Source organism: Haloglomus salinum (assembly GCF_024298825.1).
In the GTDB taxonomy this organism is placed as follows: domain Archaea; phylum Halobacteriota; class Halobacteria; order Halobacteriales; family Haloarculaceae; genus Haloglomus; species Haloglomus salinum.
Window position 1 is genome coordinate 3866077 of record NZ_CP101153.1, and the last position, 111557, is coordinate 3977633.

A 111557-nucleotide genomic window follows, 5' to 3' on the forward strand; every position below is an offset into this window, starting at 1 on the left:
CGACGGGAAGACGAACCCGAACAGCACCGGGACGGTCTTCCTCGTCGACGCGGACGGCATCTACGACCACGCCAACGAGGACGGCCCCGACGACCCCGCGGAGGTGACGACCCTGTCGGAACTCGACAACTGGACCTGGCAGAACGCCGCGAACGTCCCCGGGAAAGACGACATCGAGTTCGCCAACTTCGAGCTGTCGCCGCACAACTCCGACGTCGGGAAGCACCCGCGCGTCGACGGGAACGGTGACGTCGTCACGGACAGCAGGGGGAACGTCCAGTACGACTTCTGGGTCCACCAGGCGCACTACCACGGCGGCATCCGCTACCTGAAGCTGAAGCCGGAGAAGGGGTACGCTCTCGAGGAGGAGGGGTTCTCCCGACCGCAGCAGGAGGGGGTCCCCGACAGTTCGAAGATGCAGGGACTCAGCGGTGTCACCCCCAACATCTGGGGCTGCGTCGAGTCCAACGGGGTCACCTTCGCGGCCGACATCAACCAGGGCGTCCACGCGGTTATCCACGATGACATCCCCCTCGCCGGGGCCGACCCCATCGTCGGAACGAGCCGCGAGATGGACGGTTCCGCCTTCCGTATCGGTGACACCAACCAGGTGGACCTCTCGCTCGCGTTCGCGGACGACAACGTGCTGGTCCGTGACCGACTCCCCGATGGCTGGTCGCTGGAGGGCGGCGACGGTACCGAGGTTCGGGTCGGCGAGGACACCTTCGTGGAGTTCGGCTCCGGGAGCGCGGATGACTCGTTCAGCGAGGGCGACTCGTTCCGGTACTTCGCGGCGGCTGGCGGGTCCGGGCCGGGGAGCTTCGGCCCGGTGCACGTGAGCGCCGACGGCGGTGAGAGCTGGACCACGGTCGAGGACAGCACCGCATCGGTGTACACGGTCGGTGCGGGCGGTCTGACTCTCGGTGCCGCGGCCGGGGCCGCCGGCGCCCTCGCCCACCAGCGCGACCGACTCGGCGACCGCGTTCGGGACCTGCTCGGCGACGACTGAGGCGGCCATCGAAGCGGCAAACCCGGCCCCCTGACGCCCCCTTTTCAGCGCTCGTCTCCTACAGATAGTCATGGAACGTACCACCAGACGGCGTGTACTCGCGACCACTGGCTCGGCGCTCGCGGTCGGGCTCGCCGGCTGTACCGGAGACGGCGGAGATGGCGGTAGCGACGGCGGAGATGGCGGTAGCGACGGCGGAGATGGCGGTAGCGACGGCGGAGATGGCGGTAGCGACGGCGGAGATGGCGGCAGTGGAACATCGCTCGATGTCTCCAGCGAGGCACAGACCCGTGTCGACGACTTCCTCACCGCCGACCCCTCGGCCAGCAACTACGACGGCACCATCGCGGCGGCCGGTGACGGAACCGTGATGGTCGGCGCGGAGGGGAACCAGGGCAACTACGCGTTCGCCCCCGCCGCCATCGCCGTGGAGACGGGAACGACCGTGAACTGGGAGTGGACCGGGAAGGGGAACCAGCACAACGTCGTGGCGACCGGTGATTCGGACTTCGCGCTCGACAGTGGCAGCGCGAAGATGGACGACAGCTACGAGTTCACCTTCGAGGAGGCTGGAGTCGCGCTCTACGAGTGCGTCCCGCACAAGTCGCTCGGCATGAAGGGCGCCGTCGTCGTGGTCGCCTCCGGCGGCTGACTGGAGCGTATCCATCTGACAGCGAAGATTTTCCACAAATATACCTATTTCGCCCCTAACCCGTATTTCTTCAGGATAATGGCTTCTGTTCCCCCACAAACAGGCCGATCACGCCGCTCGAGAAGAGGCAATCCACGGCCCTCGGCTGTGGTTTTATCCCCGGAGGCCGAGTCGTGGGTGGTACACGATGGACGGGAGCGACGGCGCGAGCGTCGACGGTGAGGACGAGGGCAGCGGGCAGGTGAGTCCGGACGCCGGAGCGGTGGAGCCGGTCACCAGTCCGCTCGCCGGCCTGTTCGCCCCCGAGCGCGTGGCCGTCGTCGGCGCCACCGAGCGCGAGGGGAGCGTCGGCCGCGCGGTGACGGCGAACCTGCAACAGTCGTTCGATGGCGACGTGGTGCCGGTGAACCCATCCACCGGGGCTGTGCTGGGGCTGTCGACCGTGGACAGCGTCGCGGAGGCGGACGCGGACCTCGCGGTGGTCATCGTCCCGCCCGCGGCGGCGGTCGAGGTCGTCGAGGAGGCGGGCGAAGCCGGCATCGACGACGTGGTCGTCATCACCGCCGGCTTCGGCGAAGGAGGGCCGGAGGGCGTCGCTCGCGAGCGCGAACTCGTGGCCGTCGCCGAGGAGTACGACCTCAACCTCGTCGGTCCGAACTGCCTGGGTATCATCTCGACGCCCGTGGGGCTGAATGCGACGTTCGCCCCCCGGAACGCGCTGCCGGGCGATATCTCGTTCATGAGCCAGTCCGGCGCGTTCGTGACGGCCGTGCTGGACTGGGCGGCCGAGCGCGACCTCGGCTTCCGCGAGGTGGTCTCGCTTGGGAACAAGGCCGTCCTCGACGAATCGGACTTCGTCGCACACTGGGGCGCCGACGAGGGGACCGACGTGGTGCTGGGCTACCTCGAGGGCATCGACGACGGCGCGGGATTCATCGAGACGGCCCGCGAGGTGACCGCGGAGACGCCCGTCGTCCTCGTCAAGTCGGGCCGAACCGAGGCCGGCGCCCACGCCGCGGCCTCGCACACGGGCGCCATCGCCGGGAGCGAGGCGGCCTACGAGGCCGGCCTCGACCAGGCGGGCGTCCTGCGCGCCGAGAGCGTCCAGGAGCTGTTCGATTCCGCGGCCGCCCTCGCCGGCCAGCCGGTGCCCGAGAGCGACGGCGTCGCCGTGGTCACCAACGCCGGCGGCCCGGGCGTGATGGCGACCGATGCCGTCGGTGACAGCGGACTCGAACTCACCTCGTTCACCGACGCGACCCACGAGGCGCTCTCCGAGCGGCTCCCGGACAACGCGAACGTCTACAACCCGGTCGATGTCATCGGCGACGCGCCGGTCGAGCGCATCGCGGACACGCTGGATATCGTCCTCGACGACCCGAACGTCGGTGCCTGCGTCGTCATCACCTGTCCGACGGCGACGCTCTCGTTCGACGACTTCGGGGACGCCGTGGTGGCGGCCAACGAGTCGGGCGTGCCGCTCGCGGCCTGCCTCATGGGCGGCGCCGACGCGGCCGACGCCGACCGGCGACTCGCGGCGGCGGGCGTCCCGACGTACTTCGACCCCGCGCGGGCGGTCCGGTCGCTGGATGCGCTCCGACGCTACCGGGAGGTCCGGGAGCGAGAGTACGCCGCCCCGACCGAGTTCGACGTCGACCGCGCGCACGTCCGCGAGCGGCTCGCCGCCGCCGCTCGGAACGACGAGACCCGCCTCGGCGTCGAGGCGATGGACCTGCTCGACGCGTACGGCATCCCGACCCCCGCCGGCGAGGTGGTCGACTCCCCGAGCGAGGCCGAGCGGGTCGCACGCGACATCGTGGGCGACGCGCCCGGCAGCCCGGACGACGAGGCGGGCGTCGTGATGAAGATCGTCAGCCCCGACATCCTCCACAAGAGCGACATCGGCGGTGTCAAGGTCGGTGTGCCGCCCGACGAGGTGGCAGACGCGTTCGAGGACCTCGTCTCGCGGGCCCGGCGCTACCAGCCCGACGCCACCATCCTCGGCGTCCAGGTGCAGGAACTGCTCGACACCGGGGACGGCGTCGAGACCATCGTCGGGACGAACCGCGACCCGCAGTTCGGGCCGCTCGTCCTGTTCGGGCTCGGCGGCGTCTTCGTGGAGGTGCTGGAGGACACCACCGTCCGGGTGGCGCCGGTGGCCGAACCGGAGGCCCGGCGGATGCTCGACGACATCGACTCGGCACCGCTTCTGCGCGGCGCCCGGGGTCGCGAGCCGGTCGACGAGGACGCCATCGTCGAGACCATCGGGCGACTGTCCCAGCTCGTGACCGACTTCCCTTCTATCCTCGAACTGGACGTGAACCCGCTCGTGGTGACGCCCGAGGGCGCGACGGCAGTCGACGTTCGACTCACCATCGACCCCGACGAGGTCGCGGGCGTCGACCCCGAGGCCACGGGAGGGGCGGCCGACGGCGACCAGCACCGGACGACGACCGACACCGCGGACACCACGGAGACGGACCGATGAGCGAACACGACGACACATCAGACGAGCGTACCGAGACGGAGCCGAGTGCGACGACCGACACCGACGGTCACGGCGACGGGGACCAGGCAGCCGAGACGCTGCTGGTCACGTCGACCGCGGATTCGACCGGAAAGACAGCGGTCGCGCTCGCGCTCGCGCTGGCCGCGCGCGACGGGGGGAAGTCGGTCGGCTACATGAAACCGAAGGGGACCCGCCTCGAGAGCAACGTCGGCAAGACGCTCGACGCCGACCCGATGCTGGCTCGGGAACTCCTCGACCTCGACGACCCGATGCACGAACTGGAGCCGGTCGTCTACTCGCCGACCTTCGTCCGCGAGGCGGTCCGGGGCCGCGAGGACCCGGCGGCGCTTCGGGAGACCGTGCGCGAGGCCTTCGCCGACCTCGCGGCCGGCCGCGACCTGCTGCTGGTCGAGGGGGGAGGACTGAACGCCGGCGCGACGGTCGGCCTGACGGACCCCGAGGTCGCGGACCTGCTCGACGCGCGGGTGCTGCTGGTGGCCCCGTACAGCGGGCCCGAGGACATCGACGATGTCCTCGTGGCGAGCGAGCGGTTCGGCGACCGCCTCTCGGGGGTCCTGTTCAACGCGGTCGGTGACGCCGCGTTCGACGACCTCGCCAGCGACGTGGTCCCGTTCCTCTCGGGGCGTGGCGTCCGGACCTTCGGGACGCTCCCACGGGTGAAAGAACTCGCGGGTGTCGCCGTGGCTGACCTCGGTCAGGAGCTGGGGGCCCGGACCCTGACCGACGGGGCCCCGACCGACGCCATCGTCGAGCGGTTCGTCGTCGGGGCGATGAGTGCGGGCGAGGCGCTGCCGGCCCTCCGGCGGACTCGCTCGGCGGTCCTCGTCAGCGGCGGGGACCGGCCCGAAATCGTCACGGCGGCGCTGGACGCATCCGGCATCGAGGCTGTCCTCTTGACCGGTGGGTTCCAGCCGCCGGCAGCGGTCCTCGGCCGCGCGGAGGAGGCAGGCGTCCCGGTCCTGCTGGTCCAGGCGGACACGACGACCGCCATCGAGCGGCTGGAGGGCGTCATCCGCTCGGGCCGGGCCCGCGATGCCCGGACGGTCGAACGGATGGGTGACCTGCTCGCGGAGTACGCCGACGTGGACGCGATGCTGCTTGGGACGGGCGGTTGAGAACACTCGTCGCGTCGTTCCGTGGGTCGGCTCAGGCGGAGTCGTCACCCGCGGCCACCTCGGGCTGCCGGGGCTCCGAGAGGAGGAGCACCGGGAGCGAGGTGTTGGCGGCGACACGCTCGCTGGTGCTCCCCAGAATCCCACCCGGCCCGTGTCGCCCCGTCGACCCCATCACGATGAGCTCCATTCCCTGGTCCTCGGCGTAGTCGATGATGCCGCGGTAGACGCCCATCCCCCGGACGACGGCAGTCTCGACGGGTACATCGTCGGCACGAGCGGCCAGTTCGGAGAGGAACTCCTCGGCCTCGCCCCGGAGCCGGTCGAACCGGCGTGCCATCGATTCAGAGGAGAGGAGCAGCGCCGTCGCCGACTCGTCGAGGACGAAGAGGAGGTGGACCGTACTGCCGTGCTCGCGAGCGACATCGAACGCCTCCGCGGCCGCGCGTTCGGCGGCCTCGCTCCCGTCGACAGGGACGAGGATGGATTCGTACATACCCGCGGGCAGAACGGCTGGCAGTATGAGCCTTCGGCCCCGTGTGCGCCGGCCCCGTCGTGTCCCCGGGAATTTATCACCGAATCCGCACTACGAACCCACGGAGCCAAGTCGGCTCCGTAGTGTCACACGCGGGGCACACACCCCCGCGTTCGACCACGCTCGACCTCTCGCCCGTGCTCATCGCTCGTCAGCATCGGGGCTCGCGATATCGACGTATCGGGGCAGGTCCGCGACCAGGTCGATGGCTGCCGCTGGATTCGAGAGGTCGGTGGGGGGGAGCGTCGCCACCTCGTGGCCCGTCATCTCCGCCAGCACCTCGGGGTTCGTGCGTTCGGCGACCGACGCGCCCTCGTACTCGTTGAGGACGACGCCCCGGACCGGAACGTCCCGGCGCTCCAGCGCCTCGACGGTCAGCGCGGTGTGGTTGAGCGTCCCCAGTCCGGACCGGCTGACGACGACCGCCGGCAGGCCGAGGTCGGCGACGAGGTCCACCACCTCTCGCCCCTCCGCGAGCGGCACCCGGAGGCCGCCGATGCCCTCGAGCACGCCGACCTCGGCGGCGGCGAGCTCGGTGGCGCAGAAATCACGGATCTCTCTGTAGGTGAGTTCCTCGTCGGCCTCGTCAGCCGCGACCGCTGGGGCGAGTGCGGGGCCGAGGTAGCGGCCACAGGCCCCGGCCGCCTCGTCGTCGCAGGCTTCGCGGACGAAGCCGGCGTCGTCGTCCGGGGGGTGACCCGTCTGACAGGGTTTCACCCCGACCGCGTCGACGCCCTCGCCCCGGAGGCGTCCCACGAGACCGGCGGTGACGACGGTCTTCCCGATGCCCGTGTCCGTACCCAGAACGGCGATGTTCGACATGTGCACGCGGAGAGCGGACGAGGTATTGAAACCCGGCGGGTCGCACCGGGCTCAGCGGAGGTCCAGCTCGGTGTCGGCGGCCTCGAACGTCGCGAGACAGCGGTCCACGTCGGCGGGTGTGTGCGCCGCGGTCGGCGCGAGACGGATGCGGCTCGTCCCCTCGGGTACGGTCGGCGGCCGGATAGCGGGCGCGACGATGCCGGCATCGTGGAGCCGGTCGGCCAGCGCCACGGCGTCGGCACGGTCGCCGACGACGACCGGGAGAATCTGTGTCTCGCCGAGCACCTCGTAGCCCAGCGCTTCGAGTCCCTCGCGCGTCCGCTCGACCACGTCCCAGAGCCGGTCGCGGCGCTGGTCCTCCCGCGCGATGCGGAGCGCTTCGCGGGCGGCGCCCGCGGCTGGCGGCGCCAGCCCGGTCGAGAAGACGAACGCGCGGGCCGTGTTGAGCAGGTGTTCGACCAGCGACTCGCTCCCGGCGACGTAACCGCCCTGTGCACCGAGCGCCTTCGAGAGCGTGCCGAGCTGCACGTCGACCCGGTCGCTCAGGCCCTCGCGCTGGACGATACCGCCGCCGTCGGCGTACAGCCCGGTGGCGTGGGCCTCGTCGACCATCGTCCACGTACCGAACTCCTCGGCCGCGTCGCAGAGCTCCGCGAGCGGCGCCACGTCGCCGTCCATCGAGAACACGGTATCCGTGACGACGAGCCAGGACTCGTCGCTCGCGTCCACGTCGCGAGCGCGTTCGCGCATCGCCGCACGCAGTGAGCGTGGGTCGCAGTGGTCGTATATCTCTACGTCGGCCCCCGAGAGCCGGCAGCCGTCGATGATGCTGGCGTGGTTCAGTTCGTCCGAGAAGACGGCGTCGGGGGCGAGCGCGGTGATGGTGCCGACGTTGGCGGCGTACCCCGAGGAGAAGACGAGCGCACGCTCGGTCCGTTTGGTGGCCGCGAGGTCGCGCTCCAGGCCGCGATGGGCGGGTGTGTCGCCCACGACGAGTCGTGAGGCACCGGCACCCGTGCCGACCTCGCGGGCCGTCTCCGCAGCGGCCGCGGCCAGCCGCGGGTCGCCCGCGAGTCCGAGGTAGTCGTTGGAGGCGAGGACGAGGCGCTCCTCGGTCCAATTGGCGGATTCGCCCTTCGGGTCGGGGGCAGTCCGAGCGCGCGGCCCGACCTCGTCGACCGGCGTCAGGTCCCGCCGGAGGTCGCGAGCCTCGCGGCTGGCGAGGCGTGACTCGAGGTCGAAGCCCCGGTCGCGTGGCTCTCCGTGGGTGTCGTCGCCGTCGGGACGGTGTCGCGGTTCGAAGCTCATCGAGTTCTGTGACGCCCAGATTCAGAAGCCGGGCATCAGTTCTGCGGGGCCGAAGACGCCGTAGTCGCCGGCGCGGTTGTGCCGGACGGCCGCCTTCAGATAGCCCAGTGCGGGACCGTTGACGTTGGCCTCCATGCTCGTGTCGTCCCCGAGTTCGAAGGTGTTGGTGGCGACCTCGCCGTCGAACGTCTCGCCGGTGACCGTGACGGTCGTCGTGGTCGGCTTCTCGTCGTTGCGCAGGTCCAGCACGCCGCCGACGGTGACGTCCTCGGCGTCGCAGATGCCCGCGCGCTCGAGGAGCACGTCGTCGGCGTGCTCCATGTCGTGGAACTCCAGCACGCCGTCGTGCTCGTCGACCAGTTCCTCGATCTCCTCGTCGGTCATGGCGCGAGCGGTCTCGATGTCGTAGCCGTCGAGGTGGGCGATGTCCTCGCGGACGGTGCCGCGGTTGTCCTCATAGCCCGATTTGAGGCCGACGCCCCACCAGATGTCGACCTCGTGGACCTCGACGAACGACTGTGCGGCGAGTGCCGCGGCGCCCGTGAGGAAGCCGGGCGTGGCGCCCGCGCCGCAGACGAACGTGATGCCCGAGTCCTGGAGCGTCTCCTCGCGGTCGTCGAGCATCCCGATGACGCGACTCCGCTTGAGCACGTCCACGAGGACGCCCTCGTAGTCGGCCTCGGCGAAGCGCTCGGCCACGCGCGGGATGAAGTCGTGTTCGAGGTTCGGGAGTGCGATGAGGACTGCGTCGATGGCGCCCGATTCGTCGATGATGTCGTCGATGGGCGTGTCCGTGGGGTCGGCCTGGACGGAAGCGGCGACGCCCTTGTCGGCGCCGGCCTGTTTGATGCCGCCGGTGCTGTCGTCGACCGTGGCCCCGCCGTCGGAGGCAATGTTGCCTTCCGTCGCCGCCAGCAGTTCGTCCACGTCGAGGCCGTCGTGGTCGACGGCGACGCCGTGGCGGTCACACGCCGCGACCGGTGTCAGTTCCTCCTTGTCCTTCGAGACCTCGAGTGCTCGCCGCCCGATGCCGCCCGTGCCGAGTACCGCGAACGTCATTTCGTGCATAGGTTCGTAATCTGTTGTTTCCGTGGTGAAGTCGTCTGATTATCCAGTTATATACCGTTCCGAACGATAATCGAATCAGTCGTCGAGTTCCGCGTTGCTGGTCGCCGACCCAGCCGCCGTCGCGGGGCCGTCGCCGCTGCTGTGACGCGCCCGGACCGCCGCCTCGTCGAAGTCGTTGACCGACTTGTTCGGTTCGAGGCCGGCCTTGCGCATTATCTCGATGTCGTCGGCGGGGTCCTGTCCCTCGGTGGTGAGATAGTCGCCCGTGAGCATCCCGTCGGCGCCGGCCTCGAAGGGGAGGTGCTGCTCGTCGCCCTTCAGGTTCACCTCGCGCCCACCCGTGAGGCGGACGCGGGCGTGCGGGTGGAGCAGCCGGTAGACGGCGATGGTCGAGATGACCTCCTCCGTGCTGATGAGCGCGGTGTCGTGCTCCTCGCCCAGCGGCGTCCCCGCCACCGGGTTGAGGATGTTGACCGGGAGCGAGGAGACGCCGATATCCCGGAGTTCCATGGCGGCGTCCACGCGGTCCGTGGGCGACTCGCCCATCCCGAGGATGACGCCCGCACAGAGGTCCATCCCGGCCTCCTTCGCCACGCGCAGGGTGTGGAGCCGGTCCTCGAACGTGTGGGACTCCACGATCTCGGGGAAGTACCGTCGGGAGGTCTCGATGTTGTGGTTGTAGTGGTTGAGTCCCTCCTCGACGAGTATCTCGGCCTCCTCCTCCGTGAGGATGCCCAGCGAGGCGTCGACCTCGACGTCGGTCTCGTCGCGGACGAGTCGGATGGCGCGGATGACCTTCTCCCACTCGTCGGGTCGTTGCTCCTTGGAGACGCCCTTCTCGGCGACCACGATGCCGAAGCGCTGGGCACCATCGGCCTCGGCGCGTTTTGCGGCCTCCAGAATCTCCTCCGGCTCGAGGAAGCCGTAGGTGTCGATGCCGGTGTCGAAGTGGGCCGACTGGGCGCAGAAGCCACAGTCCTCCGCGCAGTTACCGGCCTTCGCGTTCACGATGGAGCAGGCGTCGACCGTCCCGTCGGAGAACTCCTTGCGCACCATGTCCGCGGCGGCGGCGAGTTCGTCGACGGGCTGGGCGATGAGCGCCAGTCCATCACGGCGGTCGAGCTCGTCGCCCGCCAGCACACGCTCGACGGCGTCGTCTATCGTCCGGTTGCCTGTCTCGTAAACCACGACTCGTGACTCGGTTGACGCCTTGTTAAAGGTTGGTGAACGTGTGACACGCGGGCAGGGAGTTGTAACGGTTCGTCCGTCACCCGTCGTTTTCGCGGGCCGAACGACGGCCCCGCCTGTCGGCTCACTCGTGGTCGGCGAGCGTCCGCATCCGCTCGGGCAGGTCCACGCCGTCGTCCGCGAGCGACCGGGCCCGGAGCCGGTAGTAGCCGTAGCCCACCGCCGCCCAGCCGAGGAACAAGCCCATCATCCACGGGAGGCGGAGCGTCGTGACGACGATGAGCACCAGCGACGTCAGCGCCGTCAGGACGGCGACGGCCTTGAGCGCGCGCGGCGGGAGCTGGAAGCCGGCGGTCTCGTAGCGCCGGGGGAACCGCTGGGGGAGCTTCCAGAGCGCGACGGCGTTCACCGTCGCCCCCGAGAGCACGGACAGGGCCAGCCAGACCGAGAGGACGACCGGGCTGGGGGCCACCGGCGCGAACAGGAGTGGCGGGATACCCAGCACGAGGAGAGCGATGCTGGGCGTCCCGAAGCGCGGGTCGATGCGGGCGATGACCGAGGGGAATACGTCGTCGCGTGCGGCGCGCATCAGGGCCCGGGAGAAGCCGGTGTAGGTCGTGCTGATGGACGTGAGCGCGCCGATGACCGCTCCGGCGGCGACCACGGGCACCAGCGCGGCCGGCAGGAAGGTCCGCGAGGCGGCCACCACCGCGGCGTCGGCGGCGCCCAGCTCCTGCCAGTCCATCACGCCCACGAGGACGACGACCAGCAGCACGAACAGCGTCAGCGCGATGAGCGCGCTGTAGAGGAGGACCCGCGGGATGGTCCGGACCGGGTCGTCCAGCTCCTCCCCGAGGTCGACGATGAGGCTGAACCCGCGAAGCGGGAAGTACAGCGAGACGACGGCCAGCGCGAACGGGCCGACACCGTTCGGGAGGAACGGGGTGTAGTTCCCCGGGTCGATGGCCACCGCGCCCGGAACGATGAACAGGACCATGCTCGCGAGCAACAGCACGACCAGGGTGAGCTGGACCCGCGCGACGGGCCGGATGCCGACGATGTTCAGCCCCAGGAACGGCACGAGGATGACGTAGATGAGCGCGAGTTCCGGGATGTCGGTGAAGACGCCGACGTACTCGGCGAAGCCGACCCCGATGAACAGCAGGCCGGCCCAGACGCCCGGAACGACCAGCCACGGGATGAGAAAACCGGCGTACGGGTGGACCAGCCGCGAGCCGTAGACGTAGTTCCCGCCGGCGACGGGGATGGCGCTCCCGAGCTGGAGCGTCGTCAGGATGCCGAACGCGAGCGGAACCGCCGCCAGCAGGATGCCGATGGCGACGGCGGGCCCAGCCTGCCCCGCCAGCGGCCCCGGGAGGACGAAGATGCTCACGCCGATGACGTTGCCCACGAGCAGTGCCGTGGCCTCCGTGACGCCGATGGAGCCGGTGAGCTGGTCGGTCCGGCTCATCTGCCCGTGTTCCGCGGCGAGTACGTTCGGGCCTGCGGTCCGTGTGTGACGATGCGCTCGAAGACAACGGCGTCCCCGGTGAACCGGTCGAGTGTCGGTGCCCTCGGCGCCTCGTGCCCACACACACCTGGTCGGCCGGCCCGCAATGAGCCGATATCGCTGTAGGGTACGTTCACAGCTACCGAGTGGCACAGTACGGGTTAAAATCTCGGGTCCCGGGTCCACCTGCACTCCAGCACCGCTGGAACGGCGATGCTGGCGTGACTGCCCGGTCCTGGTCCCGCGGGTGACCCTACACCACCACGACCGCACGCCCCACCACGAACGAGGCCATCGCGAGGAACATCCCGTACTTCAGCCGCGACTGGCCCGCGGTCGCGTCCGAGAACGACTCGTAGGCGGCGTAGGCCATCACCGCGTCCGCCGGGAGCACGAGCACCAGATACGCGGCGCCGAACGTCCCCGTCACGTAGGGCAGCGGACTCGCGAGCACCGCCAGCCCCAGTGCGGCGGCCGCCACGACCAGCGACCGGCGCTCCCCGACGGCGATGGGCAGCGTGTTCAGCCCCTCCTCACGGTCGCCGGCGATATCCTCCACGTCCTTGACGACCTCGCGCGCGAACGTCGAGAGCGCAGCCAGCGCGAACAGCACGCCCGCCGTCGAGAGATCACCGCCGACAGCCGCGCCGCCGAACAGGAACGTCGAGCCGCCCAGATACGCGACCACGAGGTTCCCGACCCCGGGCAGGCCCTTGAACAGCTCCGTGTACGCCACCAGCGCCACGAGGTTGAACAGCGCGATGCCGATGGCGAGCAGGGGCAAGAGGAGCGTCAGCCCGACGGCGAGGCCGAACAGGCCCACCGAGAACGCGAGCGCCCCACGCGGCGAGACGGCACCCCGCGGAATGGGACGCTCGGGGGCGTTGATGCGGTCGATATCGCGGTCGAAGTAGTCGTTGATGGCGTTCCCGCCACCGACGGCCAGGACGGTCGCGAGGACGGCCGCAGCGGCCCGGACTTCGGGCGCGGTGTCGAGCACGAGCCCGCCGTTCGGCCCAGCGAGGCCGGCGACGAACGCACCGATGAACGTGAGGACACCCGACGCGACGGCGTTCCCCGGCCGCGTGAGTTCGAGCAGGCCCTGGGCTGTCTCGCGCATACCCGTCGGCTGTCGGGGTCGAAGCATAAACGGCGTGGAACGGCAGGGCCGCGCTCGCGAGCCGGCCGCGGGGTATGGACAGAATTATGTCCGGGAGGGCGCTTCGCTTCGATGAGGGGCCTTAGCTCAGCTCGGACAGAGTGCGTGGCTTCGGACCACGTTGCCGGGTTGATGCCGCCGCCGTGTCCGGGATTTTCGGCTGGATTCCGTCGAGAAACAGACTTCGGAAAGCAGGACTACACGGTATTAACCGTTAATACCATCCGAAAGTCGTCGCGTGCCGGCACCCGAACATGACCGACACGATCCAGGACATCCCCATCTGTCCACCACAGACGGCCCAGCTACTCACGGAACGCGAGCGCATCGACTACACGGGCCACCGCCGCGACCTCCTCGAATGGATGCTCACCCGGGGCAAGGACCCTGAAATGGCCGAGGGCTACGCACAGACGACCGTCGAGAACCGTGCCCGCTACCAAGACGGGTTCTATCGGTGGGTCTGGAACGATCGCGGCTACACGACCCAGATCACCGCTGACGACTGCGACCAGTACATCCAGGAACTGCTGCTGGCGGACCACTCGCGGTCCTACGTGGAGAACATCGCCAAGACGCTGCAGATGCTCACGCGGTGGCACCGAACCGCCGACGAGTGGGAGCCGGACTTCACCTTCAGCGGCGCTCAGCAGCCGCAACAGCCACGCGACTACCTCACTCGGGAGGAGCGTAGGGCCGTCCGAGAAGCTGCGCTGCACCTCGGCAGCGTCCCGCACTACAATGCGCTCTCGCCCGAGGAACGTGACGTCTGGAAGGTCCACCTGGCCCGCCGATTCGACAAGCCAGCCGGCCACGTCGGCCCCGACGACTTCGACCGCGCGAACGGCCACAAACTGCCGTCGCTTGTGTGGACGAGCCTGGACGCGGGTCTCCGCCCGATCGAGGTGGCGCGTGCCCGGACGTCGTGGGTGGACGTGTCGAATGCCGTCCTCCGGATCCCAGCCGAGGACAGCAGCAAGAATACCGACAACTGGCGGGTGTCCGTCCGGACGGAGACGGCCGAATTCCTGGCAGCATGGCTCGACGAGCGATCGCTCTACCCGAAGTACGACGACACGGACCAGCTCTGGCTCACCCGGCACAACAACCCGTACGAGAGCCACGCGCTCGCCTACGTGATGGACAACCTCTGCGAGGAGGCGGAGATCGACCGTGACCTCTCCTGGTATGCGATTCGACACAGCGTCGGCACGTACATGACCCGCGAAGAGGGGTTAGCCGCGGCACAGGCCCAATTACGCCACCAGAGCCCGCGCACGACGATGAAGTACGACCAGACGCCCGTCGAGGACCGCCGGGATGCCCTCGACCGGATGGGCTAATCTCGGTCTACGAACCGGGACGACGTGACGAGATACTGGCCCGGCTCGACTTCTTCGAGGGCGTCGATTCGCTCCGCGGCTTCTGACAGGAGATTCGCGGGGAGCTCGATATCCTCCGGCCGCCAGATCACCTCATTGACACCGAATTCCTCTTCGGCTTTGCGCCAGATCTCTTGTTGCAGCGGCGGCAGGTCTTGGTACGCGTACTTCAGGATCGGCTCGTCCATGCAAATATCAAATATTTGATATCACATAGAACCTTCCCTCGATTGGGTGGTTATAGCCGTCTAACGGGAACCTCTACCTGGCTCGATACGTCGTAGCTCTCATCGGGGCCAAACGTGAGTTCCACGCCATCCGTGGGGCACTCCACGTTGCTCCGACGTTCCAGGTGAGCTATTGTTGCACTTTTAGGCCGCCGGGGACCCGCAACGTATGGCTCATAGAGTTGGTATGGATCGGTATTCTGGGTGAACACCGTTGCCAGGATGCCAGTTTGATCGGCCTGCTCCGGCTGGGCGAGCCTGATTGCCCCCTGTACCGCGGAATAGTCGTAGACTAGCACGTAGCCGAGGACGTGCCGCGTGTACGGTGGCAAATCGTCTACGGACGCGACGACGATACTCATTGGTCCTCCATCGTCAGTTCCTTCGGGTCAAATTCGAGCTCCTTCCGGAGGTTGATGGCGTCGCTTTCGGCCCAGAACCGTATCTTGGGATCTTCGGGCGGCGAAGGGACCCGCAGCCATTCTTCTTGTCCGTCTGGATCCCGCACGTAGGCGTAGAGTGTTGGTGCGTCCGCGTATTCGATGGTGCCAACGTGATACCAGACGTCGGGGTCGAATTCCCTGTCGGTGACGAACTTCTTTCCGCCGACGCGAACGATCCCCTCGGGGTTCAACGCCTTGTGCGCCACCTGCGACAGGATATTAACCGCGACTGGTGCAGGGGCATCCCTTCCTGGTGGCGAGACGGACTTGTCTGTCATGTCGATACGCGATGCTATTTGGTCGGTAGCGGGCTTCTCTTCTGTCATAGTTCGAGACGCACTCCTATCTCGGGGACGAGTAATACTTAAGCAGATATCTTAGGCTAAAATCGTATTAATCACTAATACCATAGAGACAACCTCACAAGTTTAAGTAGTTCCAGAAATGGTCCACCATCCGCCAAGTTGTAGACCGCGTCAACGACCTGTTTGAGCTCGTCGGGTGTGACCCCCCGCTTCGAGTGCTGGCATGGTATTAACCGTTAATACGTCTGGAGTTTGGATTGGCGGACCATGTAGTCCGTGTTCGTCTTGTGCAGGTACGTCATCCGTTCCGCCAACCAGTCGAGCTCTTCTCGAATCCGCTCCTCGTCAATGTCGTCGAATTCCCCAGCGACGTAGTCGAAGAGCGTCTGGTCCGTCTTGGTCTCCGGATACTCCACCACCAGCCGGTCGATTCGAGCTGCCAGGTCGGTGTGATCCAACGCCATACGAGTGCCGCCTACCGCCAACCCATCATAGAGATTAATCGTATTAGCGGTTAATACCTGGATTCCTCCGCGGTAGACACATGATGATCGTTACCTATAGGTTTCCCCAGAGTGACAGAAAACAAACACGAATGTCCGATTCCGGGGTGCGACTACGAGTCGGACTCGTCCCATGGGCTCCAGGTTCACAAGGGGAAGGTCCACGAACCGGAAGAGGACCCAACAGCCAGACCAATCGACGGCCATCCCGGTCGCTACGACAAGAACCCACGGACCACGACGATCGGGATCCATGACACGTCGATCTCCGGGTGGTCCTACGACGAGCTCCACGTCCAGATCCGGTACGAGACAGCCCGCCGGAACATGGTGGAGGGGATTCGGCTGGAGAACCAGGCACCGGACTCCAACGTCAGTCCGTCCGCCGTTCTGATTCCCGACTCGTTGACGGAAGACGTCCTCCGGTCCATCGCTAACGCCGAAGCCGAGGTGGGCCTTGAGTGAGCCTCACAACGGACTGCGGGTGTGACGAGAACCTCGAGGCCGAGCTCCAAGCCAAACAAGACGCCGGCGAGGAACTGACGGCGGACGAACGCGAATTCATGCAGCAGGGCAAGGACGCCCTCCCAACATTCGGCCCAACCGACTACCAGGCGTTCGGGCCGCTCTCGTCGTATGATGGGACGCACTGCGCGTTCTGTTTCTGGGTGGGGATACTCTCCTCGCTCTTCGTTGGGGCGGCCCTCGCCGCTGCTGGCCACCTTGCTGGGCTCCCTGGCGGGGTGGTGCCGGGCGTGGGCCTCGGGGTTGTATTGGTCGTCGCTGTGCTCTACTTCGGCCACCTCCCGGTGGTGGGGCCGAACGTGGGGCCGGTGGTCGAACGAGCACTCGCAACAGTCGGCATCTACCCGACAGCCAAAGCCAAACAACGCTACATGTCAGAGGATACAACAGCCGAGACGGAGAACGAATCGGACGACAACTCAGGTATTTTCGGTCGCGCGCTTAACACGATACAACAGGCCAATACCCCAGGATCATCAGATACCGAACCCGAGACCAACGGCCACGACAAGAACATCAACGTCGACGCGATCCGCGAAGAAGAACAGGCCAAGGTCAAGGCCCGACAGAAAGAGCAGGAAGCCCAGTCCCTCAAAGAGGAGAAGGAGTCCTGGAAAGAAGAAGCGCAGCAGAAGGAAGAACGGATCAAGGAACTGAAACAGCAGAACCAGGAAGTCCGTGAGCAATACCGGTTGATTGCGGATCCGGATCACGCCACAGACAAGATCGATGCGTACCCGGTGATCATCTGGAGCGAGGACGGCACGTCTGCGCTCGGACTCTACTACTACACGGGCACGGTCGAGCTCGACGCGAACAAGATGGACCAGGAGTACCAGGACGGCGTCTACGCGATCGTCGTTCCACCGGCCGAGATCGGGCAACTCGGAAACCTCCCGGATACCATCGTCACGCAGAGCACCGTTGAGCAGTTCGAGGACTACCTCTATCCGGATCCCCGGAAGGTGACGGTTCCCCCGCAACACGTCGACCCTGGGAAGCCGGCCGCCAACATCTCCTACGAGTATCAGGAGGTGGAGGACGGTCGAATGCGGGTCCCCCTCCAACACGAGAGCGCCCCAACGATCTTCTTCAACTCGGCGAAGGGGATCCGGGAGGAGCGGAACAACAACCACAATTTCAATCGGGAGGACGGCGGCGAGCCGATGTACATCGGCCGGTACACGATCGACGGGAAGCTCTTGCCGGCGTGGTGGGACCCGAACGGGTTCGAGAGTCGGAATGAGCTCCGGGAATCGGTTCGGTCTCTGGAGACGGAGATTGAGAGCCTCCGGTCGTACAACGGCTACCTGGAGAACGAGCAGGAGGCGCTCCAGGAGAAGCTCCAGTCGCGGCGGGAGGACTACGAGGAACTGCTCGAACGGCTCAACGACCGGCGTGACGACCTTGGACGGGCATTGGATATGGCGGACGAGGTTTCCCACGACCTCCAGCTCACCGAGCGGCAACTCGAACAGGCCCGCAAGGAGAAGCGCGACCTGGAAGAGCTGGCGGAGGGTGCCGCCCAGTCTCGTGACCAGGAGCGCCGCCAGCGGTTGCTGGAGGAGAACGACACGACGATGGCGGCAATCGAGGCCCAGGCCGATGTCAACGACCGGTTGATCCGGTTCTTGAACGTGGCGGAGACGGCGAACTACGGCGATTACGACTACGACGCAATCCGGGCGGGCACGGCCGACACGGAACCGAACGAGATCCTCGATGAGGTCCTCGGGGCGAAGTCCCAGGTCAACGACCTGCTCGTCAAGGCGGCTGAGTCAGCCGTCAAGGACGGGGTGGAAGCATGATCCGGTATCTGGTTGCCGGAGTCGTGGGGTTTGCCAGTGGAATCTTGTCGATTGCGTTGATGCTTGTGTGGTCCGTCCGGCTCGAAGAGAAGACGGAGGCTTGGAAGGTCTGCCAGAAGTGCGCTCAAGGCTACATGGTCGTGTACGAAGATCGTTTGGAGTGCAACCAGTGCGGGACGGAGGTGCCGAGATGAAGCGGGCACTCGTCGCCGGGCTGGTAGTGCTGACGGTATTAACGGTTAATACCTCAGCCGTCGCAGCACAGCAGGGCCAGTCTCCGGGGGAAGTCTGCAAGAGCGGCAACATCTCGGACGCGACCCTTGAGAACGTCTGCGACGCCTACAACGAGCAGCGCCGGATCATCGACGAACAAGAGCAACGAGTCGACCAACTCCGGAACGGGAGCGACCGGGTTGGTGGCGGCCAGTTCAGTGCAACGACCAAACGCTATCTCAAGCGAATCGACGCGTGGGACAATCGGACCCGAAGTCCGGCGCTGGTACTCTTCCGCCAGACGGCCCCCGAACCCGGTGGTGAGACCGGCGTCTACCAATACGTTGGCCGGGGACGTGGGACGCACGACTTCGACAATGACGGTGTGAAGTCGTGGAAGAAAGTCCCCACCAGACGACTCGGACAAGGTGAGTTCGGTCCCGTGGAGATCGACCTGCTGTATGCGCCCGCCGGTTACGACGAGAAACACGTTGTCAACAGCACGGGCCGGCTCTCCGAGATTGCGCGTGAGCTCTCGTCGCCCGCTGGCTTCGGAGCCTACGTCAACTGGAAGGAAGAACGCGCCGCCAGCGCCCGGAACGCCCAGGCCGGTGTCTTCGGGATACTCTTTGTCCTCTTCGGGATCACTGGGACCGGGATTGCCGTGGCCGAGGCCCGAACCCAGCGGATGCGTGACCTGCTCCGGCGCTACCGGAACGAGCGCGAATACGATCCGGTGAAAGACGGAACGACGAACCCGGTCGTGGCTCTCTACCGGGCCATCAAACGGGGGAAGAAGGGACGATGAACGTCCGCTTCCTCCACGAGGACCAGTGCCCGGTGTGTACGTCGATCCGGGCGGGTGGCGGCTTCGACCTGTTGCGGGACGTGGTCCGTGACGTTCCAGACCTGCGCTGGGTCGACCGTGAGATCACCACCGAACGCGAGAATCCCGCGATGCGGTCGGACTCGTTCTCGATGAAGAAGCACCTTCGCGGGAAGACACCCGAAATCGTCCGGCTTACTGGGTCGAACGAGACCCCACAACTCGTCTGCGATACGCCGACCCAGCACGAGTCAACACACCCAGCGGACGTCACCTTCTCACGGGTCTCCGTTGAGAACCACGAGGAGCGGTTCCGGCAACACCCGGTGGAGACGGCCAACGGGATGCTCCGGTTCGTGATGCGATGCTATCTCAAGTTGGTTCTCGGGGTGACCACGAAGATGACGGAGGTCTACATGCAAGAAGCCGAGAACCCGGGCGACCCGCGACTCCTCCCTGACCAGTACACGGACGACTTCCAACACGACGAGTGGGTGACTGCGTTCAAGAACGCCCGGAGGCGATCTCGGTATGCGTGACGGCTACGAGCTCCTCGAGAAGCACGGGACTCGCTGGGAGGTCTTCCGTACCGTTCGGGACCAGGACAACGTGACGTGTCGGGAGGTGGCGGAGGAAGTCGACTCCCACAAGACCACCGTCAGCAGCCACCTCAACGAGCTCCACGAAAACGACCTCGTCGACTTCACAAAGGCATCGAACAACACGAAACGGTGGCGACTCTCCGATGAGGCGGCCGCCCACCTCGAGACGCAGCCGGCCACAGATGGCGGCTACACGGTCCAGGAGTACACCCGACAACAGGCTCCCCTACTCGGGTTGCTCGGGTTGCTCGCCGTGCTGAGTGGGTTGCTCGCCGTCGTCAACGCGGCCCGAGGCCTCCCGGTCCAGTCGCCGTTGACGTTCTTCTTCATCGCGGTGACCGGCATCGCAGTGACCGGATTAGTTGGCGTTCAGACAATCTACAAATCATGACAGAGATCAGTGCACGTGCCCGGAAGGTTCCGGTCAGCCGAATCCCGATCGACGAGAACAGTGCGTTCCACCAACTCTACGAGGACATCATGCATGAGATGTTCGAGAACCGGCTCTTCGACGACGACCCGAACTTGTCGCGAATCCGGTTGTCGGACTGGGACGAAGCCCCAGAGATAGACGACACGGAACTGCTGAAGTTCATCGAACCGGAGAAGGTCGACTCCCCGGAGAGCGAGGACGAGCGCCGCCACACAGACACGAAGAAGAAGTACGACGAGCTCTCCGACAAGCGCCAGCGGATGTGGAAGAAGATCGAGCAGGAGTACGGCTACGGCCCGAATGCTGACGTCTTCACGGTACCTGAGGTACACGACAAGTTCGGGTTCAGGAAGGGGACTATCCGCAACTACGTCCGTGACGACTTCTGCAAGGAGATGGAGATTGTCGCGGAGCTCGATGAGGCGAGTCAACCAAACGGCAGTAAGAGCTGGAAGTTGCTTGAGTCGCACAAGACGGAGCTTGTCAGCGATGGCGGCTACAAGTGGCACTACGAGTGGGAGTCGATCGAGAGCGGGCTGGAGAAGGAGGAGATCGTCGACCCGGACGTTGACTGGTTCGCCGACTACAATTTCGACGTATGGGTTGAGATTGTCCGACAGGCGAGCACCATCGACGACCAACTCGTGAAGGTGGCCCGCATCCAGCGCGATAGCCTCGACCAACCTGACGATTACCAGGACTGGCGGGTGAATGCGTTGAAAGAGCTTCGCGAGGAGTTGCAGGTGCTTGAGGGGGCGTTCGACCAGTTGTTCTCGGCGCTGAACCGGCTGCTGAACGCGGCATATTCATCGGTTGTCAACTGGGCCGCGGTCCACAAAACGAACAACAAGACGACAAGCCACGACCGCTACGACCCATCTGTCCGGCTCGAACGGACGAAACTCCGGGCCAAGGCCAAGCACGTTGCGCTCCGGTCGTACTACGAGCCGATGATCAACTTCGTCCCCGAGCACAACACGACGGAGCTGGCGTGCCACGAGCAGGCCGATCGTGCGCACGAGCTGAAGCAGGAAGTCGGCGAGTTTCTGACCTGGGTGTATGAGTGCTCGCTCGACCTGATGGCGTTCGCAGACACGGACATGTCGACTGGCGGTTCGACACCACTGGAAGACGAGATCGAGCAGATCCTCTTCGACGAGTGGACCGGGACAATCAGCAATCCGAGCGACTACTCGTTGCCGTGGCGGCAGTTCTGCAAGATCGTCGACCAGGCGATGGCGTCCGTCGACCCGTCAGCAAGTGAGATCTACCAGGCAGTCCGGAACGTCCATCTCCGTGGTCGATCCGAAAACAACGACACCGACTACTATGGCGTCCATCTGGTGGGACCGAAGCAAGCGGATCAGTGGGGCATCCACCTGGTTCGACAGTCGGACTTCTTCTCGGAGAACACGACGCCGCCAGTCGAGAAGGACAACCTGGCGGTGGAGCTGGAGTCGGAAGCTGTTGAGGTGCTGTAACGGCCAGTAGGAAGTCACCGCCAATCGCTCGACTGCGCGGGGATAATCATAAGCACATACGAACGTGGCTGTGGAGTCCGTATGTCCCTGAGGGCGTGTGGATGGTGACCCATGGGGCGACTCTCGACAGCTAATACCCGTGTTTCCGGGTGTTAGACGGGCTAACACTGTACAACAGGTAGTATACGTCCGTCTACAAGGTGAATTGTCGTGCTCACACCCCCAGGGGGGTCACGCATCTCGTATCGTCGTACTGGCCGAAACCACCCGCTGAAACTCTAATAGGTATCCGGAAAATGGTGTCCCAACCGACCGACACGCGGACTTCCCACGGAGAAAAGCCGTGGCACCACCGCATTGTCCGGATTGGTCAGGCGCAATTACCTCCTCGTTCCGTCCTGCTGGGAGAGATTACAAACCCTGGCAGGGACACCAGCCGGAATCGGTCAGGTGGAGGTAACGGTGTCGACGATCATGGTATTAACCGCTAATACCTCAGACGTGCTCCTCGTAGACTGCCATCCACCCTTCAGACCACTCCGGGTGTGACTCCGTTGACGGCCATGGTTCCAGCTCCGGCGCATCACCGGTATCACCTGCGTCCTGGGCCTGGAGGTACTTCGGATAATTGTCGCGAACTGCCCGGAACGCATTGTACGGATTGTCGTCGTCAAACTCCCGGCCCAACGTCGTTGCACTGTGGCCCTCAGGATCGCGCAACCACTGGTTGAGTGTCTCCACCACGAGGGCGTAGTTCTCCCCCGGAAGGTACGTGGACGCCCGCTCCACGTCGTTGTGTTCGCGCTTGTCGGTTGTGAGCCCGCGAGGAGGCGTGCCCCGAGGTTCGGCCCGACGGTCCTTCCGTTCGAGTGCGGCATTCGTCCGTTCGACGGTCTGTCGGGCCTCCATGTCCGCCTGTCCGAAGAGCGCAGCGAGCATATGGTAGTTCCCCATGTCTCGAGCGTTCTCCGTCCGGACAATCCGAGGAATCTGCTCCAACCCTGGGGTATCTGTGAGACAAAATTCGATCTCTGTCTCCTCGTAGCCCCACCGAAGTCGGAAGTGTTCCGCCATCAACAGCGGGAGTTGGACGCCGACCATCGTCCGGGTGTAACGTGACGGATTCCGGGCCACGATCCCGTCAATCTCCTCGTCCTCGATCGCCCACGCACACGCCCACACGAACCGCCACCGTTCGTCGTCCCAGGGCAGGTGCTTCCGGGCGGAGACCTCCTCAGCAATCACACAGTCGACGATCGTGTGGTCGTAGGTGTCCGCCCACTCGTCGATCGCCTGTTGCTGGTCTTCGATACTTGATTCAACGCTCGCTTCTTTCTTTGACGGTGACTTGCGGATGTAGCCGATGTAGCGTCCCATAGAACAGTGTGGCCGCGGTTAGTCGTCCGGATCCCACTTACAGCCCTCTTTGCGTGCGTACTCCTCGACGGAGTCGTAGTCCCCGTCGTCGCTCTTCATCTGCGACTTGCACGATTTCTTCTGCATGAAGTCTTTCAGTCCCATTCATTCTCACCTCCGTTGCGGGTATAACAGTGGATCTCGGTGGTTTCGTCGACCTCGACCTCGTCCATGATGGCGGACTTGGCGCCACGTTCCGCCTTGTGGCGGTCGTTGGCGGAGGCCGAGACCTCCTCACCCCGAGCACGACACACCACGGTGATGTCGCCCATCAGTCGTCCTTGCGCCGACAGTGTGGGTCGACCTTTGTGCCGTCCTCGCGTTCGTAACCTTCGACGGCGATCTCGTCCTCCCCACAATCGGGTTTGTCCTTACTGGACATACGAAGAAATATACGGTGCTATGCTCATCACTATTATGTCAGATCAGGTATTAACCGTTAATACCTCAACTCTCAGTCAGCCGGGGGTGGATCTTGTATACATTCTGACCCGCATTTTCGGATCGTTCTGTCAGGACCCACGTGTTCCTGTAGAACCAGCTGAGCGCGTGAGGGACACGTTTCTGTTCCAAACTGGAGACCTCAAGCTGTCGGGCCGAGACGTGACGGACTACCTTCCACTCTGTCTCGATCTCTTCGACGATTGCGTCAAGAACCTTCAGAAGTTCTGACGCGCGTATGTACGGTCGTTCGTGTTCGATCTTCTCGGGGATATCTCGTTCGAGTATCTTCCGCTCGATATCTGCCATCGACATGGTATTAACCACTAATACCTCGATAGTCAGCTGCCAATTGCTTGTGCTTCGGGTGGGTCGGGTGGCCGTTCCGTGACGGGTCGCTCCGGCTGTGACACGACCGGCACAACGCCACCAGGTTCCACGCCGCACTCGTCTCGTGTGTGTACCGGTGGTGGATGTCGAGTGCCGACGCCTTCGACGGTACCGTTCCACACACTTCGCACTCGTGTGACCCGTAGAGCGCCAGGTAGTAGGCTCGATAGTCCTTCATTGTCCTCGATACTCCCGGAAGTTCACGCCGTCACCCGATCGAAGTCGATCTTCGCAGTGCGGACAGACGTCGACACTGTTGTCCGTGGAGAAGACCCGGACGTAGTCCTGGGAGACGTGCGACCCACAATTGTTGCAATTCATCAGTAGACCGCCCCCGTGAGGAGTCGCTCAGTGGCCGCCAAGACAATGCAGTTCACGACCGTGGGAACGGTCCACCCGAGGCCAAGCACGAACTGAGCGACGGCAACAACCACGTAGCCGACGACCAACAGCCGGAGTCCCCGGACGATCTTCAGGACGTCGAGGAGTTTCTGTGCGTCGTGGGTGCTCGCTTCCGCAATGTCGAGCACCTTGTCGTATCGCGCTTTCGTATAGAGGTCTGGCATGACCTGAGTACCGCAGGCTTCCAATTGATCATAGACATTTACCCGAGATATCAGGTATTAACGGTTAATACCTCATCGAAGGGTGAGTTCGGGAGGGGGAACGGAGGACCGGATGCCAGACCTCCGCTTGAACTTCAGGCGGTGACGCTCATGGTATTAACCTCATCCGACGAACTTCACCTCGAGTGGCGTGGTGTTGATCCGGATGAAGTAGACGGTGAGGTAGGCGACGATCGCCAGCATCGTCGCGCCAACGAACCACGTTCCGTTGATGCCGAAGTAGACGTAGCCGTTGAGCTCCATGAACGTCTGAATGTTCTTCGTATCCATCCCGCTGACCCAGCTCACGGGAAGGATATAGAGCGCATTCGCCAGCGCCATCAGGATGAAGCCCATCGCTGCGAAGCCGAGCGACGGCCACCGGAACGACAGCGCCTGCTCAACCTTGTTCCAGTTGAACGTCGCGTAGGCAGCCAACAGTAGATTCATTCCCGCGCCCGCGAGCGAGAACAGGAAGAAGTCGAGACTGTCCCTATCGGCAGATTCCACCCAGACGGACGCGTGGTCGCCGTTGTACGACCAGAGATTGACGTCTATCACCTCGTACCCGAGGGCCGTCGCCGCCAACAGGTGGCCAATCTCGTGGAGCACCGGATTCGCAGCGAACGCCCCGAGAATCATCACGAAGACCCACCAGAAGGTCTTCAACGATACCTTACCGATCGCGAGTACTTGATATCTGTTTACCATGGGAACAATAGCACCTCTCCGGCCACGAGCAGCCGGAGGACCTGAATCGTCACCGCCCCCGCAAACGACGAGTAGAGGATCACCCAGACGCTCGTGCTCTCCGGGTTGATGTCACCGAGGAACGGGGTGGCCTCCATCGCATCCGACGCGAAGACGGAACTCATCGCAACGCCGAGTACCGGAACCACGAAGATGCCGGGGAAGACCGAGTTGACAACGTCCAACAACCACTGCGTCTGCCCGGCGGTGAGCTCCGCCACAAAGACGTCTGGGAGGACGGTCTCCGGGGCTGGAACGAACGACAGTGCCTGGACCTGCTGTACCGTCAGCCACGCCTGAGCGGTCGCTGCAACAAGGACACCGCCCAACCGGACCCACGGCCGCCATTCGGCATCAAACGCCCGAGGAAGGATGAAGAGCGTCAATACGAACAACCCGATCGACGTCACCCACGCGCCCGCATTCTGGAAGGCCGCCGGAATCGACAACAGGAAGACGGCGTTCGCGTAGTGGTCCATCGACAACAACTGCTTGAAGTCGTCCGGTTCGAACGGGAAGATCAGTATCTCCGGGTAGCGGGTTGTCGTCGAGATGAACCGGAGTGTCAGGAACGCCGGTGCCATCAACAGGTAGATCACGACGAGCTCGATGAACTGCGACGACCCGATATCGAGGACACCGAGCAGGACTGTCGCCGTGAAGAAGTCGATGGCACCGTTCACCGTGTACGTTGTGAACATATCCAGCGAGACGGTGGCGAAGAACGCCCCGAAGAGGAAGACGCCGTCCCGGTAGTAGACACGGTCCGACATCAGACGATCGCCTCCACGACGAAGAAGCCGAACGATGCCAGGATGACCATCCCGACGATCAGGAGCGCGATGAAGGGAATCAACCCAACCACGACGGACGGCTTCGTGGTCTTGTTCGGGCTATTGTGGGCCACGTACCACGCCGTCGAGTGGAGCAACAGCAACAACCCCACAGCCGGCACGCCCATCAGAACGTGGTAGAGGTCGACCGGTTGGCCGCTGATCGGCAAGTAGACGACCCACCACGCGACGTAGAACGCGAAGATGGGGAGGTCCTCGACCCCGATCTTCCCGGTGAACTTGTCCGGGAAGTAGACCAACCCGGTGAACGTCGCCAGGACCACGCCGATCAACGACGCCAGGGCCAGGGTATCCGTGGCGTTGAGGACCCACGCCGGGAGCTCACCACCGAAGAGCACGCCGTAGACCCACGGTACCAGGGCCTGGCGCTCCTGGCCGAAGAGGTCGAGGAGGGTGGGGACAATCCCGAACTGGTTGAAGACGATCCCGACGACAATCGGGACCAACGCCGCCCGGAGCGGTTCGGTCGTGAGCTTGGCTCTGAAGTTCTTCATTGGAGATCACCTCCCATCGTCGGGGTGTTGTAGAAGTACCGCCACCCAGCGTAGGCAACGAGGGTGACGAAGAAGACGGCGAGCATGTAACCCGGATTCAGGACGACTTCGAAGCCGCCAACGTCGATCGCGACCGGCCACAGGTCCCAGTTCTGGTCGAGCCAGACGTGGAGGTTGTAGCCGTCACCGGAGCCGCCGAGCGACTTCATCCGCATCGGGAAGAAGCCGTAGATCGCATCCCGGAGCGCAACGATGAGCCCGGCGAACCCGAGAACCTTGTACCGGTGCCACTTCTCGGGCGTGTCCGCGTAGCTCCGGACGAAGGCGGCGAGGAACAATCCGGCTGCAATCCCGAAGATTGGTCCCATCGCTATCACCACCGGGCGGGTTCCGCCGGACGACCAGGCGACCATGATCGGGTCGAGGTAGACCCACCGGAGAACCTTCACCTTGTAAGCGGTCCCACCGGTCCACATCGCTCCGAAGACGTGGCCGTACTCGTGGATGAAGTTCATCGCGTAGAGCGACAGCACCGGAAGGATGCCCCAGTACTTGATTCGGGGCCACTCCCTGACTGGTGTTAGGATCAGGAAGAGGAACGACCCGATCAGACTGTAGAGCACAGCCACCGGTGCCACGGCCACCCGTGCCACCCGCCAGATCACAGCCATAGCGTCACCCCCGACACAAGCGCCCCAATCCCGAGGCCGAGTGCCCACACTGGTCGATCGTCCGAGCGGACAAACTCAGCGCCAACCAGCGCCGCAGCTCCGACAATGTAGAACGCGGCAACCCAATCGTGCGGGACCGGAATCAGGGCCAGGGAAGGTAGCGTGATTCCGGCCACGTACCCCGGGGTAGCGGCGGGAAGTTCGGAGAGTAGTGCGACCCCGTTCAACCCAGTGACCAGAACGTAGCCGAAGGCCGTCCACGGGTCGAGTGTCGAGAGGGTATTAACGGTTAATACGATTGCACCAACACACATCACCACCGTCCACACCCGGAACCAGTCAACGTCCCATCGGAGCGGTGCCGTGATGCGTGGGTCAAGGCTGCTCGTCATCCGATGATCCCTCCGAATCGGCGATGTTCTTCGCCGATAACCACGAGCAGGTAGACCAGCGTCGCAACGGCAATCGCGAACGCTTGTGTGGTCGTCAGTAGCCCGGCGTGACGTGTGAGGACGACGCCGAGCGCAACGGCGGCCACCTGCGGACTCCGACGCATCCAGGCGGGACGGTCCGACGTCATCCGATCACCCGTGCGAGCATTCGCCCAACGAGGTCCGTGTCGTTGGTCACAGCGGTCGTCAGTTCGTCCTCAAGGAGCTCGTTGACGGCGTAGAAGTACGCGGCCAGCCCGAGTGCGGCCAGCGTGAGCACGCCAACAAAGCCGTAGCCGACCGCGGCCAGGAGCGTCCCCAGGCCGATGTAGAGGACGACCATCCCGCTCGCCCCGATGAATCCGTTGTTCGCCAGGAGGCCGTAGCCGGCCAGGACCAGCCCGGTGCCCAAGATCAGCAGCGACCCGAACGTCGGGAAGCCACCATAGAGCATCATCACGATTCCGATCAGCGTGTAGGCGAAGAGCTCCAGTGAGTCCCGTGCGATCTGCCCGATGAGCGCCGGAATCCCGATGATGAAGCTGATCCCGAGTGTCGCGGCACCCGTGGTTGCTGCCCCACCGGTCCGCTGGATCACACGAAGTAGCTGGACGATCACGATCCCGAGGCCGATCAGGATCAGGATCGACTGGAGCGCGGTGTAGCCACTGAATGCGAGGAAGAAGTCGGCGACAAGGCCCCACGTGGCCCCGACGAAGGCGCCGAAGAGCTTCAGCGGGGTGAGGATGAGCTCAACGAAATCGAAGAGGCCGCTGATCTCCTTGATCTCGTAGCCGGTGAGCGGAATCGTGAACTCCGTCTCGCCGATTCCGATGATGAGGTTCTTCAGCAGGTTGCCGAAGCCGGACAACATCAGTGCTACACCACCGATCATCTCGAAGAGCGGGCCGAACGGACTCGGCGTGTTCAGGACACCGGCGATCGGTTGGTTGATTGCCTGTTCGATTCCCGCGACGAATTCCCGCAGGCCGATCGAGGCGTCGCTAACTGCCTTGGCCTGGGTTCTGAAGTACCGCGCGAGTCCAGTGACCCCGAGTGCCCGAGCACCCATCGACATCGCCACGAGGACGTACGAGATGAGCTTCGGGATGAGGCCGATTGTGAACTCGGCGGTGACTGCAAGGATTCCCATTATTCTATCTCAAGTTCCGGACTGGGTGACGGAGCATCCGATTCCGTGGTCGACGACGATTCCGTGGTTCGCAGGCCGGTCTCCGGCATCCACTTGATCCGGAGGAAGCCCCACAACACCAACCCGCCAATCGGGCTGGCCGTGGCGCCGAGGAGTCCCGCCAGGAGAATCGCATAGAAGAGCACGTACCCGATCCGGAAGTCTGGGGCATCGTTGAGGACCGGCGTCGTGTAGGAGACAAACCGGGCCGTCTTGTCGACGGCTGCCACGAACAACGACAACGTCCCGACGATCGTGAGGACGATGAAGGCGAAGTTCAGCGGCGGCCCCAGCGGGAAGAGCTCCGTCCCGCTCACCCAGAGACTGATGAAGCCGAGCGTCCCCACACCCAACACCACGCCGGTCCCGAAGGTGTGGGGCACTCCCAACCAGACGTTGAGTGCCCGGACCACGGCCAGGCCACCCAACACGAGCATCAGGGCAAATTCGATCCGCGGGTTGCCGAGGAACCCCCAGACCAACTCGTTGAGCGTTGAGGCACCGCCAGCCCCGAAGAAGATGGCCAACGTGGCGTGGACGTCTTCGACGAGCCGAGTCGTATCGACGAGCGGTGAGTAGCTCTCCAATAGGACCCACGCGACCAGAACCGTTCCGGCCGCCACCAGTTGCTGGTAGAATGGTGAGAAGTCGAAGTCGCGGACCGGAACGTAGGTGTCGACGACCTCATTCGCCATCCGGAGCGTCTGGTAGACCGAGTACCAGCTCCCGAAGAGGATCACGCCGAGAATCCCAACGGCAACCGCCCACGAGACGATGTTCGGGTCTCCGACCGGGGCCGTGTCCTGGATCCGGACGGCCGGCTCGAAGAACGCATTCACCGCCTTGACGAGTGGGCTGACGGCGTCTCCGAAGAGCGCCTCGATCAGGTAGCGGATCATGACGTATTACCTCCTAATACCCGCTCCGTGGTCATGACGACAAACGCGAGCATCGCCACACCCGTCACGAACGTCGACACAACCCCGATGAAGTACGCGGTGTTGACGGTGTGGTCGACGAACTGCGGGTCGATTGCAATCACGCCCTTCGCTGCGCTCACCAGGAACGGATCGATCGTGATCTCGATCACCGCAGCAACGACCACGACGACCACGGCTGCAAGCGCGTAGAGTGCCGCAATGTAGCGGTCCCGAAGGATCCCCATCACAATCGACGTTCCGGCCACACCCATCGCCAGGACACCGGCAAACTCCCAGTACGTGTGCCCCACAGCGAGCATCCCGAAGCCGGCCAGCCACCCGAACAACGGCCCGAAGATCGGGGCACCCGTCTGAATCGACAACCGGATATACGTCCCAACGACCGGTCCGAAGAGGAGCATGATCGCCGCTGCAAAGACGAAGAGCAACGGCAACAACACGCGCTGGTAGAGGGCACCAACCGCCCCGACGACCATCGCCTTCAGGCCGAAGAGCAGGTTCGTCTCCAGGATTCCGACCAAGAACGACAACACCGTGACGCGGGAGACCAGGCCCTGGGTAGCGTCCGGGTTGTCGACGATGAGGAGGACCAGGTTAACTTGTGCCGCGTAGACACGCTCGAGGAACCCGGCATCGGGGACCAGGCCCCAGTACGTAGCGAACGAGATTCCGCCAGCCATCGCCACCGTCGCGAAGAGCCCGGACAACCGAACGAACCCACCCCACTCCGTAACGTCAGCATCGGCGACAACAGCCGGCCACTCACCGACGTAGAACCGGAGTCCGAGGAGTAACCCAACGACAACCGTCATCGTCGAGAACCCGACGAACGGAACGGTGTTGGCGTCGATACCGGCGGCTCGGACGACGACGGAAGCAATGTAGGTGAGAACAGGCACTTCGGCGGCGGTCCGCATCCCGACGTACCCGACATCACCGACGTTGAACCCGTCCTGCAGCGCGTTCCGGCTGAGGTTGACGACCACGGCCAGAACCGCGAAGACGCCGACCCAGATCATCTCCGGGTCACCACCATGATCCCGAGCACCAGGACCCCGACAACCGCCCCGATGATGAGGAGGATCCCGGGCAACCCGGTGATGTTTGTGAAGGCGCTGAGGATACTATCGTTCCCGGTGCCGCCGGTGGCCAGGAACGACCCCTGTTGCTTGTACGTCCCGTCCGTGTCGTACGTGTAGAACTCAGTGACGCTCGCCCCGGACTCAAACGTGATCGACCCGTCCGTCGGTTCGATCGGATCGGAGAGGTTCCCGCCCCGTGAGACAACGTAGCGGTGGTCCGCCGACAGGTCCGAGACCGTCACCGTGACGTTGTCGTCCGGCCGGATATCGAGTACCTCAACACCCGAATTGTTGACCGCACTGTGGTCGTAGGCGGCAATCTCCGCCGTGGTCCCGGCGTTGACGGCGGCAACGCTCAGATTCTGGAGCCGGTTCTCCGCCGATACACTGCTCCCGTAGTCGAAGACGGTGTTAGACTGGGTGCTGAGCGTGAGGCGGGTGTTCGTGTAGATACCCTCGTACGCCGTGTACGACCCGTCGAGTGCCACGCTGGCGACCGTTGTGTTGGTGGTATCGTCGGCGGTGGAGACCTCCAGCTGGTAGATTCCCTTGAGCGTGTCGGCGTCGTCGATCGTCAGCGTCTGGCCCTGTGCGAGGAACGTGTCCGTGGTCGTGTTGCTGTCGTCGAGGTGGACCTTCGTGACGTGGACCCGGCCTTCCTGGTGGCCGGTGTACGTGTGGTTGACGACGCCGGACGACGTGGAGACATCGAACGTCTGAGCACCGTCACTGACCGTTCCGATCTCGCGGACGACCGTCTCACTGTCGTTGAGCGTGCCCGTGTAGGAGACCGTGGTTCCGTCGACCGTCAGCGACGGGTCCGTGGTGGTGAGCGTCTGATTGTACTTGACCCGTGCCTGAACTTGGTCGACCGAGGGACCGGACCCGGACGAGTGGTTGAGGATCGTCTTGACGTAGACGTCTTGGCCGTCTGTAATGTCCTTGAACGTGTTCTCGTCGGCATCTTGCCACTCGGTGTAGCCGGACGGCGAACCCAGTGCAACGTAGTGCTGAACGGTGCCGCCAGTTTCCGTCTCCGTCCAGTTCAAGCGGGCTTCTTGCCAGGTCTCAGTGCTCGTGTACTCGGTGACTGCGCGCCCGGTGGAGTTGGTCTTGGTGACAGTCGTCTGTGTCTCCTTTTCGACGTTGTCACCAACCGTCCAGGTCGCACTACCGAGGGTATCTTTGTATCCTCTCCATCCGATTCCACCGTTCACGTTGGAGGCGTCGCCCGGTGCGGTGAGCGTCCCACCAGGGACATCGACCACAATATCCTGCCCGCTCACATCGATGGTGACGTCGTTGAGACCATCCACAGCCCCATTCCCACCGGAATCAAGGGTACCTCCTTGAGGTCCTTTGAGTTGCCACTCATTCGACGACTCTACCACATTATACGAACTCAGGTAGTCGGAACCACCGAATGAGAATGCGCTGAATGTGGCCTCGGTGGAAGTGCGTCCCATATCGAGATGGACAACATCGCCCTGTTCGACGGTGACATCGTTCCGGTGGATTACGGCGTCACTATCCGTTGTGACCTCGAGCTGCCCGTTAGAGACAGAGAAGGATCCAGTATCCCCCGAGTACTCCGCGATGTCTCCGTCAGAGAAGTCGTCGAGTACCGTGGTGGTCGTGGTTGTTTCCTGGTAGGTGTCCAGGACCAGCTCCCCGTTCTCGACGGTGACGTTCTTCGAATCGTACGACGGAACGGACGAGTAGTCCTGGATGAAGTCCTGTGCGCCCTGTTCCTGGGTCTCCTGGCCGATGAACGTCACCTGTGAATCGCGCTGGATCTTGTCGAACGTGACGTCACGGTCGCCCTGGACCTCAGACAATGTCTGCTGCGGCCCGAGTTTCTGGCCAGTACCGGTGACGATTGCCGTCCCGTTGCCGTCCGCTGCCAGGTCGAAGTTCGCCGTGTTCGTGTCCTGCGCCGAGAACTGGTAGTCGACCGAGGTCTCCGTGCTACTCGGACCGGCAACCGCTCCGACCATTCCCACAACGAGCAGTCCAGCGAAGATCGCGGCCAGGGTATTAGTCGTTAATACCCTCATCGAACCACCCCCACGAGGGCACTCACACCTGTCTTCACCGCGCCGACCGCCTTCCCAGCGAGGCCGGTCAACGTGGCCACAACCGACCCAGTGCCGAAGTAGGCCGCGGCTCCCAGCAGTCCCAGGGCCGTGATCCCAACCGGGAGGGCCAGTCCCTTCAACCGCTCAACGAGGCCCTGATCGCCACCAGCGAGGAACCCGCTGTCAGACGTGACGGAGAGCGTGAGCGGTTGCGTGGTCTGGTAGCGGCCACTGTCGGCACTCGCCGTGATCGATATCGGTTGGCCGTTGTAGTTCGCAGGCGCGTCAACGACGAATTCCCACGTGACACTGTCCCCATTGGCGACCTGGATCGTCTCCGGTCCGGAGACCACGGTGACGGCGTCCGTATCGTCGATATTGAGCCGGACCTGAATGTCACCCGTCCCGGACCAGCCGAACGTCTGGGTTACTTCGAACACGCGCCCGCTCGCGACCGAGTACGAGTCGCGGCCGGTGATCGCCACCTCGTCGACCTCGACGTTCCAGGAGTGCGTGTCGCGTTGGCCCTCAGCGTCGTAGACCTCAACCGTCACGGTGCGGTCGCCGGTGTTCTGCCACGTGTGGTCGAAGGAGAACGGCCCGTCGCCGCTGACACTATCGTCCTGTTTCTCGAGTTGGCCGTCGACGTACCACCGCACTTCTTCGACGTTGTTCGTGACGTCTTCGACGGTGAATGTGTCCGTGGTGTCGACGGAACTGGTGACGTTGTCCGAATCGGTCTTCAGCCCAGAGACCACGGCACTCGTACTCTGGATCTCCGGCGGGTCCGTGGCGGACTCGTATTCGAACGAGTAACTGTCGAGCGAGTCGCTGGTGTCACCAGCCGCGCTTCGGGAGAAGTTGAACAGGAACCGGAGGTCTCCGTTGTCCGGGTTCGTGGGGTCGAACGAACACTGCTGGTTGAGGTTGAGCGTCTGTCCTTCAACGCTGTTGATCGAGCATATTACCTTCCCGTCGAACTGCCGCTGGATTCCCAGGTCGACCTGGCTGTTGGGGCCGTCTGTGGCCATCGTCGTCGTGAAGTTCCCGGCCTCCGTCATGTTCGAGAGGTCGTAGTAGTTCGTCGTGGCCTGGCCGGAGAGCGCGTCACCGGTTATATCGACGAGAAGTTCGGGATTATCGAGAGCATTTTTCGGTCGGAGATAGGCATCGTTGTAGGAACCACCGGCCGAATCCGCGTCGAATCGGACCCTCAGGTCCAGGTTCCCGTCATCCGGTGTATAGGTGAAACTGTGATCTCCACCATCGTTGTTGCTAGCTGTGAATGTCTTGAACTTCTCCGAACCGTCGAAGAACGCAATCTGCGTATTCGATCCGAGGTAGACGTTGATATCGAACTGATACGTAGCGCCTTCTGGGTTCTCGTAGTCTCCGAAGTCAACCACTCCGTACCGACCATTCGACTCCTGTCCCTGGAGCTTCCACTCGTCGAAGTCACCGTTATCAGCATCTTTCGTTTTGGTGACCCAGCTGTGTTGTGGGGTCCCCTCGAGCTCTGATGTCTTGTCGATATTACTCAGGAGATCAATCGTTCCACTGTCCGTGACGGTCCCTTCGTCGGTGGAGACGTCGTCGAACGTGGGGTCACCGTCGCTAAGTGGCGAAGTGGCGGCGAGTGCCACCCCAGCGGAGAGCACCACCAGCAGTGCCAGTACGACGGCTGTCGGCTTCTTCATAGTGGCCGCCCCCCAGTCTGAGTGGGCTACACGGCGCAAGGCCGGGCGGCCGAATTCGTATTAGTCGTTAATACGATTACAGCCAGCCCATCGGCGACCCAACGTCCTGGAGCCCACCGTAGGCCACCGCCAGCGCAGCGGCGATGTAGGCCGGAGTGTCCGAGCCGGCGAAGTCGACGAAGTCGAAGACGCCGCCCATGGAGACGAAGTTGACCCAGAAGTCGCCCATCATCCCACCCGAACCGAGCAGGACGTCAACGGCCATCGTCACCGAGGCGATCCCGATAACGGCCGTGAGCGCGGCGACCGGAGCCGGAGCAGGCAGGAGCCCAGCACCGTTCCGGAGTGTCTTCGGCCGGCCCAGCATGTAGTAGGCCGTCGACCCGATGACACCGACGATCGCGATTATTCCGGCGATCCCGGCGATCGAGAAGAGCTTCTCACCGCCGAAGACGTTCAGGAAGCCCTCAGTCCCGAAGTCGATCGAGCGGGTGTCCTCGCTCTGGAGGCCACCCTCCGGGTTGGGACTGTCGCCGACCGTGATCACATTCGTAGCCGAGCCGGTCTCGGGCGTGAACGTGTACTCGAACGTGTACGACTCGTTCATCTCGGACGCGTCGTCAACGGTGTACTCGTACTCCTGGACGGACCCAGCCTCAGTCATCGTCTGGTAGGTGATGTTCTGGCTGGTGTCCGTGGCGTCCGAGAGGTCGGAGACGTCACCGGTGTCGAACGCGAACGAGAGGCCGAGCGCCTCGAGCGGAACGTGGCTGTAGTTGCTGTTCCGCGTGATATCGACCGTCAGGTTCGTCTGCTCGCCGACGGTGTCCGGCGTGTACGAACCGTCCTCGATCTCACCGTTCGTCGCGTTGTAGTCGACGGAGACAACGTTCCGGAACTGGAGCACGTTGTAATCGTGCTGGACGGAGCTGTCCGGGTCCTCGATCAGGAGGTCAGCATCCGGATCAGCCGCGTCCGCTCCGGCGTAGATGCCGTCAGCACTCTCGTCCGTGGAGACGTTGAACGTGACGTCCAGCGAGTCGAGGGTCGCGTCCGTGGAGTCGGACGTGGAGTCCTCAACGAGAACGTCCCCGTCATCCTGGACGGAGGCGGACACGTCCGTCCCACTCGCCGAGGCGGACGCTGCGGACATGTTCCCGGCCACGTTGAACTCGATCGACCCGTCACTGGTAATCGTCCATGTCTCACTCGAGAATTGGACGGTTACGTTGTCGAGTTCCGGGTTCTCCGCGTTGATGTACGTCGTATTTGTTGCATCCACAGTGTCGACTGCGGAGTTGTTGAATTCGTTGTTCTCGGTGGCCACCGCCGGGGCCACGGCTCCGGAGAGAGCCACGGCGAAGACGGCGAACACCGCGAGTAGTTGTTTAAGCTGCATTCCTCTACCGAACAATACGTAGAGCGGCTCATGAAGCGGCCATAACGTAGCGAGTAATCAGGTATAGTACCGCCAATTGCTCGGGAGGCCTAACGAAGTCGGAACAGGTCAGGGCAGATGCTCTGCATCCTTCGGGGGCCGGATACCCTCCGGTTCCTCCGCAGGATCGTACCAGCCGCGGCGCTGCCCCCGTTGGAGGATATCAAGTTCGACCATTCGGCTGATGGCGCCCCCGATGTGAGAGCGGACGTAATTTTCCGTCAGCTCGTCCTTAGAGCTCCGAGCCGACTTGAGAAGCGGCTTGAACTCATCGAGGTGGTCGGTGTATGAACCCGTTCCTTCGGACAGTACCCCGTAGATACGCTGTATGAGTTTGTACTCCATCGGCAGCACCCTTCTGATGCTCGCAACGATGTAGTCCCGCTCCTGTTCGCTGAGTGTAGGTGCCTCTGGACCGTGTGAGAGTACCGGGTTCGTATATTGGAGGAACTCGAACCCGGCTGGTGTGAAGGCTACGTGGGGTTCGTGATCGTGGTATTCGACCGCCAGGTATCCCATGTCAAATCCGAATCCCGCCACGTCTCCCCGCTCCCGACGAGCACGCCCCACGTAGTGATTTAGGTACCGACGCCGGCTCCGCTCCGGATTTGAACTGTCGATTTTCGGGAAGCCGGTGGAAATCTTATTCTTTTTCTCGACATCATTCATCTGTTCCCACTCCACAATCCGGTCACGGATTGGTCGAATCCCAGCCTCTACCGTTTCCCGGGCAGTGTCCAGTGTAATGGGTTGTGATTCGCCCGCAAGCTCCTTCGCAAGCAGATACAACGCACATTTCAGTGGGAAGAAGCGATAATATTGGGAAAACAGCAGCTTATTCTCGTTATCTGGATACTTCTCGATGATGGCTACCGACTGAGGGATATCGTACTCCCACTTCTGTCCGTCCTTACCCTGGGAGTCTGTCAACGTCGTCTGGGTTCCGCCCTCCGACCGTTCGATTGCGAGTTGGTTCTGCGCAGCCACACGCAAGAACTGATCGACCGATTCGTACTCTCCCTCTGAGACTAGCGATTCAATATTCTCGTACGTCTCAGGGTCCAACTGCGTGAAGAGTCTCATTGGGCATCATCTATGGCATCCCGGATGGTCTCCTCGGTAGGCCGATCCTCCACTCCACGCAACCGTAAGAGATGGTCTACGGTCTCCACGGTGGGTTCTTCCCCCTTCCCCTGAAGGTGTGAGATGATACCTTCGGGCGTCGCAGGGTAATCGTCGCTATAAGCCAGGCGGACCTCCTTCTTCTTCGTACCGGGGTCGTAGTCCGCCAGAGTGCGATCGTAGATCTCTCGGGCCTTCTCGGGACCGGCCCTTTGAGCGAACTCGCTCAGCATGGACTGGGTGTGGTTCTCATTCCATCCCTTGTTGGGGAACATTTCGTAGAGACGGCGGTAGAGGTATTCCTTCCGGTTGTCCCCCTCGACAAAGGGCAAGAGAGGATTAAGCCGGGACATCGCCCGCTCATCAGATTCCGCCACCTCCTCCTTGTAGACCTTACCCATAGCCCAGGCCTGCTCGACTGGTTTACCCTCGTGTTCCTCATGCGCCTCCTTCAGGTCGAGGATGACCTGTTTGTATTCGTCCATCAGGTCTGTCAGTTCCTCATGTTCCTCAGGGCTGAGCGTTCGCTCACCGTCCTTGTTCAGGGCGACGATCGAACCGTGACGGGTCTCCTTGATCTCTATCCAGTAGTCGCCCTCGTCGATGCGCTCGTGCAGATCACCCATATTCGGGTGTTGCTCCCACTGTTCATTAAGACCCATATTCTAGTCCAAACCGGTCCGCGATCTCGCTCTCGATGTGATTCCGGATATCCTCGCGGTTCTCCAGCTTCTCCTGGATCACCTCCGCTGCTGGTTCACCGTCGATGGTGATCTCCTCGTCCAGGAGGTCGTGCAGGTCGTCCACGTTCCGCCGGTGAATCACCTGCTCGGAGCCCCACTCCGTCCCCAGGCGAGTCTGAATCCGATCGCGTCGATCATCGTCGTCCGTGATTCGGTTGGTTGCGAGCCACTCTGGCCGGGCAGTATTCAGTAGCACCTCGAAGCCCCCGCCCTCTTTGTCGATGGCGACGGCCTTCCAGTCCTCGCCGTCCTCGTTGGCGAACGTCGTCGACTGGACGATCGAGACCTGGCCCTCCTGTTCGCCTTCACCGCCCTCGCCACCGTCGTCTGGTCCATCGCCCCCATCGCCGCCATCGCCGCCATCGCCGGTCCGTTCACTCCGTTCGACGTCGCCCACTGTGAAGTAGATCTTCGAGGAGTCGAGCTTCTCGTTCTCCTCGTCCGTGTCGAGATCGAGGACCTCGGGGGCGGCCCTAATGCTGGCGCTAAACGAGTAGATCCCCTCGTTCTTCGGTTCGAACTCCACGATATCGAAGGTTTCGTGACTATTCTCAGAGACATTGACGACCCGTGAGCCGACGTCCCGGTTCATCGACAGGTCGGTGGAACTTACGTTAATGTCGAACAGTTCGTAGCGCTGGCTCTCAGGGTCTACCGGATTCTCGATCTGGATCTTTAGCGAGATTCGGTCGCCTACGTCGTATTTCCGCTTCCCGGCCTGGCACTTTACCAACGAGTCAGACGGGTCTCTGTCATCGCCTGTCGTCCCGTCTTCGTCCGTCTCGGTGGTGATCTCACCTTGGGTCTGGTACTCGTCGAAGTCCTCGTAGTCGGCGAGGAGTTCGTTGATGTTCCGGGTGATATCCGAGGCCAGCTGCTTCCGCTCTTCGGTGGTCCGCCCCTTCTTGAAGTGCTCGTCGTGGAGCTGCAGGAGCGGGTCCTTGATCCCCGTCTTGGACTCGTGCCCCCGGAACGAGGTGTGGGCGTTGTTCTCCAGGTCGGGGCAGAGGTCGGTGGCGTCACACCAGCCGATCATCTGGGGCGGGTTGCGAAGCGAGGGAATCCCAGTGGGCTTGTACGCCTTGATCGTCATGAAGGGCTCGTCGAGGTACTGGTTCCCCTTCAGCATCGCCACCCCCTCCCAGGGCGGATCCTCGTCCATGACGTCCGTCCGGATCACGGAGAGGTCGCGGACTCGGTAGGTACCTCCCTCTGCGCTGAACTCCGGGAGCTCCTTGCGGAACATGAGCTGCCCCTCCTCGAGATACTGCTTGAGGTCCGGGGCATCCGGGTAGTGCTCCTCGCCGTCGATGACGTAGCGGACCGTGACGTCGTCCCTGCTCAGCAGGAAGGTGAAGTTCTGGACGAACATCTCCTGGACGCGGTCCCAGTTCCCGAGGAACTCCAGGTCGTGTTCGAGGACATCGGCGACGTAGATGTGGGTTCCCTGGACATCTGGGTCTAGTCGAGGGTCGCTCGGCGTATTAGGCTCGCTGTACTTGCCGTCGTTCGAGACGGTCATCGCATTGTGCTCGCCGTCCTGCCGTGTCTCCACGTAGGTCAGGCCCTCACCACACATGGCGATAACGTAGAACCCGCGCCCGTACGCACCTGCGCCACCACCGGCCTCCTTGTCCTCGTCCGGGGTGTCGATACCGACGAGGTTGTTGCGGAGGACCTCCTCGGTCATCCCCCCAGCGTTGTCCGAGTAGGTGAAGGTCCCTTCGTTGGTGTCCACCACGAACTCCAGCTCGAGGTGGCAGTCATCAGGGAGAACGCCCCGATCCATACTCCGGCCCCAGGCATCCACGCCGTTCTGGACCGCCTCACGGACCGTACCCTTGGCCGGTTCGTCGTAGTCCTGCCGGATCCGCTGGAGGGTATTCTTCCGCTTGATCGGTACGTCCTGGTTAATGTCGGCCTTCGAAGCGAAGGCGGGCTGGCTGTCGTCCTCCGTCTCTGTTTCGTCTGTGCTCATGGGTGCATCCCGTGGCCTCGTATGTCTTCGTAGGCCACATACGCAGTGAGACGGATAGCACGGATAAATCTGTCGTGAGAAGTGTTGGCACGAAACGTATTAACCGCTAATACGATTTACCGAGCACAGGAGTTTGCTAATCCTGGAGGAGAGCCCGTAACTCAGCCGTTACGTCTTGTATCTGATCGTGAATCGTTAGGAGCCGCTCCGCTCCGCGTTCGGTTAGCATGTAGCAATTCCGGTGGCCGTCAACGGACCGTTTCGAGAGATAACCGGATTCTACCAGGGTCTCCATAGCCTGATAGGCGGTCTGATACTCCACGTCTGTCTCATACACCTCACTGTGTAGGTCCTGTATCGCAGATACATCGGGCTCGTACTTCTGTGCGACGAGACACAGCATCCGAAGTCTCGTGTTTATCAGGTCGGTCATGCTGGCTTCTGGAGGAAGACCACCCACTCTCGCTCGATCGCTCCGTTGCCGTGGTCACGGTCTTGGAACAGGTCCCGCCTCGTAATCCCATCCCAGGCGAACCCGCCGAAGTGATAACCATCCTTGACCCCGATATCGTCGGGCTGCCCCGAGAACTGCCCGATGTTCTGGGCGATGTCTGCCACGAAGCGGTGGCTCTCGATTCGCCGCCCCCCGATCGTGTTCTCACCGATGACGAAGTAGAAGCAGGCGCCAGGCTTCAGATGACGGTACACCTGGGTCAACGTCTTCAGCATATCCTCGGCGAAGAACTTGTAGGTCACATACGCTCGCTGCGTGGCCTCACTGAGACTCCCCGTGTGGATTGCTTTGATGTCCTCATCCAGCTCCGGTAGCGAGGTCTCCTGATAGGCCTCTCGCGAACCCTTCCAGTCGTTTCGGAGGTACTTCGGTAGCTCGTCGACGAACCCCCGGATGTTCGTCGCGTTCGATCCGATGATCGATCGTCGGAGCGTATCCGCGTCGATGGCTGTAGTTTCCTCTAAGAGGTCCTGTATCCAGAACAACCGGAGCTTCGTGCCCCGGTAGTAGTTCATCGCGTTAATGTACGGTGGGGAGGTGATAGCCAGATCAACCTCCTCGTAGTACTCGGGAAAGTCAAAGGTTCGTGCGTCTCCCAGCCGAACATCTGTCTCGGCCTGGTGTGCCGGGTTTTCGTCCAGCGGTACCCAGTTGTCGGAGTAGCTGTAAATCGTGGCGTTCTCACTGCCATCCACGGTCACGGACTGCTCACTTCCTCCGGGGGCGTTGGTCCGGTAGACCTCATTCCACAAGTCGACCAGCTTGGCCCGGGACTCTTCCAGTTCGACTTGGTAGACGCGAACTGGATCCGGTGGGTGCTCGCCAGTCTCGATCTTTTCCCGCATCTTCTTCGACCGGTGGGCCTTGGAGACGTCGGGGTCAGCGTTCGACACAGCGAACACCGTGTTCGCGACCATCAGCACCAGCCACCGGCCGACTCGGGCTTCAACCTCCGCCTCGCCAATCGACCTAATCATCATTTGCTCCCGAGGCTCAACTGATGCTGTGAGATCTGGCGGGTCGTCCAGAAACTCCGAGACCACCTTTCGAATCGTCGTCAGCCCCTCTATGGCGGAATCCTCGAACCAGTGGGACTTTGACGTTCTGTCCAGGAACTCCACATCGTGGTCCTCGTAGCGCTGTCTGGGCGTTGACTGGAGCGCTTCGTTGATGTATGTCTCCGTGTTCTCCAGCACTGTGTACGGAATCGGTGACATCGAGACGCTGCTAACCAGTTTTGACAGCGGATTGATCTCGACCCCGAGGTAGTCACGACCAGCGATTTTCGCTTCAAGGCCCGTAGTTCCACTCCCCGAGAACGGGTCCAGTACAAGCGGTCGGTCCCCCTCCGTCGTGGTTTTAGTAGAATATTTATTAATCAGATATCGGGGAATGTGGGGGATGAACGTGGCTGGGTGCTTGTGGATCGTGTGGGTGAGCGGAGTATCGTTCCATGACACCGAGGGAACACGTTCGCGAAAGTTCAGTTCCGGATACGATTCCCCGTCCTCTGGCGGTTCCGGAGATGGAGGGCGCTCAGCGCCTGAGAGAGCTGGATTCGCCTCATGATTCAGCGAGATTCTTCCAGTTGCATCATCACCTACCTCAGATTTGTGAGACTGAGAGGCGTCAGAGGTAGAATCACGACTGCCCATGTTACCGCCCTCTTTCCGGGTAGGTGATATAAAGGTGGCTACACCGGAATTGCATGCAGCGGGACGGGTGGGAGTCCACGTCACGAACGGAGGAACCCTTCCCATGGGCCTGCCCCACGCCTACTAATCGTACCATCTTTGTGACAACAATCGTCCGGGTGGGATGTGAGTCTTTCCCAGCCAAAGGTGGACGGTATTAACGGTTAATACGATTTCTCTAACTGGTTAGCGTTTAAGAGACGAGCCACTATCGGACGTTGCTGCCTCGGAGAAGACGAGCGAGGGCGGATCCCTCGGTCGCCCGCCTCGCATGTGTGCAGGTAAACGTAAAGCCGGGAGCATCATAGAAATACCGGCATATGAACATGACAGATAACCAAATTGACTAAGTGGTGGCGGAAGTACGTATTGGCACGCTCGGCCCGCCTCGCATGTGTGTATGTGAGGTGTGGCGGGGCGGACAGAACATGTCCGGAAGCGAACACACCGTTGGATCCGTCGACGAGGCACTCGCCAACCTCCAGGAGATGGAGCGCGGCGAGGAGCACTCGCACGATCTCCAGCTCGGCCACGTCGACAAGCAGATCGTCCACGCCGGAACGGACCACGTCTCCCGGTCGGGGGACGGCGTGATCCGGAAGGAGATCGTCTGGACGTGTTCGAAGTGTGGGGAGACAATCAAGAGAATCGATATTCGCAACAACGGATGACGGGGAGTACCGCATCGAACAGTAACAATCGAGCCAAGGCGGAGGTCGGACGGCCGAACCCAGATGGAATGCGCCTGAAAATCTATGGCGCGGACATACGGGGGACGGCGTCGAAGGCGCAACGGGACAACAAGTTGGCCCCTGCGCTGACCGCGAGAGCGGGAAGGTCCATACAAACGAACGCCTCCATGGAGGGAGAGGCCGCTCACTGCGATGCTTTCTCCTGCGCCGGTCCCTGCGGGGACTGGATGTCTACCAAGTCCGAATGTGGCAGCGAAGGGCTCTGTGCAGCGGCGAGACCTCCTCGGACCCTCGTCGTGAAGGCCAGTAAGGCCGCACTCACAACCTGGACGCCAGTTACGTCTCCCGGACACCTGAAGGCAGATTAGTTACCTGAACCCACACGCCTCTGAGAGTGGTTCTATTACCACTCTCTTGTTGAGTGGTACATGTCGATTGAGTCTCGGTTCTCGGGACTTCCGTCCACCACCTACGGATTCCTCCTCAATCGAGTGTGGCGGTAGGGGTGGTCCGGCTGCCTCCTCCCTTGAAAACCAGATATCTCGGCAGCGGCCCCGTTAATTACCAGGGAGTGGGATACTACCGCGGTCGAAGCTGAGCCGGTCCGCACGCTGGACGGAATACCACGCTATTCCGCCGAAGAGCACCAGGAGGAACACACCGTAGAATGATCTCGGCCCGATAATCAGATCCAATCCTGTCATTCCCGCCTGGATCGCGTACACGACCGTCATCAAATCCCACGCCCAGTCTTTCCCCAGGAACACGGAAACTGCAGTTGCCACCAAGACCAGTCCGACGAGTAGCATAAGGACGACACCGACGAGCGCCCAGATTCCCTCGGATTGGGACATGAACGGAAGCCCGAATAGCGTCACAATCACGGTAACGCCTCCCAAGAATACGAAGAAGATTCCATGAAGCAGAGCAAAGACGCCAACCAGGGTGCCGGTCCGGCCAGTATTGTCTGACATTTCATAGACCAGTCGACTCAGTTGACATATAGCTTCGCCCGAATAACCTCAAGAGAGAAATATCCGGTCTACAGTTAGTAGCAGTTATAGAAATTCAGTAAGCGGCTTCTGCTCGTACTTCTTCGGATCGTAAGTCCGCCCGGCCCCGGCCTCATGCCGGATTCGGTGGTAGGTCCCGTACTCACAGAGGGCGTGTTCGACGGAACGGCAGGTGAGCGGTTTCTGCTTCTTTCCGTCCCACTGGAAGAGCTCGTACGGTGTGTTATCGTATAGGCGGTCCTGCTCCTGGACCACCCACCGGATCTGGTCTTCCGTCTCCTGGTCGTTGTTGACATCCCAGATACGGTCCGCGCCGATGGCGGCCCCTGGCCCGACGTTCACGAAGTCGTTCTCGGAGAACGGCAGATGCCGGTAGTTGAGATCCGTGACGAGTTCGTACGCGAGGAACTCGCCAACGCCGGGGATCCCAGTTAGGAGCTTCCAGGCCTGCTCCATCGAATCAGCATCGAAGACGGCATCAACCCAGAAGTCGAGTCGGGAGAGAACATCGTTCTCAACCACGTCGAGGACATTTCCCACGTGGTCGTTGTAGCCACGTTGGGGCGGATTGATACGATAGGCCGCGCCGAAGACCGTGTCGAGTTCACGGAGCCGTTGGCGGGCGGCAGCCACGTTGAAGGCTTCCGGGCCGATGTAGCCGCCCATCGCATCGAAGCTCTCGACACGGTTGAGGAAGCGGTAGACGACGATATTGAGGAAGACGCCAGCCTTGTTGTCACGGGAGAGGATCTCCTCGAGCGCGTACTGGGTCCCCCGGTCGAGCCGGCGGTAGACGTGGCAGAAGTGGAAATCCCGGAGCACCGCGTCAGCGGTCCAGGGCGGATTGTGGCCGAGCAGCTCCTTCCGGCGGAAGATCTCCTGGCGCTCGTACATCCACCAGAGGAACTCATCAAGGGAGCCCACTGGCGACACCCCCAAGTTCCCGTGAGACCCGTTCAGCCCGTCCACTATCCTCGAAGACGACGTTGTTGCACCGTACCTCCAACCGGCCCACCTCGTAGTCGGTCCGGGCGGCTGTTTGGGCAAGCAGCGACGCCAACGAGAGCAAGTTCCCATACGCCTTCAGGTCCCACCACTGCGACCGGAAGACAGCGTGCAGGTCGAGGTACTCCTCGTGGGGACGGAACTGGAGTTGCGTCAGGCAGACGATTCCTGTGGCGCGGGGCCGTGGCTTCTCAGCGGCCTTCAGGTCGGGTTCCCGGTAGACCTGGGCAACGAGTGCGTTCGTACTCGACCCATGGTAGCCGAGTTCCAGCCGCCGCTCGATACGCGACAACTGGTGCCTAGCGTCCAGTCGATCGGCATAGCGGCCCTCGTAGAGTACATAGAATCGTCCGGCGACCCAGTCCTCACCAGTAGAGCCGCCGCTCTTCTGATCGGTCTTCCCGAGGTCCAGATCCCGGAATGTGGTCCACTCGTCACCGAAGTTGACGCGTTCCGTCCAGGCGACGGGTGATGTCGGTTCACGGACACTGCCAGCGTCTGCAGGCTCTTCGATTATCACGGTGCATCCCCCTTTCCCAGAGTTGATCAGACGCCCGAGTGCGGTGCTGTAGGCATCACCGACCGAGCGTCCGGTATGGCACGGCATATGGACAACTCGGTTTGCTGACAGTTATTGGTATCGAACGTTTAACCCTGCTTTCGGAAGCTGAGGGCTGTGGAACGGGCGGAACTAAGGCATCGGACACACACAGCCAACATACGCACGCGACCGACCAATCCAGGATCCCACAAACACGGCGGGGTATGAACAGAATTATGTCCGGGAGGGCGCTTCGCTTCGATGAGGGGCCTTAGCTCAGCTCGGACAGAGTGCGTGGCTTCGGACCACGTTGCCGGGGGTTCAAATCCCTCAGGCCTCGTGAACCCGCCGAGCGATAGCGAGGCGTGGTGACCATCGCTGAGGATTTGACCCCTGAGAGACGAGCGGCGCGAGCGAAGTGACTGGGCCTACGGGCGCGCCGCCGCCCGGCTCGTCGCGCTGGACAAACGCCGGGCGGAGTCCTCGACGTTCCAGGCATGGCTCGACGAGTACGCCGTCGACGCGCTCCAGCGGAAAGACGAGTGGCGTGTCCAGGTTCGTATCGAGACCACTCTCGGCGACCTGAAGTCGGCCGCTCACCCCAGCATGGGGCGGGTGCTGCGCGATGGGTACTCCGCCTGGTTCGTGATGGCCACGACGCTGCCGCGTTCCATGAGATGCTCGTCGAGTGGTCGAATCGTGGGGAATCCGAGACCTCGAAAGCTGGCGTCGTCCTCGGTTCGACGGAGTGACTCGGTACTGGCAACGCTCGGCAGCGATGGCAGTCTTTAAATACAGGTAGACTTCTTACCGCCACGTGGCGCTGGTTCAGCCCTCCCGTCATAGTGCACGATGTCCGTGGACGGCTGGGTCGGCGTCTTCTGTTCCCGCAGGACTGGGATGCCCCCTGGAGAGTGTGCCCAAACCGGCGGAAAACCACACCCCACACCGTTCAGCCCTACCCACAGCGCGCGCTGAACCTGGGCACGTATCGAGGGGCAGCGGCAGGTGATACGAGGTACGTCGAGTACCCCACCGACGGTCATATCGCGGGGGCCCCGGGAGTTCTCCGGGAGGCAGCTCCACGGAAGGCGGCCAACGTAGCTGCCAGCGCAGCTGACCACGGCGAAATCCAGGGCGACGGGAACAACGAGTACAAACTTGGCAACGCCGATGAGGACCGGTGGGACGTGACGTTCACCAGGGAGCCGTTCGGCTGCAAGATGTGGTATCCCACGACCGGGGACGACAGCCAGGACGATGTCGCCGAGAAGATACGTAACGCCCCCACTCACTTCGAGGGATGGTCAGTACCGTCCAGTCAGCAAGAGGGAACCGCCCGAATCATTGTCCAGACACAGCGGCGAGTCGCGCCGGGCGAGCTGACAGCGAAGCGAGCTCATCGTGCCGGTTCGGTGGCCGACCTGGCGTAACGACCCAGTGAAGAGATGCCTGTATGACCGCGTGAATCTTTTAGTAGCGACCACCGGCCTCTGCCACCGGGCTAGCACGGCGAGTGATTCTCCCCTCACTCCCCCCACTCGCCAGTGCCAGCCCTATTGTCCACCAGCCCGCCGACTCACCGCAGGTCACTCTCACGCTCTCGACGCCCGCCGGGGGAACTGCCCGGATCGACATCCAGAATCCCGGGTCGACTCCGGATGTGGAACGGAACTCGATTCAGCAGGGGTATGAAACACAGCTGACCCACTCGAGCGGACTGGGACTCTGGCTTATCCAGTGGCTTGTCGAGAACAGCTACGGGAGACTCAGCTTCCCGAAAACGACCGACGACGAGGCCACGCTTCGAATCGAGTTGACCCGTCTACCCTCCTGATTGGTCCATCGGTTCGTGATGAGCAACACCCGGAAACGCTCGACACTCTCGATAGACCCTCCCGGACGCCAGGGTGTTGAACGAGGGGAATCGCAGGTCCATTGAGACACCGGTCGCAGCTACTGAGTGGCCTCGGCTGTCGAGACCCGGTTCCAGCTCAGCCAGCCCTCGGTCGGATTCGGTTCTCGACCCCACGTTCGTTCGCTTGACACGCTGGAGGTTCGGTGGAGGACCCGGAGATTCGTGGTCGCGGTGGGGTCTCGCGTGCCACGAAACTTCGCGGATGCGTTAGTTCGCCGCGCAGTTGTTGGGTCCAAGTTCGAGCGCCTCGATGTCGCCACCGGGCTGTTCTTTGCCCCAGTTGATCTGCTTGATCTCGTTGTAGTTCGCAGGCTCCTCGGCGAGGCTCTCGACGATGGTCTCGACGAACGTCTCCTCGTCGCCGCCTTCGACGTAGCTCAGGAGTTCGTTCGTCGTCTCTGCCTGAAGCTCGCCGAGTTCCGTCGCGAGCGGTCGAACCTCTTCGTCACTGAAGTGGCCAGGGAGAACGACGGTCTCGTCTGAGAGACCGGTTAGCGTTTCGAGACTGTCGAACAGCTGGCCGGATGCCGCTCGAACGGCCTCTTCGGAACCGTCCTCGAGGTCGGGCCGACCGACGCTCCGCAGGAACAGCGTGTCTCCAGAGAGGAGCGCATCGTCGAACCGGAACGAGACGCTCCCGGGCGTGTGGCCGGGGGTGTGTAGTACATCGAGCGCTCTGTCGCCGACGGAGATGGTGTCCCCATCGACGATTTCGGTGACCTCGTCGAGTTCGCCCGCATCCTCGGGGTGGAGATAGTAGGGCACGTCGAGTTCACCGGCGAGACGACGGGCTCCGGAGACGTGGTCGGCGTGTGCGTGCGTGTCAGCGACCCCGACGATGTCGAAACCGTGGTCATCGGCGACGTTCAGGTACTCATCGATGTACTGAGTCGGATCGACGACGATCGCCTCGTTGCCATCGTATGCGAGATAGGACACACAGCCGGTCCCGGGGCGGACGATCTGGATGATGCCGTCGGCGCTGGAGACCTCGTATTCCCGGTGGACACGTCCCCAGGCGTTCATGCCGTCGGGAATCGATTTCGCGTCGAACCCGTGCTCGCGGAGGAAGTCAGCAGCACGGGCAGACGTGACGCCCGCGACGCAGACGATGGCTATCTCTTCGTCTTCGGGAAGCTCGTCGAGACGATCTTCCAGCCCGGAATAGTCGTACTTGAGGAGCTCGTCGTAGATCGGGACGTTCGTGCTACCCGGAATCTGCCACTCCTCGTACTCCTCCTCGTTTCGGACGTCGAGGATGAATATGTCCTCGGCGTCGTCTTCAGCGATGCGGCGTGCAACTTCGGACGCCTCGATATCAGTATTGCTCATTTCAACCAATATGACACGGCCATATGTGTATAAACGTGTTGGGTTCGGGTGAGTGGAAGAATCTATTCGACTTGCGATAACGACGAGCTAGTGTCCTACAGTGTGGTTATCCGCCTGAAACGGAACGGTTGTGGCTGATCTGCGGGGCACCCCAATTATTTCATCACTCACTCACAACTGTACGGAGATTGGCCATCGCACATTCGACACTGTCAAAGCGACGAAACTGGAGGATGGGCGACACGCTGTAGTTCTCTTTCCCGAGAGGAACGTCCCTGGGAACTTGCTCCGACGGAACCCGAGATAGTCGCAGCTCTGGGTAGTGGAACTGGCTTCTACACAGATTCCGTTGTACCTCACGTTGGTCTGGTCTCTGCAGTCGATATCCAGAGAGCCATGCACGATTACCACCGTGACAAAGGTGTTCCAGAGAATGCGGAATTCGTCACGTCTGGCGTCGATAGTCTTCCCTCTGTGTCGGGTGACCTGGACAAGGCCGCCTCGACGATGAGGTATCACGAGCCTCCGGAAATATCGGTGTGAGCGCTCTCATTATCGGTGCCCGTTCCTGCACGACGGGAGTGAATTCAGCATAGCCGGGCTGAGAGAAGAACCGGATGTAACAGCAGTGTACATCAGTGACCGAACCCGGGTCGCGTTTCCCTCTGTGTCTCGAATATCGGCAAACATCTGCCCGCAAGAACGCGCCCGATATTGTTCATAAATAGCAATACAAAAGAGTGTACTGAGTAGCTGTGACCACCAATCACAATCGCTTTACAATCTAGAATGGAACGATAGAGCGACATGGGAGCCGGAGATGCCGCTGACAGGGAGTTCCGCAAAAAGACGTTCTCTCCGCAGACATTAGTGGCTGGAACTGCCCGATTCGCACAAAACATCCCGCGGCTGATTCGTGCCAGGCGTGCCGACAGAGTCAGCGACCAGTTCGCCGAGAAAATCATGCTGGCGGTCACGGCGGTCAACAAGTGCCAGTACTGCACCCGATATCACACTGACCTCGCACGGGAGACAGGTGTCGACCGAGAGACGATCACCAGCATCCTCGAGAGCGATGTCGACTCGGCTGTCGACGACGACGAGCGTCCTGCGCTGCTGTTCGCTCAGCGATACGCCGAGACGAACGAGAATCCCGGTCGAGAAGCGGTGGCAGAGTTGCAGCGGACCTACGGAGAAGAGACGGCCGGCGACATTCAGGCGTTCATCCGGGCGATATACTTCGGCAATCTGCTGGGGAACACCTATGACGGCGTTCGGTTCGCAACCGCTCGTCGCGTGGAGGCTGCACGGGACGCTACTCAGCAGCTGTCTTCCCGCATTGGTTATGGCATCGACGGTCTCCGAGAGCGTTGCCCGATATGACTGCGTGTACCAGCGTCTTGAACTTCGGAGTCGAAGGGCTGTATCGTTGGTCTTTGGGTAATACTCGCAGTAACGTCTGAACTGTGGGGCGGATTCTCCTAGCTATTATCCAGATTTCCGACAAACATGGCAACTGTCCCGGGCTCTATGAATCGAGCCGCTTTCGGTAGAGAAACAGCGGTGGCGGCAATCGCCCCCGGACCGACCCGGACTGTGTATGCAGCACGGCTGCCGATACTTATCAATAGACCGTCATCAAAGTCCCGATTACCTCGCTGATGCGCGCTTCGGTCGCTTCCTTCAGAGACGCCCGATGGCGGAGTAGTCGCTCCAGCCGCCGGCGGACATCACCGTCCGCACGTCGCGGCCCGCTTCGACGACAGCGCGCTGTCGCGCGACCTCCATCGGACCGCGGCGTGTCGCTCGGGGGCAGGACCTCTTCGGCGATTACCCGAACACAACCGGTCAGCGGATAGCAGGAGACCTCGCTTCCTCGCAGGTCGTTCCGGCGCCAGCCCGGGCCTGCTACTCGAACACGCGGCTCTCCTCCTCCAGTAGCTCGATGCCGCGGGCGACCTCGCTCGCCTGGTCCGGGTCGAGGGCGATCTCGACCTCACTTCCGTCCTCGTCCTCGAAGGCCATTTTGACCCGGCGGTCGCCGTACTCCCGGACATCGATACCTTCGATGTCGTAGAGCTTCGCGGTGGCACTTCGGTTCGAGGCCCCCGCGTGCTTGATGGCGCCGTCTTTCAGTTCGAACATGAAGTCCTCGAGGTCCAGCAGCAGCATGGGTGCGACCGCGTACCGGGGACACCTCAACGTTGGCGTTCCGGTGGCTCACCGGTCGCCCCGCCCCTGGGTCACGCAGGGGCGTCCGTCTCCCGGTCAGAGCGCGTCCGTGGACTGCCGGGCGCGACGGTCCCCGACCGACTCGTAGGCGACGTAGAGCCCGAGTGTGACGCTTCCCAGCCCCGCGACGACCAGGAGCAGGCGGACGAAATCGCCGACGAGCGGAACGAGCGAGAGGACGGCCATCACGAGCACACCGACGAGGAGTGCGAGGTAACGGTCCTCGCGGGTCGTATACGAGAGGACGCCTGCTCCGAGCAGATAGCGGCCGTAGATGCTCCCGACCCAGAGCAGCACGACGTACGTCACCAGTCCAGCGAGCGCGAGCGGGAGGCCGATGATGGTGAGCGCGGCCAGCGCCGCGGCGATGGGGACGCCGACGATGGCCGCCGCGCCTGCTGCCGCGACGCGCTCCGGCTGGTCGCCGACCGTCTCGACGGCGTCGTTCGCGAACGCCGGGAAGACGTACAGCAACAGGGACCCGGCGAGGAGGTCGGCGACGAGCAGGTACAGGGTGAACAGTACGCCGCCAGCACCCGACAGCGGCGGGAGGAGCGAGAGGTCACTCACGTGGCGGGCCCCGAGCGAGACGGCGCCCCCGCGGTCGTCGAACTCGCCGACGTACGTCAGGAAGCCGTCGATGTCGGCCGACGGGGCCAGCGTGACGGTTCCCGACACCGTCGTGGCGTCGTCGCCGACCGTTCCCGCGAGGACGGTACTCCCGGCGACGGCGCCGAACGACCCGCCCACCCGTCCGGTTTCGGTCACCTCGACGTGGCCGGCGTACGTCACCGTGTTCCCGCCCGTGGACCCGGCGACGACGACGGACCCACCGAACGCTCTGACCCGGCCGGTGACCGTCGCGCCCTCCTCGATGACCACCCGACCACCGAACACAGTGAGGTCGCCCTCCACGCGCCCACTGACGACCACGCGACCGGCGTACGCGGTGAATCCGGAGACCGTCTCGCCCTCCTGGACGACGACGGTGCCGCCGAGTCGTTGCTGTGACTGTGCCGCGGCGACGCCGGCGAAGGTCGGGAGAACCAGGGTGAACACCAGTACGGCGACGAGGACCTGTCGCATACCGGGGACGACCGGCCCTCCCACATAGCAGTTCTGACGTGGGCGCGCCTACACGACGAGCGTCAGGAAGTAGGCCACGCTCAACAGTACCAGCGTGAGCATGAGGATGAGTTGACCTGTCGAGAACGACCCGTCGCTGTCGGGCGATGCCGGGGTCGATGGCCCGGTTTCATCGTCGTCGTGTGGCGCAGTCATCGTGTCGGATGAACTTCTGGGGGACACGGTGACGACTGGCCGTTCGGGGCTCAAAAACGGACTGGAATCGCAATCGGAAGGGCGGTCCGACGACCTGCTTGGGATGTCCGCAGGGAGTCGACCTCAGAGTTCCGCGAGTGCGCGATGGTAGAAGAGGCCCAGGACGAGGTGCTGGCGCATCTCCGCGGCGATGCGCTCGCGGCAGGCGTCGGCATCGTCGAGCTGGTACTCCTTGGTCCGGACCAGCTCGTGGCGCTCCAGCAACCCCTCCTCCTCGAACTCGTGGAGCTGCGGATACACCGTCCCCGGGGAGAGGTCCGCGTCGAACACCCGCCCCAGGTCCTCCATCAGCCGCTTCCCGTTCGTCTCCGTCGACCGATGGGCCACCAGCGTCAGCAGAATCTCGCCCAGGTCACCCTTCACCGTCTCCTCGCTGAACGCGAACTCACCCGCCGGCGCGAACGACTCCAGCACCTCCGACAGAAACTCGTCCGCCAACTGCACCGAATCCGGAGTGGCTTCCTCGTCGTTCGTTCCGGTGACCTCCGCGTAGAGACGCTGCAAGTCGGAACTCGAGCCCTCTGCTTCACGAGTGCTGTCAGATCGTGACGACATGATCGTGACTGGGGGATATCGGTACGGGTTAAAAACCTCCGAGGGGCGTTATCCGAGCATGAAAACCCCGTTTATCAACGGTATGGATATGTTTCCGTTACAGGAGATATATTATCTCCGGAACAGCTAGAATAATCAGATGACCGCCGTCACGCCTCCGTCGCGCGCACGTCTGACGAAGCATGTGTCGGACAGGGACGAGGCTGCGACGGGAAGGTCTACGAGGGTGAATCAGGACGAGCGTCCCTGGGTCACGAGCGGTGGAGAACGTCGGCATCGTCGTCGGTGGCGTCGTCGGGCGACCGGGAGGGCCGCGAACTGCTGTCGCCGGTGTGTCCGCGCCCCGAGGAACGGACTCACTGCGAGTGTGGGAGACGGGGTGAGCAGAGGACGAACAGGTCAGTCTCGGCGTCGGACGGCGTCGAGCAGTGTGTGACCGTCCTGGCCATCCGGCGGTGGACGTCCCGGGCGGCGACGGCTTCCTGCTGGTCGACATCGCCGGCAGCCTCCACCGACCGCCAGATGCTGCCGGGGAGATGGAACACGGTACCCGGCATCTCGCACTGGACCGGGACCCCGACCGACCGGAGTTCCTCCTCCCGACGCTGACCCTCGTGCTCGACCTTGGCCAGCGCGACCCGCAACTCGCGCCGGGAGACCGGGTGTTCGACCGAGACCTGTTCGATGAGTTCGCCGAAGTGCCACTCCACCGTCGCCCGCAGGTCACGACTGTCGGCCACCTCACCCCCCGTCGAGGAGGACCCACCGCCCGGACGCTCGGGTGCCATACTCCTCGTCCGTATCCATCCTCAATAGTCCCCCGGAGGGTTACGCAACTCCGAAACCGGGTACAGAGTTATAACCCCCACCGTACCGACCGGTTCGGCTCAGGCCGTGTTGATGATGATGAGGTTCCAGCCGGTCACCACGACCCCCGTGACCGCGAGCGCGAGCGGGAGCGCCACGCGCCCCGGCGTCCTGACGGACCGCCACACGAGATAGAACGCAGCGAGAACGACGCATTTCAGGCCGATGAGTCCCAGCGGTCCGAACGCGTCCAGCGCCGGTCCCGCGATAGGCCCACCCTCCGCGACGTTCGGTGTCGAGAGGCCCCAGAGGGTCGCGACGGTGTCACCGACACCGTAGAGGAGGACCGCCGCGACCCAGAGCTGGGTGTCGCGGTCGCCGAGCCGCCTGACGGCGCCGTCCGTGTTCATGCGAGACTCGTGCGCCGGAGCGGTGGTAACGGCTTCGCCCGCCTCACAGGACGAGCACACTAGCAGCCAGTGCTGCGATGCCTATCGAGAGTGCGAATATCACCAGGAAATCGACCGTCGGGGAGACGTATCCCTCGGGGCGGCGCTCTCCCGGTCTCCCGGCCTGCTGGAAGGATTCCTCCGTCGCCATGACGGGGATATCGACCTTCACCCTGAAGACGCCTCGCCGCGTTTCGAGTTTCGATTCGGGCAACGCCCCCTCGCCGACCGTTTCGAGCGCTGAGTCCGTGTCACGACTTATGCCCGGTACTAGTGACGTTCCGGTAACATGCTGGGACTCGTCGAACGCATCCGCGCACGAATCGGTGGCCGTGAACGGTACCCGCTCCGCAGTGACGGTGGCCAGGAGATGGACGGAGGAGAAAGCGCGGCAGTCCTCGACCCGAGTGCGCCGGACGGTGCCGATACCGAGGAGCCGACCGCGGACTCGAGCCCCACGACCACGTCGGACCAGCCGGGCGCGGCCGATGCGGTGAACGGCGCGGCGGGAGCGACCAACGGGCCGACGACCGAAGCGGGGCCGATGGCCGCCGCCGGACACGCCCAGTTGCTCGACGCGGTCGGCGTGCCCGCGTTCGTCCTCGACGCCGACGGGACGGTGGCGGGCTGGAACGACGCCATCGTGGAGTTGACGGGCGCGACACGCGAGGAGGCCATCGGCCACGCCCACGTCTCCGAACTGTTCTATCCGGACGGCCGGCGGGCGAAGACGCTCGCCGACAAGGTGACCGAGGCCCCCCAGCGCGCCGCCAGCGAGTTCGGCGTCGGGGTCAAGGACCCGTCGGTCCCCCGCTACGGCGACACCAGCACGATGGTCGACCAGTACGGGGACGAGAAGCACATCGACTTCCACGCGACGCCGCTGTACGACGGCGATGAGTTCGTCGGCGTGCTGGAGGTGGTCATCGACCGGACCGAGGAGGTCCGCGAGCGCGAGGCCGTCGAGGCGCTCGTCGGCGAGGTCCGGGACACCGCCCACACCATCGGCGAGGGCGACCTCGACGCTCGTGTCTCGCGCGAGGACGAGTTCGCGGCCCTCGACGACGATCTGCTCGCGGTCGTCACCGCGGTCAACGAGATGGCCGACAACCTCGCCGACCTCGTGGCGGAGGTGACCGAACAGACCCACGAACTCGAGACGGGCGCGGAGGCCGCCACGTCCGCCGCCGAGGCCATCTCCACGACGGTCACCGAGCAGAACGAGAGCCTGGAGGAGAGCGTCCACGAGATCCGGAACTTCTCGGCCGGGATGGAGGAGGTCGCGGCCACGGCCGACCGCGTCAACGACGCCACGACGACCGCCCGGGAGGCCGCGACCGACGGCCTCGAAGCCAGCGAGGAGGCTCGCGAGGCGACGACGGAGGTCGTCGAGATCGGTGACGAGCTGGCCGAGAGCGTGGCCGCCCTCGACGAGAAGATGGACGACATCGAGGCCGTCACGGAGATCATCGCGGACGTGGCCGAGCAGACGAACCTGCTCGCGCTCAACGCGAACATCGAGGCCGCACGCGCGGGCGAGGAAGGTGCCGGCTTCGCCGTCGTCGCGGAGGAGGTCAAGAACCTCGCCGACCAGACCCAGGCCCACACCGAGGAGATCGGCGAGAGCCTGGCCGAACTCCAGTCCCGGACGGACGCGACCGCCGCGGCCACGGAGCGCTCGCACGACCGCATCGAGGAGGCAGAAGACAGCCTGAGCGAGGTGTTCGACTCGCTGGAGGCCATCGCCGAGGAGGTCGACGAGGCGGCCGACGGCGTCGCCGAGGTCGCACGCACGACCGACGACCAGGCCGCCCGCATCGAGGAGGTGACGTCCACCCTGGAGGCGACCCTCGAGCAGTCCGAACACGCCGGCGACCGCGCCGCCGACATCGTCAGCGTCACCGAGGAGCAGTCACAGCGCGTCGACGCGCTCGCGAACTACGTCGCAGACCTCTCGGTCGACGGAACCACCCAGTAGCACGAGGACCACTTCTCCGCGACGACGCGACAGGAAACCGTCGGTTCGGTTCTGCAACCTCTTCGATAGCCTCGAGTTGCTCCCGGAGACACCTGCCCTATTCGTCACTCCGCACCGATGATTCGGTCCCCGATATTCTCGTCCCCACGCGTGGCGCGAGCCCGTACACGATGAAATCGAGACACTGGCCAGCAGCGACCGCCCCCCAGCAGGCCCTCGTGCCGACCGGGACCACCGATAGCCGGAGTGGTGCGGCTGCGAGCTGTACAACCCATCGTCTCTTCCGAGAGAGTACTTAAATCATCGTTCTACTCCGGCTTCTCATTTTTAATAGTTTCCCCCCATTCCGTTTCGAACCTCGATACTGGCTTTAGTGGAGTAGGGTGGTTCGGTGGTGGTAACGCCCGGGGCCGTCCCCCAGCGCCGACACGCGTCGGCCCGGGACTGGCTGGGCGTCGAGTCAAAGTACAATGTTCGAAAACATCGAACGCGACGAAGAGCGCGGGCAGGTGGGGATCGGTACCCTCATCGTGTTCATCGCGCTCGTCCTCGTCGCCGCAATCGCCGCCGGTGTGCTGATCAACACCGCCGGCTTCCTGCAGAATCAGGCAGAATCGACCGGCCAAGAGAGTACACAGCAGGTATCGAATAATGTCAACATCCTCAGTACGACGGGCTCAATGAGCAATGCTGGCGGGCCAGTGAACGAGATTACGGTCGTCGTCGGTGTTGGGCCCGGGTCCGATCCGATTGACCTTGCTGATGCGAGGTTCGAGCTGCTGTACGACAGTGCGTACAGCGCGAAGGGTTCGACCTCCAGTTCGCTGTCCGGCTCGGACGGAACCCTCCTGCTACAGGACACGTCGGGAACCGCTGTCAGTGACTCAACCCTCTCTCCCGGTGAGCGGGTGCAAGTAGTTATCGATACCACGGGTACGGGTGGTGACGCTGCCTTCTCGGGAGTTACGCTCCCAGAGGGCTCAGAGGCAGATCTGACCATTACGACCGCGGACGGTTCACAGACGCGCGAAGTCCTCAATGTCCCCGACCCGATTGATGGCTCCGACGACGTGAGGCTGTAGAACAATGTTCGAAAACATCCACAACGACGAGGAGCGCGGGCAGGTGGGAATCGGTACCCTCATCGTGTTCATCGCGCTCGTTCTGGTCGCAGCCATCGCTGCCGGTGTGCTGATCAACACCGCCGGCTTCCTGCAGAACCAGGCAGAATCGACCGGCCAAGAGAGTACAAATCAGGTCACGAACGGGGTGAACGTCATCGGTTCAACCGGCATCTACGACGGTTCATCCGGGACGGTCGACAACGTCACGATTACCGTGTCCCTGTCGCCGGGTGCAGACCCCGTCGACCTGACAGACGCACAGGTAGAGTTCCTGGGTTCGAGTGCGAGTATCAAGGAACTCGAAGCTGCGGACATCACTGCCGTCAAGGGATCGGGGACGACGCTCTCCGACTCCAGTGATCGGATGGAAATCTTCCTCGATCTCACCGGCAGTACCGACCTCCCCGCAGAGCAGATGAGTCCGGGTGATGAGGCCGAGGTGGTCATCACGACCGAGGATGGCTCCCAGACGACGGAGGTCCTCAATGTTCCCGACCCGGTCGGAGACAAGACTGCGGTGATGCTGTAGAACAATGTTCGAAAACATCCACAACGACGAGGAGCGCGGGCAGGTGGGAATCGGTACCCTCATCGTGTTCATCGCGCTCGTCCTCGTCGCCGCAATCGCCGCCGGTGTGCTGATCAACACCGCCGGCTTCCTGCAGAATCAGGCAGAATCGACCGGCCAAGAGAGTACAAACCAGGTTACCCAGTCGTTGAACGTCCAGAGTAGCCTGGGTACTATCAACGACTCGTCGGCTACCGGTATCAGTACCATCGAGCTGACGGTGTCCAAGTCACCCGGCGCTGGACCGATTAACGTCAACGAGTCCACGATTCAGTATGTGAGTCCCAACGGCGCCAACACGCTGGTCGCGACGACCTCGTCGAATCTAGTTGCCCCGGACGGGACTAGCGACGCGACGGAGATAAACTACGGTGAAGCGTACTTCGTCGCGGGACAGGACGTGCTCGAGAACTCCGAGACGACTACCATCACTATCCACCTGCGACCTGAGGAGAACAGCGCGAACTTCCCCGATGGATACGATACCGGAATGAACACGCTACTCCCCGGTGATGACGCAACCATCGAGATTACTACGCCATCTGGTGGCACGACGACCGAGGTCGTGGATGTCCCGCAGCCGCTGACGGGATCCGCCAGCGACCAGGTCCGGCTGTAACCTCCCCTCTCCCGCATCGCTCTCCGAACGAACTCTCTCAAAGCTCCCGCGAACAAACACAATGGGCTTCAGTGTCTCCGGCGCGACGGCGATCGTCTTCCTAGGCGCCGTCATCGCCTTCGGCAGCGCCTACCCGGCTGTCGTCGATAGTACGGAGGCCATCTCGCAGGCCCAGGGCCAGCAGTCCGACCGGATGCTCGAACAGCAGAACAGCGAGCTCACGGTCGAGACGGCCACCTACTACGCGGGCAACGACACGTTGACGGCCAACGTGTCCAACAGCGGCACGACCGCCCTGGCGGTAGGTGAGGTTGACGTGCTCGTCAACGGCACCTACCGCGACGGGGCGACAGTCGACGTCGTTGGGAACAGCGGCTCCGAGGTGTGGCTCCCCGGCGAGGTCCTCCGGGTAGAGGTGTCCGCGACGCCGAACACGGCCGGGGACGAACTCCGGCTCAAGCTCGTGACGGGGCCGGGCGTCGCCGACGCGACGGAGGTGCCCACCTAGATGGCCAGCGCCTCCGTCTCCTCGCTCATCATCTTCATCGCCAGCCTGGTGGTCGCGGCCTCCGTCGCGGGCACGCTCGTCACGCAGGTCGGGGATATCACCCACTCCGTGACCGACAGCAGCGAAGATGTCGAGAAGAACATCAACACGGACATCGCCATCATCAGCGACGCCGGGCGGCCGGATTCGATCTACGACGGGAGCGCACCCATCACGGTGCTCGTGAAGAACACCGGCTCGGGGACGCTCGCGACCGACCCCGGGCAGTTGGACGTGCTGGTCAACGGCAGTTACGTCGCCGAGGGCGACCTCACAGTGACGAAAGCCGGCGGAGGCGGTGGCTCCTGGGGGCCCGGCGAGGTGGTGAAGGTGGCAATCGACTACGGCGGCCTCGAAACCGGCGACCACCGGGTGACAGTTATTGTCAATGGGAACGAAGAGGTCCTGCGGTTCAGACACTGATTCCAGATGACCGACGATACCTCGCCGTCCGACCGAGACAGCCCCGACGAAGAGCCTGCCGACGGGGACGAGCCCCTGTTCCCGGCCGAAGAGTCGTCGGAGAGCCCAGCCGAGGACGGGCCGCCGGAGGGGCGCCCCGAGAAGGGACGGGTCCTCTCGCCCAACGACCTCGACATCACCGACGACGAGGCCGTCGAGGAGATAGACGACGGGCGATTCGTCGTCTCCGCGGGCGGCGGCCCGCCGAACGTACCGGACGACCCGCCCGACCCCGCCGACGGCGGGAGCGGTGCGGACGAGGTCGGTGGGGCCGGCATCGCCGGGAGCAGCCAGCAGGGTGGTCACGGCGCCCCGGGCGCCGGCGGGCCGGCGAGCCCCGAGGCCGCCCGGAACCTGCTGGGCGAGGAACTCGGGCGGACCCGGGCACGCTACGGTATCGACGTGGTCGGGCGGTTCGACGGGGAGTCCGCCCGGCATCGGACCGTCTCCAACGACGTGGTGGCGACGTTCGAGAACCTGGTGCTCTGGTACGCGCGCCACGTCTCCGACGACACGCCGGCCGAGGAGGTCATCGAGATCCTCCTCCGTGAGGCGAGCGTGGTTCCGGACCCGGGGACGCCGAACCTGAAGGAGCTCCTGGACAAGCACGACCTGACCCCGCACGACTCCATCGCGGAGCTGGTCGCGGCCATCACGGCCGAATCCGGCGACTGACTCGGCCGTTCGGCGGGCCGTCGCTCCCACGACGTTCGCAGCCACGGCACGAGCAGCGACGAGCGGGTCGTCGGCCCGCCCAGCGGAGGGCGACCACCGATAGCCACTAAAAGTCTGTTCCGCGTTTCGGTCGCCGAGGGCTGCCGGACGTTGACGTAGGTATCCCCGTTGGAGTGGAGTATGGAGCTGGACGTACTGATCGTCGACGACTCGGACTTCATGCGGGACCTCCTCCGGGAGATCCTCGAGGAGGACCACGACGTCGTCGGCGAGGCGGAGAACGGCGTCGAGGCGGTGGAACTGTACCAGGAATCGAAGCCGGACCTCGTGATGATGGACATCACGATGCCCATCCGGAACGGCATCGAGGCGACCGACGAGATCACGTCGGGCGACCCCGCCGCGAACGTCATCATGTGCACGAGCGTCGGGCAGGAGGAGAAGATGAAGAGCGCCATCAAGGCGGGAGCCAGCGGCTACATCAAGAAACCGTTCCAGAAGCCCAGCGTGCTCCAGGAGATACAGAAGGTCACGGGCTGATGCAGATCGACATCGACGCCCTGGAGACGTACAACGACCTCGCCCGTGACGGCGCGGAGTCGGCGGCCGCGTCGCTCTCGCAGCTGACGGGCATCCAGACCCGGGTCGACGTGACCAACGTCTCGCTGGCGTCCGCGGCGGACCTGCGCTACGAGTTCGTCGGCCGGGAGTTCGCCGGCGTCCGTATCGCGCTGGGCGGCGCGTTCTCGGGCGAGACGGTGCTGGCGTTCGACGACCGGGCCCGGGAGGCCATCACCGACGTGCTGGCGCCCGACGGGACGATGGAGCGCAGCGCCGTCGAGGAGGTGGGCAACATCATGATGAGCGGCTTCATCGACGGCTGGGCCGACCACCTCGACACGGGTATCGACATGAGCCCGCCGACGTACGTCGAGGGGTCCGGCGAGGAGATGCTCCCGACGAACGTCGCCAGCGGTGAGCAGCTGATGATGTTCCGGAGCCGGGTGCAGGCGGTCGATGAGGCCGTGGACTTCCGCATCTGCCTGATGCCCGAGCGGGCGACGATGGCCGAGGCGATGGAACCACCGTCGGACAGCGGCATCGACTTCGAGAAGCTGGAGGTGTTCAACGAGATGACCGCTGCCGGGAGCGCCAACGCGGCCGGCAACATCAGCACGATGACCGGCATCGACGCCGACCTCGAGGTCAACCGGATGAGCTTCGTCCCCATCGAGGACGTCCCGGCACAGGTCGGCGACGAACGTTACGTCGGAACGGTCCTCCAGTACGAGGGCTCCATCGGCGGCTACCTGGTCATCCTGTTCGACCAGCCCTCCGCCCGGGCCGTAGTGGACGCGATGATGCCCGGCGGGAGCGAGGACGGCTGGGGCGAGATGGAGCAGAGCGCGCTGGAGGAGCTCTGCAACATCATGACCAGCGGCTTCATCGACGGCTGGGCGAACGTGCTCGAATCAGAGATACAGCACTCCCCGCCGCAGTTCGTCGCTGACATGGGGTCGTCCATCCTGAGCCCCGTCGTCGGCCGGATGGCCGAGAGCCAGGAGCACGCGTTCCTGCTGGACTCGACCATCGAGACCGCCGACGACCGGGCGTTCCGGTGTGAACTGTTCGCCCTGCCGAACGAGCGGGAACTGACCGCCGCGCTGGACGCACTGCTGGTCGAGCGGGCGGACCAGCTGGAGGCCGACCCGAGCGAGGTGTTCTGATGGCGGTGCCGGTGAGTGACGACGCTCCCGGCGACGCCGACGTCTCGGTCTCGGTCGCCGATAGCGGGGTCTCCGCCGGCGGCTGCCTCCGAACCAGTGGCCTCGGCTCCTGTCTCGGCGTGGCGCTCTACGACCCGGAGGCCGGTATCGGCGCGTTGCTCCACCCCATGCTCCCGTTCCGGGAGGACGAGACGCGGCGCCGGGAGCGGTACGTCGACTCGGGCATCGCGGAGGTACTCGGCCAGCTCGAGGCCACCGGCGCGGACCGGGACCGTATCGTCGCCCGCGTCGTCGGCGGCGCCGCGGTCGTCGAGTTCGGCTGGAACGAGGACGACGGCGGGTCCATCGGCCAGCGCAACGTCGCGGCCGCAGAGGAGGTCCTCGACGAGGCCGGCATCGACATCGTCGGCCGGGAGGTCGGTGGCGAACACGGGCGGTCGATGCGGTTCGATACGGTCAGCGGTGAGGTGACCGTCGAACGCACCGACGGCGAACGGACCGTCCTGTAGTTCGGCCTGGTGAAATCTCACCCCGAATCGGGTAACTTCAACCTGTCCCTCGTTCCGTGCCTCGAACTGGTCCTGAAGTAATAGGTGGATGCCGGACAAGTGGAATCAACTCATGCCTCTCACCAGTGAACCCTCAGGACGGGCCCCCCACCCACACGGCCGGGGTCCGACGGCGACCGGCCGGCCGGCGTCCCCGACCGTGACGAGACCGGGAACCGACGACGTGACCGTTCCCGGAGGTGGACACTGATGGGGTTGTTCGGTGGAGGCGACGAGGAGGAGGACACCGCGGACGAGGAACCCGAGGAGGCGTCCGACCCGCTCCTCGACGACGGCGGCGACGACCTGCTCGAGGGGGGCGAGGACATGGCCTTCGGCGACATGGATGACGACGACGGCGGCGGTGGCGGTGGTGGAGCCGGCAACGCTGAACTCGAGAACCGGATGGACGAGCTGGAGAACGAGGTCGGCTCGCTCTCCTCGACGGTGAACACGGTCAAGAGCGAGAACGAGCAGATAAGCGAGTCCGTCGACGACATCGAGGAGAACATCCGGAAGCTGCTGGAGGTGTACGAGATGGTCACTCGCGGGGTCAATCCGTTCGTCAACGAGGACGATCTGGGCAACGCCTTCGACGGCGGCGGTGGCGCCGCCGGCGGTGGGGCCAGCCTCTTCGGCGGCGACGACGGTGGCGAGGACGAGGAGGCGCTGGACGACGATGTCGCTGGCGCCGACGCGGAGGATTTCTTCGACGAGGATCTCGGCGAGGACGAGTTCGACGATGGAATGGGGGAGTTCGACGACGGGGACGACGAGTTCGGTGGCGGTGGGGACGACTTCGACGATGACGCGGACGCCCTCGACGGCGGTATGGACGACTTCGACGACAGCGGCGATGCCGACGGTGACGAGGGGAAGTCCTTCGAGGAGTTGAAGGCCGAGTACGACGCCGGCGACGCGGAGTGGCAGGGAGAGGAGGCCGACGCCGGAGAGCCGCTGGACGCCCCGGACGCGGAACCGGCCGCGATGGACGGTGACGGGATGGAGGGGGCTCTCGACGAGGACATGGGTAGGGGCGGCCCGGAGGCCGACGAGGCGTTCGACACCGAGGGGCTGGACGAGGTCGTGGCCGACGATGCGGGGGCCACGACCACAGACACGGCAGCGAGCGACCACTCGGACGGCCGTCGCCCCCACCTCGACGCGCTCCCGGACGGCTACGCCAGCGACGTGGTCGTGATGGAGTGGCTCGAGTTCCTCGTCGACCAGGGGGGTGTCGACGGTGCGGCCCGGACCATCGCCTACTACGAGTCCATCGGCTGGCTCGGCGAGGCGGCCGCCGAGGACCTGCAGACGTACCTCGGCGGCTTCGGCGAGGCCGCTGCCGAGGACCTGCCGGACCCGGAGCCCGTCGAGGCCCGCTCGCCACTCAGTGTGCAGTGCCACCGGACGAGCCTGCGCTACGTCAGTCGGCTCTCCAGCGCCTCCATGGGCATGGACGTGATGGACCGGCTCGAGGAGGGCAATGCCGCCCACGCCCCGGCGCCGGACGCGAGGTCGTCCCGCCCCGACTGGCTGGCGGGCAACGGTCACGACTCGGCTGCACCCGCCGCACCCGCAGCGGAGGCGGCCGGCGGGCCGGCGACCGACGGCGGGACCGACCCCGGCGACGGGCGGGCACCGACCTGGCAGCAGCCGCCGGAGTCGAGGGCCGTCGGGAGCGAGGGGGGACACGACCCGGCCCCGGAGGAACGGCTGACCCGGGCTCGTGGGGCCGACGACGGGCCGCCGCCGGGTGGCCGCCGCGGTGTCGAGCGGACCGGGGCCGAGGCACCGACCCCCGAATCGACCGACGACCCCACCGACCAGTAAGATGCCAGGCACCAACGCCGAACGGAACCTGCTCTCGCTCGGGCTGAGTGACCACGACCGGCTGAACAAGGAGCTGGGCGGCGGTATCCCCAGGGGGAGCATCGTCCTCGTCGAGGGCGACTACGGTGCCGGCAAGAGCGCGCTCTCACAGCGGCTCGCCTACGGGTTCTGTGAGACGGGGACGAGCGTCACCTACCTCTCGACGGAGCTGACCATCGGCGGGTTCATCGACCAGATGCACTCGCTGGAGTACGGCGTGGTCGACCACCTCCTGAACGAGGAGCTCCTGTTCCTCCACGCCGACATCGACACGGGGGGCGTGCTATCGGGCGATGGCGAGGCCGAGAACGAGCGGATGGACCTGCTGTCGAGCCTGATGGACGCCGAGACGATGTGGGAACCCGAGGTCGTCATCATCGACACCTTCGACGCCATCCTCCGGAACGACCCGACGTTCGAGGCACTCATCCGGCAGAACGAGGAGCGCCAGGCCGCCCTCGAGATCATCTCCTTCTTCCGCAACATCATCTCCGGCGGGAAGGTCATCGTGCTGACTGTCGACCCGTCCACGGTCGACCAGGAGGCCATCGGTCCCTTCCGGGCCATCGCGGACGTGTTCTTCGAGCTGGAGATGATAGAGGTCGGCAACGACGTGCGCCGGCAGATCGCGGTCAAGCGGTTCGCCGGCATGGGGGAACAGGTCGGTGACTCGGTCGGGTACAGTGTCCGGTCGGGCACCGGAATCGTCATCGAGAACCGTTCCATCGCATGACGGAACTGGGAACCGCTCGGCCCACGGACGAGCTGCGCGAGGAGGCCGCCCGCCGGCCACACCTGCGCGAGCATCTCAAGAAGTTCAAACAGATCACCGGCGAGTTCCCACTCCTCATCGACGAGCCGTCCGGCGAGTACGAGACGCACCGGCCCAACGTGCTCTACTCGGTCGGCGGCCCCATCTACTGTCACATCTACGGCGACCTCGGCCGGGACACGAAGTACTACGCCATCGAGCCAACGCTCTCAGGCGCGGAGCGAGAGGTGTACGCCGACATCAAGGACGAACTGCTGCGCCGGAGCGTCAGCAAGCCGGCGCCGGAGAACGAGTCCGAGTACGGCGACCGCATCGAGGAACTGCTCTCCGAGACCACGCAGGTCGAGGAGGACGGTGGCCCGGACAGCCTCCTCGAACAGATCAAGTTCCGCTTCGACCCCTCCGTCCAGGAGGTGTCTCGCAGCACCTACGAGAACATCCGGTATCGGCTCAACCGCGACATCGTCGGCCTCGGCCCACTCGAACCGGTGATGCGCGACCCGGCCAACGAGGACATCCACGTCATCGGGCCGGAGGGGTGCTACGTCGACCACGGCACCTACGGGATGCTGGAGACGACCGTCGAGTGGGAGTCCGACGCCGCGTTCGACACCTGGCTCCGGAACATGGGCGAGCGCATCGGCGACCCGCTGAGCGACTCGGACCCCATCGTCGACTCCACGCTCCCCGACGGCTCGCGCCTGAACGTCATCTACTCCGACGACGTGTCGCTGAAGGGCCCCTCGCTCACCATCCGCCAGGGCGAGGAGGTGCCGCTCTCGGTCAACCAGATCACGAAGTGGGGAACCCTCTCCCCGGAGCTCGCGGCCTACCTGTGGCTCTGTCTCGAGAACGAACAGACCGTGTTCGTCGTCGGGGAGACCGCGTCGGGGAAGACGACGACACTCAACTCCATCATGGCGTTCATCCCCCGCGACGACAAGATCTACACCGCGGAGGACACCGCCGAGGTCCTGCCACCCCACGACACCTGGCAGCAGCTGCTCACCCGCGAGGGCGAGGGCGAGGGGAGCCAGGACGTGGACATGTTCGACCTCGTCGCGGCCGCGCTACGGTCGCGCCCGGACTACATCGTCGTCGGGGAGGTCCGTGGCGCCGAGGGGCAGATGGCGTTCCAGGCCGCCCAGACGGGCCACCCCGTGATGCTGACCTTCCACGCGTCGGACATCGTCTCGATGATCCAGCGGTTCACCGGCGAGCCCATCAACGTCCCCGAGACGTTCATCGACAACGCCGACGTGGCCCTGTTCCAGAACCGCGTCAAGCAGGGCGACGACGTGCTCCGGCGCGTGACCTCGGTCCAGGAGATCGAGGGCTACTCGAAGGAGATGGACGGTGTCGTCACCCGGCAGGCGTTCTACTGGGACCCCGTCGACGACGAGATCGTCTTCCAGGGGATGAACAACTCCTACGTTCTCGAGGAGCAGATCGCGACCCTGCTGGGGTACGCGGACACCCGGAAGATATACGACGACCTCCAGTTCCGGGCCCGCGTCATCGAGCGGATGATCCAGGAGGGGATTCTGGAGTACCACGATGTCATCGAGACCATCGCCGACTTCCAGCGTGACGGCGTCGAGGGACTTCCCTTCGACATCCACAGACAGAACTAGCCATGAGTGTCGGACAGCGCAGCGCACAGGCCGCAGACCTCCTCGGGAGTATCATCACGGCCTACGAGGAGATGGAGATGCCGGCCCGGCGCTACGTGCTGGCCGTCCTGCTCCCGACGTCGTTCCTGTTTCTCGTCACCATCGTCGCCGCGATCGCGGTGGAGACGCTGTTGCTGGTCCGGCTCCTCCTGCCGCTGTTCGGGCTCCTCATCCTCGGCGCAGGCGTCGCCTACCCGCGGGTGGCGCTGGACCGGCGCCGCATCGAGATGGAGAACCGGTTCCACCTGATGGTCACGCACATGACCGTCCTGTCGACGACGAACATCGACCGGATGGAGGTGTTCCGCAAGCTGGGACAGGAGGAGGAGTACGGCGAACTCGCGAAGGAGATCCGCCGCATCGTCCAGCTGGTCGACACCTGGAACCAGAGCCTCGACGACGCCTGCCGCCGCCGGGCGAAGTCGGTCCCCAGCGAGTCGCTGACGGACCTGTTCGACCGACTGGCCTACACGCTGGGCGCGGGCCAGGCGCTCGATGATTTCCTCCTCAGCGAGCAGAGCGTGATGATAGAGAACTACTCGACCATCTACGAGTCCTCGCTGGACAACCTCGACGTGATGAAGGACCTCTACCTGTCGATGATCCTCTCGATGACGTTCGCGCTGGTCTTCGCCGTGGTTCTCCCCATCCTGACGGGGACGGACCCGACGCTGACGGTGGCGGCGGTCATCAGCATGTTCGGCTTCGTCCAGCTGGGGTTCTTCCTCGTCATCCGCGCCGTCGTCCCGTACGACCCGGTCTGGTACGTCGCAGAGGACATCGACACGGACGCCGAGCGCAAGCTGTTGCTGGTGACGGCCGCCAGCGGCCTCCTGTTCGTGCTGCTGGCGGCCGTCTTCGCGGGCGCGCTGGTCGGTGTGGGCGTCTTCCGGATGCTCGTCCCCGGCTGGCTCCCGACGCCGCTGTACGTCGCCATCCCGACGCTGCCGTTCCTGGGAATCGCGCTCGCGTTCCGGGCCGAGGAGAAGCGCATCCGGAACCGCGACGAGGAGTTCCCGTCGTTCATCCGGGCGCTGGGTGCGACCGAGAGCGCGAAGCAGGCGACCACCTCGAAGGTGCTCTCGACGCTCCGCGACAAGGACTTCGGCTCGCTCACCGGGACCATCGACGACCTCTACCGGCGGCTCAACATGCGCATCGACACGAGCAAGGCCTGGCGCTTCTTCACCGCCGAGAACGGCTCCTACCTCATCCAGAAGTTCAGCGAGATGTACCTCATCGGCCGGGAGATGGGGGGTGACCCCAAACAGCTCGGCGAGCTCATCAGCCGGAACATGAACGAGATCAACCAGCTCCGCGAGCAGCGCAGCCAGGCCACGACGACGCTCATCGGCCTGCTGTACGGCATCACGGCGGCCGCATCGTTCGCGTTCTTCACCGGGCTGGAGATCGTCGGCATCCTCGCCGGGTTCGACATCGGAACGGCCTCGGCCGGTGGGATGGACTTCGGCAAACTGCTCCACACGGACGTCTACAACCTGCCGCTGCTGCAGGCGCTGTTGCTCTGTGTCATCATCTTCAACGCGGTCGTCTCCGCGCTGACCATCCGGACCGCCGACGGCGGCCATCCCGGCAACGGCTACCTCCACTTCGTCCTGCTGACGTGGGTCGGCTGTGGGACCGCCGTCGCGACCCAGCGGCTCATCAGCATGCTCCTCAGTATCTGACCATGGCAGAAGAGAAACCAGTCGCCGACTTCACGGGTCGGTTCGCACTCGAGACGGGGAACGGAGGGCGGCCGGAGCCGACGCGAGGCCGGGTCGTCATGAGCCGCCAGCGGCTCGTGTTCGTCACGGCCGACCGGCGGACGACGGTCCCGCTCACGAGCGTGGTCGACCTGGTGGTCGGGCAGGTGCCCAGCGACATGCGGGCCCTGTTCGACGACTCGCTCACCATCGCCTACCGGGACGGCTCCGCGACCCGGACTGCCGTCGTCGAGGGCGACGGCGACACTATCGACCGATTCACCACCGTCCTGTTCCGGGCGCTGGTGACCGGCCGCGACGTACTCGTGAAACATCCGGCTCGCATCGGCGGCCGGGTCACCGACGCGACCGCCAGCCCAGCGAAGATGACGGTCTCCGACGACGGCGTCCGCTTTCGCACGCCCGACGGCGGCTTCTGCATCGACCCCGGGCAGGTCATCGACTTCACCCGCACCGAGCGGTCGCCGGACGGCACCGAGCGCCCCACGCTCCTCGTCCAGCACACCGACGACGGGGAGGCGGTCACGTCGCTCGCGGCACCCGCCTCGTCGCGGCTGGTCAACCTCCTCGGGCGCTACCTGCGCGTGGAGTACGACACCCTCCGCTCGAACATCGCCGACATGGAGCTGACCGACCCCGAGAAACAGGTGCTGGTCGGCATCTACGCGACCGGCGGCCAGATCGACTTCACCAGCCTGCTCGACGGCGACGCCGCCCGGGTCACGCGCGTCCTCAACAGTCTCGAAGAGCAGGGCCTCGTCGACGACGGCCCGGACGCCGTCAGCCTCACCCCGGAGGGCCGCGTCGTCGTCACCGAACGCATCGAGGACGTCAACGTCTGATTACGGCCTTGGGGGAGCAGCTATCCGACCATTCGACCGGAGCCGACGTACGCCGCATCCGACGCCCGGGCTAGATGTGACGCACACCGCATCTGTTCCTGGTCGGGCTCGACACACCACAACGACCGGCCGCCGGCCACTGCCCACACCGCCCGGCGCCATCCCCGGAGATGTGGTACAACATAGCGTGCCCGATAGTAACATAACACAATATTCCCAAGTTACTGCTCGAAAATTATTTATCCACGGAGGAGAACATCCAGATACCATGATGAAATGCGACACCTGCGGCAAAACGCCGGAGTCCGACGGGCGGAGCGTCTTCGAGACAGCGGACGGCGAGCACGTCTGTACGGAGTGCCGCGTTCCGGTCGTTGCCTGAGTTCTGCGACAAATTTCTATATTCTCTCCAGACTTCACCTCTTATCGTCGATATATCAGGATAATACTGCCGCTCCAGAGTTTCTATGCTTCGTAGGAGACAGTACCTGCCTCGTACACAGAGACCGATATCCGCCGCGCTACTGGTCGTTCATCGACTCGCTGGCGATGTTGCGCCCGCGGGGGCGCAACGCGACCTCACGGCGGATACGGACCTCCTCCAGCACGTCGAGTTCGATGAGTCGGTCGAATATCTCCTCGACGTCGTCCGGCGGGAGTTCGACGAACTCCGGGATGTCGAACGAGGACACCCCCGAGTACAGCGCCATCAGGACCTCCCGCTCCGAGGGGTCGAGGTCGAGGTCCGTCTCGTTCCGGGCCGCGCCCTTCCCGAGGACGGAGGCGATGATGGAGCAGTGGCGCGGGTTGCCCGAGAGGTACGTCTCGACGCTGGTGCCGTCGTCGGTGTGTGAGGCCTCGACGACGGGGCGCTCGCTCCCCCGGACGGTCCGCTGGTCACGCTCGACGGCGCTCGTGTCGTCGATCTCGATCTCGACCAGTTTGCCGGATTCGGTGGCCAGGTTGATGCGCTCCTCCTCGAGTTTCACGCGGGCCTTCTGCCAGTCCACGTCACGGACGACCCCACCCTCCACGGCGGGGTGGCGGATGAGGACGACCTCGCCGTCGACCATCGCGCCGTACAGCGTCCGCTCGAAGGCGGCGGCGTCCTCGGGCGAGACGAGGAACACGTCGTCGCCCTGTCGGACGCTGACGTAGTTCGACACCTGTGCGATGGTCTGGTTGATGTCGAACCGTCCCTGTGCGGCCTCGATGCCCGAGAGAGGTACCGTCCGCTTGCCCTCGTTGCCCGCGAGGACGAGCCGGCGCGTCGAGAGGACGATGCGGCCGCGCTGCCAGCCCACGTCGCCCAGCTTCCGGCCGTCCTCGATGACCTGGGCGAAGCGGCCGGTCGTGTCGGCCAGTTTCCGCTCGGGTGTCTTGCTCACGGCAGGTCACCTCCCGGGGCGCCGCCGAGTTTCGAGAGCGCCGAGAAGGCGCGCTTGCGGAGGCGTTCCTCCTCGGTCTCGTCCACGAACCGGCCCAGCCGCTCCCGGGCACGCTCGTCACCGACCTTGCCGAGGACGAACAGCGCCTGCGCCCGGGCGTCCATCGAGGCCCCGGGGTCGTCTAGCAGCGCGAGCAGTCGCCGCTCCAGGCCGGCGCCGTCGAGGCTGGTGAGGCTGGACGCCGCGAACTGTGCGGTCCGGTCGTCCCGGTCGTCGAGGGCTTCGATGAGCGCCGCCTGGGCCTCTCCGCCGCCGGTGCCGCTGGCGACGCGGCCGAGGAGCCACGCGGCGTTGCGGCGCTGTGGCGACCCCGACGCCTCCGTCAGGATGGCCGCCAGCGGCCCCACGGCGGACCCGTGGTCGACGTCCTCCAGCCGGTCGACGGCCAGCTCTCGGGCCTCGTGGCTCTCGGCCGCGGGCGCGTTCGACAGCACCTCCACGAGCGCGAAGACGGCCGTCCGGCGGACCCCCTCGCTCGGGTCGTGGAGCGCGTCGACGAGCGGGTCGACCGGCTCGACGCTCCCGAAGTCACCCAGCGCGTCGACCGCCGTCCGGCGGATGGACTCGGACTCGTCGGCCACCAGGGGCTCGAGCGCCCGGCGCGCGGGCGGTGTCCCGATGGCGCCGAGGGCCGACGCGACCGCGCGCCGGACCGGTGCCGAGTCGTCGTCGGCCCGGTCGGCCAGCGCCTCGACGGCACGGGGGTCGCCGACCCGGCCACAGGCGCGTGCCGTACGGGCCCGGACCCGCTGGTCGGGGTCGTCCAGCCGGTCCACCAGGACCGGCGTGACCCGCTCGTCGCCGACCTGCCCCAGCCCGACAGCGGCGGCCATCCGTAGCTCCGGCCGGTCGGCATCGAGTAGCTCCGCGAACGCCTCGGCCCTGACCCAGTCGGCCCCGCCGCCGAGGTCGCGGTCGGTGAGCGCCTCGACCAGCCGCTCGATGGCGGCGGGGCCGTGTCTGTCGAGCGCGTCGACCGCGGCTCCGCGGACGCCGGGGGCGTCGTCGTCCGTCGCCGCGGTCACCAGCGCCTCGACGACGCCGTCCGCGTCGGTCACGCCGGTGTCGCTATCGCCCACGTCCGGCTCCTCGGCCCCCAGCGGGTCGTCGGCGTCGCCAGGGTCGGGGGCACGTGAGGGGTCCTCGATATCGCCGAGGATGGCCGCCGCTCGCCGCCGGACCTCCACCTGCGAGCCGTGGCGGAGGTACTCGACGAGCGTGTCGGCGTCGGCCTCCCGTTCGAGCTGGTACAGTGACATGGTCAGCAGTGGTGGTAGACGTGGGCGCCCCGCTCGACCGCATCGAACGACGTGCGGAACTCGCGGGGGAGCGTCTCGGACTTGCCGATGGTGAGGTAGCCGTCGGGGACGACGGCCGCGGCGAGCCCGTCGAAGATGTCGCGCGTGTGGTCGCCGTCGATGTAGATGAGCAGGTTCCGGCAGAGGACGAGCTCGAACTCGCCCAGTGGGTCCTCCCGGAGGAGGTCGTGGCGGCGGAACTCGACCATCTCCCGGACCGGCCGGCGGACGGCGAACGAGTCGCCATCGCGGTCGACGTGGGCGTCGAGGTCCGACAGCGGTGCGAGTTCCTCGGCGATATCCGTGGTCCGGGTGGTCTCGTACTCCCCGCGGCGGGCCGCCGCCAGCGCCTCGCCGTCGATGTCGGTGCCGACGATGTCCAGTCGATTCGCGTCGATGGCGGGGTCGTCGCGCGCGAGCATCGCCAGCGAGTAGGGCTCGCGCCCGTCCGCGCAGGGCGCGCTCCAGCACCGGACCGTCCGGTTGTTCGCCGTCAGCTCCGCGAGGACGTCCCGGAGGACCGTCCACACGTCCGGGTTGCGGAAGAACCGGGTGACGTTGATGTTGAGCGCGTCGAGCAGCGCCGTCTGCTCGGCCTCGTCGGCCTCGAGGAGGCCGCGGTACTCGCGGTAGGTCTCGGCCTCGGTCCGGCGGATGCGCGCGGTCACCCGCCGGTCGAGGTAGGCGTCGTTGTACGGGCCGGGGTCGAACGCCATCTCGCCGGTCACGAACGAGAGGACGGTGTCGAGGCTGCCGCTCGTCGCCCCCGACTCGTCGGCGTCGCCGCGGGCCCCCCGGCCGCTCATAGCTCCCTCACGTTCAGGATGGGGATGATGTTGCCGTCACCGAGGATGGCCGTACCGGAGAGCTCCGAGATGCCGCTCAACGCGCCGTCGAGCGGTTTCACGACCACCTCCTCCTGGTCCTGTACCCGGTCACACCGGAGCGCCACCTCACGCTCGGAGGGGCGGATACGGACGAGCATCCCGCCGCTCCGGTCCATCGCGCTCTGCCCGGCAGTGATACCGTCGAGGCCGTCCCGGCCGGGGCCGTCGGTGGCCGGAGCGGCCCCGGAGCCGGCCGCCGACCCGCCGTCCGCGGCGAGTGCGCTGCGGCCGTTCCCGGTGTCGAGGGCCTCCGAGAGCCGGACGACGGGGACCACGTCGTCGCCGTGTCTGACCACGTCGTCGCCGTGGAGCTGCTCGATGTCGTCGTCGCGGGTTATCTCGTCGATGTTCTTGATGGGGATGCCGTAGCTCTGCTCGCCGACGGCGACGAACAGGACATCGACGATGGCGACCGAGACTGGGAGCTGCAGCCGGAAGGTCGTCCCCTCGCCGGGTGTGGACTCGACGTTCACGGAGCCGTCAAGCTGCTCGACCGTCCGGTGGACCACGTCCATCCCGACCCCGCGGCCGCTGAGGTCGGTCACCTCCTCGTTGGTCGAGAGTCCCGGGTGGAACACGAGGTCATGGGCCTCGTCGTCCGGCATCGCGGCCGCCTCTTCCTCGGTCAGGACACCCTCGCTCACGGCCTTCCGCCGGAGCCGGTCGGCGTCCAGCCCGGCGCCGTCGTCCTCGACGACGATGGTGACGTGGTCGCGCTCGCGCTTCGCGCGGAGTTCGACCTGTCCCTCGGGCGGCTTGCCGGCGGCCTCCCGCTCCTCGGGCGGCTCGATACCGTGGTCGACGGCGTTGCGCAGGATGTGGATGAGTGGGTCGCCGATCTCCGCGAGGATGGACCGGTCCAGCTCGATATCCTTCCCGTGCATCTCGAAGTCGACCTCCTTCCCCGAGTCGCGGGCGGTGTCCCGGACCACGCGGGGGAGCTTGCTCACCACGCGCCGCAGCGGGATGAGCCGCATGTCCATCACCGTGTTCTGGAGCCGGCTCGTCACCTTGTCGAGGTCGCTCATGCTGTTCTTCGCGCTCTCGAACTCCTCGGCCTCGACGGCCCGCCGGATGTTGATGCGGTTGGTGACCAGCTGCTCGACGAGCCCGTGGAGTTCGTCCAGCCGGTCCACGTCGACCCGGACGGAGGCGATCTCGTCGGCCGACGGCCCGGCATCCCGGCCGGCGGCCGCGTCCCCGCTCGGGGCCTTGCCGGAGTCGGTACCGGCGTCGGGGGCGGACCCCGCGCCGTCGGTCGTCGCCAGCGACTCGTCCGCCGCTGCTGCGGCGACATCGAGGGCTTCGGACTCGCCGGCTGGCGCGCCGGCGCTCGCATCGCCTTCCGCGCCGGGGACCTCGTCTTCCGACCCGGACTCGCCCGCCGCCTCGCGGACCGTGGTGACCTCGAAGGAGTCGACCGCGCCGACCGTCTCCAGCCCGGCCGCCAGGGCCGCGGGTTCGTCGTCCGGGAGGAACACATCGAACGCCCCGTCGTACTCGCCACCCTCGATGGCCTCGCGGGGCGGCGCGAGTTCGAACCCCTCGAACCCCTCCGCGAGCGCCTCCAGCACGAACATCGCCTCGACGCCCGGCATCTCGCCGGTGTCGACCGTCACCCGAGCGTGGACCACGCGGTCGGCGCCGGGAAACGCCGGCACCGCGTCGGCATGGGCGAACTCGGCAGCCTCGTGGCCGGGGCTGGAGGCGCCATCTACGGGGGCGCCGTCGGCCGCGGCGTCGTCCGTCATCTCGACAGCGGCGCCGCTCTCGTCCCCTGTGGCCGTCTCGCTGTCGCCCTCGGCATCGGCGTGGTCCATCGTCCGGCGGAGGCTCTCGACGGTGTCGCTCACGTCGACGTCCTCGTCCTCGCCGGCCTCGATGGCCTCGACGGCCGCCTCGATGCGGTCGACGGCGTCGAAGGTCACGTCCATCACCTCGCTGGAGACGGTCATCTCGCCGGCGCGGATCTCGTCGAGGAGGTCCTCCAGCGCGTGGGCGAGGCTACTGGCGTCGGTGAACCCCATCGCCGCGAAGTTCCCCTTCAGCGTGTGGGCCGTCCGGAAGACCGAGTCCATGGCCTCCGCGTCGGTCGGGTCGTCCTCGAGCGCCAGCAGCGCGTTGTTCAGGTCGGTGATATGCTCTCTCGCCTCGGAGACGAAGGTGGTTCTGTGGTCGTCGTTCATGATCGGAGAAGGGTGTTGCAGACGGCGTCGGCGACCGCCCCGGCCGGGTGGACCGCGTCGACGACGCCGGTCTCGATGGCGCGCTTTGGCATCCCGAACACCGCCGAGGTCGCCTCGTCCTGTGCCACGACGGTCCCGCCGGCGGCCGCCACCGCCTCGGCGCCGGCCGCACCGTCACTGCCCATGCCGGTGAGGATAGCCGCAGTCAACGGCCCGTCGACGGTCGACGCGGCGGATTCGAGCGTCCGGTCGACCGCCGGCCGGACGCCGTGGAGGGGTTCGTCCTGGGTGAGTTTGACCCGGAGCCGGCCGCCGCCGAACCCCGAGACGACGAGGTGGTGGTCGCCCTTCGCGACCAGCCCCTCGCCACCGCCGATGCGGGCGCCGTCGGTCGCCTCGCGGATGTCGTAGTCGGAGGCGTCGTCCAGTCGCTCGGCGAACCGGCCCGTGAACGCGTCGGGCATGTGCTGTACCACGAGGACCCGGAGGTCGGCATCGAGCGGGAGTCCCGCCACGAGTTCCTCGACCACCGGCGGGCCGCCGGTGGAGGCGCCGACGACGAGCGTCGCGTCCGCCACGTACTCGCTCGCCGCGCCGTCGGCACCGTGCCCTCCGGTCTCGACGCCACTGTCCTCCGCGGCCCGGGACTCGGGCGCGCCGGCCGCGGTCGGGTCGACCGTCGCGACCGACCGAACGGTCTCGACCAGTTGCTCCCCGTGGTCGTGCATCGCCATCGACACCTCGCCGCCGGGTTTGGTGAAGAAGTCGACGGCGCCCCGGTCCAGTGCCTCGAAGGTGGACTCCTCCTCGGAGCCGGCGTGTGCCGAGAGCACCAGCACCGGCGTCGGGCGCTCGGCCATCACCCGCTCGACGGCCTCGACGCCCCCCACGTCGGGCATCCGCAGGTCCATCGTCACCACGTCCGGACCGTGTTCGACGACGGCCTCGACCGCGGCCGCGCCGTCTTCGGCCGTCGCCACCACCTCGACGCCGCCTGTCTCGAGGATGTCGCTGATGACGGTCCGCATGAACTGGGAATCGTCGACGACGACCGCCCGGAGCTGCCCGTCGGTCGCGTGCCGCGCTCCCGTAGCGTGCGTCATATGCCCCGCGGAAGCCGCGGGGGTTCGACTGGCGACGCTGTCATAGGCGGGCGGTGGTTGCAGGCGCTATTTAACTCTCGTCCGGACTCACGTCTCGACACCGACGGGAGCCTCTTGTCGCTGGCACCGCTGGCAGGTGGTGATGGCAGGACCTCTCGACGACAGGGCGGTGGGGCACGGGCTGATGACCGGGCTGCTGCTCGGGGCGACGGTGCTCCTCGGCGGAATCCTCGCACTGACCGTTCTCGCCGCCTGAAACGACACTCCTTTCGACGGTCTTGTCAGAACTGCATTACTACCTCACGGACAGGTCGGGGTATGGTCCGACGTGTGGCCGCTGTCGGAGCCCGTATCCCGTGGGGGGGTGCGGCCGACGACCAGCACTCGGCGGAGGCATCGACCGACGACCCGACCTCGGACGCCGACCGGCCGCCGACCGAGGCCGAGGATACGACCGACGACCCCCCGCTCGAAACCGTCTCCGAGCGGCGGACGCTGGCCGACGTGGTCGATGTCGCCGCGCTCACGCGGTGGCTCCCGACGGCCTGGACCGCCCGGACGGCGGTGACGAAGTTCGGCGAGGCCCCCGTGACGGAGGTGCTGGAGCTGTCCGGCCGGGGGCATCGAGTCGTCGTCGACCCCCAGCGACCGGTGGCTCCCGAGGGCCCGGCGACCTGCTACGCGCGCCCTGCGGGCACCGCACGGCGTCGCGAGGTCGCGACGACCGACAGCCTGCACGAGGCCCTCGCCATCGCGCTCGACCGGATACCGACGCTCGACGAGCACGTCGACCCAGTCTTGCCGGCCGAGCGTCGGGCCACGGGACTCTCCGAGGCACTGGATACGTCGGCGGGTGAGTCGCGGTAGCCACGCCGTCGTGCTCCGACGTCTGCCAGTACCGGGGCGGCGTCAGTCGACAGTGTCCGCATCGGAGTCGGCCCGGCTCGGCTCGCGGTCGGTCCCGGCATCCGTGGCGCCCGCCGCGCCGGTTCCGACTGGCTCGTCGAGCGCGTCCTCGATGCGCCGGAGTGCACGCCGTCCACCGCCGCCGGCGGCCCGACATCGCACGGGGGACGCACCCGCGACCTCGACGACGAGTACGTTCCCGCCGGTCGCGAGCCGGTAGCCAAGGGCGCCGAGCGCCCCGACGACCGCGAGGGCACCGAACAGTACCGCGGCGTCACCGAGCAACTGGAGGCCGCCGGTCAGCACCGTGACGAACCCGAAGGCGCCGGCTGCCGGGGAGTCCTGCGGGATATCGACCGACGCCGCCGGGACGAGTGCGCCGAACAGGAGGCCGACGAGGATTCCGACGACGCCGTACGCCGCGATTCGGGGCGCGTACCGGACGACCGGACCGTCGCCCGAGCGTCGGATAGCGACGCCGGTCACGTTCGGACGCGGGACGGTCACGAGCCGTGGCTCGCGGTCGGTCCGGTAGACGAGGACCTGCCGTCGAGTGACGGCGAGCCAGCCGCCCGAGAGCGAGGCTCGGGTCGTGATGGGCTCGCCCGGCGGAACGCAGTCGGTCGGCTCCGGGACCGGTGGCTCGACCGACACCCGTCGCACCGTCCGTGGGTCGGGGTCCGCGTCCATCGGGTCGTTCGGGGATGGACGCGGCGCTCCTAAAGCGCCGCGGACGGTTTCGAGCGCCGAACCGGGGCTTTCGAGCCTCGATTTCCCCGTGACGGGTTTTACGTGGGGGCACGGATGCTTCCCGCATGGCAGTCCACGGGGGTGCCGAGACGACGCTCGCCGACTTCGACCTGGAGGGCTCATGCGAGGGCCACGAGCCGGTCCTGCACGCCCGTGACCGACTCGTCCGCTGTGGTCGCTGCGGCCGCACCGTGCCCGTCACGGTCGTGGCCGAGCACACGCTCCACGACGCGCTGGCCGAGCTCTCCGAGGCACCCTGCCGGAACGACCGCATCCCGGCAGCAGCCGGCGGCGAACACACCCTCCGCCTCGGTCCGGAGTCGGACCGCGGGACGCGACGGGTGGTCTGTGAGACCTGTGGCCGGTCGGCCCCGCTCCGCGGTGACGGGTCGCGCGCACTGCAGTCGCTCGCGGAGATCCCGTGTGTCGAGGGGTGGAGCTACCGGGAGCTGCTGGATGCGGTCGTCAGCCCGACGCCAGCGACCCCGCCGCTCTCGGCGCTGGGAATCAGCTCCTGGCGCGGCGTCGAGCCGTCCGGCCAGGGCGACGAGACGGTACGGCTCCTGCGCCACGGCGGCTTCCAGTACACGCTGTACGTCGCACGTACTGACGACGTACCGGAGGACGGGACGAACCCGGACACCGACCGGTGCCCGAGCTACGAGGTGACGCTCCGGAGCGGGCCGAGCACCACCCACGAGGCGGTCGAGACGGTCCCGCTTCCGGAGGCGGACCCGTCGGACCCGACCATCCAGGTGTGTGCCGAGCGGCTGGTGACGTTCCTCGTCGCCACCGACGAACTCGGTGCCGGCGAGTTCTGCTCGCTGGTCGACCACCACGCGAGCGCGGACGACGCCCACCGGGAATCCTGGCTGGACGAGGCGTACACGGCCGCTCGCGAGACCTTCGCCGAACGGGTGGGTGGGAGCCCGGAAGCGTTCGCGGAGACGTTCGCCGACGGCGGCGACACCCGCGAGGTTCTCCGGCGCGTCGTCGAGGGGGACGATTTCGACGATGTCGACGAGGCCGCCTTCGCCGACGCACAGGTCGGCGAGCGCCCGCACTTCCCGAGCCTGTTCGAGTACGTGACCGACCAGTACGGCTGGCGCCCCCCGGTCGCGAACCGCTGAGAGAGCCGACGGGGAGTCGGTGGCCTCCTCTGGAGCCTGCGAGCGAGGAGATTCTCGGCACCGCTGGTATCGAGCCTCGATTCGGAGACTCCCCCTAATAATACCCAGCGAATAGCCGGGTGTATGACGGACGACAGCATCAAGATCGACGACGAAACGCGGCGGGGCGTCAGCGGTTCGTCCCTGTCTGCCAGTATCGGCATCGACGAGCGGGAGATCGACTGGCGGAAGTCGTTCACCGGGTTCGACCGGGCGGACGCCGAGCAGCTCGAGTCCATGTCGGACACGTTCGACCGTATCGCCGAGGACCTCGTCGAGGACTTCTACGACCACCTCACGGGCTACGAGGAGGCCCGTGACATCATCGGCAGTTCGACGAAGAGCGTCGAGATGCTCAAGCAGTCCCAGCGCCAGTACCTGAAGGACCTCGGGAGTGGCCAGTACGGGCAGTCGTACTTCGACCGGCGAGCCCGCATCGGGAAGATCCACGACATGCTCGACCTGGGGCCCAAGGTGTACATGGGCGCCTACCACATCTACTACGAGGGAATCATCCGTGCCATCGCGGAGGACGTCAAGGATGGGATGGTCCTGACCGACGGCGGGGCGGCTGCCGAGTCCGGCGGGGCGAGCGACAAGGGGACGGAAGCGCTCGAGGTACCGGGCGAACCCGCAGCCGAAGCCATCGACGAGGTCGTCGAGCGGACGATGTCCGCCCTGAAGCTGCTGAACCTCGACCAGCAGGTCGCGATGGACACGTACATCCACTCGTACAGCGAGCAGGTCGAGGAGCAGCTCGCGAGACAGCAGCAGCTGAGCGAGGACGTCAGTCAGGAGGTCGAGCAGCCGGTCGACCGGCTCTGGGACCTCTCCTCGGATGTCACGGAGACGGTCGGAGAGATAAACGACCTCACCGACCAGCAGGTCGACCGGATGCGCAACGTCTCCAACGAGGTCGGGCAGCTGAGCGCGACGGTCGAGGAGATCGCCTCCACGGCCGAGGGCGTCGCCGACACCAGCGAGGAGGCCGAGGAACTCGCCGAGGAGGGCCGCGAGTCAGCGACCGATGCCATCGACGTGCTCGAGGACGTCGACGAGGCCGCCGAGAACGTCACGGAGGACGTCGAACAGCTCCAGTCGAACGTCGACGAGATCGACGAGGTGGTGGAGGTCATCGACGAGATCGCCGACCAGACGAACCTGCTCGCACTGAACGCCTCCATCGAGGCCGCGCGCGCCGGCGAGGCCGGCGAGGGCTTCGCGGTCGTCGCCGACGAGGTGAAACAGCTCGCACAGGACGCCCAGGAGCAGGCCGGGCGCATCGAGGAGATGGTCGCCGAGATCCAGGAGGAGACCGCCGAAACCGTCGACAGTCTCGAGGAGACCAACGAGGTCATCGGCGAGGGACTCGGCCAGGCACAGGCCGCGATGAACAGTCTCGAGGATATCGCCGAGGCCGCCGAGGAGACCGCCACCGGCATCCAGGAGGTCTCCGACGCAACCGACGACCAGGCCGCCAGCACCGAGGAGATCGCCAGCATGGTCGAGCAGGCCACCGACGAGTCCGTCACCGTCGCCGACGAGGTCGAGACCATCGCCGAGATGAACCAGCAACAGCAGGCCAACGTAGAGGAGATCCGCGACTCCGTCGACCGACTCACCGACAACATCGGCGACAACGACGACGTGGACATCAACCGCGGCTGATCACGAGTCCGACCGTCGTCCCGCGATTCCGTGTTCCTGTCATCGGAGTGTTGTTCGGCCGGTTCGAGTTCCGTTGTCACTGTTCCTGTCGGACCTGCAAGCGGCTGCCTGTCGAGTTCAGCACGGCACCGCCGTCTCTGACTGCTCCCGGACAACGTCTCCACTCGGAGCTCCGGGTGTCGGTGCGAAACTGGAAAACGAGTTCACAGGACAAGGGACCGCGGTGAGGGGAGCGTCAGTGGAGGTCGGCTGGTTCCGCGGCGAAGACGACGGCGTCGGTGGAGTCGTCCTCGGGGAGCCGAGCAATCGCGCGTGCCATCCGTCGGTGGACGGACCGGACCGCCTCCGCCTCCTCGGTGGACAGGTCACACGCCCGTGTCAACACCCGTAGCGTGCCGACAGGAAGCGCCAGCACCTCCCCCGGTGCGCCGGCGGTCGAGACCTCCTCCCCGCGCTCGGCAAGCTGGTCACGCCGCGTGCTCGCCTCCCGCTCGACGCTCGCCAGGGCAGCGACCAGCTGCTCGCAGGAGACGGCACAGTCGGCCGCCACCTGGTCGACCAGGTCGCCGAAGTACCAGTCCACGGTCGCCCGCACGTCGGTGTCCGCTCTCGTGGCGACCTCGTCGTCTCGCCGAACTGGCCCCTTGTCGGGCTCCATACACCCTCGTACACCGACGAACCTTTACTATCTTCTGGCCATAGCGTCGAAACCTCTCGAAATCGCATTCGAGGACGGAGGCTGTCTCCAGAACGTGTCAATCCTCCCGTTTCGCGTTCCGATGTGGAGCAAACGACGATAATGGGGGGTCCCATAGCGGGCTGCATGCGTGTTCCGAGTGGCGTCCCGGGGTTCGACCAGCTCGTGGACGGGGGCTTGCCGGCCAACAGGCTGCACGTCGTCAGCGGCCCCCCAGGAAGCGGCAAGACGACGTTCTGCTCGCAGTTCGTCACCCAGGGCGTCGAGAACGGGCAGGACTGCCTGTACGTGACGATGCACGAGACGAAAGCGGAGCTCCGGCAGGACATGGCGAACTTCACGTTCGGCTTCTCGGGCGCCATCGAGTCCGGAGCCATCGAGTTCCTGAACCTGATGACCAACGAGGGCAAGCGGACGCTCTCGAAGTTCGGTTCCGAGTCCGGACTGACGAACCGGCTCGTCGGCGCCATCCAGGAGAACGATATCGACCGCGTCATCATCGACTCGACGATGCTGCTCGAACACTTCGCGGGCGAGACCGGGACCACGAACTTCCTGTCGGCGCTGAAACGCACGGACGCGACCGTCCTGCTCATCTCCGAGATGACGGACCCGGCCTCGTACGCGAACGAGCACTACCTCGCCCACGGGGTCATCTTCTTCCACAACTTCCTCGACGGGAGCGGGATGACTCGTGGTATCCAGGTCCTGAAGATGCGCGGGACGGCCATCGACACGGACATCAGGCGCCTGACGTTCTCGGAGCGGGGGCTGCGGGTGAACCCCGACCGAACGGTCGAGACCTGATGAGCCGCTACGAGCGGACCTACGGGACCGATTGGGAGCGCCTGACCGCCGACGAGGCCGTCGAGCGGGCGTACGCGGTCGGCGTCGCAGAGCGCCTCGGCGAGCGCAACCGTGCCGAACTCCGGCAGCTCTACGAGAGCGTCGAGACCACCTACGACCGGAGCATGGTCGAACTCGCCTACGAACAGGGACGGACCGAGGCGAAGGCTGCCGCGGCCGACGCCGGCACACCCGGTGCCCTCTGGTCGACGCTCGTCACCGAGGGGTCGGTCGAGCTACCCGACGGCGGCGACCCGAGCGGCCTTCCGCCGGCACTCTCACAGGTCGAGATGCTCGACTTCTCCTCGCCCGACTCCACCGGTTCGCTCGACCTCCCGGAGTTCCTGGACTGACCGTCCACCGTTCTCGGGCGGCACCGCCCGACCGCCGTCCGTTCTTCCGGCGGCTCCTCGACGTCGGCGGCGAGACGACAGAACTCGCGGGCAGTTCTCGTGTGACGTTACAGGTCGGCGAGTGCGCGGTGGTAGAAGAGACCCAGGACGAGATGCTGGCGCATCTCCGCGGCGATGCGCTCGCGGCAGGCGTCGGCATCGTCGAGCTGGTACTCCTTGGTCCGGACCAGCTCGTGGCGCTCCAGCAGCCCCTCCTCCTCGAACTCGTGGAGCTGTGGATACACCGTCCCCGGCGAGAGGTCCGCGTCGAACACCCGCCCCAGGTCCTCCATCAGCCGCTTCCCGTTCGTCTCCGTCGACCGGTGGGCCACCAGCGTCAGCAGAATCTCGCCCAGGTCACCCTTCACCGTCTCCTCGCTGAACGCGAACTCACCCGCCGGCGCGAACGACTCCAGCACCTCCGACAGAAACTCGTCCGCCAACTGCACCGAATCAGGGCTGCCGGACGCTCCACCGGAGACCTCCGCGCGCAGTCGTTCGAGTGCCTCGGGCGCTTCCGTGCTCATCACATCATCACCTTCTCTGGTCCCCATTGTACCTACCCATTAGACCGGATTCACATAAGAACCGAAGCGGGTTTTCTGGTCGTGAAAACGCCAGTTTACACTGGTTGCCTACCACCGAGTTTGCGTACCGCTGGTCAGGAATGTACTCGAACAGCAACCAGAGTTTTGCGTATTCCCGCAGAATATTACCAATTGCAAATACTCTCTCCTCAGTCCGCCGCCCGGGCAGCGGTCGAGCCCGCAGCGTCCATCTCGCGGGGGTCGACCCAGATGACGAAGCCGTCGTCGCGCTTGACGATGCTGCGGACGTGGTCGCGCTCGACCGGCGGGTCGTCGACCGACTCCGGCGCGACGCGGGCGACCTCGCGGACGCTGTCGACGGCCCACCCGATGGACCGCTCGTCGTCGAACACCGCCGAGTCGAAGATGATGATGCGGTCCCCGACGGCGCCGTCGATGTCGAGTCGGACCTTCGGGTCGATGATGGCCGTGGTCTCCCCGCGCAGGTCCATCACGCCCTTGACGTGCTGTGGTGCGTTGGGAATCGGCGTCAGATCCCCCATATCCACGATCTCGGTCACGTAGTCGATACTCACGCAGTAGGCTTCCCCGTCCAGGCGGAACTCCAGCACCTGCCGGGCCGTCTCCTCGTTGGTCCCTGTCATTGTCGCCACCGGCTCTTACCGGGCCATCGGGCCATCCACACAAGAAGCGTCGCCACGACTCAGCTTCCGAAACGCGGCCCTGGCCCCGATTCACGTGTCGAAATCGACCGGACCGCTATGAGTGGCGCCCCCGTTCGGGGCCCATGGAGAACCGTTCGCCAGCGGGTGACCCGGCAGCGGAGGAGGCCGCTTCCGGGGGGGAGGCCGACGCCGCGAGCCGGCGGCGCTCGCCCCTGGCGCTCGTCCGGCGGGCCGCGGCCGCGCTGGTCCTGGCCCCCGGCCGGAGTGCGGCGGTCGTGCTGACGGTCGTGCCCTACCTCTGGTTGGGCTGGTACGTCACGGGGACGGTACTCGGGCTCGTCGCGGACCCCATCATCGGCGGGGACTGGCTGACCCTGGGGTTCACCTGTTACGCGCTTGTGTTCCCGCTCGCGCTGGCCCACCGGACGCTGGCCGTCGGCCTGACCGAACTCACACAGGAGTATCTCGTCGACATCGTCGCGCTGGTCTGGTTGACGACGTTCTACGTGGTGTGGATGCTGGCACGGGAGCCGGTCGACCCGGGCACCTCGACCCGGGAGCTGTACGGCCCGGTCGCAGCGGGCGACCCGATGGGCGTGCAGTGGGCGGCCATCGCGGGGGCCATCGCGGTCCTCGTGGTGGGGCTGAGCGCCGAGCGTGACGAGGACCACGCGCTGTTCCGGAGCCCCTTCCGGACAGCCCTCGTGACCGTCCCGGGGCTCGTGACCCTGGTGGTCCTGCTGTCGTCGCCAGGGCCCGACTCGCTCGTCTGGCCGGTCGTCGCGGGAGCCTTCGGCGGGACGCTGCTGGCGGGTGTCCGGCATCTACCGACCGTCGCGAGCGGGCTCGCCAGGGCCGCGTTCGTCTGTCTCGCGGCGCTCGTCTGGGCTGTCGGGGGACTCCTCTGGGTCGCCGTCTACCGGCGGCCCCCGCCGACGAGAGAACTCCTGCTCGCCCACGTCGAGTTCGACCTCCCCGACGGCGCCACCGAACCGATAGCCGGGTCCGAACCGGCGGGCGACCCCGGAACGGACGGGTCGAACGGCCAGACGGCTGCGGACAGCGACCACGTGGCCGCTGACGGCGGCCGCGACGACGTGCTCGACAGCCGCCGATGAGCTTCGATATCCACGACCACCGGCACCGGCTCAAGCAACTCCGCGACGGCGGGGAGACGAAACTGTTCGAGAACCGTGACGGGATGGCGTGTCCGGCATGTGGTGAGCCGTTCTCGCGGCTGTTCTCGACCCGGCAGACGACGACACGGTTCCCCGCCCCCGGGGACGCACGGTTCTGTCTGGTCGCGCCGGACGACGAGTTCGTCCATCTCTTCAGCCACTGACCACCCGAGCATCGCCACACTGGCCGCCGAAGCTATCCACTGTGTGTCGGTTCCGATGTGGGGGTAGTCAGAACACTTTAGCGTTCATAGCGCCTCCTCGAACGCACTAACAACACGATGGTACCCCCCAACGACGAGACGGTCAATTCGGGGGACCAGGCAGCCGACGACGATGCAGGGGAGGGGCGGGTGGCGGACCTTCGGCGGAGCCACGAGGCGTTGCAGGAGCTGTACCTGGTCACAGCGGAACCCGGGCTGGACGAGACGGAACGAATCAAGCGGATGCTCGACATCGGCCGTCGCCGGCTGGATGTCTCTAACGCGTACCTCTCGATCATCGACCCGGAGACGGACGACTACGACGTGGAACTCGCCGTGGGCCCCGGGGTCATCGAGTCCGGCCAGTCGTTCCGCTTCTCGACGACGTACTGCCGCGAGACGGTCGAATCCGACGAACCCCAACTGATTCCCGATCTCGATAACTCCATCTGGGACGGCACGCCTACCCACGAGACACACGGACTCTCCTGCTACGTCGGGGGGCGCGTGACGGTCGATGGTGTGCTGTACGGCACGGTCTGTTTCAGTGGTGACGAGCCCCGCGAGTCGTTCACGGAGGACGAGCGGACGCTGGTGAAGCTGCTGGTGGAGTGGATCGGCGACCGCCTGGAGGAGCGCCATCTCCGGGAGACGGTCGAACAGCAGCGCCGGGCGATCGAGGCCGCCGACAGTGCCATCGCCATCACCGACGCCGATGTCGACGGGAAGCGGCCACTGACGTACGTGAACCGCGGGTTCGAGAAGCTGACGGGCTACGACCGGGACGCCGTACTCGGCCGGGATTGTCGATTCCTGCAGGGCCCCGAGACGGACCCCGAGCGAACCGCCGAACTGGCTCGGACACTGGACGCGGGTGACCACGTCCAGATGGTCCTCCGGAACTACCGGGCCGACGGGACGCCGTTCTGGAACGAGCTCGAGGTGACACCCGTCCACGAGGACGGGGAGGTGGTCCGCTACATCGGTACCCAGCGCGACGTGACCGAGCGTGTCGAACGGCAGGAGACCGTGACGGCACTGCTGGAGCGGACCCGCTCGCTGCTGGCCGCCGGAACCCGCGACGAGGTCGCCACGGCCGCGGCACGGGCGGTCGAGGAGGTCCTGGGATACGACTGCCTCATCCGGCTCTACGACGAGGAGACCGAGCAGCTCGTCCCCGTCGCCGGGACCGGAACCGAGCCGACGGCGGTCGAACCCGTCGCCGTCGGGCAGAGTCTCTCCGGGCAGGCGTACGAGCGGGGAACGACGCTCGGCTTCGACCGCGAGCTGTTCGAACCGGGCGGCTACGGCCATCAGGCCGACGCGACCGACGGGCTGGTCATCCCACTGGGCGAGCACGGGACGCTGGGACTGGAGACCGAGGGGGCCCGGACGGGTAACTTCGAGCGACGGATCGCCGAGATCCTGTCGGAGAGCGTCCAGGCAGCACTCGAGCAGGCGTCCCAGCGCGACCGGCTCCGGCTCTACGAGACCGTCATCGAGCAGGGGAGCGAGATGGCGGCGGTCGTCGGCGGGGACCTGCGGGTGGAACTCGTGAGCGACTCGCTGGCGCGGTACCTCGGCGTCGACCCCGACGACATCGTCGGGCGGGAGATCGATGAGCTGCTGCCGGCGGCCGACCTCGCGGAGATGGTCGCAACGACCGAGAACGCCGCTCCGAGCGAACCGGGGCGGTTCGAGACGACTGTCACCGTCGACGGGGAGTCCCGGCCCGTCGAGCTGGAGGTGTCGCTGGGGGAGGACGGCGACCCGCCGTTCGTCGCGGTGGTACGGGATATCTCGGAACTGGCCGAGACCCGGGGGGCGCTGTCCCGGGAGCGCGACCGCTTCACCTCCCTGTTCACCCACATCCCGGACCCCGTCAACGAGGTCCGGTTCGAGGACGGCGAGCCGATAATCTGCCGGTGTAACGAGCCGTTCGCCGACGCGTTCGGCGGCGGCCGCCCCCCCGAGGCCCTGGTCGGGCTCCCGGCCAACGACCTGGTGCTCGATGACGAGGACGAGACGGGGCGGCGCATCGACGAGCAGGTCCGCGAGGGCCGACCCGTCACCGAGGAGATCCGTCGTCGGACCGCCGATGGTCCCCGGGAGTTCCTCTTCCGTGCGGTCCCCTACGAGACGCCCGAGGGGTTGCGGGCGTTCGCGACGTACACCGACGTGACCGAACAACAGCGCCGGCAGCGCCGTATCGAGGTCCTCAACCGTGTCCTCCGGCACAACGTCCGCAATCAGATCAGCATCGCGAACGGCAACGCCAACCTCCTCGACGAACGGGTCGACGACCCCGACCTGGCGCCCATCATCGACGGGCTCGTCTCCTCCACGGAGAACGTCCTCTCGATGAGCGAGAAGGCCCGCGAGGCCGCGCGGGCGCTCGCCCACGACCGGACGACCGGCACCTCACCGGACACCGTCGTGGGGAACGTCGTCGAGGAGTTCCGGTCGGACTGGCCCGACGAGACCATCACGCTCGACACGACCTCCGAGCCGGCACCGGTCGCCGGTCCGGACCGGCTGCAACCCGTGGTATCGAACCTCGTCGAGAACGCCCTCGAACACAACGCGCCGGGCGTGCGGGTCCGGGTCGGCCTCGACGTGGTCGGGGACCGGCTGGAACTCCGTATCGCCGACGACGGCCCCGGTATCCCCGAGCTGGAGCGGTCGCTCATCGCCGGGGACCAGGAGATAACCCAGCTCCACCACGGGAACGGCATCGGGCTGTGGGCGGTCCGGTGGATACTCGACGCGATGGGCGGCGAGGTCCGCTTCGAGGACGAGGACGGCTGGCACGCGGTGGTCATCTCGGTGCCGCTCGCGGACGACGCGTGAGAGCGGGAGCACGCCACGCGAGCGGGTCCTCAGTCGTCGGCAGCGGTGTCGGATTCGCCCTCGCCCGGCGTGTCCCCCGTCCGACGAGGGGCCGGCAGGTCGTAGCCCACGCCGGTCTGTGCCTCGGAGACGGACCAGAGCCGGTAGGCGGTGCCCACCTCGTAGGACCGCTTCGAGGAGCGCTGTCGGTCGGGGGCGCCGCGCATGTTCGCGAGGCCGCCCGGGCCGTAGTACTCGCCGCCGGACGCGTCGGGCATCGTCGCGGCGTACAGAAGAGGGAGCACGCCCTGCTCGGCCGGCTGGGCCAGCACCGCGTTGGCGAGTTTCATCCCGACCGTGCGGAGCGTCGAGCCCATCATCTCGGGGCCGCGGCGCTGGAGGTCCGTCGCGGCGTAGCCCGGGTGCGCGGCCAGGCTCTCGACGGGCGCGTCGGCGGCCTGGAGCCGCCGGTCGAGCTCGTACGCGAACAGCAGGTTGGCGAGTTTCGACTGCGCGTAGGCATCCCACCTGTCGTAGGAGCGCTCGCCGTGGAGGTCGTCGAAGTCGATGCGGCCGCGCTCGTGGATGCCACTGGACATCGTGACCACGCGGGCGGGGGCCTCCTCGGCGCCCGACTCCCGGAGCGGATCGAGCAGGTGGCCCGTGAGCGCGAAGTGGCCGAGGTGGTTGACGCCGAACTGTGTCTCGAACCCGTCGGTCGTCTCGCGCCGCGGAATCGCCATCACGCCGGCGTTGTTGCAGAGGACGTGCAGGTCGTCGAACGCATCGGTGAACGCGTCGGCGAACGTCCGAACCGAGTCCAGGTCCGCGAGGTCCAGTTCCAGCACCGTCAGCGAGCCGTCCGGGTCCTCGGCCTCGATGTCGGCCTTCGCGTCGCGGGCCTTCGCCTCGGACCGGCAGGCCAGCACCACGTCGGCGCCCCTCGCGGCGAACGTGCGGGCTGCTTCCTTCCCGAGGCCCGTGTTCGCGCCCGTCACGACGACGGTCCGCCCCGTCTGGTCCGGCATCTCCGCGGTCGTCCACTGACTCATATCGGAGGGAACGCCCGGACGCGTTATCAACTTCCCCCGCGAGTGCGGACCGCCACGAACCCACCGGTCACGGCGGGCTGACGGCGTCGCGGAGAATCCGCGCGTGGTCGAATCCCATCGCGGGCGGGTCGTCGGGGTCGAAGGTGTCCACCCGCCGGGCCTCCTCGCGAGCAGCCGGTTCGCCCTCGCCGGCCGGCACACAGAGGTAGGCCGCGGAGACGTTCCCGCGGCCGTCCCGCCCGGGCGCGTCGTAGAGCCCGACGAGCGAGACGGGCCGCACGTCCAGCCCCACCTCCTCGCGTGCCTCACGGGCACAGGCCGCCCGGGCGCGCTCGCCCCGCTCGACCATCCCGCCGGGAAACACCCAGTCGCCCTCGTGCGGTGGGTGGTCGCGTTCGAGGAGGACGACGCCGCCGTCCGTGAGTATCACCGCGTCCGTCGCCAGCGCACGCAGGTCGCTCGGGTCCATATCAGGTTGGTCCCGCGCGAACCACCTGAATCCGGCCACCGTCGATGAAAACCACACATTTAGAATTTATAAGCAGTATAGATATTCAAGTTAACGAATAAATCAATTAGATTGGAGACAGCACGATAATCTTGCGCCACCCACTCGACTCCAACGGTCAAGTGCCCCCGGGCCGAGTCACCGGTCGTGACGATTCGTGACGAGCGGGTCGAGGCGGCGGGAGTGGGCATCCACTACCTCCGGGTAGACCCGGCCGAGCACGACGGCGGCCCACCCGTCGTCCTGTTGCACGGGGGTATCGTGGACTCGGCGCGACTCTCGTGGGGCGGTATCATCGAGCCGCTGGCGGCCGAACTCGGCCGGCCAGTACTCGCGCCCGACCTGGCGGGCTACGGCGACAGCGACCGGCCCGTGGCGGCCTACTCGACGGCCTACCACGTCGAGGTCGTCCGGGGCTTCCTCGACGCGCTGGGCCTCTCGCGGGTCGACCTGTGTGGGCTGTCGCTGGGGGGCGGCGTGGCGCTGGGCCTGGCGCTGGCCGACGACCGTGTCGAGCGGCTGGTCGCCATCGACAGCTTCGGACTGGGGACCGAGCTATCGAGCGGCCGGCTGACGTGGGCGCTCGCCCAGGTCCCTCTGTGCAACCGGCTGTCGCTCGCCGTGCTCGCGCGGTCGCGCCGACTGGCGCGGGCGAGCCTCGGGAACATCGTCGTCGACCCGGGCGCCCTCCCGGACGAGGTCGCCGAGACGCTGTTCGACCTCCTCCAGCGGGAGGACCCGGGGCACCCGTTCCGGCAGTGGCGGTCGGCCGAGGTGACCAGACAGGGGTACGCGACCTCGTACGTCCCACTCCTGCCGGAGCTCCAGCAGCCCGCGCTGTTCCTGCACGGCGCCGCGGACGAGGTGTTCCCGCCGGCGTGGTCCGAGCAAGCGGCCGACCTCGCCCCCGACGGCGAGTGCGTGGTGCTGGACGCCTGTGCACACTGGCCGCCGCGCGAACGACCCGACGCCGTCATCGAACACGTAGCGCGGTTCCTCGGCGAAGCGTGAGCTGTCGCGGCAGGGAATCAGGCATCCGCGTCCGGCACATCTTCCCCGACCGAGCGCGATCGCCGGCGGATGTCGCCCGCCCCCATGAATGAAGGACGCGCTGACGAAAGTGCGGATATGGCCCTCCACCTCCGTGACGTGCTCCTCGGGAACACGACCACTCGACGGCGCCGATACGCGTCCGTCGCGCTGCCGCCGGTCCTGTTCGTACTGACGTTCGCGGCGTATGCTCTCGACGTGTTCCAGGTCTCGGGCGGGGTCGTGTTCCTCGCCGCCCACGCCGCGCTCGTCGGTATCGTCGGCGCCGCCTGGGTCGGCTACCGGCGCGCCGGCCTGGTCGTGGCCTGGGTGACCACGTACGCCGCGTTGCTCGGGCAGAGCGCCGACCACTACCTCCTCAGTCAGTCGCCGAGCCACTCGTTGGCAGACCGGGCGGCGGCGTTCCTCCAGCCGGATGGACTCGTGTTCCTGGGCGTCGAGGCGCTCGTCCTCGGTACGCTGGCATACCTCCTCGGTGCGCTCTGTGAGCGGGGTATGTCGCGCATCGCGGCGGGCGCGACGTCCCCGGACGGAAGCTGACGGGCGCGGTCCGCACACTCCGCGAGAGTCCCTACGCCGCCCGGATGGCGCTCACGTACGTGTTCTTGTCCTTGACGCCGACCCACTCCTGTGCGGGTTCGCCGTCGCGGAACAGGTACACCGTCGGAACACCCCGGACGCCGTAGCGCTGCGCGAGTCGCTGGTTCGCGTCGATGTCTATCTTGATGACCGTGGCGTCCTCCTCGGCGGCGATCTCCTCGATGGTCGGTGCGAGCATCTTGCAGGGGCCACACCAGTCGGCGTAGAAGTCCGCGAGCACCACGTCGTGCTCGGTGAGGACGGACTCGAGGTGGTCGGCGCCGTCGATGTGGATGGGGTCCGTTGCCCCGCCGTCGGTGACCGTTCCCTCGTCGCCGCCCGTCTGCGAGAGCAGTTCCTCCCGTTTCTGTTCGCGGATGGCCTCCAGTTCCTCGTCGTTCCCGTCGTTCGGTTCGCTCATAGGCTGGCTATGGGACTCGAGAGATTAAGAGCCTCGGGGTCGTGCCCGGGGCTCGCATCGGCGCAGCCACGTCCCCAGCCGGGTCACGGCGAAGGGTGTCAACCACTGCCGGAGCGCCATCGTTTTTCCGGGCGCGCCGCAACGCCGCGGCGATGAGCGACGACTCGTCAGGCCAGGAGTCGGTCCGCGACGCCATCGAGCAGTCCCAGCACGGCGCCCCGGCGGCCGGGGCGGTCCTCCGCGACCAGTTCGAGACTCACGAGGTGTTCCAGCGGATCGTGGCCGCGGCGGACGAGGAGGCGACGACAGGGCTTCGCGAGCTCTACTTCAGCGGGCTCGCCGCCGGCTTCTCCATCACCATCACCTTCCTGCTGTACGCCTCGCTCGCCGCCGCGACCGACCGGACCCCGCTGCTGGAGGCCGCGCTCTACCCGCTGGGGTTCGTCTTCATCATCATCGGCGGCTACCAGCTCTACACGGAGAACACGCTCCCACCCGTGGTGCTGGTGCTGGAGCGGCTGATGAGCCTCCCCCGGCTGCTCCTCATCTGGGGGGTCGTCCTGCTGGGCAACTTCACCGGGGGCGGGCTGGGGGCGCTCGTGCTGGCGCGGACGGACGTGCTGTCACCCGAGGTCGGCCGTGCGGCCGCATCCCTCGCCGGGAAGGGGTTCGAGACATCGTTCTCGAGCCTGTTCTTCAAGGCCGCCTTCGCGGGCCTCATCGTCGCGGGCGTCGTCTGGTTGGTGTACGCCGTCACCGATAGCCTGGCCCGAATCGTCATCGTCTACCTCTCCTTCCTCGCCATCCCGACGGCGGACCTGTTCCACGTGGTCGTCTCGTTCACCGAGGTCGTGTATCTGGTCCTCGCCGCCGACGCGAGCCTGCTGGCCGGACTCGGCGGGTTCGTCCTGCCCGTGCTGCTGGGCAATACCGTCGGCGGCGTGGTGCTGGTGACGGTCGTGAACTACTTCCAGACTACCGACGAGCGACTCGACATCGCGCGCCGGGACGGCGCCGAGCGACGGCTCACGCCCAGGGAGTGGATCCTCGGGAGTGACGGTCGGTCGTACGTCCCCGAGCATCCGGACCGGGAGGACTGACCGGTGTGCTCGGCGGGGGAGACCGTCGGACCCCGGACTGACGGGCGTCTGACGCGCGGGGAAGCTTGATAATCGGGGACTGCAACGGCCCGTCCATGACCGAGGAACCCCAGGAGATAACGACGCTGGTCGGTCGCGAGGTCTACTCGAACAACGGTGTCTTCGTCGGGCAGGTCGAGGACCTGCGCCTCGACGTCGACAGCCGGTCCGTGACGGGGCTGGCGCTCACCCAGCTCAACCGGGAGCTGTTCAACGAGGAGGTCAACGGGAGCCGCGGTGTCATCCTGCCGTACCGCTGGGTTCGGTCGGTCGGTGATGTCATCCTCGTGAACAGCATCGTCGAGCGGATGCACGGCACGAACGAGGAGGAGGAGCCGCTGGCCGTGGCCGGGTCGGCCTGATTCCGTCACCGGCGCGGAGCGCGTCGTTCAGGTTCCGTTCGAGGACTCGCCGCCGCTTCCCCCCTCGACCTCCACATCGACGCCCATCGCCTCGAACAGCTTCGTCTTCACCGCCTGCTCGGTCAGGTTCAACAGCGTCTCCCGGTTCCCACTGCTCCCCTCCAGCCCCGTGAAGATGCCCAGCGGAATCTCCGCCGTGGCGTCCGTCGAGTGCCCGCGCGCCTCGCCGATACCCCCGAAGGCGTCCTCCAGCACGCTGCCGATGTTCATCCGGATGTCCTTCGAGCGTGCCGCGAGGTGGATAGTGTCGTCCGTGACGGCGAAGACGGCCGTCGTCGTGATGCCCTCCAGGTTGAGGAGCTGCTGGGCGGCCTGCGAGACGGCGGTCTTGTCGCGGATGAAGCCTGCGTTCGAGACGAGGTGCGAGCCCTGCACGTCGCGGTTCCGGATGGCCTCGGCCAGCACGTCGAGCGTCTCCGGCGACAGCGAGGGCGACTCCACCTGTTCGAGCGTATCGTGGTTGGCGAACGGGTAGAGGTACGCCGCCGCGGTGAGGTCCGCGGGCGTCGTGTCGCGCTTGAAGTCCAGCGTCTCCTCCCGGATGCCGTACAGCAGTGCCGTGGCCACCTCCTCGCTCAGGTTGAGGTCGAACTCCTGGATGTACTTCGTCAGGATGGTCGAGGTCGAGGAGACGTTGGGCCGGATGTCGGCGAACTCGGCCTCGTACTCCAGCTCCGGCTCGAAGTGGTCGATGAGGATGTCCGGCTGGCGCTCCAGTTCGTACTCCGTGACACGGGCGTAGTCGACCAGCGCGAGCGTGTCGTACGACGCGAGCTCGTCGTCGGCCAGCGGCGCGAGGTCGATACCCAGGAGGTTGACGAACGCGCGGTTCTCCTGGTGACCGATCTCGCCCTCGTAGCGGATCTCGGCCTCGACACCGAGCGACTCGGCGATGGCCTTCAGCGCGACGGCGCTGGCGATGGAGTCGGGGTCCGGCGAGCGGTGTGCCAGGATGACGAGGCGTTCGCCCTCGCTCAGCACCTCCGCGAGCCGTTCGGCCCGATGCTCGAGTTCGCCGGTCTCCAGCGCCCGGAGTGCCGAATCGGCGATGACCTCGGAGGGGTTGATGACCACGTCGACGCCGAGTTCCGTGAGTTCGTCGGCCGTGACGGGGTCGGACGCCCGGACGACGATGAACTGGTCGTCACCCCGGGCCCGGATGTTCTCGACAGCGGCCTTGTTCGCCGACACGTCCGAGGACATGATGAGGATGACATCGCGGTCGCCGATGGCGTCGGCCACCTCCGGCTCCGCGATGTCGGCGGTGCGTGCGTCGAGGTCCTGGTCGCGCAGCGCCTCGACGCGCCCTTCGTCGTTGTCGAGGATGAGGACGTCCTTCCCTTCGGACTCCAGTTCCTCGGCCACGGCGTGGCCCACGCTCCCGCACCCGAGGATAGCGTAGGTCGACATCGAGGCCATCGAGACGGCGCTGCTCATACTGGCAGGGACTGCGGCGGCAGACTACAAAAACCCCGGCTTCCCGTTCCAGACGGAATGTGTGACGGTGTCACGGACGAGACCGGCCGACACCACCGGGCTGGGCGGCCGTTGTCGGCGGGCCGTGACGCGGGAGGGATGGGGAAACGCAACCCTTTAGCGTCACACCTCGCTACCCGTCTGTGAGGGCTGATAGCTCAGCCAGGCAGAGCGTCTGGCTCTTAACCAGACGGTCGAGGGTTCAAATCCCTCTCAGCCCGTGATTCTGCGACGAACGAACGTGAGGAGCGAATCTCGACGTGAGAGGTATTTGAACCCCGCAAGTCGCGCGCAGCGAACACAGTGAGCGAGCACGTCTTGCTCCGGTTCACAATCCCTCTCAGCCCGCTCGATTTTCCGACAGAGAGGAGCCAACTCGACCAGCCTGTCGCCCGGCGGTTTCCATAGCCCCCGAGGTGGTCCCATGACGGCTGACTCCCCCCACGTCGTGCGCGAGTACGACGAACGCGACCACGGCGCCCTGGTCGGGAACTACGAGTGTCCTGGGAACCCCTGCGTGCATCTGTGCACCCTGCGGGCTGTGGATATCGGGCGCGAATCTGCACATCGAACGAGCCGGGTCATGTGCAGAATCTGGGTTGCCGGAGAACGGGACGCGCGACCCCACGCGGTCACGCCGAACCCGTCTTCCACGGGGTTACTCCGACTCAATCAGTATTCGGTGATGTAGTAGTACATCGCGAACGCCAGGAGACCCACCATGACCGCCAGCAGGACACGGCCCGCAAAGCTCCCGAGCATCTGGAAGAGCTGGTCACCGGCAGATTGCAGTATCATACCCCCAGAACGCTGTTGGTGAACAAAATACCTGTCCCGGATGTAAGTCCGACTCTCCATCAAAACCCGGACACAATCAAGGACCGGCGAAGTTCTTGAGATATTCACCATCACACCAGCAAGCGTGAACTGGGCGGAATCCACCGATAGTCAGTTCGCGCTCGCCACCTCCTCCCTGAGCGTGCCGACCACGTCGAAGCCCGTCCCGGCGACCGCACCGCCCACGACCCCGACAGCGACGATACAACTCGCAAACAGCACGGCCAGGCCGACCTCCTGCCAGGGGGCGAGCAGCCCCGGCGCGGCGGTGTTGATGCCGACGTGGATGCCGTTCCGGTGGTAGCCGATGGGGTCGAACGCGCCCGCGCTGGCGAGGTAGACCACTGCGGTCCACGGGAGCGCGCCGACCAGACCGGCCACCGCGCCGGCGAGGCCGCCGTCGAGGGGGCGCTCGCAGCCGTGGCCGGCGGTCCAGCCCCCGAGTACGGCGCCGAGGCCGGTGGGGAGGGTCACCAGGACGACGATACTACCGAGCAGCGTCTTGCCGGCTCGCGTGGCGAGCCGGGGGAGGGTCTCTCGGGACATTCCATCCGGGACCACAGGAGCCAGGGTAGAGGGCCTGTTCCCTGGCTTCAGCCGCTGAAGCCAGGCACAACTCCGACACCGACCGAACAGTTATGCGGATGCGTGGAGTCGCTTCACGACCGTGTCGGGGGCGCCGGACGCCGCGGAGGTCGCGGATCTGCTCGCAGACGACTGCGCGCGACGGATCCTCGTCGAGACGAAGGGGGAGGCCCGCTCGGCCGCAGAGTTGAGCGACCGGACGGGCGTCTCGGAGCCGACGGTGTATCGACGGCTCGAACGGCTCCGGGAACACGACCTCGTCAGCGAGGAGCTCAGGCCGGTCCCCAACGGCAAGAACTACCGCGTCTACCGGGCCGAACCCGACGGTATCGAGTTCGACCTCGAACCGGATGGGTTCACGGTCGCGGTCGCGCACAGCGAGCGGATGGCCGACCGGTTCACGCGGTTCGTGGAGGAGATGTGACGATGTACGCACTACCACTCCAGTCGTTCGACCTCGAGACGCTCGCCCTCGCCCGGCAGGCCAGCGAGGCACTCTCGGTGCTGCTCGGGCTGGCCATCGCCTACATCGCCTATCGTGGATACCGCCGGAACGGGAGCCGACCGATGCTGTTCGTCGCCGTCGGATTCACCCTCGTCCTCGGCGTCCCGGCGCTGCTCACCGTGGCGCTGTATCTGCTACTGTCGGTGCCGCTCCCGTTCGTCAACGCCCTCGCGCAGGGCTGCGAGCTGCTGGGCCTGGGTGCCATCCTCTACGGGCTCTGGACGCCGGGTGCGTCCTGAGATACCACCGCTCGGTCGCCTCCCGGGCCTCAGGGATGGTCAATCGCTCGCCCGTAGCTCGACGACCCGCCCTCGCGACTCGGGCTCTGCAGTCCGTGTCGGCAGCGTTGCGGTCACGACCTCGTGCTCCGCGTGGGCCTCGAAGAAGCTCGCACGGCCGGCGACATCGTCGGCGATCTGCTCGGCGGGACAGGTCCGGCATACACAGTGGAACAGTTCATCGGACATGGCTCCACCATCGGGGGAAGCGGGCATGAAGGTATTTACCAATGCTGCACTGCTGAATTTACGTTCAGCCGGAGCGGATAGAGCACTCTCCGCCGTTCGAGGCCATCAGTGGTCGGTTCTCGCCCCACAGGCCGGATGCCGGCGGCCGGACTCGACCCGCGAGAGAGGCGGCATCCTCCGGTGGTTTATGCCTCGGCGGTCCGGATAGCGAGCGACTCGCGGCAGAAGGGGTTCTCGTTCGAGGCGGGCGCTACTCGTTCTGCGGCGAGTAGTTCGGCGCCTCGTCGGTGATCATCACGTCGTGAGGGTGGCCCTCGGTCTGTCCGGCCGCGGAGACGCGGACGAACTCCGAGCGCTCCTTGAACTCGGGGATGGTCTCGGCACCGACGTAGCCCATGCCGGACTGCATCCCGCCGACGAGCTGGTGGAGCTCGTCCGCGAGCGGGCCCTTGTACGGGGTCGCGGCCTCGACACCCTCGGGGACGTACTCCTCGTCCTCCTCGTCGTCCTTGAGGTAGCGGTCGCCACCGCCGGACTGCATCGCGCCGACGGACCCCATCCCGCGGTACTGCTTGTAGCGCTTGCCGTTCATCGTGATGACCCGACCCGGCGCCTCGTCGGTGCCCGCGAAGTACGAGCCCAGCATGACGGCGTCGGCGCCCGCGGCGATGGCCTTGATGGCGTCGCCGGAGTAGCGGATGCCACCGTCGGCGATGACCGGCACGCCCGCGGGGGCGGCCACGTCGGCGACCTCCGCGACGGCCGTAATCTGGGGCATCCCGGCACCTGTCACGACACGGGTCGTACAGATGGAGCCGGGGCCGATGCCGACCTTGACGCCGTCGGCGAAGTCGACGACGGCCTCGGCGGCCTCGCGGGTGCCGATGTTCCCGACGACCACGTCCGCCTCGACCTCGTTCTTGATGGAGCGGGCGCTGTCGATGACGTTCGCGTTGTGCGCGTGGGCACAGTCGATGAACAGCACGTCGGCGCCGGCGTCGTCGGCCGCGGTCGCCCGGTCCTCCTCGAACGGACCGACGGCGACACCGACACGGAGGCCGCCCTGCTCGTCGTGGACGGCGTTGTCGTACTCCCGGCGGGCGAGGATGCCCTGCATCGTGACCAGGCCCGTGAGGCGGTCGTCCTCGTCGACGACGGGGACGCGCTCGATCTTGTGCTCGTACATGAGCTCGAGCCCCTCGCGGGCGCTGACACCCTCCTGAGCGGTGACGACCTCGTCGGTCATCGCCTCGCGGACGGCATCGGTCTCGCCGACCTCGAGGAACGGCCGGATGTCGGTCGCGGAGATGATGCCCAGGACGCGGTCGTCCTCGTCGACGACCGGCGCGCCGGAGACGCCCTCGCGACTCATCATCGCGTCGACCTCGCTGACGGTCTGGTCCGGCTCCGCGGTCACGACATCACGGATGACCAGTTCGTCGGCACGCTTGACGCGCTCGACGTGCTCGACCGTCTCCTCGATGTCCATGTTGCGGTGGAGGACGCCGATGCCGCCCTGCCGGGCCATCTCGATGGCGAGGTCGGCCTCGGTGACGGTGTCCATCGCGGCCGAGAGAACGGGGATGTTGAGGTCGACGGACTTCGAGACGCTCGTCCGGGTGTCGGCCTCGTCGGGCTCGACACGGCTCTCCTTCGGGCGCAGGAGGACGTCGTCGAAGGTCAGCGCCTCCGGTACACGAAGCTTCTCCGAGAACGGCTGTGGAGCGTCGTTCGCCATGTCAACGGTGCGGTGTGGCCGCCCAAAAACGTTGTGCGACCCGTCGAGCCACGGGAGAGGTGGGCACACCACGGGCCCCCACACGGGGGCGGCAGCCGACACCGTTCCGGTCGCTCAGCGCGAGACCTCGATGCCGTCCCCCTCGACCGCCACCGAACACTCGCCACGCTCCTCGAGGTGGCGGGCGTACTCGTAGACGACCATCGTGAGGAAGCCGACGGCGGCGCCCTCCGCCCCCAGCACATCGCTGGCGAACTCGCGGGCGAAGAAGCCGCCGCGGTCGTCGAGCCAGTTCAGCAGTCGGGACTCCGTCCGCTCGGCGTTCTCCAGGCAGTCGTCGATACGCTCGCGGGGATTCTCCATCGGCGGCCCGTGCATCGGGACCAGCCGGTCCGCCTCCAGCGCCCGCAGCCGCCGGAGCGAGCGCTTGTACTCCCCGATATCGCAGTACAGCGGCGCGTACATGAAGTGACCGTTCTCGGAGACGATGTCGCCGGGGAGGCAGGTGCCCGAGGGCTCGTGCCAGAACGAGGCGTGCTGGCCGGAGTGGCCCGGCGTCGAGAGTACGTCCAGTTCGTACTCGCCCAGCCGGACCGTGTCGCCGTCGGCGAGGACGCGTTCGAACTCGATGCGCTCCTCGTGGTACTCCCGGTCGACCGGGAAGTAGCTGTCCCACATCGAGTCCGTCGCGCCCAGACCGGCACAGAGGCGAGTCATGTCCGCGCGTGCCTCCAGGAGGTACTCACGGTAGTCGTGGACGATGAACGGAACGCCCTCGATGGCGACGTGGGGGAGGGCAGCCAGTTCGTCGAGGGCCTGCGAGCCGCCGACGTGGTCGATGTGGGGGTGTGTGAGGACGACGCGCTCGACGCCGCCCAGCCGGTCGGGGTCGGCGAGCGCCTCGGCGAGGGCGTCGGCCGACCGGACGTGGCCGGTGTCGACGAGCGTGTCGCCGACGCGGAGGACGTTCACGCTCGGGCCCCAGGTGGGTTGCGGGAACTCGAACCGCTGGATATCCATGGCGTCTCCAGTCCCGGGAGGGACTAATCGCTTGCCGTGACCGGGGCGTGGAGCGAGCCGTGGCGACAGCGCTCAGTCCGTGCCGAGCTGCGTCATGTTCTCCAGCCACCCGCGCCCGGCGACAGAGCCGTCCTTCGTCTGTTCGAACGGCGAGCGGTTCAGCACCGCGCGGTGGCCCGTCTCCTCGTCGGTCCAGTCGACGGGCGTCGTCGCGCCCGGGTCGACGGCGAGGTCGGCGCTCCCGCCGTCCCAGTGGAGCGTGAGGTCGATAGCTGGCGCCGCGCCGTCGTCCATCCACGCCTCTCCGGTCTCGGCGCCGAATGCCGGGTCCGCCGAGAGGTCGGCGTCCGTGATGGCGTGGACCTCGTCCCCGTCGAACCAGAAGCCGTTGGTGATGACCGGGTCCATCTCGCTGGGGCCGTAGCCCGCGCCCCACGCCGAGAGGTGATTGTACGCCGTCCCGTCGTCGAACGAGCCCGAGATCCAGAGCCACTCGCCGTCGGTCCAGTCGCGCCGGCCCCACGAGTGGTCGCGCTCGCCCGGCCCCTCGAGCGCGACCGTCCGCGGGTCGTCCCCGTCCGTGCCGATGCGGGCCTCCCCCTCGACGTCGGTCGCGACCTCGTAGCGGTCCTCGTCCTCGCCACCGGGCCAGTCGGCGCCGCCCGAGTAGCGGAACGGCTCGTGCCGGGCGCGGGTGACGAGTTCGACCTCGACCTCGACGGGGTCGCCCTCACCCGCGACGACCTCGCCCGCCCCCTCGCAGCGGGCGGCAGTCCCGGCGAAGGAGACGCGCCAGTCCCGGCCCACCTCCAGAGGCACCATCTCGAACGAGAGGTCCGGGGCGTCCACCGTCAGCCCGTGGACGTGGTCGAGGTCGACCGCGTCGTCGCGGAGGCGGTAGACGGTGGCGTCCGGGCCTGTCCCCTCCAGCAGATAGGCGAACACGTTGGCGGCGTCGCGGTTGGGATAGAAGCCGATGCGGGCGTGTGCGGCCACATCGTCACCGACGACGTCGAGGTAGTGGCTCTCGGACCAGAACTCGCCGCCGCCGGGCGCGTGGAAGAACTCGTGTCGTGCGTCCATGTGCCGTCTGGCGGTGGACACGGGATAACGTTTACCACGGCGGCACCCCGCGGGAAGTCATGGACATCGAGGCACACGCGGAGCGGGTCGGGGACGGGACGGCGCTCGCGGCGGAGCTGGAGTCGGCGTTCGGGCCGGCCGAGTCGGTGGTCGTCCGCGAACTCCCCGGCGGGAACGCCAACGACACGCTGCTCGTCGAATGGGACGACGCGGAGTACGTCGTCCGCGTCCCGCCCACTTCGACGCCGGCGCCGGAGATGCTCGCCGACGTGGGCCGGGAGTACGCCGCGCTCGGCGCGGTAGCGGACACCGAGGTACCGGCTCCTCGGCTCCTGCACCGCTGCCGCGACGCATCGGTCGTCGGCGACGAGTTCTTCGTGATGGAACTGCTCGACGGCGAGGTCATCGAGGACCGCGTCCCGGAGCGGTTCGATTCGCCGGCCGCACGGGAGCGCATCGTCGACGAGACGACCGACGCGCTCGCGGCGCTCCACGACGTGCCCGTACCGGACGAGTTCGACGCGGACCCCGACACGCCGGAGGCGTACCTGGAGCGGGAACTGCGGACCTTCCGCGACCAGCTGGCGTGGGCCGAGGAGCGTACGACGGAGGAACGGCGAGTGGATGGCCTCCACGACCTCGCGGACCGGCTCGAGGACCGGCTTCCCGAGCGCCCCGCGGACGCGACGGCGTTCGTCCACGGCGACTACAAGCCTGACAACCTCATGTTCGCTCCCGGCGACGCGGCCGACCTCGTCGGCGTCCTGGACTGGGAGATGGCCGCCCGGGGCGACCCACTGGCCGACGTGGGCTGGTTACTCTCGTACTGGGAGCAGGAGTCCGACCCCTCCATCATGACCGACGAGGTGCGTGAACGCTATGGCGACCACAACTACTTCGAGATGCTCCGCGTGTTCGTCGAGGACTACTCGGGCTTCACCAGCCATCCGGACTCGCCCGGGCGAGGCCACATCGTCGACCGCTACGAGGAACGGGCGGGCCGTGAGTACCGCCACGACGAGTTCTACCGCGCGCTCGGGACGCTGAAGCTGGGTGTCATCACAGAGGGGTTCTTCCGGGCCCACCTGGACGACTCGCCGAACGCGAAGCCGACGTATCCCGTGATGCGGATGGTCCCGTTCGTGCTGGCCGAGCAGGGGCGACAGATTCTGGACGGCGAGGTTCCGCTCCGGGAGTGAAACCGTCTACTCCTCTTCGAGAATCGACCCGACGGCGGTGGCGACCTCGTCGAAATCACGGAGCGTGAGGCCGTCGGTGGTCAGGAACACGCCCTCGTCGGCGGTCGTGATCCGACACAGGAACCCGTTCTCGAAGACCCGGATGGTGTATTCGTAATCTCCCAGTTCGGAGCCGCGGTACGCGGTGTTGGCCTGGAAGCCGAGGCTCTCGTGCTCGACGAACCCGGACAGGTCCGCGTCGGAGTCGAGGTCCGAGCGGAGGTACAGCTGCCTGAACTCGTCGGGCGTGAAGTACGTGACCGACCGGACCTGGTCACCCACGGTCGTCCGACAGGCGCTCACCAGTTCCGATGCCCGTGTTCCGTCTATCAGGTCACCCTCGTGTAACGACATCCTGCATCACCTACCTTGTCTATTGTTCTCACTGGACATATTTCTGTCTGCAATCCAGGGCGGGAAGCGACCGCTGTCGAGCCGGTTCTCGGACGCTGCGGGCTACAGACAGACGACAACCCCCCTACGCTTTTCCGGGCCACGGACGACGGTCCCACCGATGTCAGGCTGGTCCCCACCGTCGATACCCCGACCGTGGCTCGTGGCCGCACTCGGTCTCTACGCGCTCGTGGTGGCGTACAGCGTGCTCATCGCCGGGCAGTTGCTGCTCGGTGTCGTCCCCGGACTGTTCCTCGTCGGCCTCTACCTCCTGTGGCGGCTCCTCGTCGCTGTCGAGGCCATCGCGGAGGCACAGCAGCGGCTGGCGGACCACCGGACCGAGAGGGGTGAGCAACTGGAAGCACCTGATGAGGCCGAGCGCAGACAGTGACCGCGGGCCTACTCCTCCCCGTACCTGAAGTACGAGGACGCGACGAGCGTTCCGGGAGACTCCCCCGCGAGGAAGGCGTCCAGCCCGTCGAGGTCGAAGACAGAGGCCGGGGCACCGAGATCGAGCAGCGTCCGGACCTTCGCGGCCATCCCGCCCGTCACGTCCGTCGCGTCGCTCCCGCCGAGCGCGTCCGCGACATCGTCGAACGCCTCGATGCGCTCGATGACTGCGCCGTCCGAATCCAGGACCCCCGGCACGTCCGAGCAGAGACCGACACGGTCGGCGTCGAGACCGTCCGCGAGTTCGGTCACGAGTTCGTCGCCCGAGACGACGGTGACGCCCTGGCCGGCTGTCGCGACTACGTCACCGTGGAGGACCGGCACGAACCCCTCCGCGAGGAGGGCGGCCACGGCGTCGGCCGGCTGCTGGAACTCGCCGCCGACCCGGTAGCCGGTCGAGAGCGGCGCCACCTGCACCGCGGGGACCCTGGCGTCGGCCAGCGCACCGACGACCGCGCGGTTGAGGTCGCGCATCGCACCGTGGATGTCACGGACGGCACCGTCGTCGTGGGTACCGGCGCTGGTGGTGACGCCGTAACGCTCGGCGTTCGGGTGGCCGAACGAGCCGCCACCGTGGACGACGACGAGCTCGGCCGGCTCGGGCGTGGTCTCGTCACCCCGGTCGCGCCCGTGGACCGCGCCGACCGCGTCCGCGGCCCGTTCGAGCCGTTCCGTATCGACCTGCTCGACGGCCTCCTTGTCGGTGACGACGCTCCCGCCGAGTTTGAGAACGGCGGTCACGACTCCCTCCGGACGCCGTCGGTGTCGAGTTCGGCCCGGAACGCCTCCTCGCAGCCGGGCGTGTAGTCGAGCGCGGTCTTCGCGCCCTCGCTGTCGTCGAGCACGACGATGCAGCCACCGCCGCCGGCGCCGGTGAGCTTCGCGCCGTAGGCGCCCGCCTCGCGGGCGGCCCACACCATCGAGTCCAGCGAGCGCGCGGAGACGCCCAGCGCCGACAGGAGGCCGTGGTTGAAGTTCATCAACTGCCCGAGTTCGTCGAGCGGCGTGTCCTCGCCCTGGAGCAGGGTCTCGCCCTCCCAGACGAGGTCGCCGATGGCCTCGACCGTATCGGCGGCGAACGGGTGTCGGTCCCGGAGTTCGCGGACGCCCGCGACCAGTTCGCCCGTGTCGCCCGCGCCGCCGTCGTAGCCGACGACGAACGGGAGGTTGCCCACCTCGTCGAGTTGCCGGCGGTCGTCACCCTGCACCCGGACGGCCCCACCCATCGTCGAGCAGAACGTGTCTGCCCGGGATGCCTGGCCGTCCTGCACGTCGTGTTCGACCCGGAAGGCGCGGTCGGCGAGCGCCTCGCGGCCGAGCTCGGTCCCGAGTTCGCGCGCCGCCGCGTCGATGGCGGCCACGACCACCGCCGCCGAGGAACCCAGGCCGGCACCCAGCGGGATGTCCGACTCGACGCTGATGTCCAGTCCCGCGTCGGGTGCCTCGGCCGCGTCGCGGGCCTGCTCGACGGCGCCGTCGAGGTAGCCCATCGCGGCCTCGACGAGGTTGTTCGGCACGTTCAGCTCCGGCGCGTCGCTCTCGCCGCCCCACGCGACGGTGAAGCCGTCGAGCGTGAGGTCGTCGGCGTTCACCCGGACGCGGTCGTCGTCGCGGCGCTCGACCGTGACTCGCGCCCGGCGCTCGATAGCACATGGGACCGCAGGCTCGCCGTAGACGACGGCGTGCTCCCCGAACAGGTACACCTTCCCGGGGGCCGAGGAGACTGTCATACCCCCGCGTCGGGTGGGTGGGCACTTGACTCTGACCACACGAGCGGCGGTTGCCGGCCACGCCCTCCGAGCCGACACGCCCTTGCCGTCGCCGGTCCTCGACCGAGATGTGTACCGCTCGGGCGCCGCCGACCGACTCCGCCGCCACGTCGCCGCCCTCGTGAGCGACCTGGCAGCCGAACACGGGGAGCTGGACGTGGTCCGCCGGGGCTGGGAGTGCGACGCCTCGTCCTACGACGCGCTCGCGGAGACGTTCGAGGCGTTCGACGTGGTCGGTGGTGCCACCGCCCGTGTCCGCGACGCCGAGGGGCGCCTCCTGCTGGTCCGTCACGCCGACGGGTGGGCCGACCCCGGCGACGCCCGCCGCCCCGGCGAGGACTACCGCGAGTGCGCTCGCCGGGCCGTCGCGTCGGCGACCGGCATCGAGGTCCACCTGGACGACCTCGCCGCGATTCACGTCCACGTCGCCCGCGACCCGTTCGACCGGCCACCGCTGCCGGACCCGGCGCTCGTCTTCGAGGCCACACCCGAGCGCGGCGGCAGTCCCGACCCGACCCCCGGCGACAGCGTGACGGAGGTCGGCTGGTTCGCCCCCGACGACCTGCCCGACGACCTGCTGTACGGGGACCTGCGGCCGACGGCGCCGGACGTGCAGTGAGTTCCAGCCCAGATAAGACATATATTCGGACAGTCTGCCGATAGTATTCGAATTTCTCGCCGAAAGTCCCAGATTATCGCCCTGTCCGGCACTGTCGCTGGCCGGTCGATGGCTGGAGAACGAAAGTCGTCGCGCGATTACAGTTCGGTCTCGAAGTCCTCGAGGGCGTAGGTCGGCTCGGCGCCGCGGTTGTCGAGCGTCTCGTTGGCCAGCAGCCAGTAGACGACCGACAGGGCCTTGCGCCCCTTGTTGTTGGACGGGACGACCAGGTCCACGTTGGACGTGGTGTTGTTGGAGTCGCACATCGCCACGACCGGGATACCGACCGTGATGGCCTCCTTGACGGCCTGGCTGTCACCGATGGGGTCGGTGACGACCACGACGTCCGGCTCGATGTAGCCGTCGTACTTCGGGTTCGTCAGCGTGCCCGGGATGAACCGGCCGGTCCGGGCGCGGGCGCCGACGGCCTCGGCGAACTTCTCGGCCGGGAACCGGCCGTACTGTCGCGAGGACGCGACCAGAATCTGCTCGGGGGCGTAGTTCGAGAGGAACGACGCCGCCGTGCGGATGCGCTGGTCGGTCTGGGAGACGTCCAGCACGTACAGGCCGTCCGTGCGGACGCGATGGATGAACCGCTCCATCGATTTGGTCTTCTGCTGGGTGCCGATGTGGACCCCGTTCTGGAGGTACTCCTCGACCGGGATGAGGAGGTCGGCCTCCTCGTCGGGCATGACGTCCTCGTCGAGGACGGGCGTCTCCTCGGCCTCCTCGGCCTCAGCCTCGTCCTCGCCTGTCTCCTCGGCCGCCTCCTCGGCGGCGGGCGGTGCTTCTTCGTCGTCGACCTCGGCGACCTCGGCCGGCGTGTCCTCCTCGGACTCGGCGTCGGCGTCGGCCTCCAGGCCTTCCTCGTTGTCGCTCATGCGGATTCCTCGATTCTGATGAGTTCGTTCAGCTTGGCGGTTCGCTCGCCACCGACCGCGCCCGTCTTGATGAACGGGGCCGCGGTCGCGACGGCGAGGTGTGCGATGGTCGTGTCCTCGGTCTCTCCGGAGCGGTGCGAGACGACAGCGTCGTAGCCCGCGCGATGGGCCGTCTCGACGGCGTCGAACGCGTCCGAGAGCGTGCCGATCTGGTTGGGCTTGACGAGGATGCTGTTGGCGGCACCCTGGTCGATGCCCTCCTGCAGGCGCGCGACGTTCGTGACGAACAGGTCGTCACCACAGACCAGACAGTCCTCGACCCGCTCGGTCAGGTCGGCGAAGCCAGCGTAGTCGTCCTCGTCCAGCGGGTCCTCCACGTAGACGAGGTCGTAGTCGTCGGCCAGGTCGGCGATGTAGTCGCGCTGCTCCGCGGGGGTGCGCTCGCGCTCGCCGTACCGGTAGACGCCGGCGTCGTTGTCGTACAGCTCGGCGCCGGCGACGTCCAGACCCATGCGGATCTCGAAGCCGACGGCCTCCTCGACCTGTGCGATGGCCTCGTCGACGATCTCGAACGCGGTCGCGTCGTCGATGCTGGGTGCCCAGGCGCCCTCGTCACCCTTGGCGGCCGGGACGTCCCGGTCGTCGAGGATGTCGGCGACGGCGGCGTGGACCTCGGCGTTCGCGAACACGGCGTCCGCGACCGAGGGTGCGCCGACCGGCGCGGCGAGGAACTCCTGGATGTGCGTGGCGTCGGCGGCGTGCTCGCCGCCGCCCACGACGTTGCCCAGCGGCGTCGGGAACTCGTTGCCGCGGAAGGCGCCACCGAGGTGCTGGTACAGCGGGGCGCCGAGCACGTCCGCGGCGGCCTTCGCCGCGGCCATCGAGATGGCGACGGCGGAGTTGGCGCCGATCTCGGAGAAGTCCTCGGTGCCGTCGGCCGCGCGGAGTGCGGCGTCGACCGACCGCTGGTCGCCGGCGTACACCTGCCCCTCGATACGCGGGACCGCCAGTTCGCGGGCGGCGGCGATGGCCTCGCCCGCCGGCCGCTCGACGGCCTCGTACTCGCCGGTCGACGCCCCGGAGGGCGCCGCGGCGCGGCCGTGACCGCCGGACTCCGTTCGGACCTCGGCCTCGACCGTGGGCGAGCCACGGGAGTCGAGGATGCGACGGAGTCGCACCTCGGTGACGAGCGTCATGTCTCCTCGGCCCCCGGCTTGTCGCCCCGGCGGACGGTGAACGGGAGGACGCCCGCGTCGTACTCCTCGGCGGCGATGAGGATGGGCTCGGTCTGTTCCGTGTCGATGAGCACGGGCGCCCCGAAGGACACCTGCAGCGCTCGTGCGCCGATGATGCGTGCTTTCTCGTAGCGATTGCTGGGCCCCGCCATCATTGATAGGGTGCCACCACGTCGACCAGGTCCTTGTGCGAGACGAGCATCCGGCGACAGCAGTGTCGCTCGACGCCGAGTTCGTCGAGCACCTGTTCGGGGTCGTCGTCTCCCTCGCGGGTGCGGGACTTGAACTCCTCCCAGTGCTCGCCGACGACCTTGCCGCACGTGAAGCAGCGGACGGGTACCATCATTGGTGTATCACCTTGTGTGTTGGATTCTGGGGTGTGCGGCTGTTAGCGGTACGACTTCTGGTAGCGGGCCCGTGCGCCGGGGCCGCCCCACTTCTTGGGCTCGGACTGGCGCACGTCGTTGACCAGTAGCGAGCGGTCGAAGCTCATGTACGCCTCGCGCAGCTCGGCGTCGTTGGTGTGCTGGACCAGCCCGCGGGCGATTGCGGTCCGGGCGGCGTCGGCCTGCCCGGAGAACCCGCCACCCTGCACGGTGACGTCGATGTCGACGCCCTCGCGGAGTTCGTCCTCGGCGATGCGGAACGGCTCCGTCATCTTGAGGCGGGCGAGTTCCGGCTCGACCAGCTCGACCGGCTGGGAGTTGATACGTACCTTGCCGCTCCCGTCCGTGACGGTGGCGCGGGCGACGGCGGTCTTCTTCTTGCCTGAGGTGTTCGTGACCATACTGGTTACCAGGTGACGTTGGCGCCGAGTTCCTCACTGATGTCGCCCAGCGAGGTGAAGCGGATGTTCGACAGCCGGTCCAGCGAGGTGCCCTCGATGACCTCGGCCTCCTCGTCGTCGTAGGGGTCGCCGACGTAGACCCGGACGCGCTCGAACGCCTCGCGCCCGCGGGTCGTCTTGTACGGGACCATGCCACGGACGGCGCGCTTGAAGATGCCGTCCGGCCGCTTCGGGTAGTACGGCCCACGGTCGGAGCCGACCTCTCGGCGGCTGCGGTACTTCTCCATCGTCGACTCCTCGCGGCCGGTGATGACCGCGTCCTCGGCGTTGACGATGGCGACGCGCTCGCCGTCGAGCGCGCGTTCTGCGACCTCGCTGGCGACGCGACCCAGGATGCAGTCCCGTGCGTCGACGACGATATCGGCGTCGTACTCGGCGTAGCTCATCGGATCACCCGGACGTCGGAGCCCTCGTGGTTGCGGTCCAGTGCCTCTTCCAGTGTGATGGCCTCGCCAGCTGCGTCGATCTTCGTCTCGGCGGTGCCGGAGAAGTTCACGGCCGCCACCGTGACGTCCGTGCGGAGCGCGCCGGAGCCGAGCACCTTGCCCGGCACGACGATCGTCTCGTCGGGCTGGGCGTAGCGGTCGATGCGGCCCAGGTTGACCTCCGCGTGGGTGCGGCGCGGCTTCTCCAGCCGCTCCGCGATGTCGCCCCACACGTCGCCGCCGCCGTTGCGGGCGGCAGATTTGAGGTCGGCGATGAGGCTGGCGAGCCTCGGATTCGTCTTGTTACTGCTCATTGTTGTGCAAGTTCCGCAGAAGGGTGGAGTGCAGGGAGCAGGATTTGAACCTGCGGACCCCTACGGGACAGCGCCCTGAACGCTGCGCCGTTGGCCAGACTTGGCTATCCCTGCGCGCATCCACCCGTTCGGTGTATCCCTTCAAACCGCTTTCGGTCCCGTGGTCGGGGTCGGCACGGGTCACGACATCCAGCGTCCGCTCGTCGGCCCATGTACCCGTCGACGGCGTGGCCGCCGCGGGTGTCGGGCCCCATGCGAGCGCGTCGGTGCCGGCGAGGCCGGCGTGGAGTCGTGGGGTCACGGTTGTCGGGTTCATGTTGGTGTGTGTTCGGTTCGTCCGGTTACAGCTGGACGGCCTGTTCGAGTTCGTCCGCGCGGTCGGCGATGGTGTCGACGGCGTTCAGGACGAGGTCCTCGACCGAGAGCGAGCCGTCGCTCTCGATGCTGAACACGAACGCGTTCGGCACGTCGTGGACCTCGACCTCCTTGCCCGGGTAGCGCTTCGAGAGGTCGTGGTCGAACTCCTCGGTCGGCACGAGCTCGCCGTCATCCTCGATGACGCCACGCAGGACGTTCGGTTCGTCCGCCTCGAACTCCTCGGCGTCGCCGACGACCTCCACGGTCTGGAGGTGTCGGTAGCCGACGGCCACGCCACCCTGGTGCTTGGCGTGGGCCTTTCCGCGGTCCATCACGGCCTCGGCCTCGACCTCGAGGCGCTGGGGCGAATCCGCCCCCTCGGGGTACTTGAGGTCGATGATGGGGATGTTCTCGTCGGCGGGCTGGACCTGGTCGTCGGCCGACACGAGGTCGCCCGAGTACGCGGTGTCGGGGCCCTCGACGTCGAGCGCGAGCGTGACCGTGTCGCCCTCCCGGTAGTCGTCGGGCGTCGTCAGCGGGACGAGCCCGAGGCGGAGCGAGATCTGCTCGTCGAACATCACCGACGAGTTCTCGATGACACGGACGGTGTCGATGCTCAGGGTCGGCACGTCGGCCACGATGGCACGCCTGATGCCGTTGGCGAAGGCCGGCGTGATATTGCGGACGACGAACCGGGCGTCGCGTTCGTCCCGGTCGATGAACTCCACCTCGTAGTCCTCGCTCATGTCAGAACCCGCTGTTCTTGGGTGCCCGCGTCCCGTCGTGCGGGATGGGAGTCACGTCCTCGATGCGACCGATCTCGAGACCGGCGCGTGCGAGCGCCCGGATGGTCGCCTGTGCGCCCGGGCCGGGGCTCTTCTGCAGGTTGCCACCGGGGCCACGCACCTTGACGTGCAGGCCCTCCAGGCCGGCGGCCTGGACCTCCTCGGCGACGACCTCGGCCATCTGCATCGCGGCGTACGGCGAGGCCTCGTCGCGGTTCTGCTTCACCACGGTCCCGCCGGAGGACTTGGCGATGGTCTCGGCGCCGGTCAGGTCCGTCACGGTGATGACGGTGTTGTTGAACGACGCGTAGACGTGGGCGACACCCCACCGGTCCTGTGGTACGTCTTCTTCTGAGCTCATTCCTGCTCACCTGCTCGTTCCGGGTGAAGGTCGTCGGCCAGCGGGCTGTTCTCGTCGAAGTCGATGTGGTCCTCCTCGGCCACCTCGACGGTGTAGCCCGGTCGCGTGACGCGGGCGCCGCGCACGGTGACGTGCCCGTGGACGATGAACTGTCGTGCCTGGTCGGCGGTGTTGCCCAGGCCCTGGCGGTAGGCCACGGTCTGGAGGCGCCGTTCGAGGACGTCGGTGACGTCCAGTGCCAGCACGTCGCCCAGGCCGTCGTCGTCGCCGAGGACGCCGATACGGCGGAGTCGGGCGAGGAACTGGTCGCGGGCGCGCTCTGCGGCCGCGTCGGCCTCCGTCTGCCCTAGCAGCGAGCGGGCCTCGCGACGGAACGAGCGAAGCGTCGACTGGGTCCGCCACAGCTCCTCCTTGTTCTTCAGCCCGTAGCGGTCCAGCAGGCTCGCCTCCTCGTCGATACGCTCGCCCTGGTACGGGTGGTTGGGCGTCTCGTAGAACTTGGTGTTGCTACCGAGTGCCATTATTCCTCGTCACCTGCGGCGGCCTCCTCGGCCTGCTCTTCCTTGATCGCCTCGACGTTGACGCCGATGGTGCCCTCCGTCCGGCCGGTGGACTTCGTGCGCTGTCCACGGACCTTCTGGCCGCGCTCGTGTCGGACGCCCTTGTACGAGTCGATCATCTTCATGCGGTTGATGTCCTGACGACGCGTCATCTCGAGCTCGTTGCCGATCTGGTGCGTCGTCTCACCGCTGAAGTAGTCGTTCCGATGGTTGTTCATCCAGTCGGGCACCTCGTCGGCGTAGCCTTCGACCAGCTCGACGACGCTGTCGATGACATCGTCGTCGAGCTTGCCGAAGACGGCGCGCCGGTCGACGCCTGCCTTCTCAGCGATGAGGCGGGCGGCCCGGTGCCCGATGCCGTTCATCTCGGTCAGCGACCGCTCGACGGACTTCGTGCCGTCGAGGTCGGTCTGTCCAATGCGGACGAAGTAACGGATG

At 66.0% G+C, this 111557-nt stretch carries 120 protein-coding genes, 3 tRNA genes and 1 pseudogene (2 of these 124 only partly in view); 48 read left to right on the plus strand and 76 right to left on the minus strand.

Translation table 11 applies throughout. From position 1 onward, the window contains the following. From NL115_RS18905 to NL115_RS18920, 4 genes are all read left to right on the plus strand, one after another. Positions 1–1009 carry the end of an LVIVD repeat-containing protein gene (locus tag NL115_RS18905; protein WP_254830874.1) on the plus strand. It extends 1127 nt beyond the left edge of the window, so the window shows 1009 of its 2136 coding nt (coding positions 1128–2136); its start codon lies beyond the left edge, outside the window; the stop codon is at positions 1007–1009. Between the two features lie 70 nt (positions 1010–1079). Next, positions 1080–1661 (plus strand): halocyanin domain-containing protein, encoded by a 582-nt coding sequence (locus NL115_RS18910; RefSeq protein WP_254830875.1) that lies wholly within the window; start codon positions 1080–1082, stop codon positions 1659–1661. Positions 1662–1848: 187 nt separating this feature from the next. Then, positions 1849–4149 (plus strand): acetate--CoA ligase family protein, encoded by a 2301-nt coding sequence (locus NL115_RS18915; RefSeq protein WP_254830876.1) that lies wholly within the window; start codon positions 1849–1851, stop codon positions 4147–4149. After that, positions 4146–5306 carry a phosphotransacetylase family protein gene (locus NL115_RS18920; RefSeq protein WP_254830877.1) on the plus strand — a complete coding sequence of 387 codons (1161 nt, stop codon included), beginning with the start codon at positions 4146–4148 and terminating at the stop codon, positions 5304–5306. The genes NL115_RS18915 and NL115_RS18920 overlap by 4 nt, the downstream gene beginning before the upstream one ends. Before the next feature lie 31 nt (positions 5307–5337). Here NL115_RS18920 and NL115_RS18925 read toward each other — a convergent pair whose 3' ends face one another. The 7 genes from NL115_RS18925 to NL115_RS18955 form a co-directional block, all read right to left on the minus strand. Further along, entirely contained in the window at positions 5338–5799 is a 462-nt protein-coding gene (locus NL115_RS18925) for a universal stress protein (protein WP_254830878.1), read from the minus strand. Between the two features lie 180 nt (positions 5800–5979). Continuing rightward, positions 5980–6660: a dethiobiotin synthase gene (bioD, locus tag NL115_RS18930; protein WP_254830879.1), complete on the minus strand. Its 681-nt coding sequence runs from the start codon at positions 6658–6660 to the stop codon at positions 5980–5982. Between the two features lie 51 nt (positions 6661–6711). Further along, on the minus strand, positions 6712–7968 hold the full coding sequence (locus NL115_RS18935; RefSeq protein ID WP_254830880.1) for an aminotransferase class I/II-fold pyridoxal phosphate-dependent enzyme: 1257 nt from the start codon (positions 7966–7968) through the stop codon (positions 6712–6714). 21 nt (positions 7969–7989) lie between these two features. Next, positions 7990–9036 carry a (S)-8-amino-7-oxononanoate synthase BioU gene (bioU, locus tag NL115_RS18940; RefSeq protein ID WP_254830881.1) on the minus strand — a complete coding sequence of 349 codons (1047 nt, stop codon included), beginning with the start codon at positions 9034–9036 and terminating at the stop codon, positions 7990–7992. 75 nt (positions 9037–9111) lie between these two features. Continuing rightward, complete coding sequence (bioB, locus tag NL115_RS18945; protein WP_254830882.1) at positions 9112–10224, minus strand: biotin synthase BioB; 1113 nt, start codon at positions 10222–10224, stop codon at positions 9112–9114. A gap of 124 nt (positions 10225–10348) precedes the next feature. After that, complete coding sequence (locus NL115_RS18950) at positions 10349–11695, minus strand: APC family permease (protein ID WP_254830883.1); 1347 nt, start codon at positions 11693–11695, stop codon at positions 10349–10351. Positions 11696–11987: 292 nt separating this feature from the next. Beyond that, positions 11988–12854, minus strand: coding sequence for a geranylgeranylglycerol-phosphate geranylgeranyltransferase (locus NL115_RS18955; RefSeq protein ID WP_254830884.1), 867 nt, complete (start codon positions 12852–12854; stop codon positions 11988–11990). 293 nt (positions 12855–13147) lie between these two features. Here NL115_RS18955 and NL115_RS18960 point away from each other — a divergent pair, with 293 nt between their 5' ends. Then, positions 13148–14236, plus strand: coding sequence for a tyrosine-type recombinase/integrase (locus NL115_RS18960; protein ID WP_254830885.1), 1089 nt, complete (start codon positions 13148–13150; stop codon positions 14234–14236). Here the strand turns inward: NL115_RS18960 and NL115_RS18965 are convergent. The 4 genes from NL115_RS18965 to NL115_RS18980 form a co-directional block, all read right to left on the minus strand. Next, on the minus strand, positions 14233–14463 hold the full coding sequence (locus NL115_RS18965; protein ID WP_254830886.1) for a hypothetical protein: 231 nt from the start codon (positions 14461–14463) through the stop codon (positions 14233–14235). The two genes, NL115_RS18960 and NL115_RS18965, sit on opposite strands and share 4 nt — an antisense overlap. A gap of 50 nt (positions 14464–14513) precedes the next feature. After that, positions 14514–14864 (minus strand): hypothetical protein, encoded by a 351-nt coding sequence (locus NL115_RS18970; protein ID WP_254830887.1) that lies wholly within the window; start codon positions 14862–14864, stop codon positions 14514–14516. Continuing rightward, complete coding sequence (locus NL115_RS18975; RefSeq protein WP_254830888.1) at positions 14861–15271, minus strand: hypothetical protein; 411 nt, start codon at positions 15269–15271, stop codon at positions 14861–14863. Before NL115_RS18975 ends, NL115_RS18970 begins: the two co-directional genes overlap by 4 nt. 215 nt (positions 15272–15486) lie before the next feature. Next, positions 15487–15714: a hypothetical protein gene (locus NL115_RS18980; protein ID WP_254830889.1), complete on the minus strand. Its 228-nt coding sequence runs from the start codon at positions 15712–15714 to the stop codon at positions 15487–15489. A gap of 111 nt (positions 15715–15825) precedes the next feature. Here NL115_RS18980 and NL115_RS18985 point away from each other — a divergent pair, with 111 nt between their 5' ends. The 6 genes from NL115_RS18985 to NL115_RS19010 all read left to right on the plus strand — a co-directional run bounded on the left by NL115_RS18985 (position 15826) and on the right by NL115_RS19010 (position 21641). After that, a complete protein-coding gene (locus NL115_RS18985) occupies positions 15826–16218 on the plus strand; it encodes a hypothetical protein (protein WP_254830890.1) in 393 nt (130 codons plus the stop codon). Then, a complete protein-coding gene (locus NL115_RS18990) occupies positions 16215–18086 on the plus strand; it encodes a hypothetical protein (RefSeq protein ID WP_254830891.1) in 1872 nt (623 codons plus the stop codon). The genes NL115_RS18985 and NL115_RS18990 overlap by 4 nt, the downstream gene beginning before the upstream one ends. Before the next feature lie 190 nt (positions 18087–18276). Further along, a complete protein-coding gene (locus tag NL115_RS18995; RefSeq protein WP_254830892.1) occupies positions 18277–19107 on the plus strand; it encodes a hypothetical protein in 831 nt (276 codons plus the stop codon). Beyond that, entirely contained in the window at positions 19104–19664 is a 561-nt protein-coding gene (locus NL115_RS19000; RefSeq protein ID WP_254830893.1) for a hypothetical protein, read from the plus strand. Before NL115_RS18995 ends, NL115_RS19000 begins: the two co-directional genes overlap by 4 nt. Beyond that, a complete protein-coding gene (locus NL115_RS19005) occupies positions 19657–20118 on the plus strand; it encodes an ArsR/SmtB family transcription factor (protein ID WP_254830894.1) in 462 nt (153 codons plus the stop codon). The genes NL115_RS19000 and NL115_RS19005 overlap by 8 nt, the downstream gene beginning before the upstream one ends. Beyond that, positions 20115–21641: a hypothetical protein gene (locus NL115_RS19010; RefSeq protein ID WP_254830895.1), complete on the plus strand. Its 1527-nt coding sequence runs from the start codon at positions 20115–20117 to the stop codon at positions 21639–21641. The genes NL115_RS19005 and NL115_RS19010 overlap by 4 nt, the downstream gene beginning before the upstream one ends. Before the next feature lie 495 nt (positions 21642–22136). Here the strand turns inward: NL115_RS19010 and NL115_RS19015 are convergent, their stop codons facing one another. The 20 genes from NL115_RS19015 to NL115_RS19105 form a co-directional block, all read right to left on the minus strand. Next, positions 22137–23018 (minus strand): recombinase family protein, encoded by an 882-nt coding sequence (locus tag NL115_RS19015; protein ID WP_254830896.1) that lies wholly within the window; start codon positions 23016–23018, stop codon positions 22137–22139. A gap of 134 nt (positions 23019–23152) precedes the next feature. Further along, a complete protein-coding gene (locus tag NL115_RS19020; RefSeq protein WP_254830897.1) occupies positions 23153–23329 on the minus strand; it encodes a hypothetical protein in 177 nt (58 codons plus the stop codon). A 175-nt stretch (positions 23330–23504) separates the two neighbouring features. Beyond that, positions 23505–23807: a hypothetical protein gene (locus NL115_RS19025; RefSeq protein ID WP_254830898.1), complete on the minus strand. Its 303-nt coding sequence runs from the start codon at positions 23805–23807 to the stop codon at positions 23505–23507. A 255-nt stretch (positions 23808–24062) separates the two neighbouring features. After that, positions 24063–24209 (minus strand): DUF7563 family protein, encoded by a 147-nt coding sequence (locus NL115_RS20805; protein ID WP_434084003.1) that lies wholly within the window; start codon positions 24207–24209, stop codon positions 24063–24065. Continuing rightward, positions 24209–24454: a hypothetical protein gene (locus NL115_RS19030; RefSeq protein ID WP_254830899.1), complete on the minus strand. Its 246-nt coding sequence runs from the start codon at positions 24452–24454 to the stop codon at positions 24209–24211. The genes NL115_RS20805 and NL115_RS19030 overlap by 1 nt, the downstream gene beginning before the upstream one ends. 162 nt (positions 24455–24616) lie before the next feature. After that, entirely contained in the window at positions 24617–25204 is a 588-nt protein-coding gene (locus NL115_RS19035; RefSeq protein WP_254830900.1) for a hypothetical protein, read from the minus strand. Then, complete coding sequence (locus NL115_RS19040; protein WP_254830901.1) at positions 25198–26016, minus strand: hypothetical protein; 819 nt, start codon at positions 26014–26016, stop codon at positions 25198–25200. The genes NL115_RS19035 and NL115_RS19040 overlap by 7 nt, the downstream gene beginning before the upstream one ends. Beyond that, positions 26016–26591: a hypothetical protein gene (locus tag NL115_RS19045; protein WP_254830902.1), complete on the minus strand. Its 576-nt coding sequence runs from the start codon at positions 26589–26591 to the stop codon at positions 26016–26018. The genes NL115_RS19040 and NL115_RS19045 overlap by 1 nt, the downstream gene beginning before the upstream one ends. Next, entirely contained in the window at positions 26588–27262 is a 675-nt protein-coding gene (locus tag NL115_RS19050) for a hypothetical protein (RefSeq protein WP_254830903.1), read from the minus strand. The genes NL115_RS19045 and NL115_RS19050 overlap by 4 nt, the downstream gene beginning before the upstream one ends. Positions 27263–27838: 576 nt before the next feature. Then, positions 27839–28846 (minus strand): hypothetical protein, encoded by a 1008-nt coding sequence (locus NL115_RS19055; RefSeq protein ID WP_254830904.1) that lies wholly within the window; start codon positions 28844–28846, stop codon positions 27839–27841. Next, complete coding sequence (locus NL115_RS19060) at positions 28846–29784, minus strand: hypothetical protein (RefSeq protein WP_254830905.1); 939 nt, start codon at positions 29782–29784, stop codon at positions 28846–28848. Before NL115_RS19060 ends, NL115_RS19055 begins: the two co-directional genes overlap by 1 nt. Next, complete coding sequence (locus NL115_RS19065; RefSeq protein ID WP_254830906.1) at positions 29781–30845, minus strand: hypothetical protein; 1065 nt, start codon at positions 30843–30845, stop codon at positions 29781–29783. The genes NL115_RS19060 and NL115_RS19065 overlap by 4 nt, the downstream gene beginning before the upstream one ends. After that, on the minus strand, positions 30842–32965 hold the full coding sequence (locus NL115_RS19070) for a hypothetical protein (protein ID WP_254830907.1): 2124 nt from the start codon (positions 32963–32965) through the stop codon (positions 30842–30844). Before NL115_RS19070 ends, NL115_RS19065 begins: the two co-directional genes overlap by 4 nt. Next, the gene (locus NL115_RS19075; RefSeq protein ID WP_254830908.1) at positions 32962–34683 is read right to left on the minus strand and encodes a hypothetical protein; all 1722 of its coding nucleotides are present in this window, start codon (positions 34681–34683) and stop codon (positions 32962–32964) included. The genes NL115_RS19070 and NL115_RS19075 overlap by 4 nt, the downstream gene beginning before the upstream one ends. A 76-nt stretch (positions 34684–34759) precedes the next feature. Then, the gene (locus NL115_RS19080) at positions 34760–36082 is read right to left on the minus strand and encodes a hypothetical protein (protein ID WP_254830909.1); all 1323 of its coding nucleotides are present in this window, start codon (positions 36080–36082) and stop codon (positions 34760–34762) included. A gap of 108 nt (positions 36083–36190) precedes the next feature. Then, positions 36191–37204, minus strand: coding sequence for a hypothetical protein (locus tag NL115_RS19085; protein ID WP_254830910.1), 1014 nt, complete (start codon positions 37202–37204; stop codon positions 36191–36193). After that, complete coding sequence (locus tag NL115_RS19090) at positions 37201–37869, minus strand: hypothetical protein (RefSeq protein WP_254830911.1); 669 nt, start codon at positions 37867–37869, stop codon at positions 37201–37203. Before NL115_RS19090 ends, NL115_RS19085 begins: the two co-directional genes overlap by 4 nt. A 25-nt stretch (positions 37870–37894) precedes the next feature. Beyond that, positions 37895–39964, minus strand: coding sequence for an ATP-binding protein (locus tag NL115_RS19095; protein WP_254830912.1), 2070 nt, complete (start codon positions 39962–39964; stop codon positions 37895–37897). 136 nt (positions 39965–40100) lie between these two features. Beyond that, positions 40101–40397 carry a helix-turn-helix transcriptional regulator gene (locus tag NL115_RS19100; RefSeq protein WP_254830913.1) on the minus strand — a complete coding sequence of 99 codons (297 nt, stop codon included), beginning with the start codon at positions 40395–40397 and terminating at the stop codon, positions 40101–40103. Next, positions 40394–42133, minus strand: a complete 1740-nt coding sequence (locus tag NL115_RS19105; protein ID WP_254830914.1) for a DNA methyltransferase — start codon at positions 42131–42133, stop codon at positions 40394–40396. The genes NL115_RS19100 and NL115_RS19105 overlap by 4 nt, the downstream gene beginning before the upstream one ends. A 467-nt stretch (positions 42134–42600) precedes the next feature. Between NL115_RS19105 and NL115_RS19110 the strand changes: the two genes are divergently transcribed. Then, positions 42601–42843, plus strand: coding sequence for a hypothetical protein (locus NL115_RS19110; protein WP_254830915.1), 243 nt, complete (start codon positions 42601–42603; stop codon positions 42841–42843). Between the two features lie 578 nt (positions 42844–43421). Here the strand turns inward: NL115_RS19110 and NL115_RS19115 are convergent. From NL115_RS19115 to NL115_RS19125, 3 genes are all read right to left on the minus strand, one after another. Then, positions 43422–43838, minus strand: coding sequence for a hypothetical protein (locus NL115_RS19115; RefSeq protein ID WP_254830916.1), 417 nt, complete (start codon positions 43836–43838; stop codon positions 43422–43424). 84 nt (positions 43839–43922) lie between these two features. Beyond that, the gene (locus NL115_RS19120) at positions 43923–44846 is read right to left on the minus strand and encodes a nucleotide kinase domain-containing protein (protein WP_254830917.1); all 924 of its coding nucleotides are present in this window, start codon (positions 44844–44846) and stop codon (positions 43923–43925) included. After that, positions 44788–45402 carry a hypothetical protein gene (locus tag NL115_RS19125; RefSeq protein WP_254830918.1) on the minus strand — a complete coding sequence of 205 codons (615 nt, stop codon included), beginning with the start codon at positions 45400–45402 and terminating at the stop codon, positions 44788–44790. The genes NL115_RS19120 and NL115_RS19125 overlap by 59 nt, the downstream gene beginning before the upstream one ends. 286 nt (positions 45403–45688) lie before the next feature. Here NL115_RS19125 and NL115_RS19130 point away from each other — a divergent pair. After that, positions 45689–45763, plus strand: a tRNA-Arg gene (locus NL115_RS19130). Between the two features lie 505 nt (positions 45764–46268). Then, entirely contained in the window at positions 46269–46856 is a 588-nt protein-coding gene (locus NL115_RS19135; RefSeq protein WP_254830919.1) for a hypothetical protein, read from the plus strand. A 692-nt stretch (positions 46857–47548) separates the two neighbouring features. Here NL115_RS19135 and NL115_RS19140 read toward each other — a convergent pair. Then, positions 47549–48673: an MBL fold metallo-hydrolase gene (locus tag NL115_RS19140; RefSeq protein ID WP_254830920.1), complete on the minus strand. Its 1125-nt coding sequence runs from the start codon at positions 48671–48673 to the stop codon at positions 47549–47551. A gap of 807 nt (positions 48674–49480) precedes the next feature. Here NL115_RS19140 and NL115_RS19145 point away from each other — a divergent pair. Continuing rightward, on the plus strand, positions 49481–50056 hold the full coding sequence (locus NL115_RS19145) for a carboxymuconolactone decarboxylase family protein (RefSeq protein ID WP_254830921.1): 576 nt from the start codon (positions 49481–49483) through the stop codon (positions 50054–50056). A gap of 525 nt (positions 50057–50581) precedes the next feature. On the opposite strand, the gene NL115_RS19150 is transcribed toward NL115_RS19145, so the two are convergent. From NL115_RS19150 to NL115_RS19180, 7 genes are all read right to left on the minus strand, one after another. Beyond that, entirely contained in the window at positions 50582–50845 is a 264-nt protein-coding gene (locus NL115_RS19150; protein WP_254830922.1) for a hypothetical protein, read from the minus strand. A 96-nt stretch (positions 50846–50941) separates the two neighbouring features. Continuing rightward, the gene (locus NL115_RS19155) at positions 50942–51991 is read right to left on the minus strand and encodes a bactofilin family protein (protein ID WP_254830923.1); all 1050 of its coding nucleotides are present in this window, start codon (positions 51989–51991) and stop codon (positions 50942–50944) included. 48 nt (positions 51992–52039) lie between these two features. After that, complete coding sequence (locus NL115_RS19160; RefSeq protein ID WP_254830924.1) at positions 52040–52213, minus strand: hypothetical protein; 174 nt, start codon at positions 52211–52213, stop codon at positions 52040–52042. Positions 52214–52309: 96 nt separating this feature from the next. Beyond that, positions 52310–52750, minus strand: a complete 441-nt coding sequence (locus NL115_RS19165; protein ID WP_254830925.1) for a PadR family transcriptional regulator — start codon at positions 52748–52750, stop codon at positions 52310–52312. Positions 52751–53157: 407 nt separating this feature from the next. Continuing rightward, positions 53158–53589, minus strand: coding sequence for a DUF8048 family protein (locus NL115_RS19170; RefSeq protein ID WP_254830926.1), 432 nt, complete (start codon positions 53587–53589; stop codon positions 53158–53160). Positions 53590–53688: 99 nt separating this feature from the next. After that, the gene (locus NL115_RS19175; protein ID WP_254830927.1) at positions 53689–54018 is read right to left on the minus strand and encodes a DUF5658 family protein; all 330 of its coding nucleotides are present in this window, start codon (positions 54016–54018) and stop codon (positions 53689–53691) included. Between the two features lie 43 nt (positions 54019–54061). After that, entirely contained in the window at positions 54062–54229 is a 168-nt protein-coding gene (locus tag NL115_RS19180; RefSeq protein ID WP_254830928.1) for a hypothetical protein, read from the minus strand. A 117-nt stretch (positions 54230–54346) separates the two neighbouring features. Between NL115_RS19180 and NL115_RS19185 the strand changes: the two genes are divergently transcribed. The 15 genes from NL115_RS19185 to NL115_RS19255 all read left to right on the plus strand — a co-directional run bounded on the left by NL115_RS19185 (position 54347) and on the right by NL115_RS19255 (position 69191). Beyond that, positions 54347–56035, plus strand: coding sequence for a methyl-accepting chemotaxis protein (locus NL115_RS19185; protein ID WP_254830929.1), 1689 nt, complete (start codon positions 54347–54349; stop codon positions 56033–56035). A 470-nt stretch (positions 56036–56505) separates the two neighbouring features. Then, on the plus strand, positions 56506–57117 hold the full coding sequence (locus NL115_RS19190; protein WP_254830930.1) for a flagellin: 612 nt from the start codon (positions 56506–56508) through the stop codon (positions 57115–57117). Positions 57118–57121: 4 nt separating this feature from the next. Further along, positions 57122–57688 carry a flagellin gene (locus tag NL115_RS19195; protein WP_254830931.1) on the plus strand — a complete coding sequence of 189 codons (567 nt, stop codon included), beginning with the start codon at positions 57122–57124 and terminating at the stop codon, positions 57686–57688. Positions 57689–57692: 4 nt separating this feature from the next. Further along, entirely contained in the window at positions 57693–58346 is a 654-nt protein-coding gene (locus NL115_RS19200) for a flagellin (protein ID WP_254830932.1), read from the plus strand. Positions 58347–58407: 61 nt separating this feature from the next. Then, entirely contained in the window at positions 58408–58854 is a 447-nt protein-coding gene (arlF, locus tag NL115_RS19205; protein WP_254830933.1) for an archaellum stator protein ArlF, read from the plus strand. Continuing rightward, entirely contained in the window at positions 58855–59316 is a 462-nt protein-coding gene (arlG, locus tag NL115_RS19210; RefSeq protein WP_254830934.1) for an archaellum stator protein ArlG, read from the plus strand. It abuts the gene before it with no gap. A gap of 6 nt (positions 59317–59322) precedes the next feature. Next, positions 59323–60030, plus strand: a complete 708-nt coding sequence (locus NL115_RS19215) for a DUF7500 family protein (RefSeq protein ID WP_254830935.1) — start codon at positions 59323–59325, stop codon at positions 60028–60030. Between the two features lie 180 nt (positions 60031–60210). Continuing rightward, positions 60211–60570, plus strand: a complete 360-nt coding sequence (gene cheY / locus NL115_RS19220) for a chemotaxis protein CheY (RefSeq protein WP_254830936.1) — start codon at positions 60211–60213, stop codon at positions 60568–60570. Further along, on the plus strand, positions 60570–61757 hold the full coding sequence (locus tag NL115_RS19225; RefSeq protein ID WP_254830937.1) for a chemotaxis protein CheC: 1188 nt from the start codon (positions 60570–60572) through the stop codon (positions 61755–61757). Before cheY ends, NL115_RS19225 begins: the two co-directional genes overlap by 1 nt. Further along, a complete protein-coding gene (locus NL115_RS19230; protein ID WP_254830938.1) occupies positions 61757–62266 on the plus strand; it encodes a chemotaxis protein CheD in 510 nt (169 codons plus the stop codon). Before NL115_RS19225 ends, NL115_RS19230 begins: the two co-directional genes overlap by 1 nt. Before the next feature lie 249 nt (positions 62267–62515). After that, positions 62516–64138, plus strand: coding sequence for a FlaD/FlaE family flagellar protein (locus NL115_RS19235; protein WP_254830939.1), 1623 nt, complete (start codon positions 62516–62518; stop codon positions 64136–64138). 1 nt (position 64139) lies between these two features. Further along, the gene (gene arlH, locus NL115_RS19240; protein ID WP_254830940.1) at positions 64140–64910 is read left to right on the plus strand and encodes an archaellum protein ArlH; all 771 of its coding nucleotides are present in this window, start codon (positions 64140–64142) and stop codon (positions 64908–64910) included. Next, complete coding sequence (gene flaI, locus NL115_RS19245; RefSeq protein WP_254830941.1) at positions 64907–66583, plus strand: archaellum flagellar ATPase motor FlaI; 1677 nt, start codon at positions 64907–64909, stop codon at positions 66581–66583. Before arlH ends, flaI begins: the two co-directional genes overlap by 4 nt. A 2-nt stretch (positions 66584–66585) precedes the next feature. After that, positions 66586–68310, plus strand: a complete 1725-nt coding sequence (gene arlJ / locus NL115_RS19250) for an archaellar assembly protein ArlJ/FlaJ (protein ID WP_254830942.1) — start codon at positions 66586–66588, stop codon at positions 68308–68310. A 2-nt stretch (positions 68311–68312) separates the two neighbouring features. Further along, a complete protein-coding gene (locus NL115_RS19255; RefSeq protein WP_254830943.1) occupies positions 68313–69191 on the plus strand; it encodes a CheF family chemotaxis protein in 879 nt (292 codons plus the stop codon). A gap of 521 nt (positions 69192–69712) precedes the next feature. Here NL115_RS19255 and NL115_RS19260 read toward each other — a convergent pair. The 5 genes from NL115_RS19260 to cheB are packed head-to-tail and all read right to left on the minus strand — an operon-like array spanning position 69713 to position 76113. Continuing rightward, the gene (locus tag NL115_RS19260) at positions 69713–70579 is read right to left on the minus strand and encodes a CheF family chemotaxis protein (RefSeq protein ID WP_254830944.1); all 867 of its coding nucleotides are present in this window, start codon (positions 70577–70579) and stop codon (positions 69713–69715) included. Further along, on the minus strand, positions 70576–71898 hold the full coding sequence (locus NL115_RS19265) for a HEAT repeat domain-containing protein (RefSeq protein WP_254830945.1): 1323 nt from the start codon (positions 71896–71898) through the stop codon (positions 70576–70578). The genes NL115_RS19260 and NL115_RS19265 overlap by 4 nt, the downstream gene beginning before the upstream one ends. 2 nt (positions 71899–71900) lie before the next feature. Beyond that, the gene (locus NL115_RS19270; RefSeq protein WP_254830946.1) at positions 71901–72743 is read right to left on the minus strand and encodes a CheR family methyltransferase; all 843 of its coding nucleotides are present in this window, start codon (positions 72741–72743) and stop codon (positions 71901–71903) included. Continuing rightward, on the minus strand, positions 72740–75010 hold the full coding sequence (locus tag NL115_RS19275; protein ID WP_254830947.1) for a chemotaxis protein CheA: 2271 nt from the start codon (positions 75008–75010) through the stop codon (positions 72740–72742). The genes NL115_RS19270 and NL115_RS19275 overlap by 4 nt, the downstream gene beginning before the upstream one ends. After that, positions 75007–76113, minus strand: a complete 1107-nt coding sequence (cheB, locus tag NL115_RS19280; RefSeq protein WP_254830948.1) for a chemotaxis-specific protein-glutamate methyltransferase CheB — start codon at positions 76111–76113, stop codon at positions 75007–75009. Before cheB ends, NL115_RS19275 begins: the two co-directional genes overlap by 4 nt. Before the next feature lie 318 nt (positions 76114–76431). Here cheB and NL115_RS19285 point away from each other — a divergent pair, with 318 nt between their 5' ends. Continuing rightward, complete coding sequence (locus NL115_RS19285) at positions 76432–76980, plus strand: hypothetical protein (RefSeq protein ID WP_254830949.1); 549 nt, start codon at positions 76432–76434, stop codon at positions 76978–76980. A 42-nt stretch (positions 76981–77022) separates the two neighbouring features. Here the strand turns inward: NL115_RS19285 and NL115_RS19290 are convergent, their stop codons facing one another. Further along, complete coding sequence (locus tag NL115_RS19290) at positions 77023–77709, minus strand: hypothetical protein (RefSeq protein WP_254830950.1); 687 nt, start codon at positions 77707–77709, stop codon at positions 77023–77025. Positions 77710–77834: 125 nt separating this feature from the next. On the opposite strand from NL115_RS19290, the gene NL115_RS19295 reads away from it, so the two are divergent. Together NL115_RS19295 and NL115_RS19300 are read left to right on the plus strand one after the other, a co-directional pair. Beyond that, positions 77835–78899, plus strand: a complete 1065-nt coding sequence (locus NL115_RS19295; RefSeq protein ID WP_254830951.1) for a hypothetical protein — start codon at positions 77835–77837, stop codon at positions 78897–78899. A 123-nt stretch (positions 78900–79022) separates the two neighbouring features. Beyond that, positions 79023–80606 carry a globin-coupled sensor protein gene (locus NL115_RS19300; RefSeq protein WP_254830952.1) on the plus strand — a complete coding sequence of 528 codons (1584 nt, stop codon included), beginning with the start codon at positions 79023–79025 and terminating at the stop codon, positions 80604–80606. Positions 80607–80841: 235 nt separating this feature from the next. Here the strand turns inward: NL115_RS19300 and NL115_RS19305 are convergent, their stop codons facing one another. Next, positions 80842–81264 carry a DUF8048 family protein gene (locus tag NL115_RS19305; protein ID WP_254830953.1) on the minus strand — a complete coding sequence of 141 codons (423 nt, stop codon included), beginning with the start codon at positions 81262–81264 and terminating at the stop codon, positions 80842–80844. Between the two features lie 165 nt (positions 81265–81429). On the opposite strand from NL115_RS19305, the gene NL115_RS19310 reads away from it, so the two are divergent. Together NL115_RS19310 and NL115_RS19315 are read left to right on the plus strand one after the other, a co-directional pair. After that, on the plus strand, positions 81430–82110 hold the full coding sequence (locus NL115_RS19310; RefSeq protein ID WP_254830954.1) for an RAD55 family ATPase: 681 nt from the start codon (positions 81430–81432) through the stop codon (positions 82108–82110). Then, the gene (locus NL115_RS19315; RefSeq protein ID WP_254830955.1) at positions 82110–82502 is read left to right on the plus strand and encodes a DUF8057 family protein; all 393 of its coding nucleotides are present in this window, start codon (positions 82110–82112) and stop codon (positions 82500–82502) included. Before NL115_RS19310 ends, NL115_RS19315 begins: the two co-directional genes overlap by 1 nt. 107 nt (positions 82503–82609) lie before the next feature. Here the strand turns inward: NL115_RS19315 and NL115_RS19320 are convergent, their stop codons facing one another. Both NL115_RS19320 and NL115_RS19325 read right to left on the minus strand, forming a co-directional pair. Continuing rightward, positions 82610–83068 carry a PadR family transcriptional regulator gene (locus NL115_RS19320; protein ID WP_254830956.1) on the minus strand — a complete coding sequence of 153 codons (459 nt, stop codon included), beginning with the start codon at positions 83066–83068 and terminating at the stop codon, positions 82610–82612. A 209-nt stretch (positions 83069–83277) separates the two neighbouring features. After that, positions 83278–83733: a chemotaxis protein CheW gene (locus tag NL115_RS19325; protein ID WP_254830957.1), complete on the minus strand. Its 456-nt coding sequence runs from the start codon at positions 83731–83733 to the stop codon at positions 83278–83280. Between the two features lie 143 nt (positions 83734–83876). On the opposite strand from NL115_RS19325, the gene NL115_RS19330 reads away from it, so the two are divergent. From NL115_RS19330 to NL115_RS19340, 3 genes are all read left to right on the plus strand, one after another. After that, positions 83877–84872 (plus strand): hypothetical protein, encoded by a 996-nt coding sequence (locus NL115_RS19330; RefSeq protein ID WP_254830958.1) that lies wholly within the window; start codon positions 83877–83879, stop codon positions 84870–84872. Continuing rightward, positions 84869–85096, plus strand: coding sequence for a DUF7385 family protein (locus NL115_RS19335; protein WP_254830959.1), 228 nt, complete (start codon positions 84869–84871; stop codon positions 85094–85096). The genes NL115_RS19330 and NL115_RS19335 overlap by 4 nt, the downstream gene beginning before the upstream one ends. 117 nt (positions 85097–85213) lie before the next feature. After that, positions 85214–87985, plus strand: a complete 2772-nt coding sequence (locus NL115_RS19340) for a PAS domain S-box protein (protein ID WP_254830960.1) — start codon at positions 85214–85216, stop codon at positions 87983–87985. 29 nt (positions 87986–88014) lie between these two features. Here the strand turns inward: NL115_RS19340 and NL115_RS19345 are convergent, their stop codons facing one another. Beyond that, complete coding sequence (locus tag NL115_RS19345; RefSeq protein ID WP_254830961.1) at positions 88015–89016, minus strand: oxidoreductase; 1002 nt, start codon at positions 89014–89016, stop codon at positions 88015–88017. Between the two features lie 67 nt (positions 89017–89083). Continuing rightward, a complete protein-coding gene (locus tag NL115_RS19350; protein ID WP_254830962.1) occupies positions 89084–89485 on the minus strand; it encodes an NUDIX domain-containing protein in 402 nt (133 codons plus the stop codon). A gap of 186 nt (positions 89486–89671) precedes the next feature. Between NL115_RS19350 and NL115_RS19355 the strand changes: the two genes are divergently transcribed. Continuing rightward, entirely contained in the window at positions 89672–90535 is an 864-nt protein-coding gene (locus NL115_RS19355) for an alpha/beta fold hydrolase (RefSeq protein WP_254830963.1), read from the plus strand. A gap of 117 nt (positions 90536–90652) precedes the next feature. Continuing rightward, entirely contained in the window at positions 90653–91114 is a 462-nt protein-coding gene (locus NL115_RS19360) for a hypothetical protein (protein WP_254830964.1), read from the plus strand. Between the two features lie 31 nt (positions 91115–91145). On the opposite strand, the gene trxA is transcribed toward NL115_RS19360, so the two are convergent. Further along, positions 91146–91574 carry a thioredoxin gene (gene trxA, locus NL115_RS19365; protein ID WP_254830965.1) on the minus strand — a complete coding sequence of 143 codons (429 nt, stop codon included), beginning with the start codon at positions 91572–91574 and terminating at the stop codon, positions 91146–91148. A 152-nt stretch (positions 91575–91726) separates the two neighbouring features. On the opposite strand from trxA, the pseudogene NL115_RS19370 reads away from it, so the two are divergent. Both NL115_RS19370 and NL115_RS19375 read left to right on the plus strand, forming a co-directional pair. Next, positions 91727–92650 (plus strand): annotated as a pseudogene (locus tag NL115_RS19370) (formate/nitrite transporter family protein); the annotation flags it as partial. A gap of 119 nt (positions 92651–92769) precedes the next feature. Further along, positions 92770–93075 (plus strand): PRC-barrel domain-containing protein, encoded by a 306-nt coding sequence (locus tag NL115_RS19375; RefSeq protein WP_254822530.1) that lies wholly within the window; start codon positions 92770–92772, stop codon positions 93073–93075. Between the two features lie 27 nt (positions 93076–93102). On the opposite strand, the gene NL115_RS19380 is transcribed toward NL115_RS19375, so the two are convergent. Then, the gene (locus NL115_RS19380) at positions 93103–94572 is read right to left on the minus strand and encodes a DHH family phosphoesterase (RefSeq protein WP_254830967.1); all 1470 of its coding nucleotides are present in this window, start codon (positions 94570–94572) and stop codon (positions 93103–93105) included. Positions 94573–94758: 186 nt separating this feature from the next. On the opposite strand from NL115_RS19380, the gene NL115_RS19385 reads away from it, so the two are divergent. Beyond that, positions 94759–94832: transfer RNA gene (locus NL115_RS19385), tRNA-Lys, on the plus strand. A 451-nt stretch (positions 94833–95283) separates the two neighbouring features. On the opposite strand, the gene NL115_RS20660 is transcribed toward NL115_RS19385, so the two are convergent. Both NL115_RS20660 and NL115_RS19390 read right to left on the minus strand, forming a co-directional pair. Next, positions 95284–95409, minus strand: a complete 126-nt coding sequence (locus tag NL115_RS20660) for a hypothetical protein (RefSeq protein ID WP_286667318.1) — start codon at positions 95407–95409, stop codon at positions 95284–95286. A 150-nt stretch (positions 95410–95559) separates the two neighbouring features. Then, the gene (locus NL115_RS19390; RefSeq protein WP_254830968.1) at positions 95560–95994 is read right to left on the minus strand and encodes a hypothetical protein; all 435 of its coding nucleotides are present in this window, start codon (positions 95992–95994) and stop codon (positions 95560–95562) included. 121 nt (positions 95995–96115) lie between these two features. Here NL115_RS19390 and NL115_RS19395 point away from each other — a divergent pair, with 121 nt between their 5' ends. Both NL115_RS19395 and NL115_RS19400 read left to right on the plus strand, forming a co-directional pair. After that, the gene (locus tag NL115_RS19395) at positions 96116–96457 is read left to right on the plus strand and encodes an ArsR/SmtB family transcription factor (RefSeq protein WP_254830969.1); all 342 of its coding nucleotides are present in this window, start codon (positions 96116–96118) and stop codon (positions 96455–96457) included. Positions 96458–96459: 2 nt separating this feature from the next. After that, on the plus strand, positions 96460–96777 hold the full coding sequence (locus NL115_RS19400; RefSeq protein WP_254830970.1) for a DUF7521 family protein: 318 nt from the start codon (positions 96460–96462) through the stop codon (positions 96775–96777). A gap of 39 nt (positions 96778–96816) precedes the next feature. Here NL115_RS19400 and NL115_RS19405 read toward each other — a convergent pair whose 3' ends face one another. From NL115_RS19405 to NL115_RS19420, 4 genes are all read right to left on the minus strand, one after another. Further along, positions 96817–97005 (minus strand): hypothetical protein, encoded by a 189-nt coding sequence (locus NL115_RS19405; protein WP_254830971.1) that lies wholly within the window; start codon positions 97003–97005, stop codon positions 96817–96819. Between the two features lie 250 nt (positions 97006–97255). Further along, positions 97256–98743 carry an IMP dehydrogenase gene (gene guaB, locus NL115_RS19410; protein ID WP_254830972.1) on the minus strand — a complete coding sequence of 496 codons (1488 nt, stop codon included), beginning with the start codon at positions 98741–98743 and terminating at the stop codon, positions 97256–97258. A gap of 114 nt (positions 98744–98857) precedes the next feature. Then, positions 98858–99763 carry an MBL fold metallo-hydrolase gene (locus tag NL115_RS19415; RefSeq protein ID WP_254830973.1) on the minus strand — a complete coding sequence of 302 codons (906 nt, stop codon included), beginning with the start codon at positions 99761–99763 and terminating at the stop codon, positions 98858–98860. Positions 99764–99835: 72 nt separating this feature from the next. Further along, on the minus strand, positions 99836–100846 hold the full coding sequence (locus NL115_RS19420; protein WP_254830974.1) for a DUF7064 domain-containing protein: 1011 nt from the start codon (positions 100844–100846) through the stop codon (positions 99836–99838). A gap of 59 nt (positions 100847–100905) precedes the next feature. Here NL115_RS19420 and NL115_RS19425 point away from each other — a divergent pair, with 59 nt between their 5' ends. Next, positions 100906–102045, plus strand: a complete 1140-nt coding sequence (locus NL115_RS19425) for a phosphotransferase family protein (protein WP_254830975.1) — start codon at positions 100906–100908, stop codon at positions 102043–102045. A 6-nt stretch (positions 102046–102051) separates the two neighbouring features. Here NL115_RS19425 and NL115_RS19430 read toward each other — a convergent pair whose 3' ends face one another. Then, on the minus strand, positions 102052–102438 hold the full coding sequence (locus NL115_RS19430; RefSeq protein ID WP_254830976.1) for a DUF7522 family protein: 387 nt from the start codon (positions 102436–102438) through the stop codon (positions 102052–102054). Positions 102439–102598: 160 nt separating this feature from the next. Between NL115_RS19430 and NL115_RS19435 the strand changes: the two genes are divergently transcribed. Further along, complete coding sequence (locus tag NL115_RS19435; protein ID WP_254830977.1) at positions 102599–102868, plus strand: DUF8066 domain-containing protein; 270 nt, start codon at positions 102599–102601, stop codon at positions 102866–102868. Between the two features lie 8 nt (positions 102869–102876). Here NL115_RS19435 and NL115_RS19440 read toward each other — a convergent pair whose 3' ends face one another. Both NL115_RS19440 and mvk read right to left on the minus strand, forming a co-directional pair. Continuing rightward, a complete protein-coding gene (locus NL115_RS19440) occupies positions 102877–103668 on the minus strand; it encodes an isopentenyl phosphate kinase (RefSeq protein WP_254830978.1) in 792 nt (263 codons plus the stop codon). Next, positions 103665–104657, minus strand: a complete 993-nt coding sequence (gene mvk / locus NL115_RS19445) for a mevalonate kinase (protein WP_254830979.1) — start codon at positions 104655–104657, stop codon at positions 103665–103667. The genes NL115_RS19440 and mvk overlap by 4 nt, the downstream gene beginning before the upstream one ends. A 109-nt stretch (positions 104658–104766) precedes the next feature. Between mvk and NL115_RS19450 the strand changes: the two genes are divergently transcribed. Then, complete coding sequence (locus tag NL115_RS19450; protein WP_254830980.1) at positions 104767–105315, plus strand: NUDIX hydrolase; 549 nt, start codon at positions 104767–104769, stop codon at positions 105313–105315. A 137-nt stretch (positions 105316–105452) separates the two neighbouring features. Here the strand turns inward: NL115_RS19450 and rpsB are convergent, their stop codons facing one another. From rpsB to NL115_RS19510, 12 genes are all read right to left on the minus strand, one after another. Further along, complete coding sequence (gene rpsB, locus NL115_RS19455) at positions 105453–106235, minus strand: 30S ribosomal protein S2 (RefSeq protein ID WP_254830981.1); 783 nt, start codon at positions 106233–106235, stop codon at positions 105453–105455. Further along, positions 106232–107431, minus strand: coding sequence for a phosphopyruvate hydratase (gene eno / locus NL115_RS19460; RefSeq protein ID WP_254830982.1), 1200 nt, complete (start codon positions 107429–107431; stop codon positions 106232–106234). The genes rpsB and eno overlap by 4 nt, the downstream gene beginning before the upstream one ends. Further along, a complete protein-coding gene (locus NL115_RS19465; protein WP_254833120.1) occupies positions 107428–107622 on the minus strand; it encodes a DNA-directed RNA polymerase subunit K in 195 nt (64 codons plus the stop codon). Before NL115_RS19465 ends, eno begins: the two co-directional genes overlap by 4 nt. Further along, positions 107622–107816, minus strand: a complete 195-nt coding sequence (locus NL115_RS19470) for a DNA-directed RNA polymerase subunit N (RefSeq protein ID WP_254822546.1) — start codon at positions 107814–107816, stop codon at positions 107622–107624. Before NL115_RS19470 ends, NL115_RS19465 begins: the two co-directional genes overlap by 1 nt. A 42-nt stretch (positions 107817–107858) precedes the next feature. Beyond that, entirely contained in the window at positions 107859–108257 is a 399-nt protein-coding gene (locus tag NL115_RS19475) for a 30S ribosomal protein S9 (RefSeq protein ID WP_254822547.1), read from the minus strand. Between the two features lie 5 nt (positions 108258–108262). Continuing rightward, a complete protein-coding gene (locus NL115_RS19480) occupies positions 108263–108703 on the minus strand; it encodes a 50S ribosomal protein L13 (RefSeq protein WP_254830983.1) in 441 nt (146 codons plus the stop codon). Beyond that, a complete protein-coding gene (locus tag NL115_RS19485; protein WP_254830984.1) occupies positions 108700–109056 on the minus strand; it encodes a 50S ribosomal protein L18e in 357 nt (118 codons plus the stop codon). Before NL115_RS19485 ends, NL115_RS19480 begins: the two co-directional genes overlap by 4 nt. A gap of 29 nt (positions 109057–109085) precedes the next feature. Continuing rightward, positions 109086–109170: transfer RNA gene (locus NL115_RS19490), tRNA-Leu, on the minus strand. Between the two features lie 227 nt (positions 109171–109397). Further along, positions 109398–110159, minus strand: coding sequence for a DNA-directed RNA polymerase subunit D (locus tag NL115_RS19495; RefSeq protein WP_254830985.1), 762 nt, complete (start codon positions 110157–110159; stop codon positions 109398–109400). A 1-nt stretch (position 110160) separates the two neighbouring features. Next, positions 110161–110559, minus strand: a complete 399-nt coding sequence (locus tag NL115_RS19500) for a 30S ribosomal protein S11 (protein ID WP_254822551.1) — start codon at positions 110557–110559, stop codon at positions 110161–110163. Beyond that, positions 110556–111080, minus strand: coding sequence for a 30S ribosomal protein S4 (locus NL115_RS19505; protein ID WP_254830986.1), 525 nt, complete (start codon positions 111078–111080; stop codon positions 110556–110558). The genes NL115_RS19500 and NL115_RS19505 overlap by 4 nt, the downstream gene beginning before the upstream one ends. Continuing rightward, positions 111080–111557, minus strand: the 3' portion of a protein-coding gene (locus NL115_RS19510; RefSeq protein ID WP_254830987.1) for a 30S ribosomal protein S13. The gene runs 56 nt beyond the window's last position; only the last 478 of its 534 coding nucleotides appear in the window; its start codon lies beyond the right edge, outside the window; its stop codon occupies positions 111080–111082. Before NL115_RS19510 ends, NL115_RS19505 begins: the two co-directional genes overlap by 1 nt.

Excerpts from the sequence above, each read along its gene's own strand:
- NL115_RS19345 (WP_254830961.1), bottom strand. The coding sequence starts at position 89,016 with ATGAGTCAGTGGACGACCGCGGAGATGCCGGACCAGACGGGGCGGACC.
- NL115_RS19185 (WP_254830929.1), top strand. The coding sequence starts at position 54,347 with ATGCTGGGACTCGTCGAACGCATCCGCGCACGAATCGGTGGCCGTGAA.
- NL115_RS19295 (WP_254830951.1), top strand. The coding sequence starts at position 77,835 with ATGGCAGTCCACGGGGGTGCCGAGACGACGCTCGCCGACTTCGACCTG.
- mvk (WP_254830979.1), bottom strand. The coding sequence starts at position 104,657 with ATGACAGTCTCCTCGGCCCCCGGGAAGGTGTACCTGTTCGGGGAGCAC.
- NL115_RS19320 (WP_254830956.1), bottom strand. The coding sequence starts at position 83,068 with ATGAGCACGGAAGCGCCCGAGGCACTCGAACGACTGCGCGCGGAGGTC.
- NL115_RS19035 (WP_254830900.1), bottom strand. The coding sequence starts at position 25,204 with ATGGTAAACAGATATCAAGTACTCGCGATCGGTAAGGTATCGTTGAAG.
- NL115_RS19050 (WP_254830903.1), bottom strand. The coding sequence starts at position 27,262 with ATGGCTGTGATCTGGCGGGTGGCACGGGTGGCCGTGGCACCGGTGGCT.
- guaB (WP_254830972.1), bottom strand. The coding sequence starts at position 98,743 with ATGGCGAACGACGCTCCACAGCCGTTCTCGGAGAAGCTTCGTGTACCG.
- NL115_RS19105 (WP_254830914.1), bottom strand. The coding sequence starts at position 42,133 with ATGGGCAGTCGTGATTCTACCTCTGACGCCTCTCAGTCTCACAAATCT.
- NL115_RS19270 (WP_254830946.1), bottom strand. The coding sequence starts at position 72,743 with ATGAGCGGCCGGGGGGCCCGCGGCGACGCCGACGAGTCGGGGGCGACG.
- NL115_RS18965 (WP_254830886.1), bottom strand. The coding sequence starts at position 14,463 with ATGGACGAGCCGATCCTGAAGTACGCGTACCAAGACCTGCCGCCGCTG.
- NL115_RS19285 (WP_254830949.1), top strand. The coding sequence starts at position 76,432 with ATGGTCCGACGTGTGGCCGCTGTCGGAGCCCGTATCCCGTGGGGGGGT.
- NL115_RS19330 (WP_254830958.1), top strand. The coding sequence starts at position 83,877 with ATGGAGAACCGTTCGCCAGCGGGTGACCCGGCAGCGGAGGAGGCCGCT.
- NL115_RS19425 (WP_254830975.1), top strand. The coding sequence starts at position 100,906 with ATGGACATCGAGGCACACGCGGAGCGGGTCGGGGACGGGACGGCGCTC.
- NL115_RS19030 (WP_254830899.1), bottom strand. The coding sequence starts at position 24,454 with ATGCCAGACCTCTATACGAAAGCGCGATACGACAAGGTGCTCGACATT.
- NL115_RS19085 (WP_254830910.1), bottom strand. The coding sequence starts at position 37,204 with ATGAGACTCTTCACGCAGTTGGACCCTGAGACGTACGAGAATATTGAA.
- NL115_RS19145 (WP_254830921.1), top strand. The coding sequence starts at position 49,481 with ATGGGAGCCGGAGATGCCGCTGACAGGGAGTTCCGCAAAAAGACGTTC.
- NL115_RS19335 (WP_254830959.1), top strand. The coding sequence starts at position 84,869 with ATGAGCTTCGATATCCACGACCACCGGCACCGGCTCAAGCAACTCCGC.
- bioU (WP_254830881.1), bottom strand. The coding sequence starts at position 9,036 with ATGCACGAAATGACGTTCGCGGTACTCGGCACGGGCGGCATCGGGCGG.
- NL115_RS20660 (WP_286667318.1), bottom strand. The coding sequence starts at position 95,409 with ATGATACTGCAATCTGCCGGTGACCAGCTCTTCCAGATGCTCGGGAGC.
- NL115_RS19090 (WP_254830911.1), bottom strand. The coding sequence starts at position 37,869 with ATGGGTGATCTGCACGAGCGCATCGACGAGGGCGACTACTGGATAGAG.
- NL115_RS19375 (WP_254822530.1), top strand. The coding sequence starts at position 92,770 with ATGACCGAGGAACCCCAGGAGATAACGACGCTGGTCGGTCGCGAGGTC.
- NL115_RS18925 (WP_254830878.1), bottom strand. The coding sequence starts at position 5,799 with ATGTACGAATCCATCCTCGTCCCTGTCGACGGGAGCGAGGCCGCCGAA.
- NL115_RS19470 (WP_254822546.1), bottom strand. The coding sequence starts at position 107,816 with ATGATGGTACCCGTCCGCTGCTTCACGTGCGGCAAGGTCGTCGGCGAG.
- NL115_RS19040 (WP_254830901.1), bottom strand. The coding sequence starts at position 26,016 with ATGTCGGACCGTGTCTACTACCGGGACGGCGTCTTCCTCTTCGGGGCG.
- NL115_RS19415 (WP_254830973.1), bottom strand. The coding sequence starts at position 99,763 with ATGGATATCCAGCGGTTCGAGTTCCCGCAACCCACCTGGGGCCCGAGC.
- NL115_RS19195 (WP_254830931.1), top strand. The coding sequence starts at position 57,122 with ATGTTCGAAAACATCCACAACGACGAGGAGCGCGGGCAGGTGGGAATC.
- arlF (WP_254830933.1), top strand. The coding sequence starts at position 58,408 with ATGGGCTTCAGTGTCTCCGGCGCGACGGCGATCGTCTTCCTAGGCGCC.
- NL115_RS19095 (WP_254830912.1), bottom strand. The coding sequence starts at position 39,964 with ATGAGCACAGACGAAACAGAGACGGAGGACGACAGCCAGCCCGCCTTC.
- NL115_RS19155 (WP_254830923.1), bottom strand. The coding sequence starts at position 51,991 with ATGCGACAGGTCCTCGTCGCCGTACTGGTGTTCACCCTGGTTCTCCCG.
- NL115_RS19305 (WP_254830953.1), bottom strand. The coding sequence starts at position 81,264 with ATGGAGCCCGACAAGGGGCCAGTTCGGCGAGACGACGAGGTCGCCACG.
- flaI (WP_254830941.1), top strand. The coding sequence starts at position 64,907 with ATGACGGAACTGGGAACCGCTCGGCCCACGGACGAGCTGCGCGAGGAG.
- arlG (WP_254830934.1), top strand. The coding sequence starts at position 58,855 with ATGGCCAGCGCCTCCGTCTCCTCGCTCATCATCTTCATCGCCAGCCTG.
- NL115_RS19275 (WP_254830947.1), bottom strand. The coding sequence starts at position 75,010 with ATGAACGACGACCACAGAACCACCTTCGTCTCCGAGGCGAGAGAGCAT.
- eno (WP_254830982.1), bottom strand. The coding sequence starts at position 107,431 with ATGACGCTCGTCACCGAGGTGCGACTCCGTCGCATCCTCGACTCCCGT.
- NL115_RS19325 (WP_254830957.1), bottom strand. The coding sequence starts at position 83,733 with ATGACAGGGACCAACGAGGAGACGGCCCGGCAGGTGCTGGAGTTCCGC.
- NL115_RS18960 (WP_254830885.1), top strand. The coding sequence starts at position 13,148 with ATGACCGACACGATCCAGGACATCCCCATCTGTCCACCACAGACGGCC.
- NL115_RS18910 (WP_254830875.1), top strand. The coding sequence starts at position 1,080 with ATGGAACGTACCACCAGACGGCGTGTACTCGCGACCACTGGCTCGGCG.
- NL115_RS19215 (WP_254830935.1), top strand. The coding sequence starts at position 59,323 with ATGACCGACGATACCTCGCCGTCCGACCGAGACAGCCCCGACGAAGAG.
- NL115_RS19000 (WP_254830893.1), top strand. The coding sequence starts at position 19,104 with ATGAACGTCCGCTTCCTCCACGAGGACCAGTGCCCGGTGTGTACGTCG.
- NL115_RS19340 (WP_254830960.1), top strand. The coding sequence starts at position 85,214 with ATGGTACCCCCCAACGACGAGACGGTCAATTCGGGGGACCAGGCAGCC.
- NL115_RS19430 (WP_254830976.1), bottom strand. The coding sequence starts at position 102,438 with ATGTCGTTACACGAGGGTGACCTGATAGACGGAACACGGGCATCGGAA.
- NL115_RS19435 (WP_254830977.1), top strand. The coding sequence starts at position 102,599 with ATGTCAGGCTGGTCCCCACCGTCGATACCCCGACCGTGGCTCGTGGCC.
- NL115_RS19100 (WP_254830913.1), bottom strand. The coding sequence starts at position 40,397 with ATGACCGACCTGATAAACACGAGACTTCGGATGCTGTGTCTCGTCGCA.
- bioD (WP_254830879.1), bottom strand. The coding sequence starts at position 6,660 with ATGTCGAACATCGCCGTTCTGGGTACGGACACGGGCATCGGGAAGACC.
- NL115_RS19230 (WP_254830938.1), top strand. The coding sequence starts at position 61,757 with ATGGCGGTGCCGGTGAGTGACGACGCTCCCGGCGACGCCGACGTCTCG.
- trxA (WP_254830965.1), bottom strand. The coding sequence starts at position 91,574 with ATGAGCGAACCGAACGACGGGAACGACGAGGAACTGGAGGCCATCCGC.
- NL115_RS19485 (WP_254830984.1), bottom strand. The coding sequence starts at position 109,056 with ATGAGCAGTAACAAGACGAATCCGAGGCTCGCCAGCCTCATCGCCGAC.
- NL115_RS18915 (WP_254830876.1), top strand. The coding sequence starts at position 1,849 with ATGGACGGGAGCGACGGCGCGAGCGTCGACGGTGAGGACGAGGGCAGC.
- NL115_RS18955 (WP_254830884.1), bottom strand. The coding sequence starts at position 12,854 with ATGCGCGAGACAGCCCAGGGCCTGCTCGAACTCACGCGGCCGGGGAAC.
- cheB (WP_254830948.1), bottom strand. The coding sequence starts at position 76,113 with ATGACGCACGCTACGGGAGCGCGGCACGCGACCGACGGGCAGCTCCGG.
- NL115_RS19005 (WP_254830894.1), top strand. The coding sequence starts at position 19,657 with ATGCGTGACGGCTACGAGCTCCTCGAGAAGCACGGGACTCGCTGGGAG.
- arlJ (WP_254830942.1), top strand. The coding sequence starts at position 66,586 with ATGAGTGTCGGACAGCGCAGCGCACAGGCCGCAGACCTCCTCGGGAGT.
- NL115_RS19115 (WP_254830916.1), bottom strand. The coding sequence starts at position 43,838 with ATGTCAGACAATACTGGCCGGACCGGCACCCTGGTTGGCGTCTTTGCT.
- NL115_RS19480 (WP_254830983.1), bottom strand. The coding sequence starts at position 108,703 with ATGAGCTACGCCGAGTACGACGCCGATATCGTCGTCGACGCACGGGAC.
- NL115_RS19110 (WP_254830915.1), top strand. The coding sequence starts at position 42,601 with ATGTCCGGAAGCGAACACACCGTTGGATCCGTCGACGAGGCACTCGCC.
- NL115_RS20805 (WP_434084003.1), bottom strand. The coding sequence starts at position 24,209 with ATGAATTGCAACAATTGTGGGTCGCACGTCTCCCAGGACTACGTCCGG.
- NL115_RS19420 (WP_254830974.1), bottom strand. The coding sequence starts at position 100,846 with ATGGACGCACGACACGAGTTCTTCCACGCGCCCGGCGGCGGCGAGTTC.
- NL115_RS19255 (WP_254830943.1), top strand. The coding sequence starts at position 68,313 with ATGGCAGAAGAGAAACCAGTCGCCGACTTCACGGGTCGGTTCGCACTC.
- NL115_RS19315 (WP_254830955.1), top strand. The coding sequence starts at position 82,110 with ATGAGCCGCTACGAGCGGACCTACGGGACCGATTGGGAGCGCCTGACC.
- NL115_RS19010 (WP_254830895.1), top strand. The coding sequence starts at position 20,115 with ATGACAGAGATCAGTGCACGTGCCCGGAAGGTTCCGGTCAGCCGAATC.
- NL115_RS19290 (WP_254830950.1), bottom strand. The coding sequence starts at position 77,709 with ATGGACGCGGACCCCGACCCACGGACGGTGCGACGGGTGTCGGTCGAG.
- NL115_RS18975 (WP_254830888.1), bottom strand. The coding sequence starts at position 15,271 with ATGACAGAAGAGAAGCCCGCTACCGACCAAATAGCATCGCGTATCGAC.
- NL115_RS19065 (WP_254830906.1), bottom strand. The coding sequence starts at position 30,845 with ATGATCTGGGTCGGCGTCTTCGCGGTTCTGGCCGTGGTCGTCAACCTC.
- NL115_RS19175 (WP_254830927.1), bottom strand. The coding sequence starts at position 54,018 with ATGAACACGGACGGCGCCGTCAGGCGGCTCGGCGACCGCGACACCCAG.
- NL115_RS19390 (WP_254830968.1), bottom strand. The coding sequence starts at position 95,994 with ATGTCCCGAGAGACCCTCCCCCGGCTCGCCACGCGAGCCGGCAAGACG.
- NL115_RS18920 (WP_254830877.1), top strand. The coding sequence starts at position 4,146 with ATGAGCGAACACGACGACACATCAGACGAGCGTACCGAGACGGAGCCG.
- NL115_RS19225 (WP_254830937.1), top strand. The coding sequence starts at position 60,570 with ATGCAGATCGACATCGACGCCCTGGAGACGTACAACGACCTCGCCCGT.
- NL115_RS19235 (WP_254830939.1), top strand. The coding sequence starts at position 62,516 with ATGGGGTTGTTCGGTGGAGGCGACGAGGAGGAGGACACCGCGGACGAG.
- NL115_RS18980 (WP_254830889.1), bottom strand. The coding sequence starts at position 15,714 with ATGGCGTTGGATCACACCGACCTGGCAGCTCGAATCGACCGGCTGGTG.
- NL115_RS19060 (WP_254830905.1), bottom strand. The coding sequence starts at position 29,784 with ATGATCCGCTACCTGATCGAGGCGCTCTTCGGAGACGCCGTCAGCCCA.
- NL115_RS19405 (WP_254830971.1), bottom strand. The coding sequence starts at position 97,005 with ATGTCCGATGAACTGTTCCACTGTGTATGCCGGACCTGTCCCGCCGAG.
- NL115_RS18950 (WP_254830883.1), bottom strand. The coding sequence starts at position 11,695 with ATGAGCCGGACCGACCAGCTCACCGGCTCCATCGGCGTCACGGAGGCC.
- NL115_RS18935 (WP_254830880.1), bottom strand. The coding sequence starts at position 7,968 with ATGAGCTTCGAACCGCGACACCGTCCCGACGGCGACGACACCCACGGA.
- arlH (WP_254830940.1), top strand. The coding sequence starts at position 64,140 with ATGCCAGGCACCAACGCCGAACGGAACCTGCTCTCGCTCGGGCTGAGT.
- NL115_RS19200 (WP_254830932.1), top strand. The coding sequence starts at position 57,693 with ATGTTCGAAAACATCCACAACGACGAGGAGCGCGGGCAGGTGGGAATC.
- NL115_RS18970 (WP_254830887.1), bottom strand. The coding sequence starts at position 14,864 with ATGAGTATCGTCGTCGCGTCCGTAGACGATTTGCCACCGTACACGCGG.
- NL115_RS19310 (WP_254830954.1), top strand. The coding sequence starts at position 81,430 with ATGCGTGTTCCGAGTGGCGTCCCGGGGTTCGACCAGCTCGTGGACGGG.
- NL115_RS19140 (WP_254830920.1), bottom strand. The coding sequence starts at position 48,673 with ATGAGCAATACTGATATCGAGGCGTCCGAAGTTGCACGCCGCATCGCT.
- NL115_RS19015 (WP_254830896.1), bottom strand. The coding sequence starts at position 23,018 with ATGGGACGCTACATCGGCTACATCCGCAAGTCACCGTCAAAGAAAGAA.
- NL115_RS19055 (WP_254830904.1), bottom strand. The coding sequence starts at position 28,846 with ATGGGAATCCTTGCAGTCACCGCCGAGTTCACAATCGGCCTCATCCCG.
- NL115_RS19475 (WP_254822547.1), bottom strand. The coding sequence starts at position 108,257 with ATGGTCACGAACACCTCAGGCAAGAAGAAGACCGCCGTCGCCCGCGCC.
- NL115_RS19495 (WP_254830985.1), bottom strand. The coding sequence starts at position 110,159 with ATGAGCGAGGACTACGAGGTGGAGTTCATCGACCGGGACGAACGCGAC.
- NL115_RS19380 (WP_254830967.1), bottom strand. The coding sequence starts at position 94,572 with ATGAGCAGCGCCGTCTCGATGGCCTCGATGTCGACCTACGCTATCCTC.
- NL115_RS19070 (WP_254830907.1), bottom strand. The coding sequence starts at position 32,965 with ATGAGGGTATTAACGACTAATACCCTGGCCGCGATCTTCGCTGGACTG.
- NL115_RS19505 (WP_254830986.1), bottom strand. The coding sequence starts at position 111,080 with ATGGCACTCGGTAGCAACACCAAGTTCTACGAGACGCCCAACCACCCG.
- NL115_RS19150 (WP_254830922.1), bottom strand. The coding sequence starts at position 50,845 with ATGCTGCTGCTGGACCTCGAGGACTTCATGTTCGAACTGAAAGACGGC.
- NL115_RS19025 (WP_254830898.1), bottom strand. The coding sequence starts at position 23,807 with ATGGCAGATATCGAGCGGAAGATACTCGAACGAGATATCCCCGAGAAG.
- NL115_RS19360 (WP_254830964.1), top strand. The coding sequence starts at position 90,653 with ATGGCCCTCCACCTCCGTGACGTGCTCCTCGGGAACACGACCACTCGA.
- NL115_RS19265 (WP_254830945.1), bottom strand. The coding sequence starts at position 71,898 with ATGTCACTGTACCAGCTCGAACGGGAGGCCGACGCCGACACGCTCGTC.
- NL115_RS19170 (WP_254830926.1), bottom strand. The coding sequence starts at position 53,589 with ATGGCACCCGAGCGTCCGGGCGGTGGGTCCTCCTCGACGGGGGGTGAG.
- NL115_RS19350 (WP_254830962.1), bottom strand. The coding sequence starts at position 89,485 with ATGGACCCGAGCGACCTGCGTGCGCTGGCGACGGACGCGGTGATACTC.
- NL115_RS19500 (WP_254822551.1), bottom strand. The coding sequence starts at position 110,559 with ATGAGCTCAGAAGAAGACGTACCACAGGACCGGTGGGGTGTCGCCCAC.
- cheY (WP_254830936.1), top strand. The coding sequence starts at position 60,211 with ATGGAGCTGGACGTACTGATCGTCGACGACTCGGACTTCATGCGGGAC.
- NL115_RS19045 (WP_254830902.1), bottom strand. The coding sequence starts at position 26,591 with ATGAAGAACTTCAGAGCCAAGCTCACGACCGAACCGCTCCGGGCGGCG.
- NL115_RS19190 (WP_254830930.1), top strand. The coding sequence starts at position 56,506 with ATGTTCGAAAACATCGAACGCGACGAAGAGCGCGGGCAGGTGGGGATC.
- rpsB (WP_254830981.1), bottom strand. The coding sequence starts at position 106,235 with ATGAGCGACAACGAGGAAGGCCTGGAGGCCGACGCCGACGCCGAGTCC.
- NL115_RS19465 (WP_254833120.1), bottom strand. The coding sequence starts at position 107,622 with ATGGCGGGGCCCAGCAATCGCTACGAGAAAGCACGCATCATCGGCGCA.
- NL115_RS19075 (WP_254830908.1), bottom strand. The coding sequence starts at position 34,683 with ATGAAGAAGCCGACAGCCGTCGTACTGGCACTGCTGGTGGTGCTCTCC.
- NL115_RS19300 (WP_254830952.1), top strand. The coding sequence starts at position 79,023 with ATGACGGACGACAGCATCAAGATCGACGACGAAACGCGGCGGGGCGTC.
- NL115_RS19080 (WP_254830909.1), bottom strand. The coding sequence starts at position 36,082 with ATGCAGCTTAAACAACTACTCGCGGTGTTCGCCGTCTTCGCCGTGGCT.
- NL115_RS19400 (WP_254830970.1), top strand. The coding sequence starts at position 96,460 with ATGTACGCACTACCACTCCAGTCGTTCGACCTCGAGACGCTCGCCCTC.
- NL115_RS19020 (WP_254830897.1), bottom strand. The coding sequence starts at position 23,329 with ATGGGCGACATCACCGTGGTGTGTCGTGCTCGGGGTGAGGAGGTCTCG.
- NL115_RS18995 (WP_254830892.1), top strand. The coding sequence starts at position 18,277 with ATGAAGCGGGCACTCGTCGCCGGGCTGGTAGTGCTGACGGTATTAACG.